Annotated in this window: 79 protein-coding genes and 1 pseudogene (1 of these 80 cut by a window edge); 47 read left to right on the top strand and 33 right to left on the bottom strand. The window is 36.1% G+C overall.

What is annotated here, in order from left to right:
- The 6 genes from ES765_RS01350 to ES765_RS01325 all read right to left on the bottom strand — a co-directional run.
- Positions 1-531, bottom strand: a 531-nt coding sequence (locus ES765_RS01350; RefSeq protein ID WP_138110790.1) for a DUF4372 domain-containing protein, incomplete at its 3' end; no start/stop codon positions are given.
- A 331-nt stretch (positions 532-862) separates the two neighbouring features.
- On the bottom strand, positions 863-2,275 hold the full coding sequence (locus ES765_RS01345) for a SusD/RagB family nutrient-binding outer membrane lipoprotein (protein ID WP_138110789.1): 1,413 nt from the start codon (positions 2,273-2,275) through the stop codon (positions 863-865).
- 18 nt (positions 2,276-2,293) lie between these two features.
- Positions 2,294-5,866 carry a SusC/RagA family TonB-linked outer membrane protein gene (locus tag ES765_RS01340; protein ID WP_138110788.1) on the bottom strand — a complete coding sequence of 1,191 codons (3,573 nt, stop codon included), beginning with the start codon at positions 5,864-5,866 and terminating at the stop codon, positions 2,294-2,296.
- Between the two features lie 118 nt (positions 5,867-5,984).
- Positions 5,985-7,145, bottom strand: a complete 1,161-nt coding sequence (locus ES765_RS01335) for a FecR family protein (protein ID WP_171017201.1) — start codon at positions 7,143-7,145, stop codon at positions 5,985-5,987.
- Positions 7,146-7,487: 342 nt separating this feature from the next.
- Entirely contained in the window at positions 7,488-10,616 is a 3,129-nt protein-coding gene (locus ES765_RS01330; protein ID WP_138110786.1) for a WD40/YVTN/BNR-like repeat-containing protein, read from the bottom strand.
- A 483-nt stretch (positions 10,617-11,099) separates the two neighbouring features.
- Positions 11,100-12,686 (bottom strand): amidohydrolase family protein, encoded by a 1,587-nt coding sequence (locus ES765_RS01325; RefSeq protein WP_138110785.1) that lies wholly within the window; start codon positions 12,684-12,686, stop codon positions 11,100-11,102.
- Positions 12,687-13,157: 471 nt separating this feature from the next.
- On the opposite strand from ES765_RS01325, the gene ES765_RS01320 reads away from it, so the two are divergent.
- From ES765_RS01320 to ES765_RS01305, 4 genes are all read left to right on the top strand, one after another.
- Positions 13,158-13,706 carry a sigma-70 family RNA polymerase sigma factor gene (locus ES765_RS01320; RefSeq protein ID WP_171017200.1) on the top strand — a complete coding sequence of 183 codons (549 nt, stop codon included), beginning with the start codon at positions 13,158-13,160 and terminating at the stop codon, positions 13,704-13,706.
- A 357-nt stretch (positions 13,707-14,063) separates the two neighbouring features.
- A complete protein-coding gene (locus ES765_RS01315) occupies positions 14,064-15,710 on the top strand; it encodes a hypothetical protein (protein WP_249356178.1) in 1,647 nt (548 codons plus the stop codon).
- A gap of 26 nt (positions 15,711-15,736) precedes the next feature.
- A complete protein-coding gene (locus ES765_RS01310) occupies positions 15,737-17,224 on the top strand; it encodes an APC family permease (protein WP_138110783.1) in 1,488 nt (495 codons plus the stop codon).
- Between the two features lie 3 nt (positions 17,225-17,227).
- On the top strand, positions 17,228-18,676 hold the full coding sequence (locus tag ES765_RS01305) for an aldo/keto reductase (RefSeq protein ID WP_138110782.1): 1,449 nt from the start codon (positions 17,228-17,230) through the stop codon (positions 18,674-18,676).
- 12 nt (positions 18,677-18,688) lie between these two features.
- Here ES765_RS01305 and ES765_RS01300 read toward each other — a convergent pair whose 3' ends face one another.
- Positions 18,689-21,811 carry a WD40/YVTN/BNR-like repeat-containing protein gene (locus ES765_RS01300; protein WP_138110781.1) on the bottom strand — a complete coding sequence of 1,041 codons (3,123 nt, stop codon included), beginning with the start codon at positions 21,809-21,811 and terminating at the stop codon, positions 18,689-18,691.
- A 363-nt stretch (positions 21,812-22,174) separates the two neighbouring features.
- On the opposite strand from ES765_RS01300, the gene ES765_RS01295 reads away from it, so the two are divergent.
- The 21 genes and pseudogenes from ES765_RS01295 (at position 22,175) to ES765_RS01210 (ending at position 40,387) form a co-directional block, all read left to right on the top strand.
- On the top strand, positions 22,175-22,840 hold the full coding sequence (locus ES765_RS01295) for a peroxiredoxin (RefSeq protein ID WP_138110780.1): 666 nt from the start codon (positions 22,175-22,177) through the stop codon (positions 22,838-22,840).
- 74 nt (positions 22,841-22,914) lie between these two features.
- On the top strand, positions 22,915-24,255 hold the full coding sequence (locus ES765_RS01290) for an MBL fold metallo-hydrolase (RefSeq protein ID WP_138110779.1): 1,341 nt from the start codon (positions 22,915-22,917) through the stop codon (positions 24,253-24,255).
- A gap of 7 nt (positions 24,256-24,262) precedes the next feature.
- The gene (locus tag ES765_RS01285; protein ID WP_138110778.1) at positions 24,263-24,742 is read left to right on the top strand and encodes a Dps family protein; all 480 of its coding nucleotides are present in this window, start codon (positions 24,263-24,265) and stop codon (positions 24,740-24,742) included.
- A gap of 308 nt (positions 24,743-25,050) precedes the next feature.
- Positions 25,051-25,911 carry an RNA polymerase sigma factor RpoD/SigA gene (locus ES765_RS01280; RefSeq protein ID WP_138110777.1) on the top strand — a complete coding sequence of 287 codons (861 nt, stop codon included), beginning with the start codon at positions 25,051-25,053 and terminating at the stop codon, positions 25,909-25,911.
- 138 nt (positions 25,912-26,049) lie between these two features.
- Positions 26,050-26,241, top strand: a complete 192-nt coding sequence (locus ES765_RS01275) for a hypothetical protein (protein WP_138110776.1) — start codon at positions 26,050-26,052, stop codon at positions 26,239-26,241.
- A gap of 43 nt (positions 26,242-26,284) precedes the next feature.
- Positions 26,285-27,100 carry a pyrroline-5-carboxylate reductase gene (gene proC / locus ES765_RS01270; RefSeq protein ID WP_138110775.1) on the top strand — a complete coding sequence of 272 codons (816 nt, stop codon included), beginning with the start codon at positions 26,285-26,287 and terminating at the stop codon, positions 27,098-27,100.
- Entirely contained in the window at positions 27,093-27,881 is a 789-nt protein-coding gene (gene proB / locus ES765_RS01265; RefSeq protein WP_138110774.1) for a glutamate 5-kinase, read from the top strand. Before proC ends, proB begins: the two co-directional genes overlap by 8 nt.
- Positions 27,881-29,080 (top strand): glutamate-5-semialdehyde dehydrogenase, encoded by a 1,200-nt coding sequence (locus ES765_RS01260; RefSeq protein WP_138110773.1) that lies wholly within the window; start codon positions 27,881-27,883, stop codon positions 29,078-29,080. The genes proB and ES765_RS01260 overlap by 1 nt, the downstream gene beginning before the upstream one ends.
- A gap of 33 nt (positions 29,081-29,113) precedes the next feature.
- Positions 29,114-29,971, top strand: coding sequence for a GNAT family N-acetyltransferase (locus tag ES765_RS01255; protein ID WP_138110772.1), 858 nt, complete (start codon positions 29,114-29,116; stop codon positions 29,969-29,971).
- A 232-nt stretch (positions 29,972-30,203) separates the two neighbouring features.
- Positions 30,204-30,902 carry an NUDIX hydrolase gene (locus ES765_RS01250; RefSeq protein WP_138110771.1) on the top strand — a complete coding sequence of 233 codons (699 nt, stop codon included), beginning with the start codon at positions 30,204-30,206 and terminating at the stop codon, positions 30,900-30,902.
- A gap of 39 nt (positions 30,903-30,941) precedes the next feature.
- The gene (locus ES765_RS01245; RefSeq protein ID WP_138110770.1) at positions 30,942-31,814 is read left to right on the top strand and encodes a sugar phosphate isomerase/epimerase family protein; all 873 of its coding nucleotides are present in this window, start codon (positions 30,942-30,944) and stop codon (positions 31,812-31,814) included.
- A gap of 47 nt (positions 31,815-31,861) precedes the next feature.
- The gene (locus tag ES765_RS22195) at positions 31,862-32,035 is read left to right on the top strand and encodes a hypothetical protein (protein WP_249356176.1); all 174 of its coding nucleotides are present in this window, start codon (positions 31,862-31,864) and stop codon (positions 32,033-32,035) included.
- Positions 31,968-32,714, top strand: a pseudogene (locus ES765_RS22190) (carboxylesterase family protein). Before ES765_RS22195 ends, ES765_RS22190 begins: the two are co-directional and overlap by 68 nt.
- A gap of 2 nt (positions 32,715-32,716) precedes the next feature.
- Entirely contained in the window at positions 32,717-32,938 is a 222-nt protein-coding gene (locus tag ES765_RS22185; protein WP_249356174.1) for a hypothetical protein, read from the top strand.
- Positions 32,939-33,015: 77 nt separating this feature from the next.
- Entirely contained in the window at positions 33,016-33,375 is a 360-nt protein-coding gene (locus ES765_RS22180) for a carboxylesterase family protein (protein ID WP_249356173.1), read from the top strand.
- A 276-nt stretch (positions 33,376-33,651) separates the two neighbouring features.
- Positions 33,652-34,164: a hypothetical protein gene (locus ES765_RS01235; protein ID WP_138110769.1), complete on the top strand. Its 513-nt coding sequence runs from the start codon at positions 33,652-33,654 to the stop codon at positions 34,162-34,164.
- Positions 34,165-34,651: 487 nt separating this feature from the next.
- Positions 34,652-35,308, top strand: coding sequence for a phospholipase D family protein (locus ES765_RS01230; protein ID WP_317131383.1), 657 nt, complete (start codon positions 34,652-34,654; stop codon positions 35,306-35,308).
- 289 nt (positions 35,309-35,597) lie between these two features.
- The gene (locus ES765_RS01225) at positions 35,598-37,160 is read left to right on the top strand and encodes a beta-N-acetylhexosaminidase (protein WP_138110768.1); all 1,563 of its coding nucleotides are present in this window, start codon (positions 35,598-35,600) and stop codon (positions 37,158-37,160) included.
- A gap of 879 nt (positions 37,161-38,039) precedes the next feature.
- Complete coding sequence (locus ES765_RS01220) at positions 38,040-38,405, top strand: ester cyclase (protein WP_138110767.1); 366 nt, start codon at positions 38,040-38,042, stop codon at positions 38,403-38,405.
- 268 nt (positions 38,406-38,673) lie between these two features.
- A complete protein-coding gene (locus ES765_RS01215) occupies positions 38,674-39,456 on the top strand; it encodes a DUF1080 domain-containing protein (RefSeq protein ID WP_138110766.1) in 783 nt (260 codons plus the stop codon).
- A gap of 388 nt (positions 39,457-39,844) precedes the next feature.
- Positions 39,845-40,387, top strand: coding sequence for a DinB family protein (locus ES765_RS01210; protein ID WP_138110765.1), 543 nt, complete (start codon positions 39,845-39,847; stop codon positions 40,385-40,387).
- Between the two features lie 81 nt (positions 40,388-40,468).
- On the opposite strand, the gene ES765_RS22525 is transcribed toward ES765_RS01210, so the two are convergent.
- Positions 40,469-40,603: a hypothetical protein gene (locus tag ES765_RS22525; protein ID WP_262710647.1), complete on the bottom strand. Its 135-nt coding sequence runs from the start codon at positions 40,601-40,603 to the stop codon at positions 40,469-40,471.
- Between the two features lie 234 nt (positions 40,604-40,837).
- Here ES765_RS22525 and ES765_RS01205 point away from each other — a divergent pair, with 234 nt between their 5' ends.
- Positions 40,838-42,076: a DUF2130 domain-containing protein gene (locus ES765_RS01205; protein WP_138110764.1), complete on the top strand. Its 1,239-nt coding sequence runs from the start codon at positions 40,838-40,840 to the stop codon at positions 42,074-42,076.
- A gap of 104 nt (positions 42,077-42,180) precedes the next feature.
- Here the strand turns inward: ES765_RS01205 and ES765_RS01200 are convergent, their stop codons facing one another.
- From ES765_RS01200 to ES765_RS01190, 3 genes are all read right to left on the bottom strand, one after another.
- Positions 42,181-42,954 carry a LytR/AlgR family response regulator transcription factor gene (locus tag ES765_RS01200; RefSeq protein ID WP_138110763.1) on the bottom strand — a complete coding sequence of 258 codons (774 nt, stop codon included), beginning with the start codon at positions 42,952-42,954 and terminating at the stop codon, positions 42,181-42,183.
- Entirely contained in the window at positions 42,951-43,985 is a 1,035-nt protein-coding gene (locus ES765_RS01195) for a sensor histidine kinase (protein ID WP_138110762.1), read from the bottom strand. The genes ES765_RS01200 and ES765_RS01195 overlap by 4 nt, the downstream gene beginning before the upstream one ends.
- Before the next feature lie 129 nt (positions 43,986-44,114).
- Positions 44,115-44,501, bottom strand: a complete 387-nt coding sequence (locus ES765_RS01190) for a hypothetical protein (protein WP_138110761.1) — start codon at positions 44,499-44,501, stop codon at positions 44,115-44,117.
- 261 nt (positions 44,502-44,762) lie between these two features.
- On the opposite strand from ES765_RS01190, the gene ES765_RS01185 reads away from it, so the two are divergent.
- Entirely contained in the window at positions 44,763-45,104 is a 342-nt protein-coding gene (locus ES765_RS01185; protein ID WP_138110804.1) for a heme-binding domain-containing protein, read from the top strand.
- Between the two features lie 28 nt (positions 45,105-45,132).
- On the opposite strand, the gene ES765_RS01180 is transcribed toward ES765_RS01185, so the two are convergent.
- Positions 45,133-47,451: a glycoside hydrolase family 113 gene (locus ES765_RS01180; protein ID WP_138110760.1), complete on the bottom strand. Its 2,319-nt coding sequence runs from the start codon at positions 47,449-47,451 to the stop codon at positions 45,133-45,135.
- 173 nt (positions 47,452-47,624) lie between these two features.
- Here ES765_RS01180 and ES765_RS01175 point away from each other — a divergent pair, with 173 nt between their 5' ends.
- Entirely contained in the window at positions 47,625-48,305 is a 681-nt protein-coding gene (locus ES765_RS01175) for a head GIN domain-containing protein (protein ID WP_138110759.1), read from the top strand.
- Here the strand turns inward: ES765_RS01175 and ES765_RS01170 are convergent, their stop codons facing one another.
- From ES765_RS01170 to ES765_RS01140, 7 genes are all read right to left on the bottom strand, one after another.
- On the bottom strand, positions 48,306-48,488 hold the full coding sequence (locus ES765_RS01170) for a CPXCG motif-containing cysteine-rich protein (RefSeq protein ID WP_091620402.1): 183 nt from the start codon (positions 48,486-48,488) through the stop codon (positions 48,306-48,308).
- Between the two features lie 6 nt (positions 48,489-48,494).
- Positions 48,495-49,166 carry a hypothetical protein gene (locus ES765_RS01165; RefSeq protein ID WP_138110758.1) on the bottom strand — a complete coding sequence of 224 codons (672 nt, stop codon included), beginning with the start codon at positions 49,164-49,166 and terminating at the stop codon, positions 48,495-48,497.
- A gap of 24 nt (positions 49,167-49,190) precedes the next feature.
- Positions 49,191-50,555 carry a TolC family protein gene (locus ES765_RS01160; protein ID WP_138110757.1) on the bottom strand — a complete coding sequence of 455 codons (1,365 nt, stop codon included), beginning with the start codon at positions 50,553-50,555 and terminating at the stop codon, positions 49,191-49,193.
- Positions 50,555-53,839: an efflux RND transporter permease subunit gene (locus tag ES765_RS01155; protein ID WP_138110756.1), complete on the bottom strand. Its 3,285-nt coding sequence runs from the start codon at positions 53,837-53,839 to the stop codon at positions 50,555-50,557. Before ES765_RS01155 ends, ES765_RS01160 begins: the two co-directional genes overlap by 1 nt.
- Positions 53,839-54,969, bottom strand: a complete 1,131-nt coding sequence (locus ES765_RS01150) for an efflux RND transporter periplasmic adaptor subunit (protein ID WP_138110755.1) — start codon at positions 54,967-54,969, stop codon at positions 53,839-53,841. The genes ES765_RS01155 and ES765_RS01150 overlap by 1 nt, the downstream gene beginning before the upstream one ends.
- A gap of 1,110 nt (positions 54,970-56,079) precedes the next feature.
- On the bottom strand, positions 56,080-56,955 hold the full coding sequence (locus ES765_RS01145; RefSeq protein ID WP_138110754.1) for a hypothetical protein: 876 nt from the start codon (positions 56,953-56,955) through the stop codon (positions 56,080-56,082).
- 159 nt (positions 56,956-57,114) lie between these two features.
- On the bottom strand, positions 57,115-59,025 hold the full coding sequence (locus tag ES765_RS01140; RefSeq protein ID WP_138110753.1) for an ABC-F family ATP-binding cassette domain-containing protein: 1,911 nt from the start codon (positions 59,023-59,025) through the stop codon (positions 57,115-57,117).
- A 135-nt stretch (positions 59,026-59,160) separates the two neighbouring features.
- On the opposite strand from ES765_RS01140, the gene ES765_RS01135 reads away from it, so the two are divergent.
- The gene (locus tag ES765_RS01135; RefSeq protein ID WP_138110752.1) at positions 59,161-59,550 is read left to right on the top strand and encodes a DUF983 domain-containing protein; all 390 of its coding nucleotides are present in this window, start codon (positions 59,161-59,163) and stop codon (positions 59,548-59,550) included.
- Here ES765_RS01135 and ES765_RS01130 read toward each other — a convergent pair.
- From ES765_RS01130 to topA, 7 genes are all read right to left on the bottom strand, one after another.
- A complete protein-coding gene (locus ES765_RS01130; protein WP_138110751.1) occupies positions 59,547-60,590 on the bottom strand; it encodes an NAD(P)/FAD-dependent oxidoreductase in 1,044 nt (347 codons plus the stop codon). The genes ES765_RS01135 and ES765_RS01130 overlap by 4 nt on opposite strands.
- Before the next feature lie 100 nt (positions 60,591-60,690).
- Complete coding sequence (gene gldN, locus ES765_RS01125; protein WP_138110750.1) at positions 60,691-61,578, bottom strand: gliding motility protein GldN; 888 nt, start codon at positions 61,576-61,578, stop codon at positions 60,691-60,693.
- A gap of 65 nt (positions 61,579-61,643) precedes the next feature.
- Positions 61,644-63,197 (bottom strand): gliding motility protein GldM, encoded by a 1,554-nt coding sequence (gene gldM, locus ES765_RS01120; protein ID WP_138110749.1) that lies wholly within the window; start codon positions 63,195-63,197, stop codon positions 61,644-61,646.
- Positions 63,198-63,245: 48 nt separating this feature from the next.
- Positions 63,246-63,899, bottom strand: coding sequence for a gliding motility protein GldL (gldL, locus tag ES765_RS01115; protein WP_138110748.1), 654 nt, complete (start codon positions 63,897-63,899; stop codon positions 63,246-63,248).
- 83 nt (positions 63,900-63,982) lie between these two features.
- Positions 63,983-65,347 carry a gliding motility lipoprotein GldK gene (gene gldK / locus ES765_RS01110; protein ID WP_138110747.1) on the bottom strand — a complete coding sequence of 455 codons (1,365 nt, stop codon included), beginning with the start codon at positions 65,345-65,347 and terminating at the stop codon, positions 63,983-63,985.
- Between the two features lie 122 nt (positions 65,348-65,469).
- Entirely contained in the window at positions 65,470-66,627 is a 1,158-nt protein-coding gene (locus ES765_RS01105) for a formimidoylglutamase (protein ID WP_138110746.1), read from the bottom strand.
- Between the two features lie 89 nt (positions 66,628-66,716).
- Positions 66,717-69,212 carry a type I DNA topoisomerase gene (topA, locus tag ES765_RS01100; protein WP_138110745.1) on the bottom strand — a complete coding sequence of 832 codons (2,496 nt, stop codon included), beginning with the start codon at positions 69,210-69,212 and terminating at the stop codon, positions 66,717-66,719.
- Between the two features lie 197 nt (positions 69,213-69,409).
- Here topA and ES765_RS01095 point away from each other — a divergent pair, with 197 nt between their 5' ends.
- Positions 69,410-72,550, top strand: a complete 3,141-nt coding sequence (locus ES765_RS01095) for a WD40/YVTN/BNR-like repeat-containing protein (RefSeq protein ID WP_138110744.1) — start codon at positions 69,410-69,412, stop codon at positions 72,548-72,550.
- Positions 72,551-72,604: 54 nt separating this feature from the next.
- Here ES765_RS01095 and ES765_RS01090 read toward each other — a convergent pair whose 3' ends face one another.
- Positions 72,605-73,873, bottom strand: coding sequence for an LVIVD repeat-containing protein (locus ES765_RS01090; RefSeq protein ID WP_138110743.1), 1,269 nt, complete (start codon positions 73,871-73,873; stop codon positions 72,605-72,607).
- Positions 73,874-74,776: 903 nt separating this feature from the next.
- Here ES765_RS01090 and miaB point away from each other — a divergent pair.
- The 11 genes from miaB (at position 74,777) to ES765_RS22520 (ending at position 84,191) form a co-directional block, all read left to right on the top strand.
- On the top strand, positions 74,777-76,222 hold the full coding sequence (gene miaB, locus ES765_RS01085; RefSeq protein WP_138110742.1) for a tRNA (N6-isopentenyl adenosine(37)-C2)-methylthiotransferase MiaB: 1,446 nt from the start codon (positions 74,777-74,779) through the stop codon (positions 76,220-76,222).
- A gap of 21 nt (positions 76,223-76,243) precedes the next feature.
- Positions 76,244-77,530, top strand: coding sequence for a sigma-54 interaction domain-containing protein (locus ES765_RS01080; RefSeq protein WP_138110741.1), 1,287 nt, complete (start codon positions 76,244-76,246; stop codon positions 77,528-77,530).
- A 22-nt stretch (positions 77,531-77,552) separates the two neighbouring features.
- Positions 77,553-78,074, top strand: a complete 522-nt coding sequence (locus tag ES765_RS01075) for an LptE family protein (protein ID WP_138110740.1) — start codon at positions 77,553-77,555, stop codon at positions 78,072-78,074.
- A 5-nt stretch (positions 78,075-78,079) separates the two neighbouring features.
- On the top strand, positions 78,080-78,958 hold the full coding sequence (locus tag ES765_RS01070) for a hypothetical protein (protein WP_138110739.1): 879 nt from the start codon (positions 78,080-78,082) through the stop codon (positions 78,956-78,958).
- Positions 78,955-79,314, top strand: a complete 360-nt coding sequence (gene secG, locus ES765_RS01065; RefSeq protein WP_138110738.1) for a preprotein translocase subunit SecG — start codon at positions 78,955-78,957, stop codon at positions 79,312-79,314. The genes ES765_RS01070 and secG overlap by 4 nt, the downstream gene beginning before the upstream one ends.
- Positions 79,315-79,456: 142 nt before the next feature.
- Entirely contained in the window at positions 79,457-79,735 is a 279-nt protein-coding gene (groES, locus tag ES765_RS01060) for a co-chaperone GroES (RefSeq protein ID WP_138110737.1), read from the top strand.
- A 113-nt stretch (positions 79,736-79,848) separates the two neighbouring features.
- The gene (groL, locus tag ES765_RS01055; protein WP_138110735.1) at positions 79,849-81,483 is read left to right on the top strand and encodes a chaperonin GroEL; all 1,635 of its coding nucleotides are present in this window, start codon (positions 79,849-79,851) and stop codon (positions 81,481-81,483) included.
- Positions 81,484-81,906: 423 nt separating this feature from the next.
- On the top strand, positions 81,907-82,860 hold the full coding sequence (locus ES765_RS01050) for a hypothetical protein (RefSeq protein WP_138110733.1): 954 nt from the start codon (positions 81,907-81,909) through the stop codon (positions 82,858-82,860).
- The gene (locus tag ES765_RS01045; protein ID WP_138110731.1) at positions 82,791-83,561 is read left to right on the top strand and encodes a hypothetical protein; all 771 of its coding nucleotides are present in this window, start codon (positions 82,791-82,793) and stop codon (positions 83,559-83,561) included. Before ES765_RS01050 ends, ES765_RS01045 begins: the two co-directional genes overlap by 70 nt.
- Positions 83,562-83,573: 12 nt before the next feature.
- Positions 83,574-83,948, top strand: coding sequence for a hypothetical protein (locus ES765_RS01040; protein ID WP_138110729.1), 375 nt, complete (start codon positions 83,574-83,576; stop codon positions 83,946-83,948).
- A gap of 117 nt (positions 83,949-84,065) precedes the next feature.
- Complete coding sequence (locus ES765_RS22520) at positions 84,066-84,191, top strand: hypothetical protein (RefSeq protein ID WP_262710646.1); 126 nt, start codon at positions 84,066-84,068, stop codon at positions 84,189-84,191.
- 119 nt (positions 84,192-84,310) lie between these two features.
- Here ES765_RS22520 and ES765_RS01035 read toward each other — a convergent pair whose 3' ends face one another.
- The 6 genes from ES765_RS01035 to ES765_RS01010 form a co-directional block, all read right to left on the bottom strand.
- The gene (locus ES765_RS01035; protein ID WP_138110727.1) at positions 84,311-84,673 is read right to left on the bottom strand and encodes a heavy-metal-associated domain-containing protein; all 363 of its coding nucleotides are present in this window, start codon (positions 84,671-84,673) and stop codon (positions 84,311-84,313) included.
- A 17-nt stretch (positions 84,674-84,690) separates the two neighbouring features.
- Positions 84,691-86,979 (bottom strand): TonB-dependent receptor, encoded by a 2,289-nt coding sequence (locus ES765_RS01030; protein ID WP_138110725.1) that lies wholly within the window; start codon positions 86,977-86,979, stop codon positions 84,691-84,693.
- Positions 86,980-87,309: 330 nt separating this feature from the next.
- Complete coding sequence (locus ES765_RS01025; protein ID WP_138110723.1) at positions 87,310-88,161, bottom strand: NHL repeat-containing protein; 852 nt, start codon at positions 88,159-88,161, stop codon at positions 87,310-87,312.
- Between the two features lie 2 nt (positions 88,162-88,163).
- On the bottom strand, positions 88,164-88,793 hold the full coding sequence (locus tag ES765_RS01020; RefSeq protein ID WP_249356172.1) for a heavy-metal-associated domain-containing protein: 630 nt from the start codon (positions 88,791-88,793) through the stop codon (positions 88,164-88,166).
- Positions 88,794-88,802: 9 nt separating this feature from the next.
- On the bottom strand, positions 88,803-89,573 hold the full coding sequence (locus ES765_RS01015) for a hypothetical protein (protein ID WP_138110721.1): 771 nt from the start codon (positions 89,571-89,573) through the stop codon (positions 88,803-88,805).
- Between the two features lie 62 nt (positions 89,574-89,635).
- Positions 89,636-90,049: an HYC_CC_PP family protein gene (locus ES765_RS01010; protein WP_249356171.1), complete on the bottom strand. Its 414-nt coding sequence runs from the start codon at positions 90,047-90,049 to the stop codon at positions 89,636-89,638.
- A 129-nt stretch (positions 90,050-90,178) separates the two neighbouring features.
- Between ES765_RS01010 and ES765_RS01005 the strand changes: the two genes are divergently transcribed.
- The 6 genes from ES765_RS01005 to mrdA form a co-directional block, all read left to right on the top strand.
- Positions 90,179-90,628, top strand: coding sequence for a GAF domain-containing protein (locus ES765_RS01005; RefSeq protein WP_138110719.1), 450 nt, complete (start codon positions 90,179-90,181; stop codon positions 90,626-90,628).
- Between the two features lie 91 nt (positions 90,629-90,719).
- On the top strand, positions 90,720-92,252 hold the full coding sequence (gene purH, locus ES765_RS01000; protein ID WP_138110717.1) for a bifunctional phosphoribosylaminoimidazolecarboxamide formyltransferase/IMP cyclohydrolase: 1,533 nt from the start codon (positions 90,720-90,722) through the stop codon (positions 92,250-92,252).
- Between the two features lie 56 nt (positions 92,253-92,308).
- A complete protein-coding gene (locus ES765_RS00995) occupies positions 92,309-93,337 on the top strand; it encodes a rod shape-determining protein (protein ID WP_138110715.1) in 1,029 nt (342 codons plus the stop codon).
- A gap of 48 nt (positions 93,338-93,385) precedes the next feature.
- Positions 93,386-94,210, top strand: a complete 825-nt coding sequence (mreC, locus tag ES765_RS00990) for a rod shape-determining protein MreC (RefSeq protein ID WP_138110713.1) — start codon at positions 93,386-93,388, stop codon at positions 94,208-94,210.
- Complete coding sequence (gene mreD, locus ES765_RS00985; RefSeq protein ID WP_138110711.1) at positions 94,203-94,712, top strand: rod shape-determining protein MreD; 510 nt, start codon at positions 94,203-94,205, stop codon at positions 94,710-94,712. The genes mreC and mreD overlap by 8 nt, the downstream gene beginning before the upstream one ends.
- Positions 94,709-96,526, top strand: the 5' portion of a protein-coding gene (mrdA, locus tag ES765_RS00980) for a penicillin-binding protein 2 (protein ID WP_138110709.1). 51 nt of this gene lie beyond the right edge of the window; 1,818 of the gene's 1,869 nt are visible here — the first part of the coding sequence; it begins with the start codon at positions 94,709-94,711; the stop codon falls past the right edge of the window. The genes mreD and mrdA overlap by 4 nt, the downstream gene beginning before the upstream one ends.

Here is a 96,526-nt window from a genome sequence, read left to right as displayed (position 1 = left end):
TTTGTTATCGGCCGTTTTGCCATTGGTGATATTAACGTAAGCAGGTAGATTTCCATCATAATCTAATAGGGTATGCATTTTTATGGCCCCTTTGGCTGTTTTATACTTGGCCCAATCAAACAGGCTCAGGCAAAGACTTACCGTAGTGGAATCAAGCAGGAATATTTTTGATTTTATCTTGAACTTCACGCGTCTTAAATGTGCCTGCTGTCCCAGACTTTCCAGTAGGGAATAATAGTAATCCCTGAAAAGCTCCCAATCCCTGCGTTTGTTCTGATAACTGATCGTTGATTTTGAAGGAGCTCTTTCTACTCCCATATGATTAAGATTACCAGTAGCTGAACGCAATCCATTACTAATATCACGAACGGACTGGCTTTTTGCGAACTGGCAAAAGAGCATCGAGACCAAGTGCGTCCAACTGGTAAAACCTTTTTGGTGTTTGTCCGTTTTTCTTTGATCGACCAGTCTGTTGAAAATACCACGGTCGAGCTTCGAGATGATTTGGGAAAACAAGGTTATATTTAACATAAGAGAAAGGTGTGGTTTTGAGTGCACCACAAAGGTAACTTTGAGGAACAGAATTCCCTTTCTCTTTTTTAATCGTTTAGGACGCTATTGATTCTAAACATATACCCGTATTTTTTATATTTTAATAAAGCATGGTGTATCCCAATAAAAGGAGTAAAATATGCTATCTTCAATAAACTCTTTTTAGAATTAGTTAGACCTTAATGGTCATAACTATGTGAGAGGTAAAGTAAAATTGCAGTAACAATTCTACTTTTACCCTTTCACTAGCTAACTCAAACTAAACACAAACAAATTTTACAACCCACTTTTGACCGAAGCATCAAGGCCTTTAGTTCACATCCCAAAAAAGTTTAGTGGTCATAACGTCGCCTCCAATAGCAGACGCTGCGCTTTCATAATTTGCACTATTCAACGTTTGTTCAGAAATAGGATATCTAAATCTGACAGGGACAGTATCAATAAAAGAATCAGGTGGCGCAATAAGAGTAGGGTAATCCATTCTTCTCCATTCGGTATACCCCTCAGGACTCTGATTGAAAAGTGCAAGCCATTTTTGAGTTGCTATTTTTTGTTGCCATGTTCCTTCAGCAGTGGTATATGCTACTTCAATCTGTGCTAAATATGCCTCTATACTGTCGCCAAGACCATAATATTCAAAAGAAGCCGTAATAGCAGCGTTGTAATGTGCTTCGGAATCTGTTACCGAACCTATGTTTCGTTCTGCAGCCTCCGCTAGGAAAAATTCAACGGATGCATAATCCATGAATATTGTCGGTGTTGTTGGTTGGTAGAAGATTTCACCATACTTGGAAAAATCATCATAGCTTACAACTAAACCAGAGGGTGAACCAATATATTCTCCATTTTCTGGCTTAAAATATACCGATCTTCTTGGGTCTTCAAGTTCATTCAATAAATTAACAAAAGGTTCAGCCCCAACATAATCCTTTCTATTACCAACGGCAAGATCGGTCCAAAGCTCAGCGGTATTGGGTGGCGCGCTTAGGTGCACTAGTTTTGCATTATCTTCATTAGTTGTAAAAACACCCGGAATTGCTTCGACGATAGTCTCGGTAGCTAATTGAAGATTAGAATCAACAATTCGCATACCCATCTGTAACTGTAATGATTTTCCAAACTTCTTCCAGCTACCCACATCACCGGCATACAGAATATCTTGATTCCAACTAGCTTGTGATTCGTCAAGATTATTAATTGCGGTGCTTAACCTATTCAATAAATCAATATAAATAATTTCAGCATCATCATACTTTGGAATAATAATGTTGATATCCAATGCTTCGGAATATGGTATATTCCCAAAAGTCTCTACAAGTCTGCCATATGTATATACTTGCATTATTTCTAATATAGCAAGTTTGTTTTTCGATTCAGGACTGGAACTTGCCTCAGAGGTTTCAATGACCTTTTTACTTTGTTGTAAGTTTATTAATACGTCTTGATAAACACTGCTCCAGTTAAAACTTAGATAGTAGGTAGTGCCTTCATTATAAGTTACCGATGAAATCTGTTGGACCAATAACCTTGAATTACTCCAAGGATTAACAGTTGCTCCATATTCAATGCCACTTAGCAAATCGGACAAATTCTTCACTGCCAAATTAAAAAACGCTTCTGGCGGAGCAAAGGTTGCGTTTTTTTGATCGACGTTCAGCTCCTCTAGATCAGATGAGCAAGAAAGAAATAGTAATATTGAACTTATGAGAAAAAACTTTTTCATAATATTTTCTGTATTAGATTAAAATTGTAGTTGCACATTTAAACCCACTTGACGGGTTGTAGGGTAAGCTCCGTTTTGGAAACCTTGAAGGTTACCGGAACTGACGCCAGATTCAGGATCTGAAAAGGGTAAGTTTTTATGGATAATCCATAAATTGGAACCTACTAAACCTACTCTAACAGATTTGATGTCAGCTTTATCGAGGAAGCCTATTGTAGGCAATGTATATCTTAATGTTACTTCTCTTAGCTTGACATAGGACGCATCATAAACAAAATTTGCATTAGGGGCCTTGATGCTTCCCGTTGCATTTCTGTAAGTGTCCATTGCAGTTCGTACTGCATTTACACCGCCATCTGGTGCTACCCCATCCAAAATGATTCCTCCACCATCTGCTAAGGAATTTCGAATTGGATTACCCAAGTCGTTCAATCCAACGGAGTAGTTATATAAACCTGACCTATTACCTGTTTGTATGTCAGAAGAATGCACATCGCCTCCTTTCTGAATATCAATCAGAAAACTTAAGCTTAGATTTTTGTATTTAATAGAATTGGATATACCTCCATTCCAATCTGGAGTAATATTACCAATGACATTGTTCGATGTAGTAGTACGTTCATATTCCCCAGTTGCCTGATTAATTAGCCTTTTTCCATCTACATAGATAAAATCGGTCCCTTGTATAGTACCGTAAGGCTCTCCAACGGTTGCGTTAATCGTCACACCAGCTACATCGCCTAATTGTAGATTAGTTCCTCCTTCGAATAATGAAAGAACTTCACTCCTATTTTTGGCCCAGTTAACATTTACGTCCCAACTGAAATTATCAGTTGATAAAACTGTTCCGGATAGGGCAACTTCAACACCTTTATTCTGAATTTCACCAGCATTTACAAATTTAGATGAATACCCTGTTGCGGATGATACTGCAACAGGTATAATCTGATCTTTAGAATTAGTTTGATAAACTGACATATCTAAGTGAATTTTATTTTTGAAAAAGGTCAATTCCAAACCTCCTTCAACACTTACAGTAGTTTCCGGTATAAGCGTCTCATTGTTTTTTGTACTATTTACACCATATAATGGTATGCTACCATATGGAGTAGGTTTGTTAAGTACATCTGTAAGACTATTAGCAGGGGCTGAACTACCTACCTCAGCATAATTCAATCTCAGTTTACCAAAAGAGAAAATCTCACTTTCGCCAATCAAATTTGAGAAAATGAAACTAGTAGAAACTGAAGGATAAAAATAGGTGCTGTTTTCTGAGGGTAAAGTAGATGAATGATCAAATCTACCGGTTAGATCTAAATATAAAGTACTGTCATAACCGAAAGATGCTAGGCCATAAACTCCATCAACCCCAATTTTCTCTACTTTTTCTTCAGGGGCATTGGGTACATTTATCGAATTCGATAGTGAGTACAAACCTGGAAGAACAAGACCTCCATTAGTTTGGGCTAGAATAGAAGCAAAGTCATTCCTTCTAATATTGGTACCCATAACACCGCTAATATTTAATTTATCAGTGACATATTTATTGAAATTAACCATTAAATCATAGTTCATTTCGGTGAAATTTATGTTGTTTCTAACGTATAGACCTACTGCACCTGCTGAACCTTCGTTCACTCTTTCTTCTTGAAAGAATGAATAGGTGTCAAGGGAAACCCTTCCTTCAATATTCAACCAATCGGTAAATTTATATTTTAAAGCTACATTACCGAAAATCCTGTCTCTTGTATCGTTTTGATAATTCTCATATACCGACCAATATGGATTATCTATAGAACCGCCCATAAAGGGGTCTACACTACTACCGGTAGTAAAATAGGCTTCTTTTAATTCCTTAATACCTACATTCATAGCCCAGTATTTTCTCATGGATGCAAGTACATTCCCTGCATTGGAACCCGTTTCATTCCCTGTTTTATTCCGACCTAATGCATCTGTTTTTATATAGTTAGCAGTAGCGGATGCGGTAAGCTTTTCGTTCACATCAAATGACGTACTTATTGCTATATTATCTTTTGAAATTTTACTGTTAGGCAAAATACCTTCTTGATCAAACTTGGTATAGGCAATCCTATAATTTGAATTATCATTTCCCCCAGCTATTGAGACACTATTACTTAATGTAACAGGCGTCTCAAAAAAGGTGATTAATTTGTCCTTTGGAGCTTCCCATGGTGTTGGCTGTAAATAATTGGGGGATCCAGGATAAAAAGAATCCCATTGGTATACTGGCAAACTGGAGTCAAAAGGTGCTCCATACGATCCATAAGCTGTCGAAGGAGAGACCAAATCTTGAATCCCATCACCATTTACATCACTCTGATTAAAATAGCCATCCTGATCAGGGCCATAGAATGAACCATATCCTGTTCCATATTCATATTGAAACTTTGGCCATGTAGATTTATCAATAAAACCTACCGTAGCGGAAGAACTAATTGTTACCGTAGGATTGTTTTTTGATCCAGATCCATTTTTCGTAGTGATAATTACAGCACCGTTTGTAGCTCTTGACCCATATAGTGCCGTAGCCGCAGCACCTTTCAAAATATTCATTGATTTGATGTCGTTTGGGTTAATATCAGAGGCAAGATTTCCATAATCAAAACCACCTCCGCCACTTTGTTGGGTATCAGAGTTAAAATTTGAATTATTAACAGGCACGCCATCTACTACAAATAATGCTTGGTTATTTCCGGTTAAAGAGGTGCTACCTCTAATAACAACATTACTTGAGCCACCTAAGTTGGTATTGGTTTTAATTTGAACACCTGCGACCTTACCTGAAAGTGCATTTACAACGTTATCAGTGGGAACGTTATTTACATCCTCACCATCAACTTGTTGCGTGGCATAACCTAAAGATTTTTTTTCACGGGAAATACCCAAGGCCGTAACAACAACCTCAGTCAATTGCTGTGAGTCTTCTTCAAGAGAAATATTGATGTTGTTTTGGTCGTTAACTTCTACTTCCGTTCTTTTAAAACCGATGTAAGAAACAACCAAAATTGCATCTCCTGGCACGTCAATGGAATAATTACCATCAAAATCTGTTTGGGTGCCGTTAGTAGTTCCTTTTTCTAAAACGTTAGCACCGGGTAAAGGTTGACCCAGATTGTCCAGAACAACCCCTGTAACCGATTCTTGAAACATCTGTTTCAAATGTAACGGATTACTTTTGGAGGCATATTGATCATCGATATCACCAATGCTCTTTGTTTTAAGAAGAATTACTTGACGCCCTTTTATCATGTAGGTGATATTCATGTCATGAAAAAGAACATTTAGAACTTCGGAAATCTTTTTATTTTTAATATTTATGGTTATTTCCTTTTCTACAGGAATCTGGCTAGCTTCGAATACAAATCTATATTCAGAGATTTCCTCGATTTGCGAAAATGCTTTCTCAACACTTACTTTCTCTAAATGTAAAGTCAATAAACCCTGATCTTCGCTAGGATTGGCTTGAATCTTTAAAAATGAAACTAATAAAAATAAAATTAGTTTTATTTTTAGGTTAATTTTGCGGAAACTCAAGAATGGTAAGTTTCTGATTTTAGATTTTTTCATAATTTTTGAGTTGTTTTAGACCGTTGTGGTTACAGTGGTTATTTTATAATTCATATTTGTCGGGGAATGTTCACGCATTTCCCGATTTTTATAAATTTTAATTTAAAAAATGTTTATCTCATAGATTTTCATTTTTTGCCAATATTAGAATATGCTTGTCCTTAATAATATAGTTGAAAGGATGTATTTCGCTAATTACTTTCAAAACTTCTTCTATACTTTCAATATTGGTGTTGAAGTTAGCTGTTAACACTTTTTTAGCCAGATATTTGTTCTTATTTTCAATAGAGACATTATACTTTCGTTCTAAAGTCTTAGCCATTTTGCTGAAAATGGAATTTTTGAATATAAGTTCACCTCTAATCCAACCTGTATAAAGCTTAGTGTCCACTTTGTCCATGTTTATAGATTTTTTCGATTTATTCCACGAACCCTTCATTCCCGGCTTAAGCACTAAATTATGCTCCATGTCGACCATATCAGTAATATTTACCGAACCCTCTACTAGAACAGTTGTTATCTCAGAATCTTCCTTATATGAGGATACGTTGAATTTAGTGCCCAAAACCGTAATTGCAACATCATCTGTATTAACTATAAAAGGATGTTCTTTATCCTTGGTAACATCAAAAAATGCTTCCCCATCTATAAATACTTCTCTTTTCTTTCCTTTTAAAAACTTTACAGGGTATCTAATTTTGGTTCCTGAATTTAAATTAACAATGGTTCCATCTGATAATTCCAAATTAAAAACCTTACCGTTAGGAATTTGTAACTCATTAAATATAAGTTCGTTAATTCTGGTATCTGCCAGGTAATGGATATTACTACCTTCCTGTCTTCCAATTATTTCACCCGAAGCTGAAATAATTTCTTGGGTTTCATTCTGATTGATAAATTGCATTCTATCATCTCCCATTTTTAACCTTATATAATCTTCAGCAACTTGAAATTTGGTTTCCGGTACTTCTTTTAACTGTAAGTAATAAATGGAAGCAAAAACTCCAATGAAAATAGCAGCGTATTTTAGCACTGACTTCCAAAGTGGAATAACAGACGTTTTACAGTCAATTAATTTTTTTTTAATTGACTGTAACTCCTTATCCGTATTTAAATTTGATAATAGACTAATTGACTCTTCTATTAAACCTTCATTATATAATGTTTGAACAAGGTCTTTCTCCAAATAAGGCAAATCTTTTAAACTTTCCGAGTCCAGTCTACCAGAAACTTTAATTTTTTCTAAAATACCTTTTAATCTTTCTTCTCCGTCAGTCATAAACATCCAATTAGCAAGCTCTTTTATTATAAGTTATAATATTGAATAAAGAGGGTGACAAAAATTAATTTTTTTTAATTAATTTTTAAAAAGCGAAATCTACTTAAGCACCTACCGTTTTATTTTACTTTGGTTTTTCAATGAAATACGATGTATAAAAGTGCTCACTTTAGCGAAAATCCGATAATCAAATAATTACTCGTCTTGACCCCAAGGCGGATAACTGGTAAGACATCCTAATCCTTCGATAGCGAACGTTATTATAAAACGTGCAAGACCCAATTGCCATCTGGTCTCGATACTGCTGTGGCATTAAAAACTATCAAGAATTAGGTTAGTTCTTTAAGGCAAATATAGTTCTGGTAAACCTTCATTTTTCAAGAGTTGATTATACCCCGTAACCTGCTCGATTTTAATATCTTTCAAATTAGATTTTAAGATATTCCATTGTTGTAAATAATCTTTACTTACTTCTCGAGTACCTTCTGTGACGGGAAGATTTCCTTTTCCTATACTGTTCAAAAAGTCTTTAAATTTTATTAAAAGACGTGCCTCAAACATGTAATTGCTTTGAAATGTTCGCATTTCCTTTTGTAATATCTCGGCAATCCAATCATCAACACTCTTACTAAGCTGGTCTCCTTCTTTTTTAACGTTTTCATCTTCAGCGACTTCGAGAATAAATTCCAACTGTTGTTTGATTTTTTGTAAGTCTCGAACTCCTTTCGCCATTTCCGTAGCACCAGCATAAATAGATTTAGAAATTTTATTCCTTTCTTCATAAGCTGTTTCTACATTCTCTATGCTATTTTTCAAACGTGGATCGATGGTGATTTCAAAATCTTGGGTCTGGGAGAAATCACCTACTTTCAAGCGTACTTTGTATGCCCCTGGAGGTGCATTATAAGCCGTTAAATCACGATTGGTAGTCGCTAATTCGGTCAAACAATCGAACCTGCCGATTTTCATATTCCATTGGAAACGATGCGCCCCTATCTTTCGCTGTAGTTGAGGTTTTACTAACGTATCACAACCTGTTCTTGGCAACTCACTATATTCTGAATGAATTACTTCACCTGTAGTGTCCATAATTTCAATAGACATTTGCGTAGCCTCTGAAACTACGTTATTCAAAACATAATGAATTTGGACTCCCTGAGGGGGATTATCACCGAGGCCACCGTCAATACTATAGGCCACCGAAAGTTCCGTATTGGTGTTATTGGGCTTATAGAGGTAATAATCTGCTTTTGCAACTTCTTCTGATATTTGGTGTAAAGGGGTTAAATCGTCTAAGATCCATAAAGCCCTACCTTGCGTGGCAACCACTAAATCTTTTCGCTGTACCCTTAAATCAGTTATCGGAACTTCGGGCAAATTATTTTGTAAAGGTAACCATGCTTTTCCATCATCAAATGAAACAAAAACACCAGTTTCAGTACCTGCATACAACAATCCTTTACGGTCTGGGTCTTCTCTAACACTTCTTGCAAAGGTATTACCAGGAATTCCGTCCACAATTTTCTTCCAAGATTTACCGTAATCGTTGGTTTTAAAAATATATGGGCTAAAATCGTTTAGCTTATACCCAGTAACAGCAATGTAAGCAGTGGCAGGATCGTGTGGTGAAGGTTCAACTACATTGATGATACTTTCTTTGAGGCCTTTTGGGGTGACATTTGTCCATGTAGCACCTCCATCTTGAGTAAGATGCACCAAACCATCATCAGAGCCCACCCATATGACACCTTCTTTCAATGGCGATTCTTCAATATTAAAAAGATTATTATAACTCTCTGCAGTAATCTGTTCATTGCTAATAGGCTCCCCTCCCTTACCTTGATGCGCTTTGTCGTTACGGGTTAAGTCTTCACTAAGCACTTCCCAGGAAACTCCCCGATCTAATGATTTCATAACGTATTGCGAACCGTAGTAAATTACATTTGGATTATGAGGTGAAACGATTACAGGACCGTTCCAATTAGCTCTATATTTGAGATTCTTTGGCTGTTCACCGGTCACCCTTGTAGGATATGGCATTACCATTCGTGTATTATCTATGTCACGGTCCCATTCTACAAAATTACTGGCGAAATAAGTGGAATAGACGTAACGCGGATTGTTTGGGTCTACGGCAACGGTAGAAGATTCGCCCGCACGCATTACATCCCAATGCATTTCCCCGATACCATCATCGACGACCCTACTATCTATGGCTATGGTGCTATTATCCTGTTGCCCTGAGTATATTCGATAGGGATAACCATTATCCGTAATCAATCGGTAAAATTGTCCTGTAGCCTGATTGTATATTGTAGACCATGTTTTGCCACCATTAAATGTAATAGAACCACCACCATCATTTGCATTAACCATAATGTCACTATTAATAGGATTAATCCATAAATCGTGATGATCAACATGAGTCCCCATTATTCCTTCAAATGTTTTACCACCATCAATTGACTTCATTGCTAAGCTGTTCAATACCCACAATTCATCCTCATCATTGGGGTCAGCTATAATATGCATGTAGTACCACGAACGGGCATACGTTGTAGCATCGTTAGTCATCTGTTTAAAACTCTCTCCGGCATCCTCAGAGCGGTATACGCCTGCCTCCTTACCCAATGCATCAATAGCAATGTAGACAATATTGGGATTGGCGGGAGAAATGTCTATCCCCATTTTACCCTTTAATTCAGGTAGTCCTTTATTGATTTCCTTCCAAGTTTTACCACCGTCGGTAGTCTTGTAAATACGGCTTCCAGGGCCACCACTATGAACAACCCACGGCTTTCGCCAAAATTCCCAAGTAGCAAGCATCATAAAATCAGGATTATTGGGGTCAACGGTCAAATCTACGATACCGGAATTCTCATTTACGTATAATATTTTCTCATAAGTAATACCCCCATCTTCTGAAAGATATAATCCCCGTTCTTCATTTGGTCCCCAAGGGTTTCCTTGAGCGGCAACGTACACTTTATCAGGATTATCGGGGTGCACGTATACATCACTAATATGCCTAGTTTTCTCAAGCCCCATATGTTTCCAGGTCTTACCGGCATCGGTAGATTTATAGAGTCCATCTCCATGGGAAGTTTTTACGCCGCGAACAGGCGATTCACCTGTACCCACATAAATTATATTAGAATTTGATGGCGCTGGCGTAATGTCACCAATACCAGTAGTATTAAAATATCCATCAGAAATGTTGAGCCAAGTAGTACCTCCGTCAGTTGTCTTATATACACCTCCGCCTGTTGCACCCATATAATAGGTTAAAACATCATCGGGGATGCCTGTGACCGTAGTGGAACGACCACCTCGAAAGGGACCAATATTCCGATAGGTCAATGATTCATATAGTTTTTTATCAATAGTGGGTACAACCGTTTTAGTCTGTGCCGAAATTGGAGCTATTAAACAAAAACAGAGGATAACGCTAAAAATAAGAGAGGCCTTCATATTGGTTTATTTTGAATAATTTTTACAGGCACATTTGAATTAGGTTGCTGTAATTACTTATAGGTTATAAAAGTGAATGAAAAGGGTGACAATAAATTAAGCTTTTTCTATTTAGTCCGATTTTAAAACGAACTATTACCTCTTTTGATTTAAAAGGAACGTTACATTTTTTTAGTTTAATTGATTAAATTAAAAGCTGAGGTTGTAATTTTATTTTGCTTTAGCAACAAAAGAATGTGCAAATTGAAATTTTGAATTATGCGTTAAAAAGAACGTTGGCTAAAGCAAAATTTAAAGATATTTATTTTTCTTAATTGAATAATATATCTAAACATAAGTAAGATTTATCCTTTTCGCATGTTAATCTAAAGATAAGGTATTGGTTATAAAGACAAATCAATTTGTAAAGAAAAATTCTCCAAATTAATACTACCCTTAAAATCTAAATTATCATAGACTTTAAGGGCAATATTTTAGGTTAGCTTATTTACTTCCACCTCTTTCTTCTTTTTGTTTTTTGACCATATTTTCTACATCTTGTAATAATTTTTTAGCATCATATACAATTCCATCTTTTATGGTGTATTCAACACCACCAACTCGTTCTGGTTTTCCGGTTTCATCATTTAATCTAACAGCGCCTGTACCATAAAGCACTTTCATGTTCTGAATCGGATTTTCGTCAAGAATGATCATGTCAGCTAATAAACCTTCACGTATAACTCCATATTCAATAGGTCTTTTCAAAGGCTTGAATATCTCTTCTGCACTATGCAAAGTAGCCGCACGGATAACTTCAAGCGGATGGAAGCCGGCTTCCTGAAGCATTTCAAGCTCATTTACGGTACCAAAACCATACAAATTATAAATAAAACCTGAATCAGAGCCTACCGTTACTTTTCCTCCTCTATTTTTGTATTCGTTCAGGAACTGCATCCACACGTGATAAAAATTTCTCCAAGCTACTTCATCTTCTGTAGTCCAATCGAACCAATAAGCGCCATGACTTAAACGACTTGGTGCATAAAAATCTAACTGTGTAGGTAAAGCGTATTTGGACATCCAGTCTGCATTACGTGCAGCCATAACATCTCTACCAGCCGAATAAATAGTCATGGTAGGGTTGATATAGAAATCTAAAGCTAAAAACTCATCCAACAAAGCATTCCATTTTTCGCTACCTGGCGTTACCATATTCCATTGACGTGCTACTTGGCCAAAGCGATCTTGTTCATCACCATAATTAATATCTAAAGGAAAAGGTTGTATGTCATGATTATCATACATAGCTTCGAATAAACCATAAAAATGAGTCATACTGGTTAAACCTAATCTTGCTGCGTCTAAAGCATTCATCTGTGCTACACCACTTTGTGCAAGATGAGCTGTACTACCAAGGCCTAAACTGTTCGCCTCATCTAATAAAGCTTTCATTATTTCAGGACGGTAAGACCCTACCTTCAAACCATCTACTCCTTTTTTCTTTGCATATTGAACCCATTCTTTGGCATCTTGTGGGGTAAGAATCTTACGCCCTTTCCACTCTTTTCCACTACCAGGGCGGTGGAAAGAAATGATTCTCGGCGCAACAATTTGATTCTTTGCGCTTCTTTCACGTTCGGTAAGAGACCACTCTAAATCTCCAGTCGGCACTCCCCGAACGGTAGTTATACCATGAGCAAGCCATAATTTATACACATATTCTGCTTCAGGTGCTTTTGGATCACCTCCTGTATGCACATGAAGATCAATAATGCCCGGCATAATAAATTTGCCTTTTGCATCAATTTCTTTGGTTTTACCATTCCCTATCTTAGGACGTTTCGTTTTGTCAATCTCAATTTTCGGGATACCAACAGACACAACATCAACTATTTTATTCTTTTCTACTACGATATCTACAGGCCCTCTTGCAGGCCCTCCAGTTCCGTCAATCATAGTTACACCACGTATAATAAGTCGATCATAGGGGCCTTCGCCTTCACCTGGTGTTCGATCAGGCCCCCCAATCATTTGAGCGGTCACTAAAATTGGAAGTATTAATAATGTAGAGAATAAAAACTGTTTCATAATAAATAGATTTTAAAAGTGATTGTTGAAATAATACTCTTTGAATTCAAATAGAATAATTGTTTTATGACACTATATTCTTCCTCATTTTACCCGTTTTGTAACTCAGTCCGGTTTGAAGTATTTCTTATGGTTATTCAATATTGCTAAATACCTTCTGTAGTAAGGTTAGTTGGATATCAATAGAAATTGAAAAATTCATTTTAATGATTTACGAGATTTTTGAAGATTAAAAATGATATTCTTAATATAGAGTTGTAAAAATTAATGATTAGGGTGACAATTATTTAAAATTTTTGTGTTAAAAAAACATTGGTTACATTTAACAACCAATAATTCAACGAATTCTTAAATGTTGGCTACAAATAATTTTAGTGTAAAATAGAATTTATCGCCTGATAGGGGTAATAATGCTAGGCTTACAATATAGTCTGACAGCCATTACCCAAAATGAAAATTTTGCTTGATCGTATGAAAGAGAAGTCTCCAATAAAGCATGTTCCTTTTGAAAAACTATTTAAAGAACATTATGCATTATTGTGTTTAGTGTCCCTCTCTATATTACGGGACGAAGATGCGGCGAGCGACGTGGTACAGGATTTCTTCATCTCCTATTGGCAGAGACGGAAAATAATTTCCATAAACACCTCTTTTCAAGCATATGCTGTAAAAGCGGTTAAAAACTTAAGCTTTATAGCAATAAAGAAAGCTATCAAAGAAAAATCATTGGCGCAAAATTTAAACGAACCTGTGTTTGTTGTTCAAAAAACATTGGATAATCCCAATAGATATGATAAAATTTTTAATCTTTTAAATCAACTTCCTAAATGTAGAAAAGAGATTTTTATTTCCTTTGTCGTTCATGGTCAGAGTTATTCCGAAATTGCTGAATCAAATGGAATATCCATAAATACAGTAAAGACCCAAATGAAAAGATCTTATGCTTTTTTACGGTCCAATGTTAAGAATAAGGATATATACTATCTTCTACTAATGTCCTTATCTTCATTATTATTCTAGTTATATTTATTAATTTAGTTTCTTCAATAAACTATTAATTGTCCTAATAAAACAATTATTTTCCCGAGCATTAAATACTCCCACATAGATGATAATTAATTTTCAGACCTATTTCCGACTCATATAATAATACAAATCTTTAAGTATTTGATTGAAAATTTTTTTATGAAAATAAAATTACTGCCTTCAAAGCTCCTTTCTAAAAATGGCTTTTTTGTTTTTAACAGATTTCTATTTACTTCCAACTAGCGAGCGATGTCTAAATTGCTTCAATTTCCGTCGACAATTAAAATAAACTATGGTTGATTGAGTCACTATTCTTATTTTGCATTGATATACCAATCCCAACCTTTAAAAATGAAAAACAAGTCCATTTCAAAAACCTTTTTTTATTGTCTATTCTTCCTTTTTTTAATCACTCCTAAACATGTTCTTTCCCAAGACAATCAAGGATATGATTATTTGGTTGCTCTTTTTAAAGAATGGCGATCGTTTGAAAATCCACCTCTGCGTGATGGTGCACCAGATTATACTCAAGAAACTTTTAACAAAAGAGCTCCTACTTTCAAAATTCTACAACAAAAACTTCAAAATATAGATACGACCGCATGGTCAATTCCAAATAAAGTGGATTGGCACATCGTAAATGCAGAAATGAACGGTTATGATTTTAATCAACGGGTTCTAAAATCTTGGGTGAGAGATCCTGCGTTTTACACCACATTATGGACTGACCGTAGTGATGTGCCAGCACACGAAGGTCCAACCCATCACGGGGTGTTAGATTTATGGACTTATGAATTTCCACTGGACAATGACGGCGAGAAGAAACTACTTGCTGAGCTAAAGGTGATTCCTGCCATAAATGAACAGGCTAAAATTAATCTTACCGGTAATGCCAAAGACCTTTGGGTAGCCGGTATACGTGATATTCAAACGCAAAGTAAAAACCTAGAGGACATGAAAAATCTTCCAGGGATAACTAAAAACAGAAAATTAGTATCTGCTATTAACGAAGCTGTTCAATCTACAAATAGTTTGGTCGATTGGCTACAAGCAAAAGCACCTTCCAAAACTGGTCCGTCTGGTATTGGCAAGGAAAATTACACTTGGTATTTGCAAAATGTTCATTTGGTTCCAATGACTTGGGAAGATGAGGTCATGCTTTTAAAACGAGAACTTACCAGAGCGTGGGCGGCATTAAAATTAGAAGAGCATAGAAATCGAAACTTACCACAATTAACTTCTGCCAGTAGTCCAGAAGAATATAATACCCGTGCGAAAGCTGCTGCAAAAAGCCTTCTCGATTTTCTAGACCAAAATGAAATGGTAACGGTGAAAGATTATTTTGAACCCGCCCTCAATGAACATTTAGGTGCCTTTGTTCCTAAAGAGAAAAGAAACTTTTTTTGGATAACTGCGCATTATGATCAACGTCCATTATATTCACATTTTTACCATTGGTTTGAATTGGCACGAATGGATAATGAACCGAACCCAAGTGAAATAAGAAGAGGTGCTTTGTTATATAATATATTCGACTCAAGAAATGAGGGTACCGCAACCGCAGTTGAAGAAATGTTTATGGATGCCGGACTATATGATGATCAGCCTCGCTCAAGAGAAATCGTTTATATTATGATTGCCCAACGTGCGGCAAGAGGCCTAGGTTCTTTGTATGCACAAGCTAACGAAATGACCTCTGAGGAGGCAGGTAGTATACATTCAGAATATACGCCGAGGGGTTGGATGAAAACAGAAAAAGACTTATTGCTTTTTGAACAGCACCTCTATCTTAGACAACCTGGTTACGGAACTAGTTATATTACCGGAAAATACCTGCTTGAAAATACCTTGGCAGAATACGCTAGAATAAAAGAGTCAAAAGACGAGCCTTTTGAGATGCGTGCCTTTTTTGACAAACTAAATGCTATTGGCAATATTCCTATTTCTTTGGGCCGATGGGAAATGACTGGGGTTAAATACTATCTTGGTCAAGAATAGTCGTTTCATTTATAAACCACGAATAAATGGCCCAACCGAATCCTGAAAAATTAACCCGTCAGATGGGGCTTCTCGCCCTTACTGCCACAGGTGTCTGTTCCATGTTAGGTGCTTCTATTAATGTAGTTCCTTTTATGATTCAGCGCAACGTACCGGGTATAGGGCCGTACGTATTACCTGCATTCGCCTTTGCGGCAATCCCTGCATTATTTGCTGCTTTGGCTTATGGTATTTTAGCCTCGGCTATGCCTCGCGCCGGTGGTAGCTATATTTATGCCAGTAGGGGTCTTAACCCTTATTTAGGGTTTGTGGCCAGCTTCTCCCAATGGTTTGGCTTATCTATTGTTATTGGTGTAATCGCCTATGTCACGGTACCTTTTATTCGTGATGTCACCCTAAGCTTAGGGTGGGAGAATATCTCTAAAAGTCTCGAAGTAGGATGGATAAGAGTATCAATTGCTTTATCATTAATTTGGACTTTTGTAGCTGTTAATATCCGCGGGATAAAAAGCTATGAACGCATTTTACTCCCCATGATGTTTTTGATGTTCGCCCTAGGCGGAATTGTCATAGCTGCTGGTTTGATGTATGACTCATCTGATTTTTTAATCGGACTTCAAGAAAAAACGGGACGCACTTTTGATCCCATCACAAACATAAATTTTGACTGGCGGATATTTTTATCAGCAGCCGCTCTGCTTTTTTCAAGTTTTATTGGCTTCGATTCGATTGCCCAGGCGGGTGGAGAAGCTAAAAATCCAACAAAAACACTTCCAAAAGCCATACTTTTAGCCATCGTTGGGGTAGGCTTATTTTACTTTTTATTTGCCTCGGCAGTTTACCATATCGTTCCTTGGAGTTTTGTGGCCGAAGAAGCTATGACCAAAGATATTTCTGCCCCAGGACTACTTAGCTATGTGCTACCCTCTGGATTGGGAATCGCAATTTTAGCAGGTGCCGCCATTGCACTGATCAATGATTTACCAGCCATGCTTTTATCGGTATCACGGTTAATGTTCGCCTGGGCAAAAGATGGAATTTTTCCAAAATCGATTTCTCGGATTCATCAAAAAAACAACACACCACATATAGCATTAGTTGTTGCCGGAAGTATGGCAAGCCTAGGTGTTTTAGGGTCTCATTATGCCGGAGATTTCTTTTTAGGTATAGATATTATGGTTACCTCTATGATGGTCAACTTTCTATTAATGTGTATTACTTTGGTGGCGATTACCAAGGTCAACCCTACGCTAGCTGCATCTATTTCAGTATTGAAAAATAGGACCTTACAATTATGGATAGGATGGCTTGGCATACTGACACTATCCGCTTTTTTAGGTATTCATACCTATAAAGATTTAACATCCCAAACAACCGCTTGGTATTTTCACTCCACACCTATATGGCTTATCGTCATGGCGTTGGCGAGTATCATATTTGGTTTCAATTGGAGAAGGTTAAAGAAAAAGAATGCCCACTTGAAAGAATTATTTTTAAAACTTCCTGAAGAATAAAAGATGCAGACAAAAATTGAATTGGCAAAAGGATTTGAGATTTCTAGAGTTATCACTGGCTTGTGGCAAATTGCCGATATGGAACGAAATGGCAATACGTTAGACCCAGTCGCAACCTCTAAATTTATGGCACCTTACTTAGAAGCTGGTCTTACCTCTTTTGATATGGCCGATCATTATGGGTCTAGTGAAATAATTGCGGGAACCTTTAAAAATAGTCTAGAGAATAAAGACCACGTACAATTGTTTACCAAATGGGTTCCTAAACCCGGTAAAATAAGTAGAACCGATGTGCGAGAAGCCATTCAGACAGCTTTGGCCAGAATACAACAACCGAGCATAGATCTATTACAATTTCATGCGTGGTATTACCCAGATGCAAGTTGGCTTGATGGACTTTTCTACCTCAAGGAATTACAGGAAGAAGGACTGATAAAGCACATAGGTGTAACCAATTTTGATGCTGCTCATTTGCGTATCGCGCTTGCCAGTGGTATTCCCATAGTAAGCAATCAAATCTGTCATTCTTTAATAGACCAACGTGCTAACGGACAAATGGCAGCTGTTTGCAAACAATACAATGTAAAGTTATTGACCTTCGGAACCTTGGCCGGTGGCTTTTTAACAGATAGATGGCTGGGTAAACCAGAACCGACCAATGAAGAATTGACCACGTGGTCACAAATGAAATACAAACGATTTATAGATACTGCTGGCGGATGGGCTCCGTACCAAAGCCTATTGCTAACGGTTAAAAAGATTGCCGATAAACACGATGCTTCCATAGCGAATGTTGCCAGTAGGTTCATTTTAGAACACCCTGCAGTTGCTGCAGTTATCGTTGGTGCTAGATTGGGTGAAAGTGAGCATATCAATGACAACAGACGAATGCTTGATATTAAACTAGATTCAGAAGATATCATGGCAATTAAAAATGCCCAGCAAAAGTTAGCCGCGATTCCAGGAGATTGTGGCGATGAGTATAGAAAGCCACCTTTTTTGACCGCTTCGGGTGACCTCAGTGATCATTTAGAAACCATACCAAAAGCGTTCACACCCGTAAAAACAGGGCCAAACAGAGAACAGATTTTTAGCGGTACAGCATGGGAAGATTTTGCAGGGTATTGTAGGGCCGTAAAAATCGGTAATACCATACATATCTCTGGTACTACGGCTACCCATGGTAGCGAAATGATTGGGGGTGATGATCCTGTAGCACAGACTCATTTCATTATCGACAAAATCGAAGGGGTCATCACCTCTTTTGGTGGTACTCTGGCAGATATTGTCCGTACCCGTATTTTTGTTCATCAACTTGACGATTGGGAACTTGTAGCCCGCACTCATGGTGAGCGATTTAAAGGAATCAATCCGGCAAATACCCTAGTTGAAGCTAAATTGGTGGGCGAAGGTTATAAAGTTGAAATTGAGGCCGAAGCTATTATACTATAGTCCAATCCTAGATTACTCCTTACTCCATTTAAAGCTGCTATTTTCAACGGCAGTTTCAAATGATGCCCATTTGGTATTCATAAAATCAGTAGTCATTTTTGAAAAATTAGACACGAGCAAGTTTACGTGTTCAAGTACTTGTTTGTTTTGTTTTGAAGGTACATTTACTTGTGCAGCACCAATACTAAGCGCCTCTTTAATTTTAGAATAGGGCGATGTTTCAAAAGACTGCCAAGCTCCTACTTGCCTTTCAGGTTTAGGGGTTTGTCCCTTTGCCCGAAGGGCTGCTAATTCTCCCAACATATTTTTAACCTGTTCTTTTAATGCCTTATTGGTCTGATTAGGTTTTTCATTGAGCTGTTTAGTCAGTGCTTCTACCTGTTTCTTTTTTCTATCAATATCCTTTAATTGATTTATGAATAGCGCTATTTGATGGTCTAGCTTTTTATTAAATTCATATAATTCAGCATCCACAATAGGTTCCAATTCAAACCTTGGATCCGGTATAATGGTTACCATAGTGGTATCCTTAGATGAACCTTGCTGCACCACAATGGTATATTCCCCTGGCAACACTGGTATATCTCTAGAGAAATCATCTTGCCATGCGCCCGGCAATGAAGTAGCCTTTTCATCTAGCTTCCAAATCATATAATTCAAACCCTTGGTCAACTCCTTAGTTTCAATCGTATTGATTAATCTATTTTTATGGTCATAAATAATCGCGGTAGCACTTGTTTGGGCCTTAGGTTCTTGCGATAAATAAAAAGGGATTTTTGTTTTTTGAAAGACTTTATTCCCACCTTCAAAGGTGGTATGAAACCCTGTCCAAATATTTCCTGGTGGATTAATGAACAATCCTTTTACCTGTACAGCATCATTCATAGGCAGTGCCGTTAGTTCAGATTTTAATCGATTCGCAGCAATTTCTCTTAAGGACAGTAAATCATCTAGCACCCATATAGCTCTTCCAAAAGTTCCAACAATCAAAGCAGATTCAGGTTCTTGAATTTTTAAATCCATCGTTGATACTGAGGGGAAACCATTTTTAAACTGAGACCAAGTAATGCCTTCGTCTATACTTATCCATAATCCATTTTCCGTACCTAAAAACACTAAATTAGGTTCCACCGGATCTTGAATAATACTTAAGGCATACCCTTTTATATTAACTCCATTCACCAATCTAGTCCAAGTTTTTCCAAAATCAGTAGTTTTAAAAAGATAGGGCTCATAATCACCTTTTCTATAGTTGTTCACAACCATCCATGCTGTACTAACATTATATCGTGATGCTTCTATTTCGGCTATCCACCCCTCTTTGGGCATCCCTTTTACTTTCTCGGTGACATTTTTCCATTTGACACCACCATCTGTGGTTAATTGCACCTGACCATCATCTGTACCTACCCAAATAACGTTAGCATCAATAGAGCTCGGTGCGATGGTTAAAATAGAATTGTAGCGTTCTGCACCAGATACATCTAGGGTTAATCCGCCATAATCCGGTTTTTGATGTTCTGAATTATTGGTGGTTAAATCGGGTGATATAATTTTCCAAGAAGCGCCTTTGTCATTCGTCACATGCACGAATTGTGACCCGTAAAACGCCGAATTATCATCAATCGGGTTTCTTGCAAAAGCTGCATTCCAGTTAAAACGCAAAGAGGTTTTTAAATCTGGCGCAGGTGGTTTTATACTCACATAATAACCTGTTAATTTATCATATCGATACAAGTCTCCATTTTGTGAGGAACCATAACCAAAGCGTGAATTATCCAAATCCGGAGAAATATCAAATCCATCACCGCCCACTAAATACTGCCAATATAAGGTGCGAATACCTCCCCTTTTCCAAGTATAGGCTGGACCAGACCAATTCCCATTATCTTGCATACCACCGTATACATTGTAGGGCGTATCATTATCAACACCGACGTGATAAAATTGGGCTACCGGTATCGTCTCTGGAAAATACCAACTTTTTCCATGATCATAGGTAATGCCTAATCCGCCATCGCCACCGATAATAAAATGTTCTGCATCTCTAGGGTTTACCCAAAAAGCATGAAAATCTGCATGAATACCTTTTGTTTCATCGGCAGGAATCATCGGGATTGTATCAAAAGTAGATCCACCATCATAACTCACAGATAATGGTTGGTAAATATTATACACTCGATCCGCATCTTCTGAATCTACGGCTAAATCTTGAAAATAAAAGGGCCTGTTATTGGCAAATTTAGGATTGTTATTAATCATTTTCCAATTTGCGCCACCGTCATCACTACGGTAGATTGCATTCTTCATAGCTTCAACTTTAGCATAAATTCTAGTTGGTTCAGAAGGTGCAATAGCAAAACCTATCCGTCCCAAATTACCAGATGGCAAGCCTGCTGCCTCCCCTAGTTTTTTCCAATTTTTTCCAGCATCGGTTGAAACATATAGTCCTGATCCTTCACCGCCAGAAGTAAAATAATAAGGTGTACGTTCATGTTCATATAAAGCAGCGAAAAGCTTTTTAGGATTTGTTGGATCTATCACCAAATCAGCAATTCCAGATTTGGTATTGGTATACAAAATCTTTTTCCAATGCAGGCCACCATCGATAGTCTTATAGAGACCTCTATGTTCATTCGCCGTAAAAGGGTCACCCATGGCGCCTGCATATATAATGTTAGGGTCTGTAGGGTCGATGCTTATTCTGTGAATGGTTTTAGTAGCTTCCAATCCCATATATTTCCACGTGACACCACCATCGGTACTTTTGAAAATTCCCATTCCCAAATTCATAGAGTTTCTAGGGTTCCCTTCTCCGGTACCCACCCAAATCACATCTGGTTCACTTTGTTGTATGGCGAGTGAACCAATATTTTGTGTAGGCTGCTCATCGAATATCGGTTTCCATGCAGAACCACCATTTTCCGACTTCCACACACCGCCAGAGGCGGCACCCACATACATGATTTTAGGATTCGCCGTTACCACATCGATGGCTGTAATACGACCACTCATATTCGCAGGACCTACATTTCGAATATTTAGATTTTTTATGGTCGAAAAATCGATTTCTTGCGCTAAAAGCACACTGGTGATACTAAAAACTAAGGAGGTAAGAATGGTTTTAAATTTCATGAAAATTTTATTTTTTTCCTAATATCAAAAATACAATATCCAAAAAATATCTAAAGAGGAATGAATTCATTTTTAATTATAAGATTAGATGACCCAATATAAAGAATAGAGCTAGATAATTAATCAAACTTAAATCCTACTATTTGAATGATTATACCATGAGCTATTATCGTCATAAAGTTCGAGTATGATACTATAGGAAATGGGTTCTGCTAAACAATCGAACTATTTTCAATCATAAATCAACACAAATGTGTGTTAAAAACTGTTAAACTAATTTTTACGTAACCATTGTTACCGACCATACTCAAATGATAGTTTAATTTTATAGAAATATTCAAAATAATAGAATAAAACAATATAATGAATAACGAAAATCTAGCACCAGAACAAATAATTTCAATGCCAAGAATTGGAGATATTGCTCCAGATTTCGAAGCTGTTACTACCAAAGGAAAAATTAAAATGTCTGATTTCGCCAAAGACAAATGGATTCTACTGTTTTCTCACCCTGCCGATTTCACCCCTGTATGTACAACTGAAATGAGTGGTTTCGCCACGCGTAAAAAAGAATTTGATTCCCTAAATACTGAATTATTGGGTTTAAGTATCGATAGCGTTCACGCCCACTTGGGTTGGGTACAAAATGTACGGGAGAATACCGGCGTTTATTTCGACTTTCCAATCATTGCCGACATTGATATGAAAGTCTCTAAATTGTATGGTATGCTACAACCTAATGAAAGTGAGACAGCGGCGGTAAGAGCAGTATTCTTTATTGACCCGAAGAAAAAAATTCGTTTGGTGATGTACTATCCATTAAATGTTGGTAGAAATATGGATGAGATACTTCGTGCGCTAGACGCTTTACAAACTTCGGATAAGTACAAAGTTTCTATGCCTTTAGATTGGAAACGGGGAGATAAGGTCATTGTTTCACCACCTAAGACATTAGATGAGCTCAATGCGAGATTAGCAGACAATTCACTTGAAAAAGTGGATTGGTATCTTGCAAAAAAATCTATTTAAATTTTCAGTATTCGTCCCTAAGCATTCGGTTTGGGACGGGTTCTATAAATTTTTATTCCTAATAAAACCATAGTATGATTATAAAGCAATTTCAAGACAAACCACTAGCCCATTATTCTTACGCCATATTAAGCGGCACTAAAATGGCGCTCGTTGATCCATCGAGAGATCCAAAACCATATTATAAGTTTGCAGAGGAAAACAATGCTGAAATTGTTGCTGTTTTTGAGACGCACCCTCATGCAGATTTTGTTAGTGGTCATTTACAGATTCACAAAGAAACAGGTGCAATTTTATATACTAGTAAGCTGGTAGGTGCAGATTACCCTCATAAATCTTTTGATGACGGTGATACCGTGATGATAAATGACATTACCTTCGCTGCTATAAATACTCCTGGGCATTCCCCTGACGGGATTACCATTGTAGCCAAGGACAACGCATCAAAACAAGCTATGTTTACTGGTGACACTTTATTCATTGGTGATGTCGGTAGGCCCGATTTACGAGAGAAAGTGGGTAACATGAAAGCAAAACGCGAAGAACTTGCAAAAGCTATGTTCGATACAGTTCAAACTAAATTCAATCATCTACCAGATGAAACTATAGTGTACCCTGCACATGGGGCAGGGTCACTTTGTGGCAAAAACATGAGCTCTGATTCATCCAGTACATTGGGTAACGAGCGGATGGGTAATTGGGCCTTTAAGAAATTGGCGGAAGAGGATTTTGTAAATCATATTCTAGCAGACCAACCGTTTATTCCCTCTTATTTTGGATTTGATGTGGACCTAAATAAAAAAGGGGCAAACCCTTTCGAAAGTAGTATCGCTGAAATACCTTTTCTCATGACAGTAGCTTCCTTAGAAAAAAAATGTGTTGTAATAGATACAAGGGATGAAAGTGATTTCAAAAATAATCATGTTGCCAATGCCATCAATATTATGGCACGAAACGAAGATGACAAAATAGAAACGTGGTTGGGATCTATCATTGAGCCAAACGAACCTTACTACCTAGTCATAGACAGTATTTCTAGAAGGCAAGAAATTCTTGAACGAATCGCAAAAATTGGTTACGAAACTCAGATAGAAGCAGTCGTAACTTTAGCAAACACACACATAGAACATTCTGATGATTTTGATTTCAAAACTTTTAAAGACAACACAGAGGCCTACACCATTGTGGATATTAGAAATAGAAGTGAGGTGCAAGAAGGAAAGATTTTCAAAAATGCCATTAACATACCATTGAACGAACTTAGAAATTCCATAAAGGATATTCCCACAGACAAGCCTATTGTCGTTCATTGTGCAGGCGGTTATAGAAGTGCGGCTGGTTCTAGTATAATTTCAAAAACAATCAAAGAAGCTAAGGTTTTCGACCTCAGCGAAAAAGTAACTAATTTTAAATAAATAGTATATGAAAAATTCAAACTTATCCAAAATTGGATTAAATAAGGAAAGTACCACGGAAATCGCTAATCATTTAAATGACTTGCTATCCAACTATCAACTATTTTACATGAACCTTAGAGGGTTTCATTGGAATATAACAGGGAAAAACTTTTTTGAATTACATCTAAAATTTGAAGAACTTTATAATGATGCCTTAGTAAAGGTCGATGAAATCGCAGAACGCGTTTTAACCTTAAGTGGCACTCCTATTCATACCTTTTCAAAATACTTAGACCATTCAGAAATCAAAGCCACAGAAAATGTAGTTGACGGCGATACGGCAGTTAGTTGTATTCTTGACAACTTATCTATACTTCTAAAAAAAGAAAGGGCCATTGTCACCATTGCAGCAGAAGCAAATGATGAAGGTACAGTCTCTTTAATGAGTGATTATATCGTTCAGCAAGAAAAATTGGTATGGATGTTATCAGCCTATAAAGATTAGATTTTATAACAATTTAAAAAAGGGGATAGCGACGCTATCCCCTTTTTTAAATTACTTCTCGTTTAGATAAATCACTACTACTTGATTAGTTCTTAAAATAGCGTATAAAAATATATTGTAATGCATAGGGCCTTGCATTAACATCCATTACAATTAATTACCAGCTATTTATATTTTCGAAAAAATCACAATTTCAAACAAAAAATATCAAAAAACCCTTTAAAATAGTCAAATAAATCATAAAACGAGTAATTTCCTTGCATTTTAACTTAAAAATGCTATTTTATCTATTAATCCAAAAGTATTCTATGCGACAACTGAAAATCACGAAACAAATTACCAACCGCGATGCAAAATCCTTAGAAAAATATTTTCAAGAAATAAGCAAAATAGATTTGATTACTGCAGATGAGGAAGTAGAACTGGCTAAAAGAATTCGTGAGGGTGATCAAAAGGCGCTTGATAAACTGGTTAGTGCTAATTTGAGATTTGTTGTATCAGCAGCTAAGCAATATCAAAATAGAGGATTACGTCTTACCGATTTAATTAATGAAGGCAATTTCGGCTTAGTCAAAGCAGCTAAGCGTTTCGATGAGACAAGAGGATTTAAATTTATCTCTTATGCAGTGTGGTGGATTAGACAATCTATTCTACAGGCGCTTTCAAAAAAATCTAGGGTCATACGATTACCACAAAATAAAATAGCTGTAAATTCTAAAATTTATCAGGTTTATTCTTCTTTGGAACAAACCTATCAAAGAGCACCTAGCCCTACAGAAATCGCATCTGAACTAGACATAAGTGTTTCTAAAGTGAAAAGTTCCATTAAAACCTCTGTAAAACATGTTTCTTTAGATGCTCCTTTTAAAGAGGGTGAATCCTCCTCCTTATATAATGTCTTAGAGTCCAAAAAACTCGATAGCCCAGACAAAGAAGTAATGAGCGAATCGTTAGAAATGGATATTGACCAAGCGTTAAATAAAATTTCTGAAAGACAAGGCGATGTCTTACGACTATTCTTTGGCCTTGGAAACCAACCCCCAATGAGTCTCATAGAAATCGGGGAAGTATTCGATGTCACTAGAGAACGTGTCAGACAAATAAAAGATAAAGGTCTTAGAGCATTACGTCGTAAATCCAACACAGAAGTATTACGAGCGTATTTATAGGTCACATCTAATTTCTCAAGTCATTACGCTATTAAGACCAACAAACGTATCCTTTTTAAATTATTATAACATAAGCTTAACACATCATATTAGGACTTGGCTTAGTATATGTTACTTTACTAGGAAAAATACTACAACATGAAATTTATTTATATCAAAAGACAAAGCGTTACCAAAGAATTATATCGAACAAGAACCGAACTTAAAAACTCAAAGGTCACTTCGATTACAAAATACTTTTTAGGAATACCTATCAAAGAATTACACACCTATACGCAAACGTATTATGGTCGGAAAAACAACGCTATTGAAAAGATGCTATTTATTTAAACACGAACACAAACAAATACAATCAATAAAATAATTCGAATTCATGAAGATATTAGTAATAGGAGCTGGAAATATGGGGTTGACGTATGCAGAAGGCATGTCTAAATCAAAATTACTTAAGAAAAGAAATATCATGGTGCTGGACACCTCAGAGGAAAAATTGGAAGCGCTGAGGGAAAATCCGCAATTTGATGCATTTGACGATTTGAATAAATGTGCTCCACAGGCAGATATTATATTCATTGCCGTAAAACCTTATCATGCTGAGAGTGTATTTCTCAAATTGAATCCTTTGGTAAAACCTGGGCAGATTATAATATCTATTATGGCGGGAGTCACTATGGAAAGTATAAAAAACCTTACTGGTCTTACCAAAATCGTAAGGGCTATGCCTAACCTACCTGCTTCAATTGGTAGAGGACTAACCTCTTTTGTAGCTTCTGAAGAAGTCACAAGAATTGAGCTTTTAACAGTAGAGAGTCTTTTGGATACTACAGGAAAATCTGTATTAGTAAGCGATGAAAATTTCATTGATGCCTCCACAGGAATTTCTGGAAGTGGACCGGCGTACGTTTTTTACTTTATGCAAAGCATGATGGAGGCCGCTATGAAAATGGGCTTTTCACCAAATGTATCTAAGGTTTTAGTAGCACAGACATTCACGGGTGCAATCGAACTTTTCAATCAGAATGAATTATCTCCAAATTCTTGGATGGACATGGTCGCCAGTAAAGGCGGTACTACTCGTGCAGCTTTGGATTCAATGGAAAACAATAATGTAGGAGAATTAATAAAAGAAGCGGCTTTTGCAGCCTTTGAACGTGCAGTTGAACTTGGTAAAGAAAAGGTAAATGTATAAACAGAAAATTGTCGTTAAAGTTGGCACTAATGTAATGACCAACAAAGACAACCGAATCGTGAGACCGGTATTGCGTAATTTGGTGCAACAGATTGCCGAACTCTATGAACGAGACATTATTACCGTACTTGTATCCTCTGGTTCTGTAATAGCGGGAAAAGAGGTTTTAGGAATATCGAATATTAAAGACGACACACAGCGCAGACAGGTATATTCTGCCATTGGGCAACCTCGTATGATGCGTCACTACTATAATATTTTCAATGATTATGGTATGAAATGTGCGCAAGTGCTCCCAACCAAAAGAGATTTTACGCCTGGGATACACAGAAAGAACATGATTGATTGTGTAGAAGGTCTTTTATCTGAAGGCGTTATTCCTATCGCTAATGAAGATGATGCTGTATCGGTAACTATGAGCATGTTTTCCGACAATGATGAACTAGCATGTTTAATTGCTACACTCATCGACGCCGATAAACTAATCATTCTTACGGATATCGACGGACTTTATACCGGGCATCCAAATTCAGACAGTAGTGATCTTATTCAGCATGTAAATCCTGAGGAAAACCTAGATGAATTTATTAAGGATAGCGATAAGAAAGCCGGTGAAGGACGAGGAGGCATGGGTTCTAAATTAGATTATGCCCAACAGGCAGCAGCCAGTAATATTCCTACCTATATCGCTAACGGTAAAAGAGAGGGTACATTAATTGATATTATAGAAGGAAAAAACGTGGGCACAAAAGTGACCTTGGAAGATAAAGAAGAAGTATAATGAAATTACTATCTACAGAACTAAAGAACAACGTATTACATAGCATGGAACGCATTTTGGATGAAAATCGAAAGTCGATTCTTGATGCCAATAAGAAGGATTTAGATCTTTTTAAATTGGAAGATCAAGCCATGTATGACCGGTTAATTGTAACGGACAGTAAGATTGATGGGATGATTGCTTCTATACAAGAAGTGAGGTCGCAAGAGGATCCCGTTAGCAAAACCATCTCCACAATATCTTTAGACAACGGTCTTGAAATCAACAATAAAACCGCACCCTTTGGTACCATCGTGATTATTTATGAATCTAGGCCAGATGTAACTATTGAAGCCGCCGTTTTAGCATTCAAGGCGAATAATAAGATACTTTTAAAAGGAGGTAAAGAAGCATTGCATAGCAATACAATTCTTATTGAACTTTGGCATAACGCCTTGGAGGAAAACGGATTATCAAAAGAGTACATTCAACAATTAACCTTGAATCGTGAAGAAACTCAAGCATTTTTGAAAAATCCGCCCGAAAAATTGGATCTTATTGTGCCAAGAGGTGGTGAGCGACTAATTAACTTTGTAAAGCAACATGCCACTTGCGCTGTACTTGTAAGTGGTCGTGGTAACAATTTTCTATATGTAGATGAAGATGCCGACTGGGAGAAAAGCGTAAAAGTAATTCTCAATGCAAAAACAGCTAAAATATCAGCTTGTAATGCATTGGACAAAATCCTCATCAGCTCCCATATTGAAAATTACGAGGAAAAACTAAAAGACCTTTATAAGTTATTGAAGGTGAAAGGTGTAGAAACTTTAGTTGATGCAGATGTAAACAATTTAATTGAAGGGGCCAATCTTATTGAAGATGCCTCAGTTTGGAAAGAAGAATTTCTTGCAATGAAATGTTGTTTAGGCGCTGTGGATTCCCTTAGCGAGGCTATTGAAAAAATCAATACCAATTCTGGTGGGCATTCTGCTACCATTATGACCTCTAATAAAGAATCAGCATTACAATTTATGGAAGAAGTAGATTGTGCGGCTGTGTACCAAAATGCATCTACCCGTTTTACAGATGGCGGCCAAATGGGTGTAGGGGCAGAATTAGCGATTAGTACCGATAAACTTCACCACCGCGGCCCTCTCGGTCTAAAGCAATTGGTCACCAACAAATATTATGTGTTTGGTGATGGCCAAATTCGTGAATAAAATTTTCAGTTACATAAAGCTAAATCCTAATGAATGTTAGAAAAAATAGAAACCATAGATGGTGCTTTGGTATATCATGGTAATATGCATAATCGTATTTATTTCTCTGAAGCAAATAAGGTTGATTTAGGCATGCTACTTCCAAAAATGAAAGACCTTGCAAAGGAGAATAAATATGAAAAAATTCTTAGCAAGGCACCCGAAGGGTCGATGGGTGTATTAAAGTCGAACGGTTTTATGGTAGAAGCCAAAATTCCCGGTCTTTATAATGGCACTATAGATGGCTACTTTCTTGCAGACTATATCAATAAAGAGCGGCATACTAATGATGAAAAGAGTCTGAAAACAATCGCTACGGTCAAAACCATAGCACTTGCTGCAAATAAGCCTAGTACGGATTCTCATTTTGAATTGCCAGTGAATCTCTCCATCGAAAAACTTTCTGAACGTGATTTTGAACAGTTAGAGGACTTACACAAAAAAGCATATAAATACCACCCTAATCAAATAAAGGATAAAGCTCATTTTTCCATGCTCAAAGAATTAAACCATGAATTTTATGGGCTCTTTGAAAATGGAGAACTGCTGGTTTCTGCTATTTTAGCTATGCATGAAGATGAATCAAATATGGAAATAGTAGATTTTGTGACGCACCCAGACTATCGCGGGCAAAACCTCTCTTATTTTCTTGTTCAGGATATTAAAGAACAAATGAAAACTTCAGGCTGTAAAACAGTATACGCCATGGTTAGGGCAACTTCATACGGGTTGAATATAACGTATAGTAAACACGGATTTATTTTGGCAGGAACTTTAACAAATAATTGTGTGGTTCGCGATACCATGGAGAGTATGAATATTTGGTACTTCAAAGGAAATGACCAAGTCTAGACCTCAGCCTTAATTAAGCTCCTCGCCTTATTCTATTACAATGAGGTAACCTAAAAAAGGTCATAGCAGTTTCTAGTATAAAAATCTTTAATCAAAGTACTGATGTTGAATAGGTGTCTATTCAACATCAGTACTTTTTACCTATTGTCTCATTTTACGACAATAATCCTTTGATTGCATTGTTATTTATGCTTTATTTGAAAAAGGCATTTAAAATTTCTCCAATCGACTAATGAAAGGTTCAGAACATAAAAATTTCATACCCAACCTTTCCTTTGATTGCGTCATCTTTGGTTTCAATGGCAACCTGCTTAAAATCCTTATTTTAGAATATCAGAACACGGGCCTTTTTGCCTTGCCTGGTGGCTTTGTTGAGGAAAACCAAAGTTTAGATGATGCCGTAAAGCAAGGCGTCAAGGATCGTACGGGCTTAGATAATGTATTCTTAGATCAATTTTACATATTTGGCGAAGTGAACAGAGCAGACCCTGAGCATATGAAACGTATGTTGGTCGCTAATAATGATGATACCAAAGAGAACCGCTGGATGTTGGAACGGTTTCTTACTGTTGGTTACTATGCCTTGATTAATTATGAAGAGGTTACTCCCAAACCGGATCATCTATCAGATAGTATAGGCTGGTATTCCATTGATGAATTGCCAAAGCTTATGATGGATCATAATAAAATCGCAGAAAAAGCCTTGGAGGTTCTTCGTAGCAATTTGAGTGAAAAATTAATTGGCATGAACCTTTTACCCTCAAAATTCACGATGAAACAATTACAATTGGTTTTTGAGTCCGTTTTAGACCAGCAATTAAGACGAACCACCTTTCAAAGAAAAATGTTGTCTCTTGATATTTTAGAACGACATGAAAAATTATTTCAAGGCAAAGCACACAAAGCTCCTTACTTATATAGTTTTAAATAAATTTACAATAGAATAATAGCAACACTTAAATCAATAACAATGAAAAACTCGATAATGAAAACCCTTTTAAAATGTTTCGTACTAACCGCATTTATGTGTGGTTCTGTAATGACTTATGCACAAACTAAACTTGGTGGTCTTGCTCTTTATACCGTAAGAGATGATATGGGTACAAATGCGAAAGCCACCCTACAAGCCGTTGCCGATGCAGGATATAAGAATATTGAAGCTGCAGGTTATCAGGACGGGAAATTTTACAACATGACTCCGGTAGAATTCAAAAAAACACTTAAGTCCATGGGGCTTAAACCTATCAGTACCCACCAAGGTTCGGTTACCTTAGAAAATGCAGACCAAATGATGGCTGATGTAAAAACTGCCGGATTCAAGTATTTTGTAATTCCTGTGCCACCAATGGGTATGTTCGAAGTCAATAAAGAGGGTATGGGCATGGACGGTTCTGTAGAAGATTTGGCCAAAATATTGAACACACTGGGTCATAAAGCTAAAAAAGCGGGTTTGAAATTGCTCTACCACAACCACGATTTTGAATTTAAAAAGAATACAGATGGCATTGTTCCGATAGATTACCTACTGGAAAATCTTGATCCAAAATATGTGAACTTTCAAATGGATTTATACTGGGTAACCAAAGCAGAAGCCAACCCAATTGCATATTTCAACAAATACCCAGGACGTTTCAAAATCTGGCATGTTAAGGATATGGACGAGCAAGGTAGATTTGCTCCTGTAGGTCAAGGCTCAATTAACTTCAAAAACATTTTGGACAACAAAATATTATCTGGTATGAAGTATTACATGGTAGAACAGGATAAGACCTTTGATGGTTTAAAGCCTTTGGAAGCTATTAAAATCAGTCATGAGGGACTTAAAGAAATAGGCTTTAAATAGTCGGTTACCCGTTTAATATACCATACATAAAATATTGTTTTCAACTAATGACCGTACTGGCCGTTATCACTTTGAGCGTTCCAATTTCTGGGCAAGATGCGGTCCTTACAGGAATACAGGTTCCTGTAATCGAAACGGAAAATGGCCCGTTAGGTGGTTACATCTATAACGACATACACACCTACAAGGGTAATTCAGTACGCAGAGGCAAAGCGTTCTGAAGTGGCAGAAAATCCGACAACATGGGACGGTGTAAAAAGCACCACTATGTATGGTCCTGTTTCTCCAGTGATTACTCCGACAATATCGATTCATGATGAATCTGAATTTGTCTTCGACCATTATTGGGGCTTTCCCAATGAAGATTGTTTGAGCCTCCATGTTTGGACACCGAATGTATCCGATAACAAAAAGAGACTCGTACTATTCTGGATTCATGGTGGTGGATTCACTACTGGCTCCTGTCATGAACGTACTTCCTATGAGGGTGAAAATTTAGCTAAAAAGGGTGATGTAGTGATCGTTTCCATTAATCACCGTTTAAATGTTCTAGGTTTTCTAGACCTATCGGCTTACGGTGACAAGTACCAACATTCTGCCAATAATAGTATTTTAGATATGGTTAAGGCCTTGGAATAGGTGAAGAACAAAGTGACCATTTTCGGCCAATCTGGCGGGAGCGTGAAAGTGAACACCCTTATGGTGATGCCGAAAGCAAAAGGATTGTTCCATAAAGCCATCAATCAAAGCGGTTCTTTCAGAAGTGCCCTGTTGGAGAAAGATGCTACCCAAGCTATTGCTAAAGAGACCTTGAACATACTTGGCCTAGACGCAAATTCTGTAGATAGCATTAAAATATTCCGTTCGAAGTATTGGCAGATGCGAGCAGCAAAGCATTAAAGGTGGTAGCAGGAAAAATGAAATCAGAAGGGAAACATGTCATCGAATTTGGCCTTAATTGGGCACCTAGTCGCAATAGTACAAATCTACCTTATCAATTAGGCACAAAAAAGGCTTTGGCATTATCAAAGATTATTCCCTTAATCATCGGTACAACTAAGAATGAATTTTCACCGTTCGCCAATATGCGTTTTACGGGTGCATCCGAAAAAACCATCATGTAGCATATCAAAGACACGCAAATGCTTATGTAAAAGCGGTTAAAAAAGCCTATCCAAAGGATACGCATACTAAAGATCTAGTGGATATAGATACGATGTTTAGACCTGGTGCGATAGTAGAATCAAATAAAAAGTCAGCTTTAAAAGGTGGCGCACCTGTTTTTATGTGTTTATTTACAGGGCAATCACCAGTATTCGATGGTAAACACAAGGCACTACATTGCATGGAACTTCCTTTTGTTTTTGATAATATCGATAACGCCAATCAAATGAGCGGTGCATGGATCAATTTTGCGAAAACCGGAAATTCGAATTATAAAAATATTCGAGATTGGCCTACCTACAATACTACGAATACTGCCACGATGCATTTTGATGTCACCTGTGAGGTAAAATCACAACTAGATAAAGAACTATTTGAATTAGTAGGACACAACTAATTTTTAGTAACTCAGAAGCAAGTGAGATTTTTGCTACCCTGTCACTTCGAGTGAATTTTGAGGCACGGAAAATTAGTATCGAGAAGCTAGCGTGTACCAATATTTTAAGCTTCGTTGCACTCCACCTAAAACCACTCCGACTGAAAATTGGTTTTTCATTCTCTGACCTAAAGCAAAATCAAACTAAAACAGTATTAAACTATTTAACACATATGGTATCTAACACTCTTTAAAATTATTTGAATATTTTTGCCACCGCAAAACACCAAATAAAAGATGAAAATGACAACTGGATTAAAAATGAGAATTATACACCGCTATTTGGGCTTTTTCTTGGCAGGTATTATGGCTATGTATTCCATTAGCGGAATCATCATGATTTTTAGAAACACCGATTTTTTAAAGAGCGAAGTTCTTACTGAGAAACAATTAAAACCTAATTTATCGACTGGGGAGTTAAGTGCCGAATTACGGATTAAAGGTGGTGTAATACCTGAAAAAACAGAAGATGGTGTCGTCTATTTTATACAAGGCGAGTACAATACCGCAAGCGGTATGGCGACTGTTAAAAAGATGGAGCTGCCCGTGATTCTCGATAAAATGGAGCATCTGCACAAAGCAACTACGGACAGCCCTGTATTTTATTTGAATATTTTCTTCGGACTTTCATTACTATTCTTTGTGATTTCTTCATTTTGGATGTTCTTACCGAAGACCTCTGTGTTTAAAAAAGGCGTGTATTTTTCTTTGGCAGGTATGCTATTGACCCTTATTCTGCTGTTTGTATAGCTAGACACATCAACTATGCTTTTTAATTCCCCACTGTAGCTTCGACTGTTTTTTGTTCGAATGTCACTTCGAGTGAATTTTCGAAGAATGAGAAATTAGTATCGAGAAGCTAGCGTGTTACCAACTCCCGCATAAAACAGCTAAATATCATATTGAGGGCAGTCGAAATGCTCTCACCAATTTCATAACAAAAAGACCTAGTTTTATGTCACCTTTACGGATACCCGTAAGAACATCTACCGCATTCTTCTTTATCTTGCAGTAGACCAAGCGAAGTATATTCCCCCTATCACTTTAGCGTAATTAATTTTAAAAAACAGCTATAGGTACTAGTCACTATATTTCCTGATATTGGGAGATATACGTACGTAGTAAAACATTTAAAAAAAACAATAACCCCAATTAATAAATGGCAAAATATTTAAGAACTTCTAGCATTAGTGCGGAATTAGAAAATTTAATTAAAGACGCATGAAAAGAACTTTATATAATTAGTCCGTATTTAAAACTTTCCGATCAAGTCCGAGAACTTTTAAACGACAAGGAAAGGGAAAAAGTTGATGTCCGAATAATATTTGGAAAGCAAGAGCTTGCACCAAAAGAAATGGCTTTTTTAGAGGATTTAAAATATATCCGACTTTACTTCTCTAAAAACCTTCACGCAAAATGTTATTTGAATGAAAGTAAAATGATAATTGCATCAATGAATTTATATGAATTCTCGCAACAAAATAATCGCGAAATGGGAATTTTGATTGACATTGAAAACGAAGAGGATAGAATAGTTTATGAAGGTGCTACTAAAGACATTGAGTCGATGATTCACAACAGCGAGGATTTTTCATATGTAAAAGCACCACAAAAAGTCTTACAATCGGAAAAGAAATCTAATCCAGTCAAATCAACTGAAACGAAAAGCAACTTTTCAAAATCAAAATACAAGACAACTAAAGAATTATCTCAAGAAACTGAAATAAGCAGTAGAAAAATTAATGCTGTACTTGTCGATAAAAAACTTATGTATAAAAAAGATGACGATTGGTTTGTAACTAAAAAAGGAAAAGAGTTTGGTGGAATTGAAAAAGAAGGTCAATATGGACAATTTGTAATTTGGCCAGAAGAAATAAAAAGAGAGATTGCGTAAGAAACGTTTTATAAAAGTGTATATAAAACATAGATGTTATAGGCTTCACGAGAGGCTTTTATATAATTACGAAGAGCGCCAAATTTAAGAATTTGGCTTTTAGTAAAAAAAAGATGAAAATTCGGCTCGTGTATAATCCGAAACGTTAGCCACAATTAAAAACTAAACTAAGTCATTATCAACATCATACTTAATCTCTACTAAAAAGATTATCAGATATATTTTATGTAATTAAAACCCTGAAAAACAATTATATAGCTCATACTTATTAGTAATCAACAATAAAAACATGAAAAACCTAATAACCCTAACTCTGTTTTTGATGTCTATTTATAGCTGTCAAACACAAAAAAGTAAATCTTGGACACTCGTTCCATATCCTAACTCTATATCAGCTCGCCCAGGAACATTTTCATTTGACCAGGGGTTTACAATTTCATCTACTAACAGTTCATTAAATAAAACCATCATTTTATTTAAGAAAAAATTAAATGAACTTGAAATTGATACGAATATTAAGTCAAATCAAATTATAGAAGTAGGTTTGGTAAGTGCGGATGAAATAAAATCAGAAGCGTATAAATTAGACATAAATAAAAAACGAATTAAGTTAACAGCCTCAGATTCCTCCGGTATTTTTTACGGTTTGATGACCATTTGGCAAGAATTGAAATTTTCAAAGGTTAAGGCTATTCCTTGTGGATTAATTAAAGATGAACCTCGTTTTGCTTATAGAGGCATTATGTTAGACGAGTCTAGGCACTTTTTCGGAAAAGAGAAAGTGATGCAGATGATTGATTTAATGTCCATTTTTAAATTGAATACATTTCACTGGCATTTAACAGATTCTGACGGTTGGCGAATTGAAATTAAAGCATTCCCTAAACTTGGCGAGATAGGTGGAAAAGGAGATCTTACGAATGCAGACGGACCAGTGAAATATTATACTCAGAATGACATTAAGGAAGTCATTAACTACGCAAATGAGCGGTTCATTGAAATTATACCTGAAATTGACATGCCTGGTCATGCTACTGCAGCCAATAGAGCATATCCTGAATATTCAGGTGGCGGAAGTGAAAAATACCCAGAATTCACATTTGATGTAGGAAATGAGAGTACGTATAGATATTTAAATACAGTTTTGGAAGAGGTTGCTGAACTATTTCCTTCTAAATATATTCATCTTGGTGGTGATGAAGTTCACTTCGGTAATGAAAATTGGTCTACCAATGATTCCATCACATCACTTATGAAACATGAAGGACTTAAATCTCTCGTAGATGTAGAGCACTATTTTATGGAAAGAATGGAAAAGAATCTTTTTAAAATAAACAAAAATTTAGCTGGTTGGGATGAAATTGTTGAATCGAATATTAGTAATGAAACTGCTTTGGTATACTGGTGGCGTCATGATAAGCCAGAACAACTTGAGAAATCTTTAGCAAAAGGATTCAATACTATCCTTTGCCCACGCATCCCTTTCTATTTTGATTTTGTACAACACGAAAGAGATACTGTTGGTAGACGTTGGGGCGATAATTTTGGCACCATCGAAGATGTATACAGCTATCCTGATAGTTCTCATGAGTTTTCAGATCAGGAAATAAACCTAATAAAAGGTCTTCAAGGAAATTTATGGACAGAAAAAGTGGCGAGTGAACAAAGGTTGGATTATATGCTTTTCCCAAGACTGATAGCCCTATCAGAATCTGCATGGACAAAGGAAACCAATAAGGATTTATTACGATTCGAAAAAAACTTATCTTCAGTATTTGAATTTTTAGATGAACAGAGCATCTATTATTTCAATAGTATAGACCCTTTACTTAGGGCTGAGCCTAAAAAGTAAAAGTCAATGATAATAGTTGAGTTTTATTAGATAATTGCAAACCTAGGTTATTTGAGAAATTTCAGGTCCTTTTTGAGGTTGTAAGCGATTGAGGAAAGACGCATCACCTTGTTTGCCTATTTAAGTCTAATTGTATTGATTTTGCGCATTCCACAAATTGGGCCAGGGCGCCGAAGACAGGTTTTACCATACACTAGGCATAGCTTGAAAACACCATAAGGTCAATGCCCTTTTGGCCGCTATTGCTATACTAACCTTCGGTAAATCGATAAAGAAACTGAAGGTCCAACTCCCTTTATAAACCTCCATAAAAATTGTTCTTCTATATGCGCTCACTCAATTGAAAATGGGTAAACAGATTTTCCTAACACTCCTGTTTTTCTTGCATATCTATGGTTACCGCCCATTGATTAATACCCAATATCAGAACCAACTTTTTTGCTTACTTGAGCAACAGGCACTAAAACAAATATGGCGTAAAATGTTGAATCCATTTGCTTAGGCTTACTTGTGTAAGTCCGCATAAACTTTTAGATTTTCTTTAAAAAGGAAAAAATCAAACAAAAGGCTTTTGCTACGGGCTTTCGGAATGTGAAGCGTATTATCGTTTCAGGACTGCTTTTAACTTGGCTGCTGTAGGTCGTTTAAACAAAAAATACAGGTAAGCCAAAAACCGAATTAGAGTAGGCGCATATTTTAAGACTATAATTATGAAACCAACCAAAACCCTTTTAAACGGAATAGTTGCTTTACTACTTTCATTAACGATCATGAGCTGTAAAGATGAAACTGTAAATAAACTGTCAGCCGAACATCTTGCTTTAGAAAAAGCCGAAAGATAATTAAGTGAAAATGTATAAAACAGTTTGAGATGATAGTATCAACAAAACGGAAATCGATAAAGTAAACGAAACGAATTCTGACAAAAGCATTACTTTCATTGCAGCACCAGAAAACATAGTTGGAATTGAAGGTTTCAAGGCTTACTTTCAAAATTATCTGATTGAATTTTCAGATATAACATGCACTCTTATTAATGTTTTTGGACAAGACGATAAAATTTTTCAACATTGGAATTTTAAAGGAACGCATACAGGTGAATTTTTCGGAATACTTGCTTCTATGAAAAAAGCAGCTATTGACGGAGTAACACGTGTTAAAACGAAAGACGGGAAAATAAGACAAGAACAAGATTTCTTGGATAATTTATCTTTTTTTTTAGCAACTTGGAATAATTCTATCTGACGACTAGAAATTACTGCCCGCAACATATAATATTTATTATTAAGGCAAGCCTACTTACGAAAATTCGAACGGATTTTATACCTATCAACAGGCAGGTTCGGTTTGTATTTGCTAAATTAGGTCTGCAACCACGCTACAAGCCATGTTCAAAAACATTACCAACATGCTAAAAAAACAATAATTTAAATTATGAGGTGACAACCCTTGAAAATGTATTTCCATTTTTACTTTAGAATATAGTATACGCTAACACATTAAATTAGTTACAATGCAGAAAACACTTTCCTTCCTATTTATGGCCACTATTCTTGTAGGTTGTCATACGACCAATTCCGAATGGAAATCTCTAATTACTGATAATTCTCTTGATGGTTGGCATATTTTTCAAGATGATGGAACAAAAAAAGGCTGGATTGTTGAGGGTAACACCCTAACTTTTAATGGGGTATCAGATATGGAATCAGGTGCGGGAGACGCAAGTTTATTGTCTGATAAAGTATATCGAAACTTCGAAATACAATTTGATTGGAAAATTGAACCTGGAGGTAATAGCGGTTTTATGTGGGGAGTAAATGAAGACCGAAAATATAAATACCCCTATCAAACAGGACAAGAAATCCAGATTTTAGATGCTGCCATTTATGACGACCCTAATTTAGTTCTCGGAGGAGAAATTGAACTAAATAACGTACTAGAGGATTTGAAAGCAAGAAAGCATTATGTAGGGGCTTTGTATGATCTATCGGCACCTACTAAATTAAATGTAAGCAGACCAGCTGAGCAATGGAATTCCTATCACATCAAAATAGACTATGATGCGAATCGTGGGGACGTAATTTTCAACGATACTTTAATTAATTCATTTCCACTTAAAGGTCCTGAATGGGAAACTATGCTAAAGAAAAGCAAGTTCAGTAAATCAGAAGATTATGAATACCTTGGCGATGCACGATGGTATGACTTTGGTATATTTTCAGAAGGACATATTAGTTTTCAAGACCATCCTGGAAAGGTTTCCTTCAGAAATATAAGGATTAAAGAGCTTGATTAAATCTAAGTTTTAACTTTTCGGAACAATACATTGGAAGTTTAATGGCATCAGGCACAAAACAACTAAACCTACAAGTTAGTAGCCCTATTCCACACTAGGTGCGTTAACTAAGACGCTTAGTACATATTAGAAAAAAGGGTAGCTATCATAAAATATTCTACTAGTATTCCCAAAATTAATCTTTAAAAAGTGCTCTCTAGCAGAACAAAAGAATCAACTCTACGGAAAAGCTGAAGACCTTACCCTAAATAATACTTATCAAGAAGTTACTCCTATTTCTTTTTGTTATTTTTTCATTAAGCTTAGCACTATTAGTACTATTAGTACTAGTGACAAATAAAACCGAAAAGTCAGTAGGTTTAAAAAAAATAAACGAAACTTAGATTGTATGAAACAACTACTCACCCTAACCACCCTACTATTTTTAAGCACATTACAAACACCGATATTCGCTCAACAAGATATATTTATCGAAGATTCCATAGAGCGTTTGGAAAATTCGCGAGCGTATGTACTACTTGTGGCAGAAATGATGCCTGAAGAGAACTATGACTTTAAAGCTACTAAGGAGTCTTTGAGTTTTTCCGAGAACTTAATGCATATCGGCTATGCGCTAGATTGGCACAGTCAGTCACTATTAGCTGGGCGAGAATCAAGAGATTATACTACCGACACAGTATATAAGCCAGCCAATAAAACGAAAGAAGAAATGATGGAAACCATTGATACCACTTTTGATGAAACCATCAAATTATTACATGAATTCAAACCCGCTCAATTAGATGATGAACTTGACTACTTTGGCTTGAACCGGTCTAAACGACAAATCTTCATGTTGCTTGCTGACCATATTACGCATCACAGAGCTCAAATGTTGGTGTACATGCGACTAAACGGACTTGTACCACCGCGCTACGTTTTGTTTCAATAAACAGCTATCTAAAAACTGAGGTTTAGAAATGAAAAATTAATGCAGATTAAATAAACACCCTACGTGACAACAATTAAGAAGTTACTCCTCTTTCTTCTTGTCATTTTTCATTAAACTTAGCACTACAAGTACTAGACCTAGACATACTGCCCCAAAAATAGCTATCAAAATAATACCGTAGTTCCAGTTAACAAGAGGTAACAGTTGTAAAATCATAGGTCAGTGATTTATTTTCAAACAAATGTATACTGAAGTGACATTTCAACATATGATAATTGTCAGGATTTCAAAATTATATTCCGATTTCCAATATGCCTTTTATTAGGGTGTAGTAGAAAACTGTGGTGCATTCTATTGCCTAACCGTATATATGAGTATATCTTTATAAAATAGTCCAATTTCATACGCATAAAGCTGAGAAATCGCAACGATAATGTATTTAAGAAAATCATGGTAGATAAAATAAAATGTCCTAATTGTGGTCACGAATTTGATGTAGAAGAAGCGTTATCGGGTAAAATGCAAGCACATTTTAAAGCAGAATATGAGCGTAAAGTAGCCGAACAGGCTGAAAAGTTCAATAAAGAGCGTGGTAAACTCGCCCAAGAAAAAGAGGAATTTGAGCAGAAAAAGGAAAAAGAGAATGAACTGTTCAAAGAAAAACTAGAACTACGCTTAGTAAAAGAATCGGAGAAAATTCAAAAGCAGACGAACGAGACTTTTGAGCAACAGTTAAAATCCCTTCAGCAAGAAAACGAGAAAAAGAAGGAAGAAAATAGGGCCTTACGGTCTCAAGAAATTGATCTGTTAAAACGAGAAAATGAACTCAAAGAAAAAGCGGAAGACCTTAAACTAAACGTTCAAAAAGAACTGTTAGAAAAGCAAACAGAAATAGAAGAAAAAGCCAAAGCCAAGGAACGGGAGTCTATGGCTTTAAAAGAAAAGGAATACCAAAAACAATTGGATGACCAAAGAAAGCTCATTGATGAAATGAAGCGTAAAGCTGAACAAGGTTCCATGCAGATGCAAGGAGAAGTACAAGAATTGGCTCTTGAGGAGCTTTTAAGGAACACCTACCCTTTTGACAACATAGATGAGATTGGTAAAGGGGTTCGTGGCGCAGATTGCGTACAAACGGTCATTAATTCATTGCAACAAACCTGTGGTTCTATTGTGTATGAAAGTAAACGAACCAAGAATTTCTCTAACGACTGGATCAACAAGCTCAAACAAGACCAAATTAACTGCAAAGCAGATATCGCCGTAATTGTGACGGAAACCTTTCCAACCGATATGGATCGGTTCGGAGAAAAAAATGGCGTTTGGATTTGTGGTTTTAACGAGGTGAAAAGTGTCTCTTTAGTGCTACGGGAGTTATTGTTAAAAACACAATCGATAAAATCATCGGACGAGAACAAAGGAGATAAAATGGAATTGCTGTATTCCTATTTAACAAGCAACGAGTTCGTGCAGAATATCAATAGAATTATTGAAAATTACGACTCCATGATTCAACAGTTGAACTATGAGAAAAAGTCAGCCTTCAAAAATTTTGCTACTCGGGAAAAACAAATTTGGGGCGTACAAGAAAACATAAATGTGTTGTTCGGTTCCATTAAAGGTATTGCCGGAAATGCTTTATCAACCTCCGCTATTTTAGAGTTACCTGACTCTAGCATAGATGAATAACAAACAATATTCTAGTCGCTAAATTTGACGAACTGAATAGGCCAAAATCGTTAAACAGTACACTCGAAACCGTTGATCAACACGATTTCTAATTATGGAGACATTTAAGAATTCATCCAATCTTTAAAATCAGATGCCTTGGCCTTACTTACTATTATCCGCTCTTTGGAGACCGGGTTTACGCTTACAATAAGCTTCCCATTGAAATAGTATTTTAGATTTACGATAGCCTCACGATTTACAATGCATTGCCTATTGGCCCTATAGAAACTAGTTGGGTCTAGGCTTTCTTCTATATCTTCTAATTTACCTTCAACACTATAAGTTTGGTTGTCTTTACTCACCGCTTTTACCGCCCCAAGATTTATTAAGAAATATGCAATAGTAGCAGTTTTTAAGGGAATCAACTGATCCCGTTGGCTCACTAGAAACGTATTTTTATAACCCTTTTTATCGGCACTGCCTTTTATCAAACTCAACAAACCCTTTAATTGGTCATCATCGATGCCCTGCAATTTCTCCTTTACCTGTACGGTGAACTGGTTTAGGGCATCGGTAAGCTCGTCTTCGTCAATAGGTTTCAGCAAATAATCAATACTGTTCACTTTAAAAGCCTTTAATGCATATTGATCGTAGGCCGTAGTAAACACCACTGGTATATCGATTTTTACCTGTTCAAAAATCTCAAAAGAAATACCATCTGCTAGGTGAATATCCATTAAAACCAGTTCTGCATCATGTGCTGTTGAAAAATAGGCAACGGCAGCTTTGACCGTATCGAAAATGGCTAAAATTTCAATGCTAGGGTCTATGCTGTGCAGTAAATAGGTTAGGTTATCGCTTGCGGCAAGCTCATCTTCTACAATGACGATTTTCATGCTATTTTTCTTAAGGGAAGTTCTACCTGAAAGATACCATTTTCGGTACGTACCAGCACATCTTGTTGCTGTAAGAGCAGGTATCTTTTTCTCAAATTCAATAATCCGGTGCCGGTACCCGCTGCCATAGTTGTTCTTGGACGTAAGGGGTTATCTATGAAAATAGAATTTTCTTTCGAATAGACACGAACCAACAAAGGGTTTGATTTTGAAATTTCATTATGCTTTACGGCATTTTCCACTAAAAATTGCAGCGCCAATGGCGGAATTTTTCTCCCTTTTAATTCTTCGGCAATCGTAACCTCAATTTCAAACCGTTCTCGATAACGGGTTTTCATGAGATAGGTATAGCTTTCCAAAAATTTAAGCTCTTCACGTATGCTCACCAAATCACTATTGCCACTCTGTAAAATATACCGATACATATACGATAGTTTTTTTACGAATTGGGTTGCGGGTTCATTATCGCGTATCAGCGATGTCAACGAATTCAGTGAATTGAATAAAAAATGGGGATCTATCTGATTTTTAAGGGCCGTGAGTTCTTTCTGTAGATTCTGATGTTTTAAATGCTCATTCTCTATATCACTCACCCGTTGGTTCACTTGTAATCGTAAAATTCTTGCAACGAAATACAATACAATAAGCAAGGTGATGTAACCAAATGCCAAAAAGCCCTTGTCCTCATTAGATAACGGGTTATTGACCATTAAGGGATGCAACGCTTTCCATAGGGTTAAGGTGCCAAAGAGCATTGCCAAATCCAATAGAATGATACTTATTGTAGCATAGGTACCCCTAAGTTTAAATTTTATATACACCACATTGGCATTGATTTCCAAAATTGTCCAAGAGAAAAAGAACATAAATACCAAACGGTACAGAAAATCAATTACCGAAACACTTTGAAGCTGTTCATTACCAGAACTAATCATATTATACACATGTATATTTCTAGGCAAGGAAACTAAAACCGCCAACAAAAGAGCAATTTTTATTATTTGTGGTTTTTTAACTGTCGGTAAGATCATGACATTTGCTTTAGAGAAGCACTTTTCAAATTTACATCAATTTTACTGCGGATACGACAGGTCGTTTTTAAAGCAAAAAAAAGGCTTTCAAATTTACTTTGAAAGCCTTAATTAACCAACCAACTAAAACTAAACTTTATAAGGATTGAAATTTGCAGGTAAGTATTGGTTTACATCAAAACCTAATTCTACTTCTTCCTCTACCTCTATTACATTTATATCTGCTACATCTAATTGAAAACCTTTATAGGCATCAAAACCGTAAGGTAAATACGCTTCTGTATCAATATCTAATTCGATTTCTTCCTCTATTTCAATCACATTGATATCTGTTGAAGGATTCAGAGAAATAATAGTGGCTTGATTTTTTATAGCCTCTTCAAACGGATTGTTAACTTCATTGAATAAAGAAACATTTGCAACATTCCTTTCTTGTCTATGTTTTTGTTCTGCTGTAAAGGAAATAAGAACCCCTGCTACTAGTAGTACTCCAAAAATTATTTTTATGTTTTTCATGTTTTTATATTTTATGTATTACTGTATTTCTTTTGATTCGATGATACAAATGTACGGTACAGTCCAACCACGAATAGTGACTTTTTGACTGAACCGTCTATATTGGAAGGTGAAACGTGTTAAAATAAAACTGAACTTTTCGATAGGTATAGAAAATTTGCCTATCCATTGAAAATGAAGGACCTGTACCATCAAAATTGTTTGATTTTATGGAAACAAATTGAAACTTTAATCAAAAGTACCACGTGAAAAAAAACAGGAATTGCCCTTGCCCTAATTTTAATCGTCATTCAATTTATACGTCCGGAAAAAAATACCTCAGGAAATGATACCTTCGCTATACAAACCAACTACACCATTCCTAATGATGTAGAAAACATTTTACAGGTTTCTTGTTATGATTGCCATAGTAACACTACTGAATATCCCTGGTATTCAAATGTCCAGCCTGTAGCTTGGTTTTTAGCGGACCACGTAAAGGATGGAAAAAAGCATTTGAATTTTTCTGAATTCACGAAGTCGTCCCTTTTTGTACAATACCATAAACTGGAGAAAACGAAGGAAATGGTAGAAGAAAAAGAAATAATAGATTATGGTTTTTAAAGCAGCTATGAAATCGAAATGATTTTAACTATTTAGAAAACCACTTACGTACGGTTTCGTCGGCGAGCTTATTATTAGGCGTAAAGGCATTATTATCACTTCCGCGGTACTCGAGATAACTAGGGTATTTCCACCAGAGAATTCCTTGGCACCACGGTTCGTTTTCAATTCCTTTAAATATTATTTCATAACAACGTTCTTGAGCTTCTTCATTGATGCTTTCATCGGCCTCGGCGTGTGGGTTTTTCCAGGGCGCATCAATACTTCTAAAACCGATTTCGGTAAATACAATCGGTTTTTTAAAGCGTTTATATACCGTTCTAATTTTAGCCTTAATGGTATCAAACTTCAAGGTCAATTCTTCATCCGTAGGATTGTCCTTCTTACTTAATGGATAATAGGAATTGAGTCCTATAAAATCCAGTTCATCCCAAAATTCTATGTTTTCAAATTCTTGACCCCAATTTGCAGCATAGGTAAGTTGACCAGAAAATAGACCTCGTGTCCTTTTTATCATGCTTCGCCATGCATCGGGTCTTGACAATGTTGCCTTGGTAAATTCAACCCCTAAACAAAGCGCATCCATTTCATGTATTTCGCCTAAAAATGCATAATGCCGTATCCATCTATAGTAATGGTCAAAAAAGACGTCCCATTGTTCATTGGTCGGCATTTCAATTCCTCCTGGCCAACTTCCACCAACAAAAATTTGGGGTTTAAGCAGCGTGAACATTCCCATATCGTGAGCAGTTGAAGCAGCATGCACCACCGCCTCATCATTCTCACCGCCTGCATGCGTACTAAAGCGAAATGGAGCCGGTGTATGTACATCTTCGATACCACTATACGGCACAATCGCCATGGCATTACTACCCAAGTTTTTCTGTTTCAATAAAGATTCTGTTGCTTTGCTAGAACCATACCCATTATAAATACTATAGCCCTCATGTGCAAAATTGAATCCTTTTAAGTACGGAAGTTTCTTTGCCTCGACCTTATTCTTTGGATAAGCTATTGGCAAGGCTTCTAAAAATAGTTGCCACGCTCCTTCAAGCTCATGGAGTTCTTGTGAGGTAAGTTCAACATCTTCATACTTGTCCAAAAAATATTTTTTGCCCCAAGAATTTACTAAAAAATCGACAAACAACCCTGCCATGCAATCTCTTATCAAGGGAGATTCCATCTCTAAATACGCGTTATCTAAAAGTTCGGCTATCGACAAGGTATTACCAGACTCCACAAGCCTTGCAGACCAGTACTGAAAGCCTCTCACCTGCCACGCATCCGTGAAATAGATAGAAAGACCATACGTGAGTATATCTTTCTTAGATGCCCCTAAGAGATGGTGAAGCAGTAGCGCATTATCCTTTCCGATGTTATTATTCTGGTAAATTTTATTGATAATAGTGTGGACCGAATTATCTAACGTATCCATATGAGACTGATCGGTACTACCCGTAATCAAGCCTTTCTCCTCCATATTTTTATAAAAATGATAGGTGATTCTAGGGACTGTAGTCGTACCCTCAACAAATGCCAATATTTCTGAGGCAGTCCTTTCTATGCGGTCGGTAAGTTCAGTTACTTGCGATGACTCGATAGCACTCTCATGATTAATAAGCCGGTACCGTTCTGTTTCTAAAAGTACGTCGGCACCCGAAGAAAAATCGAAGAAAGTAGTAACATCGGTTTTCCACTTCGCATCAAAATCGCCCATAATCACTCGCTCATGATTCTTGTAGAGTTCATAATCAAGATTTTGCCGATAAAAAGACTGTCCATGGTCTTTTATTTTTTCGACAAAAAAGTTGAAAACCTCTTCAGAATTTGTTCCCGTCAAAAAACTAAATGGCATTTTTGGCTTCAAAGGACTTGGATAAAAACCTACTGATAAAATGAAATTTTCATTGCGGGTTTTTTTTGAACCAATCTTAATGTACTTCTTATTTATTTGAAACGGTGTTTGTGAGATATACCTTTTTAGAATTACGTTATCGTCAATAGCACCCACAAAAAAAACAACATACTCATTAAGGTTTTCTTCGGTTACCTCTGATACACTTTTATAAATAATTTTAGCACTTCGCCATGAGTTGGTAGGCACCTCTAATGAAACCCTTTCTAGTATTTCCTTATACTTCTGGCTTAGCTCAGCATCTTTGGCGCCATATACCACTAGTATTTCTCGTTTTTCAAAGAAACTGCGTCGAAGATCGCGTTTGGTAGGAATTGAATCTAATTTGTTCAATACAACTTCATTTTCAGCTCCTGATAAAAATTGAACACCCGTAATGCCAACTACTAGCAAAGCTATGACAAGGGTGACTACTAAATAGTTGTTTTTCATATATCAAGCTAAGCACTACGGCTTGATTAAGGTAGTGAAACAAAAAATGTATGCGAATCACTTGCCCTAATTTAACTATTATTCTTTTGTACTCTATATATTATCTATTGTGAAGTACTCTTGAATAACTAATTATGTAACTTAACTTTGACCGATTAATTAACCAACACCACATGAAACGAATCATAACTATCGTTTTTATACTTTTTTCAATGCTACCTTGTTTAGCGCAAAACCCTTCAACCCAATCTTTACAAAAATTTTCAACACTAAAAGTGTATGACCGTATTTCGGTAACCTTAATTAAGGCTGAAGAAAACAAATTGATTATAAGTACTGTAAACACAGATGAAGTCGAAGTATTAGAAAGTAATGGTGTGCTAAAGCTAAAAATGGATTTAAATCCATTTTTAGCTGGAAATATGATTGCCATTAAATTGTATCACACCGAATCCTTAGTGGCTATTGATGCCAATGAAAATGCTAAAATCATTTCTAATGGTGTCATAAAAGGAGCATCAATAGAAATTAAGGCACAAGAAGCTGGAATTGTTACGTTAGACCTGAATATGGAAACGGTCATTACAAAAAGCTCTAGTGGAAGTGAAATAACGCTATCTGGAACTACTGGTGTACAAGATGCAACCATTAATACCGGAGGCAAACTTTACAATAAAAACCTACTAACAAAAGAAACCATGGTAATCGTATTGGCTGGCGGACTTGCCGAAGTTCACGCAACTGAAAAGGCAGTGGCAAAAGTAAAAGCTGGCGGGACCATCTTTATACATGGCAACCCGAAAATTATTGAAAAAGATGATACTTTTGGGGGTACAATAGAAGTAATCAATTAATTACTGCTCTATACTTTGCGCATCAAAAGCGATAAGTTCATTGTCTTCAAAACGCGGGGTTAACTCAATTGGGTTGCAACAAACTTCGCAATCTTCTACATACGTCTGTTGCGTGATGGATGGGTCTAGAAGCATGGAGACTTCTTCCCAGCAATATGGACATTGAAAAAAATGCTCGTACATACGCGTCTAAATTCTTTTTAATTCTTTCGTCAATTCCTTTAACGTAATGGTCTGAATTAAATTATCGGCGTTAGAAGTGAAAATTGTTTGATTGCCCAACTTTAAATAAAGTGTATCCTCTTCTGAGTCTAAAAAAATATCTGAAGCAGTTGCTTTAATCTCTTCCAACGATACATCAAAACGTTTTTTCAATGTAATAGTTCCACTACGATTGGAAAGCTCAAACCCTGTATAATCGAACAAACGCTTTAATCCGCTGAAAAAGCTAATCCCTATAAATACTAGAGCAGCCATAGCAAACTTATAGCCCAATGTAAAAACATCTAATTCATCACCATTCATAAAAGTCAGCACAAGGTTGATACATCCATAAATTCCTACTAAGAAAACAAAGACACCTAAAATTATTCCAACAATATCTGTAATCATTGCCTTATTCGTTCGTCTCACGGTTATTCCATCTTGATTTCTCTCTGCTTTAAAACCAAAATCCTTTAAATAGTCTAAATTTTTAATCTCAATTAATTTTTGAGAAATGGCATTTTCTAAATGAGTAGTATCCACCGCAATAGCACGTTTCTCTAGTTCATCCTTTAAATTCAACTGTGATTCAAAAGTTAGTAGGGAATGTCGTTTCAGAATCCCTATCAACTCATTATCTATTCTATTGCTATACATTTTCGTACCTAATTAATTAACTCGTTACAGTTCAATATTCAACAATTGACCCGTAAGTTGCAATAACTGAAGCTCGGCCAACTTGGCATCATACTTTGCAAGGTTCTTATTGGTCTGCGCATTCAATAAATTTATTTGAGCCTGTCTAAACTCAATAGATGTAATACTCCCCAATTGAAATTGTTCCCGAGAGCGTTCAAAATTATTCTGGTTTGTAACTACATTCTGTTCTTGAATCTGATAGATTTTTAAGCGATTTTCATAAATGGCCATGGCATTCTGCATGTCTCTATTTACTTCTAGTTCTACCTGCTTACGTAGCAACTCTTGATTCGCATACGTTATTTTCGAATTTTTAACACGTACCGTTGTACCACCACCATCAAAAAGATTCCAAGTAAGACTGGCGCCTAAAGAGGCACTATTGGCAGAAGAATTGGTGCCAGGAAATAATGTTCCTGATAAAAATGCAGATGGTGGACTTTGATTTCTGTTCCAACCATATGAACCTGTCAAACCAACCGTAGGTAAATATCCAGATTTATTTACCTTAATATCGTAGGCATTAATATTTAAATTTGTTTCCGTTTGTAGAATTGCAACATTATTAGAAATTGCATTATCCATAAATTCCACGATTTGAAATTTAGAAATAAATACTACTGTAGTATCTACCTCGTAGTCTTCATTTAAATTCTGATTCAAAATGACATTCAAATCTCGTTTGGCATTTGCCAATTGCTGATCTGTATTCAATAGATTAATACTATCATTGGTGACATCTACCTGCGCATTCAAAATATCTAATTTGGTATTTTGACCATACTCAAATGAATATTCTGCTCTTTTAATTCTATCATTAGAAATTTCAAGCGCTTGTTTTTGCACATTCTTATTCTCTGTTAAACGAGCAATTTCAAAGTACACACTGAACATTTGCAGCATGGTGTTCTCAATCGTCTCCCTTGCCTGTAACGTACTCAATTGATACTGTTCTTTTAGCCTTTTAAAGTTATAAAACCTACCTAAACCATCAAACAACGTATAATTAAGATTCAATGCTCCATTATACCGTTGGCTTTCCGCATGGTTTACCGAAATATCTGGTCTAGGAATATTATTCTCATCTAACTGCCCAGGAAACTCGGTAGTGGTATTGTTATTATTATAGGTTGCCCCGGCAGTACCCGTCAAAGTTGGTAGGTAACCAGAATTCAAAATACTAGCATTATTATCTGCTATTTCTATTTGACTCTTTGCTATCTCAATACCATAGTTATTTTCCAATGCCTTAACAACGGCCTCTTCTTTAGAAAGAGTTTTGTCTTGCGCAAATGCACTACACAATGGAAACAACAGTAGTAAATGTATGAATCGTAATCTTATCATTATAATGTACCTTCTAATTGCTTATCAGTTTTTGAATCACCTTCAATTTGGCCCATTTCATTATCGTTTGAATGAAGCATCTGGCCTTCTAGATGAGCAGATTCCTTTTTTTCTTTAATAGCTCTTTCCACCTCTTCCTTAGTAATCATGTGTCCGGAGGCCAACATTCTATTTTTAGCTTTTATAGCATTACTAAACGATAGAAATAGCGGCAACAGTAATAATGTAAGTATTGTAGCGATTCCGATACCGTAGGCTATAGATATTGCCATTGGTTTTAAAAACTGTGCTTGCCTACTGGTCTCCATCATTAAAGGTGCTAAACCAGCTATAGTGGTAATCGAGGTAAGGAAGATTGCCCTAAACCTTGATTTACCTGCTTCATAAATAGCATTTTCAAAGGTCATTCCTTCCCTTAAGTTAGAATTGAACTTACCGATGAGTACCAAACCATCATTTACCATAATACCTACTAGTGCTATAATTCCTAATAATGAAATAACATTGATTGGAAAATCGTGGATCCAATGCCCCCATGCCACAGCAATGAAACTAAATGGCACTAATAATAATAACATTAATGGCTGGCTAAAGCTTCTAAACGTAAAGGCGATAGTAATGTATATTAACAGCAATACGGTAAAACCAACCAATCTTAAAGACCCCGTTAATTTACCCAATTCCCTATTTTGCCCTTCATATGAGGCACTTACCGTAGGATATTTGGATTGTATTTCGGGCATAATCACATTTTGAATTTCAGTCATGACTTCGGTCGGGCTATCCTTTACCTCTTTCATATCTGCAGATACCTGTATTTCCCGTCTTCCTTCCAATCTATTAATAGCTACATCACCACGTTCAATCGTATACTCTGCAATTTCTTTGAAAGGAACACGCTCACCAGTAGGTGTTACGATACGCATTTCATCTAAGTTAGAAATTGAAGACCGTTCATCTCTTTCGTATCGTACCCATACTCTAATTTCATCTTGTGACCGTTGAAATCGTTGTGCCTGTACACCGAAAAAACCTGAACGTACTTGGGTCATTACAGCACGAAGGTCTAATCCTAATAAATAGGCATTCTCTCTTAGTTTCAATCGAATTTCCTTGATGCCTGCCGGATCATTATCCGATATATCTTTTAATCTAGGATTCCTTATTAAAGCATTTTTTAATTCAGTCTTGGCGGCCTTAAGCTCTTGTATATTATTTCCCAATAAAGAAACCGAAACCGGAGAACCTCCAAAATTACCTCCTGAACCAAAAATCAAACTTTCTACCCCTATTACTGGTCCGACTAGTTCTTGCAACCTACTGGTCACCATATCTGAGGATATTTCATTTGGTCTTTCCTTTCCTGGCAACAGGTTTATCGTCAATTTGGCTGATGATGAACCTGGGCCCAATTGTCGTATCACATTTTCAAAAAGGACCTTACCCGTTCCCTTTAGATATTTTTCCGTTAGTTCCTTATTAACGATTTCAGCATTATCGTCTATCATCGATATAATCGAATCTGTAATTTTTTCATTGGTACCATTTGGCATCTCTAATTCGATACCGACCCTATCACTAGCTACCCTTGGAAAAAATGCAGTTCTTACAATACCACCTCCTACAGATCCTAACGTTAAAATAAATGCTGCCGCAAAAAGACTAAACGTAAAGACCTTGTATTTCATCGCAAAGTGCAATCCTGGAGCATACAATTTATCACGCATCCAAGTCATTAAGCGATCACCAAACTCGTTTATAACCCTAAGTTTAGCAAAGGCATTTGCAAATCCGCTTTTTGGTTTAGTATCTATAGGCTGTAACGCTTTAGAGTGCGCTAAATGCGCAGGTAAAATTATCAATGCTTCAATCAATGAAACCACCAAAGTTAGTATTACAATGACAGATACCTCTCCGAAAAATTCACCTATCCGACTATCTAAGAATAGAAATATAGAGAACGCCAATATGGTCGTTATAATTGCCGAAATAATTGGAGGCAACACCTCCATAGTGCCATCTACAGCAGCTTGTACTGGTGTTTTCCCCTTTTCGTAATGCTGGTAGATATTTTCGGCAATCACAATACCATCATCCACTAGAATTCCAATTACGATAATCATACCGAATAAAGAAAGTACATTGATGGTTACATCGAAGAAACCAGCGAAAACAAACATCCCTAAGAAAGCAACAGGAAGACCAAATGCTACCCAGAATGCCAATCTTGTATTTAAGAATAGAGATAGAAAAATCAAGACCAATACCATTCCCATTATTGCATTTTCCGTCAATAATTGGGTACGTTGTACAAGAGTAGTCGACTGATCAGATACAATATCTAACTTTACGTTATTGTATTTTTGATTGAACTCCTCTACATATTCCTTTACCTGCTCGGCCGAGGCTATTAAATCTTCATTATTTGTACTTGTAATCGTTGTACTTACAGATAAGTTGCCGTCAAAATAAGTAGCATTAGGAGTTTCTGCAAAACGATCCCTTACAATAGCAACATCCTTTAAACGAATTACACTACCTGATGGGTCTGCCCTAACCACTAAATTAGAGAGTTCATCGCCATAATACGAACGATTATTGGCCCGTATCAAATACTCTTCTGCATCGGTCTTTATATTACCCCCGGTTACTAGAATGTTAGCGTTGCTTACTGCATTGGCTACTTCAGTAAATGAGATACCATATGCCAAAAGGTTATTTTCATTTACAGCAATTTCAATTTCCTCTTGTGGAAACCCAGAAATTGTTATTTGAGAAATACCTTCCATGGCCCTTAGGTCATTCTCAATTTCCCTGCCGACACTTTTTAGCGTTGCCAATGGAATATTTTCCCCACTAATGGCAAACGAGATGGTTTGGCGTACTGCCTCTAATTTCGACACAATCAAAGGCTCCATACCCGTTGGAAAAGTAGGAACTCTATCTACGGCGTTTTTGACCTCTAATAGCATAAAGTCGATATTCTCTCCCTTTTCTATCTCGACATTAATCGTCCCACTATTTTCCCTCGAAGTTGAAGTTACACGATCAACACCTTGAAGTCCTTTAAGGTTATCCTCTATTTTTAGTACAATACCCTCCTCAACTTCTTGTGGAGAGGCACCAGGATATGTTATCGTTATGGCAATATTCTTAGAATCCGTTAATGGAAAAAAAGATGATTTTAAAGACTTTGCTCCTACGATTCCAAAAAGTGCAAAAGAAATCACGACAACATTGACGGCGACATGATACCGTATAAAGTACTCTATCAGTTTCCGCATTATTCTTTATTGTTTTCTGGTTGTTCTGAGTAGATCTTAACTGCCATGCCTGTATATGCGCCACTTAATGGTTTAGACATTATGGTGACACCATTTGGAACATTTTTAAGTACAACACGTTTATCTGAAAAATAAACCGGATCAACATCTATAATATCCAAAACTGAATCACGCACTACAAATATTCGATTGCCTTCTAAAAGTAAACCCCTATCAATTTCAATGGCATTCTCTTCTTTTTTGGCATCCAAATTAGCTTCTAAGTACATGCCTTCGCGTAAGTCTTTATTATCAACCTCAATATAGGCCTTGACGGTTTGTGACGCTTGATCAATACTCCCATTAATTCGAGACACCTTTCCTTTGTATTTAGTGTCATCATCTAAATTGGTAAGTTCAACTGACTCTCCTACCTTTAATAGGTCAGCATAGGTTTTACTGATCGCCACTTCTAACTCATACACTTCCGGATTAATAAATTCACCTAATTTTTGACCTACTCTTACCAAGGTTCCTTCTGTTACTAAAGCCTCGATAAGCACGCCAGAAAAAGGAGCAACAATACGGTATTTTAAAAGTCGTTGTTCTAAGTTTTTAACATTGTAATAACTTGTCAGAATACCTCTACCCGAAATAAAGAATTTTTCCTTCTCCGTTATCATTTCAGGAAGGGCTGGCGTACTCTTTGACATATCGAAATTGGTAAGATACCCTTGCCATTTCGAATATATATCTGGATAATCTAAACGCAAATCTGGCATTACTGCCGTTAGTTGATTGAACAGATTACTTTTGGCAGATTGTACACTTGCCGCATATTCATCGGCATCAATATTAATTATCGCCTCACCTTGCCTAAAGGCTTGCCCTTCTTTAAACAATTTACTACCCTTTTTAAAAACTCCTTGAACCTCAGCATATAATTCTACTCGTTGTTTCGCAGTTAAATTACCATTTGCCGTAACTACAATTTGTATTGTACTATTCTCTACTATCTCGGTAAAAACAGTTTTAACCACTTTCTCAGATTTAGGCTTAAACGTTTTCTTGCTATCGATAATAACCTTTGATAAGAAGATGGATATCACAATAAGTAAAATACCCAGACCGGTAAAAATAATTTTTCTCATTTGGCAATATGGTTTTTAGACTTAGTCAGTTCTAGTACTAGATTGATTTCTATATGTTGGTTATTAGGTATTTTTTGTCTTGTACGCATACAATATGTTTTAACAGCAAAGACCTTCATCTGAATTTAAAAAGTAAAGACCACATAAAACAGAAAAGGTTTAATCTTAGACACATACTTATTTATAAATAATCCATATTGACCCGGAATATTCCATTTTCGGAAGTACAGAAACTGAAAATCATGTACTCCCGCTATAGCCAAAATGTAAAACCAAACCTGTTAACAAAATTAAATGAACAAGCAATACATCTTTGAGTGAAAAATAATCTCAACTACCTCTCAAACTAATCAGAAAGCGAAACTACAAAAAAAGAGATATGGCATTGAATGAATGAATGGTTAAAGAAATCATAAAGTATATTGAATTTTCACTATACACATATCAATAAAAAAAGAATGCTTTCGCATCCCTTATAAACTATCTAAGCATCTGTATAAGTGTGTGTCCTTGTATTTTGCACCCACAAAGCGAGTTTTATTCAATGGGTAGTCACTAAATTTCACAATCAAAAATTCTTTCTCACTATAACGTACAGTAAAGTTTTGCATTTGCATCTATACTAATGAATTCAAAGAGCTGAAATCATTTCCCTATAACTGAACACCTTCAAGCGTACTTAAGCTGGCCTTTCCATAGCCATTACAAATTTCCACTCCTTACCATGTGATTGCATCTACTTTTAAATTTTAGGTATTCTGCTATTTTTCTCCAACATCACTTTTGTGAAAATCTATTACATGGTGTTTCTGATTTTTTGGAATTTACACCTTAAAAAATTAGATACAAGCTATAATGAGTAGTACAAAGCTGTACTTTATAGCTAATTTTTATGAAAAAGATTTAATCTGTTGCGTCAATATTTCGTCTATTAATCTTTAAAAGGACTATAAAAGAAGAGGGCACTACAGCATATTCATATACTAGAAGGTTCAAAAAACACATTTTTATTAACTTGATTGTGTTACTTGATTTTAATCAAGAAAGAGATGTAAATTATACATCTCTTTCTATTACCAAACTAACTAAAAGTGTAAACTACGTTTACGCTTACTCTTCAATATCTTCAAACTTCGTATCGGCCATTTTGGTCTTACTGAAGTTGATATCCTTAAATTCTAATTTTTTATCTTCTTTATCGTAATCAAAAACCAAATACTCTTTAGTCTCTAAAAACTCTAAAGCTTTAAATGAGCTGAAATTATTATTCTGTATTTGAAAAACTTCTAAACTGGCCAATTGTGCAAACTCACTTGGTATGTCACCAACTAATCTGTTATTAGCTAAAACCAATTCTTTTAAATTACCTAGCTGACCCATGTTTTTTGGAATTGTACCTTCCAACTTATTTTCAAATAGACCCAATGTTTCTAATTGAGATAACTGACCTAAAGAGCTAGGTATGTCACCATAAAAATCATTGCTAGATAGATTTAATACTTTTAAACCTTTAATATCACCAACTGTAGCAGGAATTTTACCGGTAAAAAAGTTATTGAACGCTGAAAGCTCTTCCAATTGATTAAGGTTTCCTATTTCCATAGGTATCTCACCATGAAGCCTGTTCATTTCGAGTTTTAAAATTTTTAAATTGGACAGATTCACAATCTCCTGTGGAAGATTTCCTGTCAATGAATTAAATGCTAAATTTAACACTCTTAAGTGCTCCAATTTTCCTATTTCTGATGTTATAGGACCCATAAGATTATTATGGAATAAATTAATCTCCACTACTTTATCATCAACAATTTTAATACCATACCATTGAGAAACCGGAGCTTTTAAATCCCATTTCTTAACCCAATGCTTACCATTGGTGGTTGAATATAAATCTATCAAGGCCTTTTTTTCCTTTTTTGATATTTCTGCGAAACATACTGTCGTTAGAAAAAATAAACTGAAACTTAGATAGTATAGTTTTTTCATGAGTTGGTGGTTTCAAAACTCCTTTAGTTAGGAATTATCCTACAAATTTGAACTAATAACGCTGAATACTAAAATCTTATCGTTGACTAACCTCCTTATGTTGTGAAAGTGAAGGTATATGTTGTGAAACATGTTAAAATATTAGTCTGCTGAATCAAATCACCCCATTGACTCTATATCTATTGTAAGACTTTCCCAATTTTGCATGAGCTTTTCCAACTTGTTTTTTTTTGCTTGATACGTATCGAAAAAGTTTGGTTTCTGAATAGTCTTCTCATAGTCTACCAATAAATCATGGTCTATTGCCTTTAGTTCTTTTTCTAGACTACTCACTTTACTTTCTACCGAGCTTAATTGATTTTTTAAACTCTTTATTTTTTTTTGATCTTGAAATGAATTGGATTCCTTTGGTTTTGTTTTCTCAACAACTAGAGCCTGTTTTTTCTCAATCGCTCTAAAATTTTCAACTTTCCGCTGTTCTAAATAGAAATCTACATCCCCTAGATATTCATTTATACGCTGATCTTTAAATTCATAAACCTTATTCGTAAGACCTTGTAAAAAATCTCTATCGTGAGATACTAAAATCAACGTACCCTCAAAATTTAAACAGGCTTGTTTTAAAACATTTTTAGATTTTATGTCAAGGTGATTGGTAGGCTCATCCATTACCAATACATTGAATGGTTGCAAAAGCATTTTCGCCAACGCAAGTCGGTTTCGCTCCCCACCCGACAAAATCTTTACATATTTTTCAACCTCATCTCCCCTAAAAAGAAAAGAACCTAAAATATCGCGCACCTTACTTCTATTCTTTTCATTGGCCGCATCTATCATTGTATCTAAAATAGTTTTACTACCATCTAAATACTCTGCTTGGTTCTGGGCGAAATATCCAATCTGAACATTATGTCCTAATTTCAAATGCCCCTCATGTTGTAACTCGCCAACAATAATTTTCGCTAAGGTTGATTTTCCTTGACCGTTTTGACCTACAAAGGCTGTTTTACTATTGCGCTCTATTAAAAGGTTAATATCACTAAGTACTGAATTACTACCATATGCCTTTGAAAGTTGCTCTATTTCTACCACTACCTTACCTGGAGTAACGGATATGGGGAAACGCAAGCTCATGACACTATTATCATCTTCATCTACCTCAATACGCTCAATTTTATCCAATTTTTTAATCAAGGATTGCGCCATTGACGCTTTAGTAGATTTGGCCCTAAACTTTTCTATTAACCGTTCTGCTGCTTGAATTTCCTTCTCTTGGTTCTTTTGAGCATTTAACTGTTGTTGCTTTATTTCGTTTCGCAGTACCAAGTACTGGGTATATGGTTTATTGTAATCATAGATACGCCCTAAAGAAATCTCAATCGTTCTATTGGTAACATTGTCCAAGAACATTTTATCGTGCGAAACTATCACCACCGCTCCTGTATAAGTATTCAAAAATTGCTCAAACCAAATAATAGATTCAATATCTAAGTGGTTTGTCGGCTCATCAAGCAAAAGAACATCATTACTTTGTAATAATAGTTTGGCAAGTTCTATTCGCATTCTCCATCCTCCAGAAAATGTTTCTGTCTTCTTTTCAAAATCTTCGCGTCTAAAGCCTAGACCTTGTAAAATCTTTTCAGTTTCACCTTGGTAATTGTAGCCACCCAAAATTTCATAATGATGAGAAACGTCATTTAAATCAATTATTAGCTGACTATAAGAGTCTGTTTCATAGTCGGTTCGTTCTGCCAATTGATGATTGATTTCATCCAACTTTAATTCCAATTTCTTGATTTCCTCAAATGCTTGATAGGCTTCGTCTAAAACCGTTCTACCTTGTACGAAATCAATATCCTGTCTAAGAAAACCTATTTTAATATCTTTCTCAACTGCAATCACCCCCGTATCTAGGGCCATATCTCTATTCAGCATTTTTAACAGCGTAGACTTACCTGCTCCATTTTTACCTACTAAACCTACCCTATTTCCTGAATTTAGCCTAAAAGAGATTTCCTCAAATAGGTATTCTCCGCCAAAGGAGACTGATAGGTTGTGAACGTTTAACATAAATTACAATTCTTCTAGTTTAAACTTAAAACATCATTTTTTTAATACGACTATTTTAAGCAATAATTATCTTTGAGTGGTTCTTGACAGGATGAAAAGAGCCATATTATCGTACCTTCGCATAAAGTTTTGCAAATGTTAAAAAAAGGAAACAAATTCTACAGTATTTTAACAGGAAGTTGTCCAAGATGTCACGAAGAAAGTATGTATTTGGACAAAAACCCTTATCATTTGGGTAAAATTTTTAAAATGCACGAAAGATGTAGCCATTGTGACCTAAAATATAAAATTGAACCTTCATTTTTTTATGGTGCAATGTATGTAAGTTATGGAGTAGGAATTGCTTTCGCCGTTGCCGCATTTGTAATTGCAAAACTTCTTATTGGAGCCAACCTTATCGAAGCATATATAGCCATTGTAATTACAATGATTGTATTTATGCCGATCATCATGCGGGTATCTAGAAATATCTGGATCAACCTTTTCGTTAAATACAATCCTAAGGTGAAAACTGTAAAATCTTAAGTTCGAATAAACCGTTCTACATCCATTTCTTCGAGCAAAGGAACCTGAGTTTCAATGCGTTCATAAAGTGCCTTTGATGCCCAAGGTCCAATCATAATTCCATGAGAACCAAAACCATTTAATACCCAAAGATTGTTGTGTTTAGAGTGCCTACCCACCAATGGTCTCCTATCCTTAATTGTTGGCCTGACACCAGCCTGTTGATCGACTATCGTATACGAGCAATCTAAAAGACTATCTAATTTTCTTAGCAGTTCGTTTTTTGCATCTTCTGTTGTAGCATTATCTTTTTGACCTCTAGTGTATGTTGCACCTATTTTATACAAATCATTCCCTAACGGGATTAAAAATATTGAAGATTTAATGATCTTACTTTCCTTTAAATCCTTAGCTTCAATAATTATGTACTCTCCTTTTGAGCCTTGCATGGGCAAATAATTAAAATAAGGATTGCGTAGCAAGCCAAATCCTTCAGCAAAAACTATATGTCTAGCCTTAATGCCACTATAGGTTACATATTCTGTATCAATCTCTAGTTTATCATAATCAAATGTTTCTGAATGAATGCAGTTTTCTTGCTGTAACCATTCGGTATACCTATCAATAAGAATATTAGTATTCAATTTACCGGTTTCCAATACTTTTCCAAACCCGAATGGAATTTTAAGACTTGGGTTTTCGTTGGTTACCAGATGCGTATCTAAATACAATTTCAAACGATCTTTATCTGCTGCTTCAAACCATAAGTTCTGCTCTTCTATGGATGCAAATTTTCGTAAGACACTTAACTTCTCATCAAATTGAATATTTAAAAATTTCTCAAGTTGATTATAGAACTCTACTGCAATCAATAGCTGTTCATCTGCCCTCCAAGAGAGTGTAAAACGTTTTAATATTATAGGATTATATAGACCGCCTGCCACCCGAGAAGATGTTTGAGATTGGTCATTAAATACGACAAATGTTTTGTTATTTCTGCGCAAAGTTTCGCAAAACGATGTGCCGGCCAATCCTAATCCTACTACCAGATAATCTACCATTCGGCAAATGTAATAACAAAAGTATGAACAGTTTTATAAAAACAAAAAACCCAATCTTACGATTGGGTTTTTATGTTATGAATTGGATTTTGCGGGAAGCTTAATAAGCCCACATGTCTTGTTCTTTATCTCTAATCGTTTCTTTGATTCGTTTTGCTTCTAGCAGTTGAAACAAAGCATTGTCTGAAATATAATCATCTATAGTTCTATCTCCATAAATATTATCTTCTTTGTAAATAACCGCATTAAACCGTCTTGCATTTAGCAACATATCAAATGATATAGGTTGTGCCGAGTTCTGTTGGTTAAATACTTTTGCTTCATGCAATATCTCACGTGCATCTGGATACCATACCCAAAACAGTTCAACTTTATCAGGATTTTCATCATCCATGAAATTCACATCTGGTGCAACTGGTGCAATACCTAAAAGACGGTATTTTAATTCTCCCTGTCTTTTATCAAAATACCATATTCCTTTAACATGATATTGTTCTATTTCAGAAGCTGATATACTTCTACGTGTAATATATTCTTCTGAAACAGTTTCCCCCGCATTAACTTGTTCGTAGCCATAATCAAGGGTATCAACCATTTGCAAGGCATCTTTCAAATCGCCAAATGTTCTTTTTTTGGTGAAATAAGAATCGGTATACGCTTCTAAGTTTCCACTTTTTAAATTTTTAATCAGAATATGATATAAAGACCTTCTATCTGGTCCAATATCCATAGTATCTGTTGGATAATACAATGGGAAGTTTACACGTTCATCTAAATCTATGGTCTCCCATAACGTTTTCGACCAAAGTATATCCCTATCATCAACATAACCATATTCTAATGGTGCATCGTTATCTACAGCTATTTGAGCTTCTGTACGTACGCCAACCTCATCGGGTTTCTTTGCATTCAATACATTTGCTTGAGCCATCATAGATATAGGTAACATAGTTACCGCTCCAATTACAAAAACATTTTTCCAATTCATGTTTGTTTCACTTTAAAATTAACCGGGCAAAACCAAAAGGCTTACCCGGTATCATTCCATTTATTTTAATTTGTTATCTCCACAACTACTGGAGATACTTTCTTCAACTTGTAACTCTTGTTATTGGTAATGTATGCTTCAATATCAAATATCTGCACGATATCGCCTCTTTTGGCACGTTGTAAGGCTGATTTTGCTTTACCATCCATTTTATTACCTCTAACCGTAACTGTTGGTTGACCCGGTACTTTGAATTTAAAACCGCTTACAGCAAGGTTTAAATCAAAATCGAAATCTTCTAAACCAGCTCCTATAGTAGCAATTTCAACATTTCTTTTTGGAAGTTTAATACTACCTGTTTGCTTACTTACACTACCTTCTGGTCTTGGAATATCCTTAATTCTGAATTCTAATGACGACCCAACAGGCTCACCGTCTGGCAATGTTCCCGAAGCTTTAATAGTAACCGTTCTACCCGTTTCAGGATTCATAACATATTTACTACCACCAATAGACTTCAAACCAGGTGCAGAAGCATTTACTTTGTTATTTGCAATACCTGGTATAGAAATTGACATTGGGTTTGCTACGCCTCGATAAACAACGTTCATCTTATCAGCAGCAATTAATGCCCCACCAGGCTTAGAGATAGTAGCGAATGAATTGTTCACTTTTACAGGAATCTCTTCACCATCTTGCATAAAGTAGATTGTTCCTTTTACTTCATGGTCACCAGCAGAACCAGAACCAATTAACATTTTAATACCACCTGCTTCTAATTTATAATCAGAACCTTCTGAAAGTTTTCTACCATCCAACGTTAATTCAGCTTTTACTGGAGTTGAAGAATTATCAGTTTTACTAATAATTATCTTACCATCGTACTTCTCCCCTGTATAGTAAGCAGATTTTGAAGATAAAAGAGATGTTGCAAAGTTTTTCAATGATACTTGGCTCGTTAACTCACCTTCTAACATAGATTTCAAAGCTGCCTCTTCGGTCACTTTTACATCTGATTGTAGCGCAGTCAATTTAGCTAAGGAAGCAACTAAAGGATATCCTTCATAATGATAGTTGATCCAATCTTGCATACCATCTTTAGCCTGTACTTTACCTTCTTCATTTCCTGTTTTAAAACGATCTACTACAGAATTTTTCAAAGAAGTTGGTACAATATCCGCTACATTATTTCTATACTCAGTAAGTCTTTTCATGAATTCCTTGCCACCATCTGAAAGGTTATCCCCTTGAAAGAACTTTTGGTCCAAGAAATCTGAATTATCCATTCTTGCATAATCCTTAGGATTTTCAAGTCCTGTAGTCATGCCTATTTTAAGTGACTCCAAGTAATCATAATAGTCTTGGGACATTACTTTTATCTGCTGGGCATTTTTGTACAGCTTATCATATTTAGCTGCATCTTCAGATGCCTTGGTTTCCAGACTACCCAAGAACGCTTCGTTACTTGCGGTGGTCATTGCGTTTGAAGTCTCTAGCTTTTCATTCATTATACCGAATGCGGCCAATACTTCTTTACTCATGTTTAATGCCAGCATCGCGATGAAGATCAAATACATTAAGTTGATCATCTTCTGACGTGGTGTTGCTTTTCCTGCCATGGATTTAGATTTTAATTAATAATTAATTTGGGTTTGATTAAAATCCAATTAGTTTTTACTCATTGCAGATAACATACCGCCATATACACCATTCAATGAAGAAAGGTTTGTAGATAAAGATGCCATTTGATCTTTAAGAGCACTTGCATTTTGAACTACTTCTTCATTTACAGAAGCTTGTCTGCTAGCGCTTTCCAATTGTACTTTATAAAGACTGTTCAAAGACTCCATTTGAGCTGCAGCTTGAACCATTTCACTAGAATATTTTTTAGTAGATTCCATTGCATCTACCGTTGGAGCCATACCTTTAGCGGCACCTTCAAAGTTTTTGATGCTAGAACCTAAGCTCTCCATAAGAGTTGCGTCTACACCAGCTTCTTTTAATAAATCATCTAATTTTTTAGATAAAGATGCTTCTGCTTCTTTTACTTCAGCAGCTTGTCCTTTTTTAAGAGCTTTGTTTTCGCTGCCAGCTAATTCTGGGTAAACTAATGCCCAGTCTACATCGTCATCTACTGGCTCGAATGCACTGATAGCAAAGATAAGGGCTTCTGTAATTAGACCAACTGCTAATAATAGACCACCTGTTAATGGACCAAATTCCCAGTGAAGAATTTTAAACAATGCACCAATAATTACGACTGATGCTCCTAGGCCGTAGGCCATGTTAAATAACTTTTTTGTTGATTTTGACTGTGCCATAATTTTAATTTAATTAAGGTTTAATAAAAAGATTTGGTTAAAAATTTGATTTGTACTTATACTAAAACTATTAATATTTTTATTTATTGTGTTGAATCTTCTTCGCCCATGTAATCTTGTACGGTTCTGAAACCTATGTAACTACGGGCTGAATCTGCATATTCATAATCTCTGGTACTTACTTGCAAAAAGTAGGCTACATCTTTCCAAGAACCACCTCTTATAACTTTTCTGGTGTTCGATTGATCACCACCGTTAGGGTTCATAGTAGATACATAATCATATGCGCTTGGGTCATAACTTGAGTTTGTCCACTCAGATACATTACCTGCCATATTATACAAATTGAAGTCATTAGGCTCATATGATTTAGCTTCTACCGTATATAAAGCGTCATCTGCAGCATAATCACCACGTTGTGGTTTGAAATTGGCCATAAAACACCCTGTATCACTAATCACATATGGTCCACCCCAAGGATAAGTTCCTGATTCAATACCACCTCTTGCAGCATATTCCCATTCTGCCTCGGTAGGAAGTCTAAACTGATTCACAAACTGTCTTCCTCGGCTTTTGTTATCATCATTCTTGAACTTCGTTCTCCAGTTACAAAAAGCTTTCGCCTGTTGCCAAGTAATACCAACTACTGGATATTCGCTATACGCATCGTGCCAGAAATAATCATTGTGCATTGGTTCGTTATAAGAATAAGAGAAATCTCTAATCCATACTGTTGTATCCGGATAAATTTCTATTTCTTCTGTACGGATGAAATCTTTACGACTCGAATTTCCTTTTAAAGAAGCACGAGCTGCAGCTTCTATATCCATCCAATTATACTTGAACTTTAATTTTTTAACATCAATTGTACGTTGACCATTATAGGATTCTTCTTCGGACAAGTAAATACTATCCATTATTTCGGTATAATATTCATCTGGATAATCTGAAGTATTCCAAACAAGTTCATCATCCTTACTCAATGCTCTACCTTCATATCCGGTTTCGCCCATTCCTGAGTAATTATCCAACATATACTTATCATAAACGGAAGCCCTAGTCGTATCTGCATCCTTAAATGCATAATCACCAATACCACCTTCTTCCGGACCGATACCCAATTCATCTGCTAAAATGGCCAATTTGGTTCTCACAATAGAATCCTTTACCCATTCAACGAATTGACGGTACTCGCTATTCGTGATTTCAGTATCATCCATATAAAAGGAACGTACCGTTACCGTTTTGGTAGGAGCGTTTAATAATTTCGCCTGATCTTCTTCACTCTTACCCATAATGAAAGAACCCCTTGGGATAAGTTCCATTCCATATGGTTTTTCTGGATACCACTTTTTTCCCTGGACTCCGGTTAGCTCACCTTTCTGCTTCGACCCACAACTTGTGAGAAAAAAAACAAACGCTATAGAGGATAACAATAGCTTCTTCATACTTTAGGTTAAATTTCGATTATGGTTTAAACTCAGAATACAATGGTTTATTCTAACATCTAAAACTATGTTTTATATAAAATATTGTATTAAAGTCCTTTAATGCTTTAAAATATACTTGTTTAATTAAAGCCTTTCTTGTAGGCTTTAAACCACCTTTCGGGAATGTGTTGATTACATGCATCTAAATAATCCTTCTCGGTGCAAGGTAATAACGCAGGTGTATGGCCTTTAGTATGTGAAGTGTAAATTGATGGGACTTCTGTCCACCATCTTTCTGTTAATAAACTTTTGTAAAAGACTAATTCCTCATCTTCTGAGGGTACATTATATTTAACAAAGTCTTCGCTCTTAGAATATGGAGACTCTTTAATTCTATAATTAATGCCTTCGATAAAGTACCAAATAATTTGAGCGATAAGCTGTTGTGACTGAACCGTATTTTCCATTTCATACATTCCAAAAACAGAGACTTTATCACTTATACCGGCATATCTGGCAATGGTACAAATTTCTCGACCTGTAAAACCGTTAGGTGAAAAATTGGCCGATAGGGATATCTCACTTGCCTTTACAGAACGCATATCTAAACTGACCATATGCGAATTTCTTAAAACAGGCTCTGCCAATGAAAGGTCGTTAGCCACATCTCCAAGTCTATAGGCATCGAAAAATAACCGTTCCATTAAATCAATTTCCTCTTGGGCATTGAAATAACTTTGAAAACCAATATTTGAAAAGTTAAAAAGATTATTTGGCTTATCGGTAATAATTTTACTCATGTACGAATGGGAAGATATCAATTCATCGTCAATACCAAAATCGAATCGGCTATCAATAGCCACCAGATTAATCATATCCCTTATTCCATCAAAAGCCCTATACGCAGGGTATGTAATATCTTGAGTAGCCCCAATAATAATCGGTATAATATTTTCTTCTAATAAACCGGCAACAACTTCCTTAACAACAAAGTAAGTATCTTCTACTGTTGCACCTTCTTCAATATCACCTAAATCAACTAGAGTTGCGTTCCAATTACCCACTAACAACTTGTAAAATTGTAATCTTATACCAGACACATCTAGCTTTTCATGCTTCTTTTCAAAAGCATTCCTAGACTCTCTTACGCCTAAGATAGCAACAGTGGCATTTGCTAATACTGGCAAGCCATCTTTTTCCGTATGTATATGGGTGTTTTTACCAATCGCTTGTTCTGGTAATAACTCATTGTGGGCCAAAACTTTGTCAGGTACTGGAACTAAAAAATCAAAGGCCATGTATTAGAAATTATTCTTAATTCTTTAATATGTTCGTTGTTCTTAGCATCATGAAAAATAATACATCACACTTTCGACCTAAAAACATCTTACTTTTTTGCTTTTGCTTTAGGTTTGGCTTTTGCCTTTTTCTTAGGCGTTTTTTGTTCTATCATCTTTTGGGCTTCTTCTAAGGTGATTTTGGTTGCATCTACAGTCTTCGCTAACTCAATTTTAATTTTACCTTTTAAGATATTGTGCCTACCCCATCTAGCCTTTTCTACTCGAATACCTTCTTCTTCCCAATTATGAATAACCTTATCTATCTCTTTTTGCTTCTTAGTTTCAATAAGCTCAACGATATCGTCATTTGATAGCGTATCATAATCATATTTTTTATTCACATTAATGAACATTCCGTCCCATTTTATAAATGGCCCGAATCTACCAACTCCCTTGGTTACTTCCTTATCTTCATAAGTTGCTATAGGTGCATCGGCTATTTGTTTCGCAACAATCAATTCAATTGCCCTATCCATTTCAATTTCAAAGGCACTTTCACCCTTATCCATAGAGATAAATTTCTCGCCAAATTTCACATAAGGCCCAAATCTACCTACGTTGGCCAAAACCTCTTCGCCTTCATAAACACCAAGCTTTCTTGGAAGTTTAAATAGGTCCATTGCTTCTTCATAAGAAATGGTATTCAATGACTGTTCTGGCAATAAACTTGCAAACGTTGGTTTCTCTTCATCATCAACGGTACCTATTTGCACCATTGGTCCGAATCTTCCCAATCGGACTGAAACCTGTTTACCACTTTTAGGGTCTTTACCTAAAATTCGTTCGCCACTGGCACGGTCTGCATTTTCTTCTACGTCAACCACATTTGGATGAAAATCTTTATAAAAGTTCTTCATCATTTTCTTCCAATCCTCTTTACCAGAAGCTATTTCATCAAAATCTTCTTCTACCTGAGCCGTAAAGTTATAATCTAGAATATTCGCAAAATTACTCACTAGAAAATCTGTAACAATCATACCTATATCAGTAGGTACCATTTTTCCTTTATCAGACCCAACATTCTCCGTAAGATTCTTTTCTTGAATTTCGTTTGCTTCTAATACTAACTGCTGATACTTTCTTTCCGCTCCTTCAATGGTCCCTTTTTCAACGTACCCTCTATTAAGTATCGTAGAAATTGTCGGCGCATAGGTAGAGGGTCTACCAATGCCTAATTCCTCTAATTTTTTAACCAAAGATGCCTCTGTAAAACGATATGGAGGTCTGGTGAAGCGTTCGGTAGCCGATATAAAATTATTTAATAGTCGCTCACCTTCCTTCATGGCAGGCAACATTCCTTCTTGTTCTTCTGCTACATCTTCATCATCTACACTTTCCATGTAAACTTTCAAGAATCCATCAAATTTAATGACCTCTCCGTTCGCAGTAAATTCTTCTTTATGCTTATTTACTTTAATTTTCACATTCGTACGTTCAAGCTCTGCATCGCTCATTTGTGATGCAACGGTACGTTTCCAAATTAACTCGTATAATTTAGATTGATCTCGCTCTAAAGAAGGAGATTGATTGTCCATCTCAGTCGGCCTAATGGCTTCGTGCGCTTCTTGCGCTCCTTTTGATTTTCCTGTAAAATTCCTGGTCTTGCTATATTTTTTACCGTAATTCTTTACAATTGCTTCCTTAGCAGAAGTCAATGCTTCATTTGACAAGTTCACACTATCGGTTCTCATATATGTAATCAAACCTGCTTCATACAACCGTTGGGCTACTTGCATCGTTCTTCCAACAGAAAAATATAATTTTCTAGAAGCCTCTTGTTGTAGTGTAGACGTAGTAAAGGGTGCCGAAGGTGTTTTTTTAGCTGGCTTCTTATCTAATTTACTAACTGAAAAATCAGCAGCCTTATTTTTTTCTAAAAATGCTTCTGCCTCTTTTTTAGTTGCAAAAGTTTTATTCAACTTGGCTGAAAAAACACTTCCCGCCTCTGTTTTAAATTCTGCTGCAATCTTAAAAGATGCTTTAGGATCAAACCCTTCAATACCTCGCTCACGCTCAACGATAAGGCGTACTGCAACAGATTGCACACGACCAGCCGATAGACCCGGTTTTATTTTTTTCCATAAAACAGGAGATAGTTGATACCCTACTAAACGGTCTAGAACTCGTCTTGCCTGTTGGGCGTTTACCAAATTGTAATTGATTTCCCTTGGGTTTTCAATTGCCTTTTGAATGGCGGCCTTTGTAACAGAGTTGAAAACTATACGTTTAGTTTTCTTCTCATCAAGACCCAACTCCTCAGCTAAATGCCAAGAAATAGCCTCACCCTCGCGATCTTCATCACTCGCGAGCCAGATAGTTTCAGCTTTATCCGCCAAAGCCTTCAGTTTTTTAACCAAAGCCTTTTTATCCTTGTCTACAATATATTTAGGGGAGAAATCATTCTCAACATCTACTCCCAATTCATTTGAAGGTAAATCAGCAATGTGACCAAAGCTAGATTCAACCTTAAAATCTTTTCCCAAAAACTTTTCAATAGTCTTGGCCTTTGCAGGAGACTCAACAATTACTAAATTTTTCGCCATCAACCTTATTTATGGCTACAAATGTATACTAAAAATTAAACTTTGAAATTTCAAACATTTATTTCTTCCTGTAATTACTTAGAAAGATGCCTTTAAAATGATTAATTCCATAGAAATCAAAAAGTTTATCAAAGTCCGTTTCCAATGCGTATTAAATAGTTCTATTTTTAAGGAAAATAACTCAAAGCACTCCTATAATGAAGAAACTCTACTTCTCTATTCTAATCGCATTTCTCTTCTTACAACCGTTCCAAGATATTGAGGCTCAGCGAAAAAAAAACACTATTAGCTATAACGACTCATTATATAATGGAATGGAATATCGCTCTATCGGGCCTTTTCGAGGCGGCAGGGCAGGTACGGTTGCCGGTGTGGCAAACAACCCAAATCTCTATTACATGGGCACTGCTGGTGGTGGTGTTTGGAAAACAACCGATGCAGGAAATACTTGGCAATGTATTTCTGATGGTTTTTTTGGTGGTTCTATTGGCGCTGTGGCAGTATCGGAGTCTGACCCAAATATCATTTATGTTGGTGAAGGTGAACAGACATTACGTGGTAATGTATCTTCTGGGAAAGGAATATGGAAAAGTATGGATGCAGGGGAGACATGGAAATTCATAGGCCTAAAGGATTCTGAACATATTGCTCGAATACGAATACACCCTGAAAATCCTAATTTAGTGTATGTAGCGGCCATTGGTAATTTATGGAAGCCCAACGAGACCAGAGGTGTTTTTCGTTCCAAAGATGGTGGTGATACTTGGGAAAAGGTGCTTTATGTAAGTGATAAAGCAGGTGCTGGAGATTTAATTCTTGACCCTAACAACAGTAGAATACTATATGCTACGACTTGGGAAATGAGTAGGAATGGTTATCGAATGGATAGTGGCGGACCAGATAGTAAACTCTTTAAAAGTACTGACGGTGGCGACACTTGGAAGGATATTTCAACACATTCTGGCCTACCTAAATCTCCTTGGGGCATCGTTGGTATTACGGTATCTCCTTTAGATTCTAATCGTATTTGGGCGCTTATTGAAGCAGATAATGGTGGCTTGTTCAGATCCGATGATGCCGGTGTTACCTGGAAAAAAATAAATGAAAATAGGGCATTGCGCCAACGTGCATGGTATTACACAAGAATTTATGCGGATACTGAAAATATTGATAAACTTTATGTCATGAATGTGAGTTATGGTGTTTCTACGGATGGAGGAAAATCATTCACATTAAAAAACGCCCCTCATGGTGACCATCATGATTTATGGATAGACCCCAACAACAATAACCGTATGGTAATTGCAGATGATGGTGGCGCTCAAATTTCAAATGATGGTGGAAACAACTGGACTACCTATTACAATCAACCCACTGCGCAATTTTATCGCATAGCAACAGATAGTATTTTCCCTTATCGTATTTATGGTGCACAACAAGACAATTCTGCCATACGAATTTCAAGTAGAACGTCTGGAGAATCTATTACTGAACGTGACTGGGAACCTACTGCTGGTGGAGAAAGTGCACATTTAGCACCAGACCCTAAAAATAATGAAATTGTATATGGCGGCACTTTCAAAGGCTACATGAACCGACTAGACCACACTACAGGTCAAGCAAGATCTACAAATGTCTGGCCAGATAATCCTGCAGGTTCTGGTGCAGAAATTATGAAATACCGGTTTAATTGGAACTACCCTGTATTATTTAGTAGGCATGATTCCAATAAACTTTACGCAGGTTCCAACTTTTTGCATGTTACCACCGATGAAGGTCAATCGTGGAAAACAATTTCTCCCGATTTAACGAGAAGCTTACCTGAAACCATTAAATCGTCTGGCGGACCTATAACCCAAGACAATACGGGAGCAGAGTTTTATTCAAATATTTTCGTGGTTTCAGAATCAATTTTAGAAAAAGATGTAATCTGGACAGGTAGTGATGATGGTTTAATTCATGTTACCAGAGATAATGGAACTACGTGGGATAATGTGACCCCACCATCCTCAATGTCTCCAAAATTAAATATGATTAATTCCATAGACCCTAGTCCATTTGACAAAGGAACAGTCTACGTGGCTGCTACAGCGTATAAATTTGGAGATTATACGCCCTATTTATACAAAACCAATGACTACGGAAAAACATGGACGTTAATCACGAACGGTATTAAGGATACTGATTACACTAGGGTGATTAGAACAGATCTTGTGCGTGAAGGACTTTTATATGCCGGAACGGAATGGGGCATGTATGTTTCATTCGATGATGGTAAATCTTGGGCGCCTTTTCAATTAAATCTTCCGATTACCGCTATACGTGATTTACAGGTTAGAGATAATGATTTAATCGTAGCGACCCATGGTAGAAGTTTTTGGATTATCGATGACCTAACTCCGTTGCATCAATTATCTACAGAAGTAGCTACTAGTGATTTTCATTTGTACAAACCTGACGCTTCCTATAGAATGCATCAATCTGGCGGATGGTCAGAGCCTAACCTCAAGTTGGTGGGTGAGAATCATCCAGATGGAGCTATTATAAATTTCTACTTAGATAAATTTCAAAAAAAGGATACGGTTCATCTTGATATTTTAGAAGAAGATGGCACCTTGGTACAACGTTTTTCAACAAGTGCTAAAGAAAATAAATTAAATCCTGAAGCAGCTAAGCCACTAACCGTGAAATCCGGTGGAAACAATATGGTTTGGGATTTGCGTTACCCAGGGTTCAAAACATTTGAGGGCATGATTTTTTATTCGTCACCTAACACTGGCCCTAAAGCAATTCCTGGAAATTACAACGTTAAACTAACTGTAAATAGTGTATCCCAAGAACAGAAATTTAACATCGTAAAAGACCCTAGGCTGCCTAATTCTCAAAAGGATTATCAAGACCAGTTCGATTTTTTAGTTGACGTTCGTGACCAAGTTAGCAAGGCTAATGAAGCTATTATTAAAATAAGAAGTATTCAAAAAGATTTAAAATATCTTAAAGAAAAAACTAAAGACAATGCAGCTATTCAAAAACTGATAGCTGATTATGAAACTGAACTTTCGGTCATAGAGAACAATATTCATATGACTAAAAACCAAAGCAGGCAAGACCCGCTCAATTATGGTATTCGCATAAATAACAGGCTGGCTTTTCTTTTAGCAGATTCACAAAGGGGCGACTACCCTCCTACCCAACAAGCCCAACAGTTTTTCAAAGAAGTCGTTAAAGAATTACATGTAGAAACCGATAAATTGAATACGCTTGTAGCAAAACAGACGACAATCGTAAATACAAAAGTGGCCCAAGACGATATTAAGATGATATCCTCAGAACAGTAGTTCATTAAAAAAAGGGGAAGCTAAAATTAGCTTCCCTTTTTTTTAATTTTAATTTTACAATTTAAAAGTACTCAAAAGCTGTAAATCGTTCTCTACATATTCATATTGATAGAGCGTTCGATCACCTATCATCAAAAGTGATGAAGCTAATGGAATTACATCGTAAGCAACAATGTTCTCAAAATTATTAATCAAAATTAAGTTAGGTGCATTGCTCTTATCGTAAACTTTCAAGCCTGCATCGCCATCGCATATAAAAAGCTGATTACCTTTTACCCCTAAACCATTTGGACCATTCATAGGATAAATAACTTTGAGTTCTGGATTTTTCAAATTTGAAATATCGATAACATAAAGTCCGCTTTCGGTGTTACCACAAAAACCACCTCCTTGTAAAGTGACATACGCATAATTACCAGCTACCACTACAGGGTCACAGGCAGTACCGTGTCTAAATTCTGATATGAATTTTGGTTTTTCTGGATTTTTAATATCATAAATATACATTCCCTGTCTTCCTCCAATAAATAAAATATCACCTTGATTATAAATAGTTTCTATATCCCAAGCCACTTGTACATCTTCTAGAATTTTTGGCTCTTCTAAATTTGAAATATCAAAAATGCTGATATCGCTATAATCCACTACATATAGATAATCTCCTATTATTTTGAATCGGGCCAAAGATCCGCCCTGCCCTACTGAAGGTTGTGGAGTACCCTCGAAATTTTCCAAACTATTAAACGTGTCGCACGAATTACAATTAAACTGTGCCTCATAGTCTGACAGGGGTCTTCTTTCTGTTTTTACTTCCCAGCCAATTACGATATCCTTGTCATAATCAATATCATCGTATTCGTAAATATCAGCTTGTGGAAATTCTATGCTTGAAAGCCACATATCATTAGTATAAATCGCATTTACTATCCGATTAGATAGTGTGATGTTATCGATATCGGAAATATCAAAAACAACCAGATCACCATAACTATCTGCATACAGTTTATCGTCTTTTATAGAAATATCATAATTACCTTCAAGTTTAATAAAAGCGATACTTTTTGGCGCTGAGGGAGTTCGATTGTCAATGACATGAAAACCAAGGTCAACATCATTTACAAAAATATAATTTTGGTAAGTGTATATTTTTCCGGATGATACAACTGGCACTGGGTCTAAGATGTCGATGGCCTCAGCTTTAAACGTAACAGCATTAATTACAATCGGTCGCGCTACCAAATAGTCATCGTATGGACCATCGTTATCACAGGAAACAAAAGCCGACAAAACTATGCTTACTAACAAAAAAACGCTCCTTCTCATCGTTGTACAATTTAATTGGTTGTAACAATCAGATGAGAAAAAATGTTTTTAGTTGCGTTGGTATACGTGAAAAATACTATTCTTCTACATTGATCCGTACACCATCTTTATAAATATTAAGTAGGCCGACACGTTACTTAGCATCGCGTAAAAGGACTCCTATTCTATAGAAAAACAACCCTAGCTCAGCTACGTATATCAAACCGAAAATTATTACCAGTTATTATTTCCAAGTGGAAAAAAGTTGTTTTTAAAATTTCCAAAGCTCAAAGCTCTTCCGAAAAGCAAAAAACAAAGGATTTAATGAAAAAGGATTATCACATTACAGAGACCCACCCTAGAGGCTAACAAGCCTACAACAGCAATACCAAACATATAGAGAGCCCAAATAATCTATCTTCCCTACAAAATAAAAAATAATTATCATTCGACTCTTTGTCTATATTCTTCTACTTACAGATTTTTAAGAACGCCGAATTAAGGGCCAAACCAAATGTAGTAACCCCAATTGCAAAAACCGGAGACAAAACACCATGGCAATAGCAACCATTGGTAGCAATTCGTTAGTTCGAATAGCTCCTATAAATAAAACACCAGATGCAATCACAGGAATTTAAAGAATATTATAAAAAGGGAGAAATCGTATCGATGGTAAATACTACGATAATTATACATTGCAACCATACTTTCTTATCTAATTCAATAGATATGCTTAATATGCTTCCGAAAGCTAAATCTGGTTTTAATTTAATTCGTTGGATACTGTTTTCTAAATGAATTGTAATAATTGGTTAAACGGTCAAAGCCTAAAAATACCCTAAATAATCATGTCAACTTGTCATATTTTTGATTATAGTGGTATCTTCGCCAACCGAATATTTTTTGAAAAGTAAATGAAGGATAATGGAGAAAACCATAGATGAAAACGTGCAGGGCACAACTTTGGCTAATGAAACAAAAAAAGCTAATAAACGCAATCTTTTTATAGAGAGTTATGGTTGCGCAATGAATTTTGCCGACAGCGAAATTGTTGCATCGATATTAGCAAAAGAAGGCTTCAATACTACCCAGATTTTGGAAGAGGCCGATTTGGTGCTTGTGAATACTTGTTCTATTAGAGACAAAGCTGAACAGACCATTCGCAAACGGTTAACCGAATACAACAAAGTAAAGAAAACAAGGCCTCATTTAAAAGTAGGAGTATTAGGCTGCATGGCTGAACGTCTGAAAGACAAGTTGTTGGATGAGGAAAAGATAGTGGATATGGTCGTTGGTCCAGATGCGTATAAAGATTTACCCAACCTAATAAAAGAAGTGGATTCTGGCAGAGACGCTGTTAATGTCATTTTATCCAAAGATGAAACATATGGCGATATTGCTCCTGTAAGATTGAATACTAATGGTGTTACTGCATTTGTTTCTATAACCAGAGGTTGTGACAATATGTGCACTTTTTGTGTGGTTCCATTTACTAGAGGCCGAGAACGTAGCCGAGACCCGCAATCAGTCTTATCAGAAGTTAATGAACTTTGGCAAACTGGCTTTAAGGAAATCACCTTACTAGGTCAAAATGTTGATAGCTACTTATGGTATGGAGGGGGACTCAAGAAAAATTTTGATAGTGCTTCTGAAATGCAGAAAGCAATGGCTACAAATTTTTCAAAACTTTTGGAGATGGTGGCATTGGCGCATCCCAAAATGAGAATTCGATTTTCAACTTCAAATCCGCAGGATATGACTCTGGATGTCATTGAAACCATGGCCAAGCATAAAAATATATGCAACCATATTCACCTACCTGTACAGAGTGGAAGCAACCGTATCTTGAAGGAAATGAACAGGCTGCATACCATTGAAAAGTATTTTGAACTGATTGAGAACATTAGACAAATACTACCTGATTGTGCAATTTCTCAAGATATCATTACTGGTTTTCCTACTGAAACTGAAGAGGATCACGCTGCTACCTTAAAGGCCCTAGAATATGTGAAATATGATTTTGGGTATATGTATGCATATTCCGAAAGACCAGGCACATTGGCAGGAAGAAAAATGGAAGATGACGTTCCTGAACTTATTAAGAAAAGACGTTTATCAGAAATAATAGCACTTCAAAGAGAACATTGTCAATTTAGAACAGAAAAGCACCTAGGTAAAATACAAGAAGTTTTAATTGAAGGAACTTCTAAAAAATCGGAAAACGAATGGATGGGTAGAAATTCACAAAGTACCGTCGTTGTATTTCCAAAAGAAAATTATAAAGTTGGAGACTTTGTAAACGTAAAAATAAACGATTGTACTTCTGCAACCTTAAAAGGTACCGCAGTTGAATATTCTGTTAATAATTAACTTATATAGTAGCCATTTTATATGGAAAGCATACAAAGCATAAAACAACGTTTTGAAATCATAGGGCAAGATCCAAAACTCAACCGAGCATTGGAAAAGGCTATGCAAGTTGCCGTAACCGATATTTCGGTTTTGGTTACCGGTGAAAGTGGGGTGGGTAAAGAATCTATACCAAAAATTATTCACGCCTTATCCCATAGAAAACATGCGAAATACATCGCTGTAAATTGTGGCGCCATACCCGAAGGCACGATTGATAGTGAACTTTTTGGTCACGAAAAAGGCGCGTTTACAGGAGCCACACAAACTAGAAGTGGGTATTTTGAAGTCGCCGATGGCGGTACTATTTTTTTAGATGAAGTAGGTGAGCTACCCCTAACCACTCAAGTACGTTTATTGCGTGTTTTGGAAAATGGTGAATTTCTAAAAGTAGGTTCTTCACAAGTTCAAAAAACAGATATTCGTATCGTTGCCGCCACCAATGTAAATATGTTTGAGGCAATAAAAAAAGAGCGTTTTCGTGAAGATCTTTATTATCGTTTGAGTACGATAGAAATCAACATCCCACCATTGAGGGAACGTAAAGAAGATGTTCATTTGCTTTTTAGAAAATTCGCATCAGATTTTAGTCAGAAATATAAAATGCCTACTATTAGGTTAGATGACGAAGCTGTTTCACTTCTTATAAAATACAGATGGCCAGGTAACATCCGCCAGCTAAGAAATATAGCGGAACAAATTTCGGTACTGGAAGAAAATAGGTCGATATCTGCAGCCACATTAAATGGCTATATACCAAATAATACTACAAACAATTTACCGGCGGTTGTATCAAATAAAAAATCTGAAGGTGATTTCAGTAATGAACGGGAAATTCTGTACAAGGTTTTGTTCGACATGAAAGGGGATTTGAACGACCTTAAAAAATTGACTATGGAGCTCTTAAAAAATAACGATTCACAAAAGGTTCAAAAGGATAATGAAAACCTGATTCGTAAAATATATGGAAAAGAAGATGAGGAAGACGCTGAAATGGATCAAGACACGCAAGAAGAACCTAATATAAACCTATTGCATTTACCAGAACCCAAAAAGGAAGAGGCGTCACACATACATGATTCTTACGAGGACAAGTACCATTTTGCCGAAGAAATCCAAGAAGAAGAAACCCTATCTTTACAGGAGAAAGAAGTTGAATTGATAAAAAAATCTTTAGAACGTAATCGAGGAAAAAGGAAAGCTGCCGCTGCAGAATTAGGTATTTCAGAGCGCACGCTCTACCGGAAAATCAAACAATACGACCTTTAAATAAAAAATGAACTTCATTTCAATGAAATACATTAAAAAATCAGCACTCTACATGCTACCAATACTACTACTTATGGGTTGTGGTATTTACAATTTTACAGGGGGAAATGTTGGCGAAGCCAAAACATTTCAAGTCAACTACTTTCAGAATTACGCAACACAGAGTCCAGGTTCTACATTTGAACCTGGGGTAGATAGAGATTTTACCTTAGCATTACAAGACAGAATATTGAACCAGACCAGTTTAGACCTGATAAATTCAGGTAATCCTGATTTATTATATGAAGGTGAAATAACTGAATATAAGATTTCGCCTATGTCTGCTACCGCCCAACAGACTGCTGCTGAAAATAGGTTATCAATACGCGTAAAAGTTCGATTTTATAACCGCCTTAAAGAAGATGCGGCTTTTGACCAAAGCTTTTCTTTCTTTTATGACTATCCGGCAGACGTTCAATTATCCGCAATAAAAAGTGAAGCACACGAAATTATTTTTGAACGACTCACACAAGATATTTTCAATGCCTCACTAGCAGATTGGTAAATCAAATGAACGTTAAGGACTTTATATATTTTCTAGAAAACCCTACCAAAGTGGTAGAGCCTATACATACAAAACACCTAGAAGATATTATTACCGAATACCCTTATTTTCAAGCAGCAAGGGCTTTGCATTTAAAAGGTCTTAAAAACTTAAATAGCTACAAATACAATAAAGCACTTAAGACAACTGCAGCCTTTACCACAGATCGTGATGTACTTTTTGATTTTATCACCTCTAAAGATTTTTTGCATTATGATGGTTCAGAAAAAACAATTGATGAAAGCATCCAGCCTAAGGAAGGCAATGTTGACAATGAAACAGTTTCATTAATTGAGGCATCTGCAGACAAGCCGTTACCACAAGATAAGGATGACGCTGAACATATTCTAGATCCAGAATTATTTCAATCAAAGCACGCTACATCATCCAAAGAAGAGGAGACTTTGGAGTTAGGAAAACCACTCACCTTTGACACCAAAGAGAAATATTCATTTTCAGAATGGCTTAGCCTTGCATCAAATAGTCCAGCAGAGAAAACACCCGCTAAAGCTGAAGTAGAGAAGAAAAACAATCTGAAAGCTTCTACAAAAATGGATTCGGCAAAAAAGAATAAATTTGACCGTATTGACAAGTTTATAGCCAATAACCCTAAAATAGTTCCCACAGAACAAAAGAATACAAGCACCGATATTTCAAGTTCTACCGAAATCAACAAAAATGAATTAATGACAGAAACCCTTGCAAGGGTTTATTTAGAGCAAAAAAAGTACAATAAGGCTATACAAGCATTCAAAATTTTAAGTTTGAAATATCCGGAAAAAAGTGGTTTCTTTGCAGACCGAATTAAGGCAGTAGAAAAAATTCAAAAAGATAATAAAGAATGAGTACATTTTCAATATTTTTAATACTTATCATCGTCGTTTGCTTATTGTTAGTCTTAGTGATTATGGTACAGAACCCCAAGGGTGGCGGACTTTCTTCTTCTTTTGGTGGTGGAGGTACCCAAGTTGCAGGCGGAGTTAAAAAAACTGGTGACTTTTTAGATAAAAGCACTTGGACTTTAGCTGGACTATTAATCGTATTAATCTTAACATCTAATATTGCCCTTAAAGGTAATAATGGTGCTCAAGATTCTAAATTACTTCAAGGTGACGATATTGAAACTACGGTTCCAGAGACATTACCAGAAGAGTTTACACCACCTGTAACCAACGAAACAACACCTTCGGATAGTTTATAAAAAATTTCAAAATAATTATTAAAATGCCAGCTTATGACAAGCTGGCATTTTTCGTTTATAATTTGTCAGGTATTAGGCAATGGCATAATTTCTGCCGGTAGTATTTTAATAAACTTAAAAATCAATTTAAAATTTAATAATTATGGCTAAAGTTAATATCAAACCATTGGCAGACCGAGTTCTTATTGAGCCAATGGCGGCTGAAACTAAAACTGCGTCTGGACTTTACATTCCCGATACTGCGAAAGAGAAACCACAGAAAGGAAAAGTTGTTGCTGTGGGTCCTGGAACAAAAGATGACAAAGTTACCGTTAAGGTTGGTGATACCGTTCTTTATGGAAAATATTCCGGAACAGAATTAAAGCTGGAAGGCACAGATTACTTGATGATGAGAGAAAGTGATATTCTTGCTATTATTTAAATAGCTCATAGCAATGGACGATAGTTCGCTGCAAGTAAGATTTCGAATAACATACAATTAAATCCTTTTTTGATACTAGCAAAAAGGTGTAACTAAACAAAAAATATATAGAAATGGCAAAACAAATAAAATTTGATATTGATGCAAGAGACGGCCTTAAAAGAGGTGTTGATGCATTGGCAAATGCTGTAAAAGTCACATTAGGCCCTAGAGGTAGAAATGTAATAATAAGCAAATCTTTTGGTGCTCCACAGGTAACTAAAGATGGTGTTACTGTTGCAAAAGAAATAGAATTATCCGACCCCTTAGAAAATATGGGTGCGCAGATGGTGAAGGAAGTTGCATCCAAAACCAATGATTTGGCAGGTGACGGTACGACAACTGCGACCGTATTGGCACAAGCAATCGTAAAAGAAGGCTTAAAGAACGTTGCAGCCGGTGCAAATCCAATGGATTTAAAACGAGGTATTGATAAGGCAGTTGAAGCAATCGTTGCGGATTTGGCCAAACAAGCTAAAAAAGTTGGAGATTCTTCAGAGAAAATTAAGCAAGTTGCTTCTATATCCTCTAACAACGACGAAACAATTGGTGAATTGATTGCACAAGCTTTCAGTAAAGTTGGAAAAGAGGGTGTTATCACTGTAGAAGAAGCCAAAGGTACCGAAACATACGTTGACGTTGTAGAAGGTATGCAGTTTGACAGAGGATATCTTTCTCCATATTTTGTTACCGATTCAGAAAAAATGGTATCAGAATTAGAAAGTCCATACATCTTATTGTTCGACAAGAAAATTTCTTCAATGAAAGATTTGCTACCTGTATTGGAGCCAGTTGCTCAATCAGGAAAACCACTTTTAATTATTGCTGAAGATGTTGACGGCGAGGCGTTGGCTACTTTAGTAGTAAACAAATTAAGAGGTTCTTTAAAAATTGCTGCTGTTAAGGCACCAGGTTTTGGTGACCGCAGAAAAGCAATGTTAGAAGATATTGCAATTTTAACTGGTGGTACTGTTATTTCTGAAGAAAGAGGATTCTCTTTAGATAATACTACTCTTGACATGTTAGGTACTTGTGAAAAAGTACAAATCGATAAAGACAACACGACAATTGTAAATGGCGGTGGAGTTGCGAAAGACATCAAAACAAGAGTCAATCAGATAAAATCTCAAATTGAGACTACTACATCTGACTATGATAAAGAAAAACTTCAAGAACGTTTAGCCAAATTGGCTGGTGGTGTTGCCGTACTTTATGTAGGTGCTGCTTCAGAAGTTGAAATGAAAGAGAAAAAAGACCGTGTTGATGATGCTTTGCATGCCACAAGAGCTGCTGTTGAAGAAGGTATCGTTGCTGGTGGTGGTGTTGCATTTTTAAGAGCTAAAGCGGTTCTTTCTAAAGTAGCTACTGAGAACGAAGATGAAGCAACAGGTTTACAAATCGTTGCCCGTGCCATCGAAGCTCCTTTAAGAACTATTGTTTCAAACGCAGGTGGTGAAGGTTCTGTAGTAATTGCAAAAATACTTGAAGGTAAAGGTGATTTTGGTTACGATGCAAAATCAGAAACATATGTTGAAATGATCAAAGCTGGAATTATCGATCCTGCGAAAGTAACTAGAGTAGCATTGGAAAATGCAGCTTCTGTTGCTGGTATGATTTTGACTACCGAATGTGCTTTGGTAGACATTAAAGAAGATGCTCCTGCTGGCCCACCAATGGGTGGAGGCGGCGGAATGCCAGGCATGATGTAGGTCGACAGCGTCGACGGGCTATTATTAGTTTATTCGCTGTTAATATTAAAACCGCTCTTGATTACTCAAGAGCGGTTTTTTTATGCGCTATTAATTCTCATATTTAAAAATCAAAATTTTCTTTATGGCTGCCGTTTACCGTAAGACATATTTAACCATAGTTTTGTCTTTATTACTTTGTTACCATCTTTTAGGACAATAGTACTCAAAAAAATAGTTTTATATTTAAATAAGAGCACCTTCATCAGTGGAGAAAGCATTCAATACAGCAGTTATCTTTTGTGTATAAAATCATACGAACTTTCCACTGACTCAGAGTATATTAATATTCATCTTTTAGATTCGCAAGGAAATATAATAGAGGACAGGGTGACCATATCAACTAATGGCTTAGGCTCAGGAGGGTTCATTTAGAATATAGAAATGAAATCTGGTCGATATTACCTTCAGGCATACACTGAGGAAATGAACAGCCTGAATAAAGACTATTCCTCTGTATACCCAATTTCAATAATCAATATCGATTCAAGACTTTTTTCTACGCTATCGGACTCCTCCACGATTAAAATAGAGTTCTTTCCCGAGGGTGGTAATTTAGTAGAAGGCATATTCAATTCTTGCGTAATGCAAATTAGAGATATCTTCAACAAACCTTTGCAGGTAGATTCATTAATACTATCCAATATAAAAGATCTCAAGAGACAGCCAATTAAAATCAACAAAATGGGACTGGGTAAATTTTCATTGGTTCCAGACAAAGATGTCAACTTTATTGTTACTGCTTTTCATCGTGGAAAATACATCTCTATTCCGTTAATAAGGGTACATGAAATAGGCTATGTACTTATGGCAAGCACCAATCATGAAAAAAAAGAAATAGCTATTTCAATAAGAACGAACGAGGCCACCGATAATCTTATAGAATCAGACCCCATTTCATTACTTGTGGATACCAGAAATAAAACGACTTTATTAGAAATACCCATAGTGTTGACCGAACTTAAAAAAGAATTTCTACTACCCTATATGAAATTTAAAAATGGCATCAACACTATTTCTCTTTTGGGTAAAAATGATTCTGCTCTGGCTTCTAGAAGTGTCTTTGTCTTAAAAGACCAACACAAGACCCTGCCACAAATAACCTATGTTAAACGGGAAAATGATTCTCTGACGATACGTATCAAGACTACAATAAGAGAGGAAGAAAACTTTAAGCCCAGCATTAGCCTATCTGTTCTTCCTGAGAAAAGCGTGTCACAAGCCAATCACTTTTCCATTAATTCCAACGACACAAAAAATAGTATTTTTTGGGGCAAAATATTCTCCGTGACCCAAACTCCAAACTACTTAACGACAAGCTCTATCTTACCGATTTAAGCTTACATACAAACCGAACCGATTTCCCTACTTACGACAAAGAAAATTCGAGTGAACATCAAAATTTATCATCTATAAATGGTTACGTCAACCTTTTTAAAACTGAAAATGATTCTTTGACGATAATGTTATATTCATCAGACAATGAACTTTTTGAAACTACATCATTGCTAACAGATAAAAAATTTCTGTTCAAAAATGTACCGCTAAAAAACAATAGCTCAATTTCGTTAACCGTACTGGACAGAAAAGGAGAAGCTATATATGCTAATTTTTTCTTTACCGTTCAACCGTTTCAAGGAAAATACAACTACAATTATAGCACTTCTAAAGACCAAATAAGTACCGTGCGATTAGACTCAATCGAAAACCCGCTTCCTCCCATATCAAAAGAGATTAAATTGGACGAGGTGATGGTGGTAAAGAACAGACTTAAACATGCTAAATTCTTCGGTGAGTTCAATGGTCGTAAAGTTGATAGCACCATGTACAATTTTAATACCCTTGGAAACTATATGAAACTATTTGGCTTAAAAAGTCGATTTGTCCCTACAAGTACTTCTTCTTCAGCTGACGTCAGGAGAGACGGATCAGAACAATTATGCAAAATAATCAGCTATGATATGCGAACTGGCGAACCTATATATGCATACCCGAGCTTAGTCTTTAATGGTGTTTTTACCGAGTATGTCATGGACTAAACCGAAACCAGAATGGAGTTTATTGATGAAATCTATTATCTCAAAAGAAAAAAAGGAGATCCCGGTCATTTCGTAGTCTTTACCAATGAAAAATATTTAAAAAGACCACTTGCCGAGAGTGACAAAAATAGCAAAGAATTTACAATTACCCAGGGATATGACGGACCAACAAAATTCGTTAGACCTTTTTACACTTCCTTTGACAATATTAGCTACCAAAAGTGCGGTGTAATTGGGTGGTTTCCATATTTGACACCAGACAAAAACGGCATCATAACTTTCAAGGTGCCAGAATACGGACAAAAAGAACTAAACCTTCAGCTTGTTGGCGCTACGCAGAATGGGACACTTTTTAATCAAAATATACTTTGTACAATTCCTGATTAAGTATAGGAACAAATTCTGTAAAAAAATAAAGTTATCAAGTAGCTAGTTCGGTGATTAAAACAAAAAACCACCTTCTTTTTATAAAAGGTGGTTTTCATGTCCAAGTGGTAACTGTCTATGCGTAGGCTATTACCAAACTACTTCTTTGTAGGAGCAGTCTTTGGAGCCGCCTTTTTACCAGCTTTTGCTGGAGAAGGCTTTGCTGCTGATTTTGCTTGTGCCATTAGTATCGAATTTAAATAAATATAAGCTAATATATTACAGATTTTGATTCGTGATAATCGTATTGGCAAAAGATTAACCAAAAATTTTAAAACAATTTTTAGCCTTAAGATACACTCAATTAATAGTAGGTATGTAGGCTACATTTTATGGTTTACACCATCATCTGAATTATCTTCTCTATACCTACAGCAAGGGTGAACACCTCCATAAGCTTCCTCTGTAGCCTTTAACTCTTTAGTATCATGACCAACAGCAACAATAGCTGTTTTAATCTTCATAGCATCTGTCTTGCGCTCATCCATAATAACTGATAATTGATGTGTAGGAATATCCCATGAGGCATATTTTACTCCTTTCACATTCAAAGCGGCCTTTTCTATACGCATTTTGCACATGGAACATTTACCGTTCACATCAAAGTTCATTTTTTTATTCTTATCCTGAGCAAATGTTATTACTGCAATAAACATCATTGCAATTGTTAGAATCGTTGTTTTCATAGGTATACGTTTATTAATCATAAAATTTTAAATCTAAATCCGCCATAAAACATTCTCCCCATTATTGGCGCATACACAATGGTAGTATCAAAATTAGGACCAAAAGGATTATTCGCACCTAAAACAGGGTTATTTTGCTGTACACCCGTTAGATTTTCTCCTCCTATATATACTTCAAAGGTATTGGAAAAAACTTTTGTCATCTGAGCATTCATTAAGCTATATGGCGAAGAATACTCGCCCAATTGATATTGTGTTGAATTAGAACTGGTATCAGGTAACCTCATTTTCCCTAAACTGTGTAACGTATAATCGAATTTCCACTGCGCACCATTATCCTTAGCCTTCGTATCATATCCTAAATTAACAAAAAAGCGATGTTGTGCCTGTAATGGCTTTTGTAGACTCCCGCTTCTATAATCTGTAGATACATCATAAAACTTATATGCTGTCCTAAAATTTAAGCGGGACAATACCTCATAATTCATTTCTATTTGAAAACTTTGGGCACCACTCTCCCCTTCTAGGTTATAAAATGAAACTTCTTGTGGGTTTTCCCAATCAACAACAATCTGATTTTTAAAATCAGTTACATAATAATCTGCAGAAATATCGCCCTTTCGATTTAAAAAATTAAAACCTTGTAAAAAACTGACTCCATAATTCCATGCATCTTCGGGCTCTAATCCATAAACACTACCCGTTGTATTCACTATTTTAATTTCTCTTGCAGAAGCAAAAAGTTGTTGGTTTTCGGCAAAGATATTGGCCGCTCTCTTTCCTCTACCAAACGATCCGCGCAAACTACCCTTTTCCCATGGTGTATAACGAATATGAAAACGTGGTGTCACAAAAGTTCCTAATCGATTATGATTATCAACACGAAGACCAGCGGTAAGACTCACTTTCTCCAAATTCTCATAACTATACTCAATAAAAGCCCCAACAGAGGTATCTTCTCTAGAATAATCTGTCGTTGTAACTACCTCATCATATCCATCATAGGCAAATGATAGTCCCGTTTTAAATTTGTTTCTCGTATCGCCAATAATCGAATTAAAAAGTAGACTCGTAAAAATACTTTCATGGTTTATGTCATAGGTTCTAACACCAAAATATGAATCTTGTTTGTGCAAACTATAGGCAGTCTGAAATCCGAAACTTTGAAAGGGTAATTCCGGAAAAACATAACCCAATTTTAACGAAGTATCAAAACGACGTGTATTTATTTCACTACCCCACACTTCGGCTACACCCAGTACAGGAGCTTCGGGTATACTCGGTGTTCGTCGATTATTATCGACTCTATCTGTTTCTGGGTTGAAATTAGTTTGTCCAACTTGTTTCTCATCATTCAAAAACCGAACATTAAAAAAACTAACCCATCCTTTTTCAGGGTTTTGGTACTGCCAACGATTCATTACATTTATTTGGCCTGCCAGAGGTGCATCTAAAAAACCATCCTTATTACTATCTTCTTTCTGAGTTCTCTTATTCCCATGAATATAAAGTCCGGTACTTAACTTATCAGTCAGCTTTTTATTAAAATGGGTGTTGACCTCGTAGCGTCCATTTTCATTCGCATACCCATTTACGAAAATGGCATTATCTGTAAGTGGTTTTACCAGCTCAGTATTTATCTGACCTGAAATACTCTCATAACCATTTACTACACTACCTGCCCCTTTAGTTATTTGAATACTCTCTATCCACGTACCAGGAGTGAACGTTAAACCGTAGGCTTGGGAAGCACCCCGAACCATAGGGATGTTCTCTTGAGTAATCAACAAATACGGACTTGTCAAACCCAGCATCTGAATTTGTTTTGTACCCGTTAATCCATCGGAAAGATTTACATCTATTGATGGATTCGTCTCGAAGCTTTCTGCCAAATTGCAGCACGCTGCCTTTAATAATTCTGCACTATTTACAGTGATTACATTTTGCGGACTAAAATAGGTTTTTTGTACGGCATCTTTCTTTTGACTAACGACCACCTCATCCAATTCATTGGATGGCTTTAATCCCAACCGAAGTGTCTTTGGCTTATTTATCGTTAACGTATCAGATTCATACCCAACATAACTAACTATTAGTCTATTGAATTCCTTTTCAAAAGGGATAGAAAATTTTCCATCAATATTAGTAACCACTCCTAACTGAGAATCCATCCAATACACATTGGCACCTGGAAGTCCCATGACATTTGAATCACCTTCTTCAAAAATCAACCCTTCAACTTTTTCCTGAGACCAGACCAACCAAGGCACTAGCGTTAAAAAAATTCCTATTATAAATTTGTTCATCTAAATTTTTTATTCAATTCTTATTAGTCAATTTTTGCCGCACGCCAACGCAATGCGTTCGCAATTACCGACACAGAACTATAACTCATGGCCAATGCAGCAACAACCTGATTCATATTGAACTATTTCAGGGTGCGTCGGGCAGGTATATTCCTGGTCGCTACCAATAAAGACATTCGCCTCTTCTACTAAATTGATTCCGTAAACTTGGTAATCACCAAGTTCGGTATAGGTTTCATTCTTTGCATTATAATTATAACAATAATCTAATAAATTAGGAACGCAACAAGAACCCCACACTAGTATCAGCATTAAGACACGACAATGGAATTACTGCTTTTTCTGAGCTACCTCTTGTTTTTCAAAAAGATTGAGTTTTCCATTCTTATAATTTATGACATAAAGCATTTCATCTTTAATCATTACATCCGTAGGTTTTTCAATTTGGTTTTTCAAGGTCTGACGTAGATTCCCGTTTTTGTCAAAAATCAAAATTCGATTATTTTCAAAATCGCTTATATATACTTCATCCTCTGAAACAAAAATACCTGTTGCTGCGTTCATTTTTTGGTCATGCCCCATCATTTGAAGAAATATCCCTTTTTTATCAAAAACCTGAATTCTGTTATTATAGGCATCTGCTACCCAAATTTCATCCTTTGTAATTTGAACATCGGTAGGATAATAAAATTCACCTTCAGCTTTTCCTTCCTTTCCAAAAGAAATCCATTCGGACCCATTAAAATAAAGAATCCTATTATTATAGAAATCAGCTATTGCCTTTTCTTTCTTAAATACAGAAATACTGGCTGGGGCATCAAGACTATCTGCAGGATAGTCAAAGACGGGTAGCTGACTTTGCGGATTCGAAGGATTATAATTGAAAATTTCATCAGTGCCATACAGTGGAACAAACAAAACTCCTTCGGATGCATCAATATGCATTGGTCTATCTAACGAATCTAATGTTTGAATAATTATACCTTCAGAATCAATCTTAATTAAACGGTTATGATCACCATCAGAAATCCATATATCGCCATTCAATTGGGTAATACCAATAGGATTAACTCCTTCTAATTTGATGGTTTTAGATAAGACCCATTCTTTCGGAAGTTCTTGTTGTTCTTTACACGCAGATGCTACAAGTAACACAAAAAGAATATAAATACTGTTCTTCATAATTAGCAGCTTAAACGTTCATATTTACAACATGCAGGAAGATTACCGTAGTCATCTGTATGTGCTTCATGGTTTTTAGTATCATGACCAGCAACCGCTATCTCCTTTTCAATTTCCTCTAAAGAAGTTAAGCCAGCATCAAATGACACGTTCATAATTTTTGTATCCTTATCCCATGTAACGTTCGAAACTCCACTTACTGACCCTGCAGCCTTGGTTATTCTGGCTTCACACATGGCACAATTACCGGCAACCATTACATTTTTACTCACGGTACCTTCGGTTTTTTTTGCCATTTCTTTAGTAGAGGATTCCTCAACTTTACCGTTGGCACGTTCAACCTTAGCCGACATTGGTGTGTATCCAGCTTTTTCAACTTGTTTTTCAACATCATTCATAGACAACGCTTTATCTGACGGATAACTAAAACTAAAGTCTCCTGTTTCGATATCAATTTTTACATCTTTTATCCCCTTAAATTCCTTAAACTTTTTCTCAAGTCCGTAAGCACAAAAAGGACATCCTAGCCCATCTACTTGTACCATAAAGTTATCTCTACCATCTTGAGCTACTGTAGGAAAAACTACCATTAGTGTTAAAAACACTGTTGTGATTATTGATTTTTTCATCATTATAAATTTTTAAAAAGAATATCTAGAACCTAAGAATAGGCTGTATTTTAATTTTCTATCGGCATCCATATCATTCACTAAAGGCACCTGAACCGCAAGATCAAAAGTGACGTTCTTTCTTGCATATTGAATTCCTTGAGCATACAAAAGCTGATACCAATCCCTTTCTACCAACCACGTGTTGGTATATTCAAAATAGAGGTTCACCTGTTTGTTTGGATATTGCGGTTTTAATAGAGGAAGTCCAAGACCTATCTTATGCGTTAATGCATCTAAGCTACCATCAGGAACCCAATTATAACCGAGCTCATTAGAAATACCATATTTCAATGACTCATACCCTGCAACGATACCATAATACCCTGCATATTTTCCGGTACTTAATTCCATTACATCCAACTCCTTGCCTGTTGGAAGCGTCTGTAGCGTTTTTGCAACCATTCTAAATGTCTTACCCGTACCGTCCTTTCTAAAGAATTGATATTTTCCAATAATCTTGATATCTGCCAAGCTACTACCGCTTGCCCCATTTTTGATATCATACTTAATGTACGGGAATTGTATTGCTACTGAAGTATTGGGAGTAAGAATATAATCAAGCATAATTGGAACGTAGCTAAAATCACCCATTTCGGTATGCCGTATTTCTATTAATGAATTAACGGTATAACTACCGCTACCCAACATTATAGGTTTATCAGCGGTGATTGGCGGACCTTGGGCCTCAACAAATCGCACCCCAGATACGATCATGGCTAAAAGCCACACTATATTTTTCATTGAATTTAAATTTGATTAAAAAATGTATAAACGCACAAAAACGACGTACTACAAGGTTTTAATCAAATCAAAAAAAACTGGTGAAGAATATTCAAATCCTCTGCCAATAAAGGCGGTGGATAGAAATTAATAACGATATTCTTTTCAACAGTTTCTTGAAACAACCCCAAATAAGAAGTTGTAAAAGAGATTAAAAATACCTGTTGAGAGAAATCAAAAGTGGGAATATTAAGATTTAAGTTATCTTGACCTTGCATGGTAAAAGATTCATTAGCACAACAGTGATTTTCATCTTGAATAGAATCACCTAACAATGCTAAACCGGCTTCCATGCCACAGTCCTCTGCGCTGTCAAACCAAGCGATATCCAAAACCCGCCCCATACACAAATGCTTCTCAACTGTCCAAGATATAGTGGACAACAACAACAGCAATGCCATTGAAACAGAAAATGATTTTAGAAGCAAATTTTTCATCGGCGCCAAGATACAAAATATTAGATTCTATCATTTTAAGAGCTCATATTCTTAACGAATATTTAAGTACAACCTATTGTAAATATTGGTTTTAAAGATCATTTTTGCACCTCTTCTAAAATAATAGAAATGTTTGATGTTCTACGCCCCCTTGTGAGTTCTATAATTGATTCGAATAATTCTTCTGATGTTAAAATGCAGGACATTTGTGAGCTTATAAAAGCTGAAGTTCCACATTACGACTGGGTGGGTTTTTATTTTAAAAACGGTGATAAAAGAGAACTAAAACTAGGTGCGTATGCCGGGGAGCCTACAGACCACAACATCATCCCATTTGGAAAAGGTATTTGTGGCCAAGTTGCAGAAAGTAATCAAAATTTTATTGTGCCTGATGTTAAGGCTCAGGATAATTATATTGCCTGTAGCATCACAGTAAAAGCTGAAATTGTAATACCCTTATTTATGAACGAAGAAAATATAGGGCAAATAGACATTGATTCTAACACAGCAAATCCTTTCACCAAGGACGATGAACACTTTTTAGAATTCGTAAATTCCGAAGTAGCCAAAATTCTTTAAAACTTTAGGAAATTTATTGATAATCTGAGGTATTTCCTAGCCGTAAAAAATCTACTTTTGTCTGCTTATTTAAAATCTTAAGCATCCTACAATGAGCAGTGTAAAAAAAGCGTCTTCAGCCTTAATCTCAGTTTTCCACAAAGATGGCCTAGAACCAATAGTTAAGAAATTTCAAGAACTAGGCATTACTATATATTCTACCGGTGGTACTGAAAAATTCATTACCGATTTAGGTATTGACGTTGTTCCTGTTGAAGATGTAACTAGTTACCCTTCTATTCTTGGAGGAAGAGTCAAAACATTACACCCAAAGGTATTTGGAGGAATTTTGAACAGACAGGACAATGAAAGCGATGTAGCTCAATTGGCAGAATTTGATATACCTCAAATAGATATCGTCATCGTTGACTTGTATCCTTTCGAAAAAACAGTGGCTAGTGGTGCTTCTGAACAAGATATCATTGAAAAAATAGATATAGGTGGTATTTCACTTATCCGTGCTGCTGCAAAAAATTATAAAGATGTTACCTGCGTTTCTTCCATGGAAGATTATGCTGATTTTCTCGCGGTTATTACCGAAAATAATGGTGAAATCAGTTTAGAAGATAGAAAGCGTTTTGCTGCAAAATCATTTAATGTTTCCTCTCATTACGATTCTGCTATTTTCAATTACTTTAATAAAAACCATGATATTGCTACTTTAAAAATTAGCGAAACCTCTGGTAAAGTTTTGCGTTATGGTGAGAATCCGCATCAAAAAGGATTCTTTTTTGGAGATTTTGATGCTATGTTCTCCAAATTACACGGCAAAGAACTATCCTACAACAACTTATTAGATGTTGATGCGGCAGTCAACCTAATGCTTGAATTTAAAAATGACAGTCCGACATTCGCAATTCTTAAGCATAATAACGCTTGTGGCCTTGCACAACGAAATAATTTACATCAAGCGTATGTAGATGCTTTGGCAGGAGACCCCGTTTCAGCATTTGGCGGAGTGCTTATTAGCAATAAGGAAATCGATAAAGCTACTGCCGAAGAAATACACAAATTATTTTGTGAAGTAGTAATTGCACCTAGCTATAATGCTGAAGCACTAGAAATTTTAAAGGGCAAGAAAAATAGGATTATCCTGATTCAGAACGAGGTAGAAATGCCAGAAATGTTGGTAAGAACTTGTTTGAACGGAATGCTACTACAAGATAGAGACCACAAAACAGATGCACTTGGTGATTTGTCGTATGCTACAAATAATAAACCATCAGAAGATGAACTTGATGATTTGCTATTTGCATCCAAACTTTGCAAGCATACAAAATCAAATACCATTGTATTGACAAAGAACAAACAACTTTGTGCTAGCGGAACAGGTCAAACCTCTAGAGTAGATGCTTTGAACCAAGCCATACACAAGGCACAATCTTTTAATTTTGATTTAAATGGTGCCGTTTTGGCTAGTGATGCATTTTTCCCATTTCCTGATTGTGTAGAGATTGCAGGCAAGGCTGGTATCACCAGTGTGATACAACCAGGTGGTTCTATTAAAGACCAATTAAGTATCGATTATTGTAATGAAAATGAAATTTCGATGGTGATGACCGGCACACGTCATTTCAAACATTAATTTCATTACTTTTGACGATAAAATACACCCTTTTATCTAAAATATAAATATCACATATGGGATTTTTTGATTTCTTGACCGAGGAAATAGCTATAGATTTAGGTACAGCGAACACGCTTATTATTCATAATGATAAGGTTGTAGTCGATAGTCCATCTATTGTTGCTAGAGATAGAATTAGCGGAAAAATTATTGCCGTTGGCAAGGAAGCCAGCATGATGCAAGGAAAAACCCATGAAAACATAAAGACAATTAGACCATTAAAAGATGGTGTAATTGCAGATTTTGATGCTTCTGAGAAAATGCTAATGATGTTCATTAAAAACATTCCGGCATTAAAGAAAAAGTGGTTCCCACCAGCATTAAGATTAGTCATCTGCATCCCTTCGGGTATTACCGAAGTAGAAATGAGGGCCGTAAAAGAATCTGCAGAACGAGTAAACGGTAAGGAAGTATATCTAATTCATGAACCTATGGCTGCGGCAATAGGTATTGGTTTAGACATTATGCAACCTAAAGGAAATATGATTGTTGATATAGGAGGTGGTACTACTGAAATTGCTGTAATAGCGTTAGGCGGTATCGTATGTGATAAATCAGTGAAAATTGCAGGTGATGTATTCACTAATGATATTATCTATTACATGCGTACCCAGCACAATCTATATGTTGGTGAAACTACGGCTGAATCAATAAAGATTGAAATTGGATCAGCTACAGAAGACTTACAGTCACCACCAGATGAAAAATCTGTACAGGGGCGTGATTTATTGACAGGTAAACCTAAACAAGTACAAATTTCATATCGAGAAATAGCAAAAGCTTTGGACAAATCGATTCTTCGCGTTGAAGATGCGGTAATGGAAACATTATCACAGACACCACCAGAGTTGGCTGCAGACATCTACAATACAGGTATTTATTTGGCCGGTGGAGGTTCGATGTTGCGCGGATTGGATAGAAGACTGTCACAAAAAACAGACTTACCTGTATATATTGCAGAAGATCCATTACGTGCCGTAGTACGTGGAACAGGTATTGCATTAAAAAATCTAGAACGATATAAGAGCATATTGATTAAGTAAGAATTCAGCAATTAAATTTTCTGCTTGATTTTTAAAATTTAGGGGTGAATGCAACAAATCATAAATTTTCTAATTAGGTATAAAACCTTCCTACTATACCTTTTTCTGCTATTAATCTCTTTGATTTTTACGTTTCAGTCGCATTCATATCATCAGTCTAAATTTTTAAATTCCTCGAACTATATTTCTGGGAGCATTTATACCTTTTCAGAAGATATTACTTCGTATTTTGGATTAAGAGAAGAAAATAATCGGTTGGTAGAAGAAAATAAAAAACTTCGAATTAAACTTTTTAACACTATTCAATTATCCAAGGCAAACATATATAACTCTATAGCAATTGACTATGATGTCATTAGAGGTCGAGTAATTAACAATAGCTATGCAGATCAACGAAACTATATTACCATAAACCGAGGTGAAAAGGATAGTATTGCACAGGATATGGGAGTTGTCACAGACAAAGGAATCTTAGGAATTGTCGAAAACACTTCCAATAATTTTTCTACAGTTCAAAGCATCCTAAGTGAAAAATCGAACATTAATGCTAAAATTAAAAATTCGAATCATTTTGGCTCCTTGGTCTGGGAGAATACTCAAGACTATAATGTAGTACAACTTATAGATATCCCCAGATTGGTTCCCTTAACTATTGGTGACACTATCGTTACGGGTGCAATGAGTAGCATATTCCCAGAAAATATTCCTATAGGAACCATTAAAAGTTTTGACTTGGACAATTCTAAAAGTTTCTATTTTATTAACGTTGAGCTTTTTAATGACATGACCAATATTGGCAATGTATACATCATTAAAAATTTAAACCGCAAAGAAGTATTACAATTAGAAGCAGAAACACAGGCCAATGATTAACAGTACTTTCTTTCTTACCGTACTCCGATTTATTTTACTGGTTCTATTACAGGTACTGGTATTTAATAACTTAAATTTTTTCGGGTATATCAACCCATTGGTTTATATCCTATTTTTATATTGGTATCCTATCAAAAAAAATAGAACTACTTTTATAATTCTTTGTTTCATTTTAGGATTATTTGTAGATATATTTTCTGACACACTTGCCATAAACGCAGCCGCAACAGTTACTATTGCCTATTTAAGACCAACAATTATGCGTTTTGTATTTGGCGTTAACTATGAGTTTCAAAGTTTTAAGTTAAACAACAGCACTAAGGCACAACAATTTACATTTTTAGCGTTATTAATTATAGTACATCATTCGGTGTACTATACCTTAGAAATTTTTAGCTTTTCAAACAGCTTATTAATTTTACAAAAAACGGTTACAGTGGGTATCTCCACATTGATTTTAAGCATATTATTCAGCACTTTATTCAGCAGTAAAAAAGAATGAGAAAAATTCTTTTATCGTCCTTAATTATCATTATAGCCTTTGCCTTTTTAGGTAGGTTATCTTATTTGCAAATTTTCAGCTTTTCTCCTGATCAAGTTTTAGAAGATCCCGCAATTAAAGCTATTTATGATTATCCAGAGCGTGGATACATTTATGACAGAAATGGAAATCTACTGGTGGGCAATGACCCGGCGTATGATGTCATGGTCATCCCTCGAGAGGTAAAACCGTTGGACACCCTTGAGTTTTGCGGCCTATTAGGTATTGATAAAACTAAATTCATCGAAAAATTAAGAAAAGCAAGGGTTTATTCCCCAAGATTACCCTCTGTTTTAGTTCCGCAACTCTCTAAACAAGATTACGCCAAACTACAGGAGAAAATGCGTAAATACAAAGGCTTTTATATCCAAAAACGTTCGCTGCGTTATTATGATACTTCTAGTGCCGCCAATGTTCTCGGTTATATTAGTGAAGTAAATGAAGGTGACCTTGCCGTAAATAAATATTACGTTCAGGGCGAACTTAAAGGTCGCACAGGGGTAGAAAGATATTATGAAGACTTATTAAGGGGAAGAAAGGGTGTTCAGTACATTCAAAAAGACAGATTCAACAGAGACATTGGGCCTTATAAAAATGGAGCTTCAGATACTTTGCCAGAACAAGGAAAACAAATAAGTATTACCATCGATAAAGCCCTTCAGGAATATGGCGAACTATTAATGAACGGAAAAAGGGGGGGGATTGTCGCTTTAGAACCAGCCACTGGTGAAATCCTTTCAATGATTTCAGGGCCTACTTATGACCCATCACTATTAGTAGGAAGGGAACGCTCAAAAAATTACACCAAATTATATAACGATACTATTGCGAACCCTACCTGGGATCGTTCTATACATGCACAACAACCACCGGGATCTCCATTTAAAACTCTTAATGCACTTATTGCATTGCAAGAAGGAGTACTGGATGAATCAAGCACAATTCGATGTTATAATGGATTTTATGTTGGTAAGAAAAAAAGAGGTTGTCATTGTGGTGGTGGTTTGCGAAATATGAATAAAGGAATTTACCTTTCGTGTAATGCTTATTTTGCCGGTACGTTTAGAAAAATATTTGAAAAATTCGACACTACCGATGAGGGTATGGACGTTTGGGAAAAGCATATGCGCAGCTTTGGTCTTGGTGATTACCTTGGTTATGACTTACCATTTGGTCAAAAGGGAAGAATTCCAAATAAAGAATTTTACGACAAATGGTATGGCGATAATAGATGGAGTTCCTCCTATATCATTTCTAATTCAATTGGTCAGGGTGAAATATTAGCTACACCAGTTCAATTAGCGAACATGACCGCAGCTATTGCCAATAGAGGACATTTCTTTACACCACATATTCTAAAGAAAGTTGAAGGCAAGGAAATTACAGAACCAAAATTTACTAAAGCCAAACACACGACTATAGATCCGAAATACTTTGAGCCGATAGTTAGAGGAATGGCAGATGTGTACACAAAAGGTACGGCTAGTAGATTACAAATACCCGGTATTGAAATGGCAGGTAAAACCGGTACGGCAGAAAATTTCACCAAAATAGACGGCGTCCGTACGCAATTGACCGACCATTCTGTTTTCGTTGCATTTGCACCTGTTGATAACCCTAAAATTGCTATCGCCGTTTATATTGAAAATGGATATTACGGATCAAGATATGCAGGTCATATTGCATCTCTAATGATAGAGAAATACTTAAAAGGGGAAATCACAAGAAAAGATCTTGAAAAAAGAATGCTCGATAAAACCTTGGAAGCAGAATAC

The sequence above is a fragment of the Maribacter sp. ACAM166 genome, assembly GCF_005771495.1.
GTDB lineage: Bacteria > Bacteroidota > Bacteroidia > Flavobacteriales > Flavobacteriaceae > Maribacter.
The sequence above is the reverse complement of the archived record's forward strand: the minus strand, read 5'-3'. Positions and strand labels throughout refer to the sequence as shown.

Coding starts and splice junctions, on each gene's coding strand:
- ES765_RS01345 (WP_138110789.1), bottom strand. CDS start 2,275: ATGAAAAAGTTTTTTCTCATAAGTTCAATATTACTATTTCTTTCTTGC.
- ES765_RS01340 (WP_138110788.1), bottom strand. CDS start 5,866: ATGAAAAAATCTAAAATCAGAAACTTACCATTCTTGAGTTTCCGCAAA.
- ES765_RS01335 (WP_171017201.1), bottom strand. CDS start 7,145: ATGACTGACGGAGAAGAAAGATTAAAAGGTATTTTAGAAAAAATTAAA.
- ES765_RS01330 (WP_138110786.1), bottom strand. CDS start 10,616: ATGAAGGCCTCTCTTATTTTTAGCGTTATCCTCTGTTTTTGTTTAATA.
- ES765_RS01325 (WP_138110785.1), bottom strand. CDS start 12,686: ATGAAACAGTTTTTATTCTCTACATTATTAATACTTCCAATTTTAGTG.
- ES765_RS01320 (WP_171017200.1), top strand. CDS start 13,158: ATGAAAGAGAAGTCTCCAATAAAGCATGTTCCTTTTGAAAAACTATTT.
- ES765_RS01315 (WP_249356178.1), top strand. CDS start 14,064: ATGAAAAACAAGTCCATTTCAAAAACCTTTTTTTATTGTCTATTCTTC.
- ES765_RS01310 (WP_138110783.1), top strand. CDS start 15,737: ATGGCCCAACCGAATCCTGAAAAATTAACCCGTCAGATGGGGCTTCTC.
- ES765_RS01305 (WP_138110782.1), top strand. CDS start 17,228: ATGCAGACAAAAATTGAATTGGCAAAAGGATTTGAGATTTCTAGAGTT.
- ES765_RS01300 (WP_138110781.1), bottom strand. CDS start 21,811: ATGAAATTTAAAACCATTCTTACCTCCTTAGTTTTTAGTATCACCAGT.
- ES765_RS01295 (WP_138110780.1), top strand. CDS start 22,175: ATGAATAACGAAAATCTAGCACCAGAACAAATAATTTCAATGCCAAGA.
- ES765_RS01290 (WP_138110779.1), top strand. CDS start 22,915: ATGATTATAAAGCAATTTCAAGACAAACCACTAGCCCATTATTCTTAC.
- ES765_RS01285 (WP_138110778.1), top strand. CDS start 24,263: ATGAAAAATTCAAACTTATCCAAAATTGGATTAAATAAGGAAAGTACC.
- ES765_RS01280 (WP_138110777.1), top strand. CDS start 25,051: ATGCGACAACTGAAAATCACGAAACAAATTACCAACCGCGATGCAAAA.
- ES765_RS01275 (WP_138110776.1), top strand. CDS start 26,050: ATGAAATTTATTTATATCAAAAGACAAAGCGTTACCAAAGAATTATAT.
- proC (WP_138110775.1), top strand. CDS start 26,285: ATGAAGATATTAGTAATAGGAGCTGGAAATATGGGGTTGACGTATGCA.
- proB (WP_138110774.1), top strand. CDS start 27,093: ATGTATAAACAGAAAATTGTCGTTAAAGTTGGCACTAATGTAATGACC.
- ES765_RS01260 (WP_138110773.1), top strand. CDS start 27,881: ATGAAATTACTATCTACAGAACTAAAGAACAACGTATTACATAGCATG.
- ES765_RS01255 (WP_138110772.1), top strand. CDS start 29,114: ATGTTAGAAAAAATAGAAACCATAGATGGTGCTTTGGTATATCATGGT.
- ES765_RS01250 (WP_138110771.1), top strand. CDS start 30,204: ATGAAAGGTTCAGAACATAAAAATTTCATACCCAACCTTTCCTTTGAT.
- ES765_RS01245 (WP_138110770.1), top strand. CDS start 30,942: ATGAAAAACTCGATAATGAAAACCCTTTTAAAATGTTTCGTACTAACC.
- ES765_RS22195 (WP_249356176.1), top strand. CDS start 31,862: ATGACCGTACTGGCCGTTATCACTTTGAGCGTTCCAATTTCTGGGCAA.
- ES765_RS01235 (WP_138110769.1), top strand. CDS start 33,652: ATGAAAATGACAACTGGATTAAAAATGAGAATTATACACCGCTATTTG.
- ES765_RS01225 (WP_138110768.1), top strand. CDS start 35,598: ATGAAAAACCTAATAACCCTAACTCTGTTTTTGATGTCTATTTATAGC.
- ES765_RS01215 (WP_138110766.1), top strand. CDS start 38,674: ATGCAGAAAACACTTTCCTTCCTATTTATGGCCACTATTCTTGTAGGT.
- ES765_RS01210 (WP_138110765.1), top strand. CDS start 39,845: ATGAAACAACTACTCACCCTAACCACCCTACTATTTTTAAGCACATTA.
- ES765_RS22525 (WP_262710647.1), bottom strand. CDS start 40,603: ATGATTTTACAACTGTTACCTCTTGTTAACTGGAACTACGGTATTATT.
- ES765_RS01205 (WP_138110764.1), top strand. CDS start 40,838: ATGGTAGATAAAATAAAATGTCCTAATTGTGGTCACGAATTTGATGTA.
- ES765_RS01200 (WP_138110763.1), bottom strand. CDS start 42,954: ATGAAAATCGTCATTGTAGAAGATGAGCTTGCCGCAAGCGATAACCTA.
- ES765_RS01195 (WP_138110762.1), bottom strand. CDS start 43,985: ATGATCTTACCGACAGTTAAAAAACCACAAATAATAAAAATTGCTCTT.
- ES765_RS01190 (WP_138110761.1), bottom strand. CDS start 44,501: ATGAAAAACATAAAAATAATTTTTGGAGTACTACTAGTAGCAGGGGTT.
- ES765_RS01180 (WP_138110760.1), bottom strand. CDS start 47,451: ATGAAAAACAACTATTTAGTAGTCACCCTTGTCATAGCTTTGCTAGTA.
- ES765_RS01175 (WP_138110759.1), top strand. CDS start 47,625: ATGAAACGAATCATAACTATCGTTTTTATACTTTTTTCAATGCTACCT.
- ES765_RS01170 (WP_091620402.1), bottom strand. CDS start 48,488: ATGTACGAGCATTTTTTTCAATGTCCATATTGCTGGGAAGAAGTCTCC.
- ES765_RS01165 (WP_138110758.1), bottom strand. CDS start 49,166: ATGTATAGCAATAGAATAGATAATGAGTTGATAGGGATTCTGAAACGA.
- ES765_RS01160 (WP_138110757.1), bottom strand. CDS start 50,555: ATGATAAGATTACGATTCATACATTTACTACTGTTGTTTCCATTGTGT.
- ES765_RS01155 (WP_138110756.1), bottom strand. CDS start 53,839: ATGCGGAAACTGATAGAGTACTTTATACGGTATCATGTCGCCGTCAAT.
- ES765_RS01150 (WP_138110755.1), bottom strand. CDS start 54,969: ATGAGAAAAATTATTTTTACCGGTCTGGGTATTTTACTTATTGTGATA.
- ES765_RS01145 (WP_138110754.1), bottom strand. CDS start 56,955: ATGAAAAAACTATACTATCTAAGTTTCAGTTTATTTTTTCTAACGACA.
- ES765_RS01140 (WP_138110753.1), bottom strand. CDS start 59,025: ATGTTAAACGTTCACAACCTATCAGTCTCCTTTGGCGGAGAATACCTA.
- ES765_RS01135 (WP_138110752.1), top strand. CDS start 59,161: ATGTTAAAAAAAGGAAACAAATTCTACAGTATTTTAACAGGAAGTTGT.
- ES765_RS01130 (WP_138110751.1), bottom strand. CDS start 60,590: ATGGTAGATTATCTGGTAGTAGGATTAGGATTGGCCGGCACATCGTTT.
- gldN (WP_138110750.1), bottom strand. CDS start 61,578: ATGAATTGGAAAAATGTTTTTGTAATTGGAGCGGTAACTATGTTACCT.
- gldM (WP_138110749.1), bottom strand. CDS start 63,197: ATGGCAGGAAAAGCAACACCACGTCAGAAGATGATCAACTTAATGTAT.
- gldL (WP_138110748.1), bottom strand. CDS start 63,899: ATGGCACAGTCAAAATCAACAAAAAAGTTATTTAACATGGCCTACGGC.
- gldK (WP_138110747.1), bottom strand. CDS start 65,347: ATGAAGAAGCTATTGTTATCCTCTATAGCGTTTGTTTTTTTTCTCACA.
- ES765_RS01105 (WP_138110746.1), bottom strand. CDS start 66,627: ATGGCCTTTGATTTTTTAGTTCCAGTACCTGACAAAGTTTTGGCCCAC.
- topA (WP_138110745.1), bottom strand. CDS start 69,212: ATGGCGAAAAATTTAGTAATTGTTGAGTCTCCTGCAAAGGCCAAGACT.
- ES765_RS01095 (WP_138110744.1), top strand. CDS start 69,410: ATGAAGAAACTCTACTTCTCTATTCTAATCGCATTTCTCTTCTTACAA.
- ES765_RS01090 (WP_138110743.1), bottom strand. CDS start 73,873: ATGAGAAGGAGCGTTTTTTTGTTAGTAAGCATAGTTTTGTCGGCTTTT.
- miaB (WP_138110742.1), top strand. CDS start 74,777: ATGGAGAAAACCATAGATGAAAACGTGCAGGGCACAACTTTGGCTAAT.
- ES765_RS01080 (WP_138110741.1), top strand. CDS start 76,244: ATGGAAAGCATACAAAGCATAAAACAACGTTTTGAAATCATAGGGCAA.
- ES765_RS01075 (WP_138110740.1), top strand. CDS start 77,553: ATGAAATACATTAAAAAATCAGCACTCTACATGCTACCAATACTACTA.
- ES765_RS01070 (WP_138110739.1), top strand. CDS start 78,080: ATGAACGTTAAGGACTTTATATATTTTCTAGAAAACCCTACCAAAGTG.
- secG (WP_138110738.1), top strand. CDS start 78,955: ATGAGTACATTTTCAATATTTTTAATACTTATCATCGTCGTTTGCTTA.
- groES (WP_138110737.1), top strand. CDS start 79,457: ATGGCTAAAGTTAATATCAAACCATTGGCAGACCGAGTTCTTATTGAG.
- groL (WP_138110735.1), top strand. CDS start 79,849: ATGGCAAAACAAATAAAATTTGATATTGATGCAAGAGACGGCCTTAAA.
- ES765_RS01050 (WP_138110733.1), top strand. CDS start 81,907: ATGAAATCTGGTCGATATTACCTTCAGGCATACACTGAGGAAATGAAC.
- ES765_RS01040 (WP_138110729.1), top strand. CDS start 83,574: ATGGAGTTTATTGATGAAATCTATTATCTCAAAAGAAAAAAAGGAGAT.
- ES765_RS22520 (WP_262710646.1), top strand. CDS start 84,066: ATGCGTAGGCTATTACCAAACTACTTCTTTGTAGGAGCAGTCTTTGGA.
- ES765_RS01035 (WP_138110727.1), bottom strand. CDS start 84,673: ATGAAAACAACGATTCTAACAATTGCAATGATGTTTATTGCAGTAATA.
- ES765_RS01030 (WP_138110725.1), bottom strand. CDS start 86,979: ATGAACAAATTTATAATAGGAATTTTTTTAACGCTAGTGCCTTGGTTG.
- ES765_RS01025 (WP_138110723.1), bottom strand. CDS start 88,161: ATGAAGAACAGTATTTATATTCTTTTTGTGTTACTTGTAGCATCTGCG.
- ES765_RS01020 (WP_249356172.1), bottom strand. CDS start 88,793: ATGATGAAAAAATCAATAATCACAACAGTGTTTTTAACACTAATGGTA.
- ES765_RS01015 (WP_138110721.1), bottom strand. CDS start 89,573: ATGAAAAATATAGTGTGGCTTTTAGCCATGATCGTATCTGGGGTGCGA.
- ES765_RS01010 (WP_249356171.1), bottom strand. CDS start 90,049: ATGAAAAATTTGCTTCTAAAATCATTTTCTGTTTCAATGGCATTGCTG.
- ES765_RS01005 (WP_138110719.1), top strand. CDS start 90,179: ATGTTTGATGTTCTACGCCCCCTTGTGAGTTCTATAATTGATTCGAAT.
- purH (WP_138110717.1), top strand. CDS start 90,720: ATGAGCAGTGTAAAAAAAGCGTCTTCAGCCTTAATCTCAGTTTTCCAC.
- ES765_RS00995 (WP_138110715.1), top strand. CDS start 92,309: ATGGGATTTTTTGATTTCTTGACCGAGGAAATAGCTATAGATTTAGGT.
- mreC (WP_138110713.1), top strand. CDS start 93,386: ATGCAACAAATCATAAATTTTCTAATTAGGTATAAAACCTTCCTACTA.
- mreD (WP_138110711.1), top strand. CDS start 94,203: ATGATTAACAGTACTTTCTTTCTTACCGTACTCCGATTTATTTTACTG.